Annotated in this window: 98 protein-coding genes and 1 tRNA gene (1 of these 99 running past the window's edge); 46 read left to right on the top strand and 53 right to left on the bottom strand. The window is 64.6% G+C overall.

Going from position 1 to position 115,343, the window contains the following annotated elements; all coding sequences use genetic code 11:
* The first annotated feature begins 135 nt into the window (after positions 1-135).
* Entirely contained in the window at positions 136-465 is a 330-nt protein-coding gene (locus RM532_RS15925; RefSeq protein ID WP_349255285.1) for a YpsA SLOG family protein, read from the top strand.
* Positions 466-490: 25 nt separating this feature from the next.
* Here RM532_RS15925 and RM532_RS07855 read toward each other — a convergent pair whose 3' ends face one another.
* Positions 491-910, bottom strand: a complete 420-nt coding sequence (locus RM532_RS07855; protein ID WP_423246887.1) for a type II toxin-antitoxin system VapC family toxin — start codon at positions 908-910, stop codon at positions 491-493.
* 2 nt (positions 911-912) lie between these two features.
* Positions 913-1,221 (bottom strand): type II toxin-antitoxin system VapB family antitoxin, encoded by a 309-nt coding sequence (gene vapB, locus RM532_RS07860; protein WP_311652695.1) that lies wholly within the window; start codon positions 1,219-1,221, stop codon positions 913-915.
* Positions 1,222-1,254: 33 nt separating this feature from the next.
* On the opposite strand from vapB, the gene RM532_RS16035 reads away from it, so the two are divergent.
* Positions 1,255-1,569 carry a YpsA SLOG family protein gene (locus RM532_RS16035; protein ID WP_423246888.1) on the top strand — a complete coding sequence of 105 codons (315 nt, stop codon included), beginning with the start codon at positions 1,255-1,257 and terminating at the stop codon, positions 1,567-1,569.
* 55 nt (positions 1,570-1,624) lie between these two features.
* Here the strand turns inward: RM532_RS16035 and RM532_RS07865 are convergent, their stop codons facing one another.
* The 6 genes from RM532_RS07865 to dndA form a co-directional block, all read right to left on the bottom strand.
* Entirely contained in the window at positions 1,625-2,290 is a 666-nt protein-coding gene (locus tag RM532_RS07865; protein ID WP_311652696.1) for a HEPN domain-containing protein, read from the bottom strand.
* Positions 2,291-2,439: 149 nt separating this feature from the next.
* The gene (locus tag RM532_RS07870; RefSeq protein ID WP_311652697.1) at positions 2,440-2,829 is read right to left on the bottom strand and encodes a hypothetical protein; all 390 of its coding nucleotides are present in this window, start codon (positions 2,827-2,829) and stop codon (positions 2,440-2,442) included.
* A 122-nt stretch (positions 2,830-2,951) separates the two neighbouring features.
* Positions 2,952-4,976, bottom strand: a complete 2,025-nt coding sequence (locus RM532_RS07875) for an AAA family ATPase (RefSeq protein WP_311652698.1) — start codon at positions 4,974-4,976, stop codon at positions 2,952-2,954.
* Between the two features lie 69 nt (positions 4,977-5,045).
* The gene (locus RM532_RS07880; protein WP_311652699.1) at positions 5,046-6,059 is read right to left on the bottom strand and encodes a helix-turn-helix transcriptional regulator; all 1,014 of its coding nucleotides are present in this window, start codon (positions 6,057-6,059) and stop codon (positions 5,046-5,048) included.
* Between the two features lie 418 nt (positions 6,060-6,477).
* Positions 6,478-7,932 (bottom strand): DNA phosphorothioation-associated putative methyltransferase, encoded by a 1,455-nt coding sequence (locus tag RM532_RS07885; RefSeq protein ID WP_311652700.1) that lies wholly within the window; start codon positions 7,930-7,932, stop codon positions 6,478-6,480.
* 9 nt (positions 7,933-7,941) lie between these two features.
* Entirely contained in the window at positions 7,942-9,102 is a 1,161-nt protein-coding gene (gene dndA, locus RM532_RS07890; RefSeq protein WP_311652701.1) for a cysteine desulfurase DndA, read from the bottom strand.
* A gap of 88 nt (positions 9,103-9,190) precedes the next feature.
* Between dndA and dndB the strand changes: the two genes are divergently transcribed.
* The 6 genes from dndB (at position 9,191) to RM532_RS07910 (ending at position 15,858) form a co-directional block, all read left to right on the top strand.
* On the top strand, positions 9,191-10,294 hold the full coding sequence (gene dndB, locus RM532_RS07895; protein WP_311652702.1) for a DNA sulfur modification protein DndB: 1,104 nt from the start codon (positions 9,191-9,193) through the stop codon (positions 10,292-10,294).
* Positions 10,287-11,876 (top strand): DNA phosphorothioation system sulfurtransferase DndC, encoded by a 1,590-nt coding sequence (dndC, locus tag RM532_RS07900; RefSeq protein ID WP_311652703.1) that lies wholly within the window; start codon positions 10,287-10,289, stop codon positions 11,874-11,876. Before dndB ends, dndC begins: the two co-directional genes overlap by 8 nt.
* Positions 11,863-13,851, top strand: a complete 1,989-nt coding sequence (dndD, locus tag RM532_RS07905) for a DNA sulfur modification protein DndD (RefSeq protein WP_311652704.1) — start codon at positions 11,863-11,865, stop codon at positions 13,849-13,851. The genes dndC and dndD overlap by 14 nt, the downstream gene beginning before the upstream one ends.
* A 7-nt stretch (positions 13,852-13,858) precedes the next feature.
* A complete protein-coding gene (dndE, locus tag RM532_RS15930) occupies positions 13,859-14,236 on the top strand; it encodes a DNA sulfur modification protein DndE (RefSeq protein WP_349255289.1) in 378 nt (125 codons plus the stop codon).
* 140 nt (positions 14,237-14,376) lie between these two features.
* Positions 14,377-14,748, top strand: coding sequence for an HIT family protein (locus RM532_RS15935; RefSeq protein WP_349255290.1), 372 nt, complete (start codon positions 14,377-14,379; stop codon positions 14,746-14,748).
* A gap of 9 nt (positions 14,749-14,757) precedes the next feature.
* Complete coding sequence (locus tag RM532_RS07910; RefSeq protein ID WP_311652705.1) at positions 14,758-15,858, top strand: HNH endonuclease domain-containing protein; 1,101 nt, start codon at positions 14,758-14,760, stop codon at positions 15,856-15,858.
* Positions 15,859-16,102: 244 nt separating this feature from the next.
* Here RM532_RS07910 and RM532_RS07915 read toward each other — a convergent pair whose 3' ends face one another.
* The 10 genes from RM532_RS07915 to recC form a co-directional block, all read right to left on the bottom strand.
* Positions 16,103-16,408: a hypothetical protein gene (locus tag RM532_RS07915; protein WP_311652706.1), complete on the bottom strand. Its 306-nt coding sequence runs from the start codon at positions 16,406-16,408 to the stop codon at positions 16,103-16,105.
* 112 nt (positions 16,409-16,520) lie between these two features.
* A complete protein-coding gene (locus RM532_RS07920; RefSeq protein ID WP_311652707.1) occupies positions 16,521-18,485 on the bottom strand; it encodes an AAA family ATPase in 1,965 nt (654 codons plus the stop codon).
* The gene (locus RM532_RS07925) at positions 18,472-18,678 is read right to left on the bottom strand and encodes a hypothetical protein (protein ID WP_311652708.1); all 207 of its coding nucleotides are present in this window, start codon (positions 18,676-18,678) and stop codon (positions 18,472-18,474) included. Before RM532_RS07925 ends, RM532_RS07920 begins: the two co-directional genes overlap by 14 nt.
* Positions 18,675-20,804 carry a DEAD/DEAH box helicase family protein gene (locus RM532_RS07930; RefSeq protein WP_311652709.1) on the bottom strand — a complete coding sequence of 710 codons (2,130 nt, stop codon included), beginning with the start codon at positions 20,802-20,804 and terminating at the stop codon, positions 18,675-18,677. The genes RM532_RS07925 and RM532_RS07930 overlap by 4 nt, the downstream gene beginning before the upstream one ends.
* Positions 20,805-20,882: 78 nt before the next feature.
* A complete protein-coding gene (locus RM532_RS07935; protein WP_311652710.1) occupies positions 20,883-24,179 on the bottom strand; it encodes a helicase-related protein in 3,297 nt (1,098 codons plus the stop codon).
* A complete protein-coding gene (locus RM532_RS07940; protein ID WP_311652711.1) occupies positions 24,172-25,998 on the bottom strand; it encodes a hypothetical protein in 1,827 nt (608 codons plus the stop codon). Before RM532_RS07940 ends, RM532_RS07935 begins: the two co-directional genes overlap by 8 nt.
* On the bottom strand, positions 25,991-27,235 hold the full coding sequence (locus RM532_RS07945; RefSeq protein ID WP_311652712.1) for a DUF6361 family protein: 1,245 nt from the start codon (positions 27,233-27,235) through the stop codon (positions 25,991-25,993). The genes RM532_RS07940 and RM532_RS07945 overlap by 8 nt, the downstream gene beginning before the upstream one ends.
* A gap of 51 nt (positions 27,236-27,286) precedes the next feature.
* Positions 27,287-29,107 (bottom strand): exodeoxyribonuclease V subunit alpha, encoded by a 1,821-nt coding sequence (gene recD, locus RM532_RS07950; protein WP_311652713.1) that lies wholly within the window; start codon positions 29,105-29,107, stop codon positions 27,287-27,289.
* Positions 29,104-32,718: an exodeoxyribonuclease V subunit beta gene (recB, locus tag RM532_RS07955; protein WP_311652714.1), complete on the bottom strand. Its 3,615-nt coding sequence runs from the start codon at positions 32,716-32,718 to the stop codon at positions 29,104-29,106. The genes recD and recB overlap by 4 nt, the downstream gene beginning before the upstream one ends.
* Positions 32,715-36,023, bottom strand: a complete 3,309-nt coding sequence (gene recC, locus RM532_RS07960; RefSeq protein WP_311652716.1) for an exodeoxyribonuclease V subunit gamma — start codon at positions 36,021-36,023, stop codon at positions 32,715-32,717. The genes recB and recC overlap by 4 nt, the downstream gene beginning before the upstream one ends.
* Positions 36,024-36,283: 260 nt before the next feature.
* Between recC and RM532_RS07965 the strand changes: the two genes are divergently transcribed.
* Entirely contained in the window at positions 36,284-36,736 is a 453-nt protein-coding gene (locus RM532_RS07965) for a hypothetical protein (RefSeq protein WP_311652717.1), read from the top strand.
* Between the two features lie 114 nt (positions 36,737-36,850).
* On the opposite strand, the gene RM532_RS07970 is transcribed toward RM532_RS07965, so the two are convergent.
* From RM532_RS07970 to RM532_RS07980, 3 genes are all read right to left on the bottom strand, one after another.
* Entirely contained in the window at positions 36,851-37,609 is a 759-nt protein-coding gene (locus RM532_RS07970; RefSeq protein WP_311652718.1) for a hypothetical protein, read from the bottom strand.
* Between the two features lie 4 nt (positions 37,610-37,613).
* Positions 37,614-38,087 carry a conjugative transfer protein MobI(A/C) gene (gene mobI, locus RM532_RS07975; protein ID WP_311652719.1) on the bottom strand — a complete coding sequence of 158 codons (474 nt, stop codon included), beginning with the start codon at positions 38,085-38,087 and terminating at the stop codon, positions 37,614-37,616.
* A gap of 1,301 nt (positions 38,088-39,388) precedes the next feature.
* Complete coding sequence (locus RM532_RS07980) at positions 39,389-40,657, bottom strand: RNA-guided endonuclease InsQ/TnpB family protein (RefSeq protein WP_311652720.1); 1,269 nt, start codon at positions 40,655-40,657, stop codon at positions 39,389-39,391.
* A 266-nt stretch (positions 40,658-40,923) separates the two neighbouring features.
* On the opposite strand from RM532_RS07980, the gene RM532_RS07985 reads away from it, so the two are divergent.
* Together RM532_RS07985 and RM532_RS07990 are read left to right on the top strand one after the other, a co-directional pair.
* Positions 40,924-41,145 carry a hypothetical protein gene (locus RM532_RS07985; RefSeq protein WP_311652722.1) on the top strand — a complete coding sequence of 74 codons (222 nt, stop codon included), beginning with the start codon at positions 40,924-40,926 and terminating at the stop codon, positions 41,143-41,145.
* Between the two features lie 157 nt (positions 41,146-41,302).
* The gene (locus RM532_RS07990) at positions 41,303-41,581 is read left to right on the top strand and encodes a hypothetical protein (RefSeq protein ID WP_311652724.1); all 279 of its coding nucleotides are present in this window, start codon (positions 41,303-41,305) and stop codon (positions 41,579-41,581) included.
* 4 nt (positions 41,582-41,585) lie between these two features.
* Here the strand turns inward: RM532_RS07990 and RM532_RS07995 are convergent, their stop codons facing one another.
* Positions 41,586-42,176: a PD-(D/E)XK nuclease family protein gene (locus RM532_RS07995; protein ID WP_311652725.1), complete on the bottom strand. Its 591-nt coding sequence runs from the start codon at positions 42,174-42,176 to the stop codon at positions 41,586-41,588.
* A gap of 977 nt (positions 42,177-43,153) precedes the next feature.
* On the opposite strand from RM532_RS07995, the gene RM532_RS08000 reads away from it, so the two are divergent.
* Entirely contained in the window at positions 43,154-43,711 is a 558-nt protein-coding gene (locus RM532_RS08000) for a SprT family zinc-dependent metalloprotease (protein ID WP_311652726.1), read from the top strand.
* Here RM532_RS08000 and RM532_RS08005 read toward each other — a convergent pair.
* Positions 43,708-44,991 (bottom strand): adenylate/guanylate cyclase domain-containing protein, encoded by a 1,284-nt coding sequence (locus tag RM532_RS08005; protein ID WP_311652727.1) that lies wholly within the window; start codon positions 44,989-44,991, stop codon positions 43,708-43,710. The genes RM532_RS08000 and RM532_RS08005 overlap by 4 nt on opposite strands.
* The gene (locus RM532_RS08010) at positions 44,988-45,347 is read right to left on the bottom strand and encodes a DUF3307 domain-containing protein (protein WP_311652729.1); all 360 of its coding nucleotides are present in this window, start codon (positions 45,345-45,347) and stop codon (positions 44,988-44,990) included. Before RM532_RS08010 ends, RM532_RS08005 begins: the two co-directional genes overlap by 4 nt.
* A 91-nt stretch (positions 45,348-45,438) precedes the next feature.
* Between RM532_RS08010 and RM532_RS08015 the strand changes: the two genes are divergently transcribed.
* From RM532_RS08015 to RM532_RS08085, 15 genes are all read left to right on the top strand, one after another.
* Positions 45,439-48,681 carry an adenylate/guanylate cyclase domain-containing protein gene (locus RM532_RS08015; protein ID WP_311652730.1) on the top strand — a complete coding sequence of 1,081 codons (3,243 nt, stop codon included), beginning with the start codon at positions 45,439-45,441 and terminating at the stop codon, positions 48,679-48,681.
* Between the two features lie 5 nt (positions 48,682-48,686).
* Positions 48,687-49,505, top strand: a complete 819-nt coding sequence (locus RM532_RS08020) for an outer membrane lipoprotein-sorting protein (protein ID WP_311652731.1) — start codon at positions 48,687-48,689, stop codon at positions 49,503-49,505.
* Between the two features lie 18 nt (positions 49,506-49,523).
* Positions 49,524-52,220: an MMPL family transporter gene (locus RM532_RS08025; protein ID WP_311652732.1), complete on the top strand. Its 2,697-nt coding sequence runs from the start codon at positions 49,524-49,526 to the stop codon at positions 52,218-52,220.
* A 137-nt stretch (positions 52,221-52,357) separates the two neighbouring features.
* The gene (locus RM532_RS08030) at positions 52,358-53,281 is read left to right on the top strand and encodes a DUF3450 domain-containing protein (protein ID WP_311652734.1); all 924 of its coding nucleotides are present in this window, start codon (positions 52,358-52,360) and stop codon (positions 53,279-53,281) included.
* A complete protein-coding gene (locus tag RM532_RS08035) occupies positions 53,278-54,624 on the top strand; it encodes a DUF3450 family protein (protein WP_311652735.1) in 1,347 nt (448 codons plus the stop codon). Before RM532_RS08030 ends, RM532_RS08035 begins: the two co-directional genes overlap by 4 nt.
* The gene (locus tag RM532_RS08040) at positions 54,617-55,180 is read left to right on the top strand and encodes a MotA/TolQ/ExbB proton channel family protein (RefSeq protein ID WP_311652736.1); all 564 of its coding nucleotides are present in this window, start codon (positions 54,617-54,619) and stop codon (positions 55,178-55,180) included. The genes RM532_RS08035 and RM532_RS08040 overlap by 8 nt, the downstream gene beginning before the upstream one ends.
* Positions 55,167-55,577 (top strand): ExbD/TolR family protein, encoded by a 411-nt coding sequence (locus tag RM532_RS08045; RefSeq protein ID WP_311652737.1) that lies wholly within the window; start codon positions 55,167-55,169, stop codon positions 55,575-55,577. The genes RM532_RS08040 and RM532_RS08045 overlap by 14 nt, the downstream gene beginning before the upstream one ends.
* Positions 55,578-55,584: 7 nt before the next feature.
* The gene (locus tag RM532_RS08050) at positions 55,585-56,292 is read left to right on the top strand and encodes a TonB family protein (RefSeq protein ID WP_311652739.1); all 708 of its coding nucleotides are present in this window, start codon (positions 55,585-55,587) and stop codon (positions 56,290-56,292) included.
* 251 nt (positions 56,293-56,543) lie between these two features.
* Positions 56,544-59,099, top strand: a complete 2,556-nt coding sequence (locus RM532_RS08055; RefSeq protein WP_311652740.1) for a DUF1329 domain-containing protein — start codon at positions 56,544-56,546, stop codon at positions 59,097-59,099.
* A complete protein-coding gene (locus tag RM532_RS08060) occupies positions 59,099-59,842 on the top strand; it encodes a glycerophosphodiester phosphodiesterase (protein ID WP_311652741.1) in 744 nt (247 codons plus the stop codon). The genes RM532_RS08055 and RM532_RS08060 overlap by 1 nt, the downstream gene beginning before the upstream one ends.
* Before the next feature lie 38 nt (positions 59,843-59,880).
* Positions 59,881-60,810, top strand: a complete 930-nt coding sequence (locus RM532_RS08065) for a DnaJ C-terminal domain-containing protein (RefSeq protein ID WP_311652742.1) — start codon at positions 59,881-59,883, stop codon at positions 60,808-60,810.
* 1 nt (position 60,811) lies between these two features.
* On the top strand, positions 60,812-61,132 hold the full coding sequence (locus tag RM532_RS08070; protein ID WP_311652744.1) for a chaperone modulator CbpM: 321 nt from the start codon (positions 60,812-60,814) through the stop codon (positions 61,130-61,132).
* A 36-nt stretch (positions 61,133-61,168) separates the two neighbouring features.
* A complete protein-coding gene (locus tag RM532_RS08075) occupies positions 61,169-62,539 on the top strand; it encodes an ABC1 kinase family protein (RefSeq protein WP_311652745.1) in 1,371 nt (456 codons plus the stop codon).
* Between the two features lie 51 nt (positions 62,540-62,590).
* Positions 62,591-63,082, top strand: a complete 492-nt coding sequence (locus tag RM532_RS08080; RefSeq protein ID WP_311652746.1) for a DUF2505 domain-containing protein — start codon at positions 62,591-62,593, stop codon at positions 63,080-63,082.
* Positions 63,079-63,312: a DUF2970 domain-containing protein gene (locus RM532_RS08085; RefSeq protein WP_311652747.1), complete on the top strand. Its 234-nt coding sequence runs from the start codon at positions 63,079-63,081 to the stop codon at positions 63,310-63,312. Before RM532_RS08080 ends, RM532_RS08085 begins: the two co-directional genes overlap by 4 nt.
* 109 nt (positions 63,313-63,421) lie before the next feature.
* On the opposite strand, the gene RM532_RS08090 is transcribed toward RM532_RS08085, so the two are convergent.
* Positions 63,422-64,933, bottom strand: a complete 1,512-nt coding sequence (locus RM532_RS08090) for an aldehyde dehydrogenase family protein (RefSeq protein WP_349255286.1) — start codon at positions 64,931-64,933, stop codon at positions 63,422-63,424.
* Between the two features lie 397 nt (positions 64,934-65,330).
* On the opposite strand from RM532_RS08090, the gene RM532_RS08095 reads away from it, so the two are divergent.
* The 4 genes from RM532_RS08095 (at position 65,331) to pqqD (ending at position 69,431) form a co-directional block, all read left to right on the top strand.
* Entirely contained in the window at positions 65,331-67,322 is a 1,992-nt protein-coding gene (locus RM532_RS08095) for a sigma-54-dependent Fis family transcriptional regulator (RefSeq protein WP_311652749.1), read from the top strand.
* A gap of 191 nt (positions 67,323-67,513) precedes the next feature.
* Positions 67,514-68,431 carry a pyrroloquinoline quinone biosynthesis protein PqqB gene (gene pqqB, locus RM532_RS08100; protein ID WP_311652751.1) on the top strand — a complete coding sequence of 306 codons (918 nt, stop codon included), beginning with the start codon at positions 67,514-67,516 and terminating at the stop codon, positions 68,429-68,431.
* On the top strand, positions 68,428-69,153 hold the full coding sequence (gene pqqC / locus RM532_RS08105) for a pyrroloquinoline-quinone synthase PqqC (RefSeq protein WP_311652752.1): 726 nt from the start codon (positions 68,428-68,430) through the stop codon (positions 69,151-69,153). Before pqqB ends, pqqC begins: the two co-directional genes overlap by 4 nt.
* Positions 69,153-69,431, top strand: coding sequence for a pyrroloquinoline quinone biosynthesis peptide chaperone PqqD (pqqD, locus tag RM532_RS08110; protein WP_311652753.1), 279 nt, complete (start codon positions 69,153-69,155; stop codon positions 69,429-69,431). Before pqqC ends, pqqD begins: the two co-directional genes overlap by 1 nt.
* Positions 69,432-69,443: 12 nt before the next feature.
* On the opposite strand, the gene RM532_RS08115 is transcribed toward pqqD, so the two are convergent.
* The 3 genes from RM532_RS08115 to pqqA all read right to left on the bottom strand — a co-directional run bounded on the left by RM532_RS08115 (position 69,444) and on the right by pqqA (position 72,002).
* Positions 69,444-70,364, bottom strand: coding sequence for a histone deacetylase family protein (locus RM532_RS08115; RefSeq protein ID WP_349255287.1), 921 nt, complete (start codon positions 70,362-70,364; stop codon positions 69,444-69,446).
* Between the two features lie 294 nt (positions 70,365-70,658).
* On the bottom strand, positions 70,659-71,852 hold the full coding sequence (pqqE, locus tag RM532_RS08120; protein ID WP_311652756.1) for a pyrroloquinoline quinone biosynthesis protein PqqE: 1,194 nt from the start codon (positions 71,850-71,852) through the stop codon (positions 70,659-70,661).
* A 72-nt stretch (positions 71,853-71,924) separates the two neighbouring features.
* On the bottom strand, positions 71,925-72,002 hold the full coding sequence (gene pqqA, locus RM532_RS16040) for a pyrroloquinoline quinone precursor peptide PqqA (protein WP_423246889.1): 78 nt from the start codon (positions 72,000-72,002) through the stop codon (positions 71,925-71,927).
* 295 nt (positions 72,003-72,297) lie between these two features.
* On the opposite strand from pqqA, the gene RM532_RS08125 reads away from it, so the two are divergent.
* Both RM532_RS08125 and RM532_RS08130 read left to right on the top strand, forming a co-directional pair.
* Positions 72,298-73,752, top strand: coding sequence for a sensor histidine kinase (locus RM532_RS08125; protein ID WP_311652757.1), 1,455 nt, complete (start codon positions 72,298-72,300; stop codon positions 73,750-73,752).
* Positions 73,749-75,101 (top strand): sigma-54-dependent transcriptional regulator, encoded by a 1,353-nt coding sequence (locus RM532_RS08130; RefSeq protein ID WP_311652758.1) that lies wholly within the window; start codon positions 73,749-73,751, stop codon positions 75,099-75,101. Before RM532_RS08125 ends, RM532_RS08130 begins: the two co-directional genes overlap by 4 nt.
* Before the next feature lie 3 nt (positions 75,102-75,104).
* On the opposite strand, the gene RM532_RS08135 is transcribed toward RM532_RS08130, so the two are convergent.
* From RM532_RS08135 to ettA, 7 genes are all read right to left on the bottom strand, one after another.
* Positions 75,105-75,617, bottom strand: a complete 513-nt coding sequence (locus RM532_RS08135) for a DinB family protein (RefSeq protein ID WP_311652759.1) — start codon at positions 75,615-75,617, stop codon at positions 75,105-75,107.
* On the bottom strand, positions 75,614-76,885 hold the full coding sequence (locus tag RM532_RS08140; protein WP_311652760.1) for an MFS transporter: 1,272 nt from the start codon (positions 76,883-76,885) through the stop codon (positions 75,614-75,616). The genes RM532_RS08135 and RM532_RS08140 overlap by 4 nt, the downstream gene beginning before the upstream one ends.
* A complete protein-coding gene (locus RM532_RS08145; protein WP_311652761.1) occupies positions 76,882-77,739 on the bottom strand; it encodes an ATP-binding protein in 858 nt (285 codons plus the stop codon). The genes RM532_RS08140 and RM532_RS08145 overlap by 4 nt, the downstream gene beginning before the upstream one ends.
* A 115-nt stretch (positions 77,740-77,854) precedes the next feature.
* Positions 77,855-78,346, bottom strand: a complete 492-nt coding sequence (locus RM532_RS08150) for a hypothetical protein (protein WP_311652762.1) — start codon at positions 78,344-78,346, stop codon at positions 77,855-77,857.
* 287 nt (positions 78,347-78,633) lie between these two features.
* Positions 78,634-79,311 (bottom strand): hypothetical protein, encoded by a 678-nt coding sequence (locus RM532_RS08155; protein ID WP_311652763.1) that lies wholly within the window; start codon positions 79,309-79,311, stop codon positions 78,634-78,636.
* 66 nt (positions 79,312-79,377) lie between these two features.
* Positions 79,378-80,907 carry an OmpA family protein gene (locus tag RM532_RS16090; RefSeq protein ID WP_311652764.1) on the bottom strand — a complete coding sequence of 510 codons (1,530 nt, stop codon included), beginning with the start codon at positions 80,905-80,907 and terminating at the stop codon, positions 79,378-79,380.
* A 155-nt stretch (positions 80,908-81,062) separates the two neighbouring features.
* Positions 81,063-82,724, bottom strand: a complete 1,662-nt coding sequence (gene ettA, locus RM532_RS08165) for an energy-dependent translational throttle protein EttA (RefSeq protein ID WP_311652765.1) — start codon at positions 82,722-82,724, stop codon at positions 81,063-81,065.
* Between the two features lie 202 nt (positions 82,725-82,926).
* On the opposite strand from ettA, the gene RM532_RS08170 reads away from it, so the two are divergent.
* Both RM532_RS08170 and RM532_RS08175 read left to right on the top strand, forming a co-directional pair.
* Positions 82,927-83,559 carry a phosphoadenosine phosphosulfate reductase domain-containing protein gene (locus tag RM532_RS08170; protein ID WP_311652766.1) on the top strand — a complete coding sequence of 211 codons (633 nt, stop codon included), beginning with the start codon at positions 82,927-82,929 and terminating at the stop codon, positions 83,557-83,559.
* A gap of 164 nt (positions 83,560-83,723) precedes the next feature.
* Positions 83,724-85,202 carry a hypothetical protein gene (locus RM532_RS08175; protein WP_311652767.1) on the top strand — a complete coding sequence of 493 codons (1,479 nt, stop codon included), beginning with the start codon at positions 83,724-83,726 and terminating at the stop codon, positions 85,200-85,202.
* A gap of 73 nt (positions 85,203-85,275) precedes the next feature.
* On the opposite strand, the gene mltF is transcribed toward RM532_RS08175, so the two are convergent.
* Positions 85,276-86,742 (bottom strand): membrane-bound lytic murein transglycosylase MltF, encoded by a 1,467-nt coding sequence (gene mltF / locus RM532_RS08180; RefSeq protein WP_311652769.1) that lies wholly within the window; start codon positions 86,740-86,742, stop codon positions 85,276-85,278.
* Positions 86,743-86,829: 87 nt separating this feature from the next.
* Here mltF and RM532_RS08185 point away from each other — a divergent pair.
* The 4 genes from RM532_RS08185 to purL all read left to right on the top strand — a co-directional run bounded on the left by RM532_RS08185 (position 86,830) and on the right by purL (position 92,062).
* Positions 86,830-86,920, top strand: a tRNA-Ser gene (locus RM532_RS08185).
* Positions 86,921-87,076: 156 nt separating this feature from the next.
* Positions 87,077-87,403, top strand: a complete 327-nt coding sequence (locus RM532_RS08190) for a DUF1820 family protein (protein WP_311652770.1) — start codon at positions 87,077-87,079, stop codon at positions 87,401-87,403.
* A gap of 40 nt (positions 87,404-87,443) precedes the next feature.
* Complete coding sequence (locus RM532_RS08195) at positions 87,444-88,211, top strand: MBL fold metallo-hydrolase (protein WP_311652771.1); 768 nt, start codon at positions 87,444-87,446, stop codon at positions 88,209-88,211.
* Positions 88,187-92,062, top strand: a complete 3,876-nt coding sequence (purL, locus tag RM532_RS08200; RefSeq protein WP_311652772.1) for a phosphoribosylformylglycinamidine synthase — start codon at positions 88,187-88,189, stop codon at positions 92,060-92,062. The genes RM532_RS08195 and purL overlap by 25 nt, the downstream gene beginning before the upstream one ends.
* Before the next feature lie 28 nt (positions 92,063-92,090).
* On the opposite strand, the gene RM532_RS08205 is transcribed toward purL, so the two are convergent.
* The 15 genes from RM532_RS08205 to RM532_RS08275 form a co-directional block, all read right to left on the bottom strand.
* Positions 92,091-94,160: a carboxy terminal-processing peptidase gene (locus RM532_RS08205; RefSeq protein WP_311652773.1), complete on the bottom strand. Its 2,070-nt coding sequence runs from the start codon at positions 94,158-94,160 to the stop codon at positions 92,091-92,093.
* A 198-nt stretch (positions 94,161-94,358) separates the two neighbouring features.
* Positions 94,359-94,784: a globin domain-containing protein gene (locus tag RM532_RS08210; RefSeq protein WP_311652774.1), complete on the bottom strand. Its 426-nt coding sequence runs from the start codon at positions 94,782-94,784 to the stop codon at positions 94,359-94,361.
* A 19-nt stretch (positions 94,785-94,803) separates the two neighbouring features.
* Positions 94,804-95,145 carry an MGMT family protein gene (locus RM532_RS08215; protein WP_311652775.1) on the bottom strand — a complete coding sequence of 114 codons (342 nt, stop codon included), beginning with the start codon at positions 95,143-95,145 and terminating at the stop codon, positions 94,804-94,806.
* A 7-nt stretch (positions 95,146-95,152) separates the two neighbouring features.
* Positions 95,153-95,797 carry an MlaC/ttg2D family ABC transporter substrate-binding protein gene (locus RM532_RS08220; RefSeq protein ID WP_311652776.1) on the bottom strand — a complete coding sequence of 215 codons (645 nt, stop codon included), beginning with the start codon at positions 95,795-95,797 and terminating at the stop codon, positions 95,153-95,155.
* 110 nt (positions 95,798-95,907) lie between these two features.
* Positions 95,908-96,561, bottom strand: coding sequence for a lipoyl(octanoyl) transferase LipB (gene lipB, locus RM532_RS08225; protein ID WP_311652777.1), 654 nt, complete (start codon positions 96,559-96,561; stop codon positions 95,908-95,910).
* Positions 96,562-96,704: 143 nt separating this feature from the next.
* Positions 96,705-96,968, bottom strand: coding sequence for a YbeD family protein (locus RM532_RS08230; RefSeq protein ID WP_311652778.1), 264 nt, complete (start codon positions 96,966-96,968; stop codon positions 96,705-96,707).
* A complete protein-coding gene (locus RM532_RS08235; protein ID WP_311652779.1) occupies positions 96,961-97,806 on the bottom strand; it encodes a D-amino acid aminotransferase in 846 nt (281 codons plus the stop codon). Before RM532_RS08235 ends, RM532_RS08230 begins: the two co-directional genes overlap by 8 nt.
* A 12-nt stretch (positions 97,807-97,818) precedes the next feature.
* Complete coding sequence (locus tag RM532_RS08240; protein WP_311652781.1) at positions 97,819-98,967, bottom strand: D-alanyl-D-alanine carboxypeptidase family protein; 1,149 nt, start codon at positions 98,965-98,967, stop codon at positions 97,819-97,821.
* 53 nt (positions 98,968-99,020) lie between these two features.
* Positions 99,021-99,836, bottom strand: coding sequence for a septal ring lytic transglycosylase RlpA family protein (locus tag RM532_RS08245; protein WP_311652782.1), 816 nt, complete (start codon positions 99,834-99,836; stop codon positions 99,021-99,023).
* Positions 99,833-100,843, bottom strand: coding sequence for a lytic murein transglycosylase B (gene mltB, locus RM532_RS08250; RefSeq protein ID WP_311652783.1), 1,011 nt, complete (start codon positions 100,841-100,843; stop codon positions 99,833-99,835). Before mltB ends, RM532_RS08245 begins: the two co-directional genes overlap by 4 nt.
* A complete protein-coding gene (rodA, locus tag RM532_RS08255) occupies positions 100,840-101,964 on the bottom strand; it encodes a rod shape-determining protein RodA (RefSeq protein WP_311652784.1) in 1,125 nt (374 codons plus the stop codon). Before rodA ends, mltB begins: the two co-directional genes overlap by 4 nt.
* Positions 101,961-103,838 (bottom strand): penicillin-binding protein 2, encoded by a 1,878-nt coding sequence (gene mrdA, locus RM532_RS08260; RefSeq protein WP_311652785.1) that lies wholly within the window; start codon positions 103,836-103,838, stop codon positions 101,961-101,963. Before mrdA ends, rodA begins: the two co-directional genes overlap by 4 nt.
* A 41-nt stretch (positions 103,839-103,879) precedes the next feature.
* Positions 103,880-104,368 carry a rod shape-determining protein MreD gene (mreD, locus tag RM532_RS08265; protein ID WP_311652786.1) on the bottom strand — a complete coding sequence of 163 codons (489 nt, stop codon included), beginning with the start codon at positions 104,366-104,368 and terminating at the stop codon, positions 103,880-103,882.
* Positions 104,365-105,315 carry a rod shape-determining protein MreC gene (gene mreC, locus RM532_RS08270; RefSeq protein ID WP_311652787.1) on the bottom strand — a complete coding sequence of 317 codons (951 nt, stop codon included), beginning with the start codon at positions 105,313-105,315 and terminating at the stop codon, positions 104,365-104,367. The genes mreD and mreC overlap by 4 nt, the downstream gene beginning before the upstream one ends.
* Positions 105,316-105,433: 118 nt before the next feature.
* Entirely contained in the window at positions 105,434-106,474 is a 1,041-nt protein-coding gene (locus tag RM532_RS08275) for a rod shape-determining protein (protein WP_311652788.1), read from the bottom strand.
* A gap of 271 nt (positions 106,475-106,745) precedes the next feature.
* On the opposite strand from RM532_RS08275, the gene gatC reads away from it, so the two are divergent.
* The 7 genes from gatC to RM532_RS08310 all read left to right on the top strand — a co-directional run bounded on the left by gatC (position 106,746) and on the right by RM532_RS08310 (position 113,093).
* A complete protein-coding gene (gatC, locus tag RM532_RS08280) occupies positions 106,746-107,033 on the top strand; it encodes an Asp-tRNA(Asn)/Glu-tRNA(Gln) amidotransferase subunit GatC (RefSeq protein WP_311652789.1) in 288 nt (95 codons plus the stop codon).
* Positions 107,030-108,475, top strand: coding sequence for an Asp-tRNA(Asn)/Glu-tRNA(Gln) amidotransferase subunit GatA (gene gatA, locus RM532_RS08285; protein WP_311652791.1), 1,446 nt, complete (start codon positions 107,030-107,032; stop codon positions 108,473-108,475). Before gatC ends, gatA begins: the two co-directional genes overlap by 4 nt.
* A 108-nt stretch (positions 108,476-108,583) precedes the next feature.
* Positions 108,584-110,032 carry an Asp-tRNA(Asn)/Glu-tRNA(Gln) amidotransferase subunit GatB gene (gene gatB, locus RM532_RS08290; protein WP_311652792.1) on the top strand — a complete coding sequence of 483 codons (1,449 nt, stop codon included), beginning with the start codon at positions 108,584-108,586 and terminating at the stop codon, positions 110,030-110,032.
* A gap of 307 nt (positions 110,033-110,339) precedes the next feature.
* Positions 110,340-111,299: a 2-hydroxyacid dehydrogenase gene (locus tag RM532_RS08295; protein ID WP_349255291.1), complete on the top strand. Its 960-nt coding sequence runs from the start codon at positions 110,340-110,342 to the stop codon at positions 111,297-111,299.
* 70 nt (positions 111,300-111,369) lie between these two features.
* On the top strand, positions 111,370-111,846 hold the full coding sequence (locus RM532_RS08300; protein ID WP_311652794.1) for an LEA/WHy family protein: 477 nt from the start codon (positions 111,370-111,372) through the stop codon (positions 111,844-111,846).
* Positions 111,847-111,895: 49 nt separating this feature from the next.
* Positions 111,896-112,600 (top strand): SIMPL domain-containing protein, encoded by a 705-nt coding sequence (locus tag RM532_RS08305; protein WP_311652795.1) that lies wholly within the window; start codon positions 111,896-111,898, stop codon positions 112,598-112,600.
* Between the two features lie 70 nt (positions 112,601-112,670).
* Positions 112,671-113,093, top strand: a complete 423-nt coding sequence (locus RM532_RS08310) for a secondary thiamine-phosphate synthase enzyme YjbQ (RefSeq protein WP_311652796.1) — start codon at positions 112,671-112,673, stop codon at positions 113,091-113,093.
* Between the two features lie 17 nt (positions 113,094-113,110).
* Here the strand turns inward: RM532_RS08310 and RM532_RS08315 are convergent, their stop codons facing one another.
* Positions 113,111-114,109 (bottom strand): hypothetical protein, encoded by a 999-nt coding sequence (locus tag RM532_RS08315; protein WP_311652797.1) that lies wholly within the window; start codon positions 114,107-114,109, stop codon positions 113,111-113,113.
* A gap of 6 nt (positions 114,110-114,115) precedes the next feature.
* Positions 114,116-115,343 carry the 3' portion of a bifunctional phosphoribosylaminoimidazolecarboxamide formyltransferase/IMP cyclohydrolase gene (gene purH / locus RM532_RS08320; RefSeq protein WP_311652798.1) on the bottom strand. The gene runs 350 nt beyond the window's last position, so only the last 1,228 of its 1,578 coding nucleotides appear in the window; its start codon lies off the right edge, out of view; it ends in the stop codon at positions 114,116-114,118.

Below are 115,343 nucleotides of genomic sequence, written 5' to 3' on the forward strand. Positions count from 1 at the left end.
CGCAGTGCAGTATGAGCGGGCTTGCGTTTATGACGCGCTCGGCAAGAAGACACGCGCCCGGGAAGAGTTCGAGCGGATCTATGCTGCCGATCCTGGCTATGAAGACGTTTCCAGCCGTCTCGGCCTGGTCGGCTGATGGGAGTAGAGCCGAGCGTGTCGGGCCCCTTGTCGATTATCTCCGGCGCGCAGACGGGGGTGGGTCGCGGCGCCATGGATGCCGCACTGGATGCAGGCATACCCTGCGGTGGCTGGGTGCCACCGGGGCGCGAGGCCGAGGACGGCCGAATCCCTGATCGGTATCCCGTGCAGGAGATGACGACGGGTCGCTATCGACAGCGGACTAAGGCCAATGTTCTGGATTGCGACGGAACCGTCCTGATCTATTTCGGCTCCCTGCATGGAGGCACGGAGCTGACTCTCCAGTTCTGCCTGCGAAACAAAAAGGGTATCCGGAATGGAGTGTAGGTTGAGGGGTTAGGGCTTACCGGCGTCAAGAAACAGGATCGACCCAGTTCTCTACGCGCAGGCCCTCTACGCGGCAGAAATGCTTCACGTTGTTCGTCACCACCACCGCCCCAGCACTAAGCGCGTGTGCAGCGATCATCGTGTCCTGCGACCCGATAGGCGTCCCGGCCTCTTTGAGTGCGGTGTAGACCTGCGCCCACGCGTCGGCGGCGTAACGATCCCAGGAAAGCACGGCATGCAGCGGCGCGAGAAACGCCTGAAGCCGCTGCACACGTTCAGGCTCTCTGCCCTGGGCGACTACGCCTTGCATGAGTTCGGCATAGGTGATGACCGAAACGACGATCTCGTGGCCCGAAGAAGCCGTTCGTTCCAGCCGTTGTACCACCGACACCGGCGCCTTACGGATGATGTAACTGCTGGTGTCGGTGTCCAGCATGTAGCGCATCATCACCCCGCCGGATCAGGCTCAATACCGATCATTGGGCGCTCGGACAGGAAGTCGTCACCCACGTCCGGAGTATCCATCAACGCGCTCCAGCTGGGGCGCTTCGGTTCGATGACCAGCCGAGAGCCCACCCGGTAGATGAGCACCTCTTCGGTATCACCCATATCCATCTCCTTCGGTAATCGAACAGCTTGATTGCGGCCGTTGCGGAATAGTCGCGCGGTTCGCGGCGGAGCATCAGGCATGGCGAAGAAGTCCAACCAATCCTGTTTGATCTGACGCCCCTGCGTGCCGTACTTCCTATCGCTCATGGTTCTTCTCCGATGATGGCCTATGCCGAGTATATGCCATCAGTGCAGCCCGTCAAGGCGCTCCGTGTTCGCAGGCGAGCCCACACTCTATTCCGGATACCCAACAAAAAGCCCTATCTGATCGTGGATGCCCACGAGATGACAGTCGAACGAGCGGCTGCCCGGATCGTCGAATTCATCGCCGCCCAACGTGTTAACCGACTCAATGCCGCGGGACCTCGCGAGGGCAAGAACCCGGGGGCCTATCAATACACCTATGACGCACTGAGACTCGTGTTCGCGGGCCTTGGACACGCGGGTCAGACCTGGTCTGATCGTCGCAGATGCTACGCATTGCTCGAGTGGTGAGACCGTTACCGTTTTGGCTAGCGATGAGAGACGGGAACCCGGCGCAACGAATGAATCACCGCTCGATGACAGGGTATAGCGCATCCCCCCACAGGGTGTCGGGATGCCGCATCATCAGGTCCAGCGCGATAGGGACGATGTCGGCCAGAATTTCGTTACCGAGGCTGATCTGCGGCCGATTGACGCGGCCGTTCCAGGTCGCACCGCCATGCACGATCTGGTTTCTCAGGGTGTAAAGCGCCTGGAAGACGATGCTCAGTAATCGCGGTGTATCCACCGCCGCCAAGGCGGCATTCGCCGCCTTCCGGTAGGACGAGAAGCGCGCCTCCCAGTCACCGTCCGGCTCGTCGTGATTGAGACTGTCCCAGAACGGTTGATAGACGTACTTGTTGTTCAGCAGGTTGCGGATTGGACCGGCGTAGCGCTGCCAGACCAGCTCGTACAGCCGCTGGTTCTCGTCGAGACTCTCCAGCTTCGTGAAAAATTGCTGGATTCGTTCCGGTTCGCTCGTCCGGCCGAGACCGCTGAGGTTCTGGGCGTAGGCGGCGTTGAAGGCGATCCACAGGAAGACGAAGCGACCGTCCTCGTCATCACACTGATTGGCGCGGTCCAGCCAGCTGAGCCCGCGGTGAGCTCGTAGAGCGAGTCCCTCGGGGAACGAAACCCGGTGGGTGCGTTGGTAAGTCTTCAGGGTCGCGTGGTCGGGTATGGCGTCTGTCATGGGGTTATCAGCGGCTCGGTGGCTCCTACAATAGGGTCGCATGCGGCCGCTCAGGTTTTCAGAAGGGCTGTTCACCTGACCAGCTGACCTCGGCTGACGAACCGCAACCACGTGTCGATGGTGTACAGAGTCGTGGAAACCGGCATGGGCTAGCGTTTTCGGTCAACGATGTTTCCGATCAGCATGACGCCAATGGCAAGAATCGGCAGCGCAAGCACGGATGTGATCACGAATGCATAAAGCGCGATAAGCACGTTCGACTTGCGGGAAAGATTCACCAGCATGCCGAGGGCGTAAAGCATCGCGCTCGCCAGGAAAACCTTGACGTTCAGGTTCAGGACGAACTCGTTGCCCTCGTGATTCGAGTTGAACAGCAGGGCTGCGGCAAGCAGAACGTAGATCAGGCATACGCCCAGGGCGTTTGCGACGTTGAAGGGACGGTAGAGATACCGCTCCTCGGAGAAGGAATTGATTGCGGGAATCGACGCCACGATACCCAGAAGGGTTATCAATGCGCCGATGATTAAGAGTGCTTCCATGGTGAACTTCCTTGACTGAAGTATGGATCTGAGCGGGTGCCCAGCCGTATAGAGAGGCCCGAGCAGGCAGTAGGCGATCTGGCGTACCTGCCCAGGCTTGAAGGAGTGGTTGATAAGCGGGCTCAGCCGATAAAGCCGATTGACGTCGTTCTGCCCTCGCGCTGCTCGACGAGATCGGTCAGCCGGCGAATGACAGCTTCCCGGTCATCGAGAAGGTCCAGAATTTCCGCCTGACGACGCGCCAGAACCAGATCCGCCGTGGTCACTCGAGCCATCGCCCCCGTCGCTGGCGGCGTGGACAAGCCCAGGATCGTCCGGAATCCGTAAGCCAGGGCGTCCTGGTCCAGGTAGTCGAACCGGATCTGGAAGGTGAACCGGCGAAGGCTTGCCCGGTCGAGCTGGTCCGCATGGTTCGTTGTCACCCCGAATGGCACCGGGTGAACTTCCACCCAGGTGAGCAGCTCGTTCACGCGGCTGTTCTCCCAGGTGTGCCGGGCGGCATCTCGCTGACTGAGCATCGCCTCGACTTCGTCGATGATGAGAAAGGCGCGCTCAGCGGCAGCCTGCTGGAATGCCTCGGCGATTTTCTGCTCGGTTTCGCCGACCCATTTCGAGAGCAGGTCGGAGCCCCGCAGATGGACGACATCCATGTCGATCAGATGTGCCAGGTGTCGCAGATAGGCACTCTTCCCGGTACCCGAGGGTCCGGAAATGCACAGGGAAACCGGTCGATTCGGGTCGGCTGATAACCTGGCTTCCAGCGGCGCGAGATCCACCGACGGATTGATCAGCGCCGGGTCGAACGAAAGCTGTGAACTGTCGACAGGGGTCGGCGCTCTCCCCTGATTCATCGCGCATACCAATCCAGTCGTGATCTCCCGGACGTCCTCGAGTGAACCACCGGCGAGCCTCGCACTCGTGACGGCCGTATCGGCAATGGCGGGTGCGCTCCGGAATTCCTGGCTCAGACGCCGGGCATCCACGGGCTCACAGTCAATGTCCTCTCGCTCTAGCAACTGCTGCCACATCTGTTCACGTACCCGGGAACCGGGGGTGCGGACGTCGATCGCATAGGACATGCGGCGCATCACCGACGGCTCGATGCCGTCCAGGTCATTCACCACCCAGAATGTCGGGCAGGTGGTCTGTTCGAGAAGCCGGTGGAGATAGACTCGCGAGTGCTTGCGGGATCGCCCGCCGAAGAGTCCGAGCGAATCGCCTCCCGCAATGATGTCGTCGGCTTCGTCGACAAGAAGGAGGGCGTCGGAACGCTCGCCCAACAGCCGTCGAGCAATGTTCACGGCGCCGATTCGTTCCCGTCGGGATGGCTCGTGCGCTTCGTCATCGCTCTCCCCCAGCGCGAACAGCGAGATGCCGAGCTTCGCGGCAATCGTCTTGCAGAACTCCGTCTTGCCGACACCGGGAACGCCGTAGAGCAGCACGTTCACCCCGTGATGCCGCAATGCCATCGCGCCATCCAGCACACGCAGGAGCCGATCCCGTGTGTCGCCGAGGTGCGCAAAGTCCTCCCAGGCAAGGGTCGCAGGCAGCGGGTCGCCCAGGACGTGTTCCGCCAGCGTCTCCGGCTCGCTCGCCCGATCCAGATAGCTCTTGATGAACCCCGGAAGTTCGCTACAGCCTCGGATCTCCACGAGCCCGTACCGGGAAAGCCGGGAGGCAGGCGCCATCGCCTGGCGTAGATCATGGTCGGAATACCCCAGAGCGTGTGCAAACGTCCGGCGTATGCGGGGCTGCTCGAGTCCGGTCAGGTCGCAATTGAACCCGTCGAACATGTGAACAGCCGGCGGGTAGAGCGAATAACGCGCCATGGCGCCGATGAACGCCTGCTCCAGCGCATCCAGTCCCAGCTGGCGGCTGAGTTCCTCGATGCGCCGCTGCAACGCGCTGGGCTTGCATGCGGGTGGCGCATCGCTGGTCTGCGTCCGGATCTGTTTCAGCAGTGCCTTGAGCTGACGGGGTGTCCCGTCGTAGTCGTCGACGTCTTCCTCGAGCCCGTGAAGTTCCCCGGTATGACCGGCCCACTCGAGGAAGGACATCAACGACATGTCGTTGGCGTCATGAAGCGGCGCATGGGTCATGCGATGGCAGTAGCCCATCAGCACCGCGCGTTCGTACTGGTCAAGCATTTGGCAGGTCTCCGGCAAGTGACCTGCGCTAGTTTCCGGCTTTATGCGACAAATAGTGTCGCGTCGAATTTATGTCACGACATAATTTGACGCAGCCTGCTCGATCTCGGCGGCGACCTGCGATCTCAGACGGCCTGGTTCGACGACGGTGACCGACGCGCCATGGCCCAGAATCCACCAGCGTAGCTCGGCGGTATCCGGCACCGTCGCGCGCACCAGGAACTGGTCATCCTCGACCGATTCAATCTGCTGGTCATCGCACAGTGGCCTCTCATCCAGGTGCTCGGATACCTCTCGCGTCACCTTCAGCACGAGCTCAAGCCTTTCATCCTGGTGGGGGTAGTCGAAGGCACGCTGCGAGTGCAGGTAGCGATCCAGATCGAAGGCCGGAAGCGCCGGACTGGGGTCATGGCTGATCTCGGCTGACTCGATGCGATGCGCGGCAAAGTGATACGGCGGCAGCTGGGTGCCGTAGGTGCCCACGAGATAGGTCACCCCGTTCTTGATGACCAGCCCGCGCGGGTCGATGTCGTGCAGCTGCACGTGGTCGGCGCCACGTCGTCGATACCGCATTTGCAGGGTGCGCTGCTGAAGCAGTGCCTGCTCCAGTGCCGTGAGCACAACGGCCGACACCTCGGGTTTCATCAGCCCCGGGCCGCGCCGAAGAAGCCTGACGTGCTTGCTCCACGAGGCAAGGCCGGAAGGCGATGCCTGACCCAGAACCTGTTCGGCCTGGTCGAAGTACGGGCTCAGTTGATCGAGTATCGACGGTGGCAGCGCATCCCCGAGGTGACGCCTTGCCATGAGAAAGACCAGTGCCGTACTTGGGTCGAGGCCCGGCACGTCCAGTACCCGGAAGCCCTCCGGCCAGAACCAGTGGGACGTGCGTCCCTCGATGTCGTCTACGAAGCCGAACTGGATGGAGAGTGATTGCAGATCCCGCTGCACGGATCGAAGGGATATCTCGTAACCCTCGTCGATCAGCCTCTGATGCAGCTCGCGGGTCGACAGTCGCCTGGGTGCCCGCGGGATTGCGCGTAGCAACAGCCACTGCCGGTAGGTCTGATCGGTTTTCTCGGCCATGGATTAGAACGCCGCCGGATGCGGGGAATTATGTCCGGACATAATCCTGCCTGAATGCGACACTGGTTGTCGCATATATTGCTCAGCTTTGCTGCTTGGGTATGTGCCTTCTTACGAGCGTGAATAACCAACCAATTCCCGGGACGGAACAGATTGGCGGTTCTGATTGTGTCGCGCTGCTTGGACGTTCATGCTGCGACAGAGCATTGGAGCGGGTGGGGCATCGTGAAGTGTAATAGTGATCGTCGGGGAGCATCTGGTTTGTTGGCAGCCTCTGGGTCGGCTAATAATCGGGAACGAACCCAGTTCAGAGCCGGGCCTTTACTGGGGACAGAATCCCGCCCACGGTTATAAAATTTGGGAGGCACGACTCTATCTCCCGACTGCCGACTAGTCGCGCCGGCTATAGCCCTAGAGACTAGATGTATTTCAGTTCTTCTAGTTTGTGGCCTCTAGTCCGCAAATTTCTTGCCCTGAGTAATTGGGTCCACTGTTTTTGGTAACCAATCAGGCTAGAGTCTTTGAAAAGTCCGTATTTCTCTTCACTCCGGGTTAGGCGTGAAAACCGTTTGAAACGAGAATCAGAAGAATATAGAAATGTCTCTTTACGGTGTAGTATCGGTTTGTTTGCGTGATTTCCAAAATACCGGAACTTAACCCTAAAGGTCTGCAAGTTAACGGAATACGAGAAAAGAAGGGCCGGATGCGGATCGCGGTTGAAGTCTGGGTAGCCAAGATACGTCACCTTGGGCTTGATGCGGTCCAATTTCACGAGAGTCGCTCCGTCGACCCGGCCAATATAGCCTCGCGCACAGCCTTCATAGAGACGGAGCTCTAACGGTAGGTGGCTCAATGCATCGACATGGACATAGAGTGCCGTAGGCAATAGCTTGCCGACCTCGGAGGCCATGCATTTCAAGTTGATCAGCCCTTCTATCCCCAGCCGGTGGAGCAGTTCGTCCGCTAAAGCGCACGACTTGGTGTAGCTGGAGAAGAAGGACTTGACGTCAAGTTGCAAAGAAGGCGGTAGCTCGGAGAGTTTGGGTCGGCCGTCGAACTGGGACAAGGCCAGGTAGACAAGCAAATCTTCCGACCGACTTTGCGCGACTTCTTGCCACTGCTCTTCACCAATAACGGTCTTCACAAGCTTGATGGCTTGCTTGGGGCGTCCAAACTCTTGAATCAGTCTGGGGACACAATCGAGCTCCTGCTCTGCGGGAGCTCGCCCATGTGTGGCCATGAAGTCAACGATTGGCTGTAGCGTCTCTTCGTGGTCCTTATAAATCTGCGTGGCGTTGGGGCCGATCCGAATTGAATGTCTGCGGCGGGCGCGCTCTGCCAGAAATGCCGAGCGCTGCTCAGTGCTCCTGAATACATAAAAGACACCGGGCGCCGCTGCTATAGGCTTTGCATCGAGGGTCTGTGCGATCCAGTTGCGCAAGACATCTTGTGTGTAAAACTTTTGGAAGGTTCCCCGGGAGGTCACTGCGCCATCGCCGTGCGCCTTCAAGCCTTTCAGCGATGGCTCTTCTTCGATCAGCCGTGCACTCACGACCAGCGTATTGCGAGCGAGTCTCCAGGCTGTCTTGAGGGTGTCCGCCCGCTCAACGGGGTCTTCGATTACGTTGACGACGTAACCGAAGTTGACGACGTCCGCCGGCTGGCGAGGGGCATGAGCCCTGTGCACGGGATCCCAGCCCGTGCAGTCGAACCCAAGCTTGCGCAAGCGTTTTAGGTCACCGCCACGGCCACAGCCATAGTCGAATAGGGCCGTGGTTCTGGTAAGCAGTCCGTCTTCTATCGCGGTCCGTATCGGTCGGGACAGGTCCGCCCGTTCGATCGCGGTCCGGTGTCTGTGAATGACGCGGCTCACAACGTCGATCTACAGAAGTACTCGAATAGCCTCGCGTACGCCGGCCCAATCCGGTTCAGGTGTCAAATGCGACCATGACCACCGCGTGGCTGTTTCGGCATCCTCTTCATCGAGCCCCATTGCCTGGAGGACATGGCTTGGCTCGTAGATCGTGGATGTGCATGCCGAGCCATTGGAGATGGCAACGTGGTCTCGCAATGCAAGCATGACTGCTTCCGAGTCGATGTTGCTGAAAGACACATTCACTACATGGGGAAGTGTTCGGCTCGAGTCGCCATGCACGTGAAGATCCAGCTCGCCAAGCTCGCGGAGCATGGTCTGCTTGAATTCGGTGCAGTACGTTGCCCGCTTGTCATGATCCCGCAGAGCGACTTCAGCGGCCTTACCCAGGCCTGCGATGAGATGGACGGGCAGGGTGCCGGGGCGCCAGCCGCGTTCTTGGCCACCACCGTAGAGAAGAGGCTGGATAGGAGGACGTTTATGGCCGCGTCGCCGTCCGATAAGCGCGCCGATGCCCTTTGGGGCATACAGCTTATGGCCGCTCAGGCTGATCAGATCGATGCGCGGGTGCCGTAGCGTGTCGAGATCTTTGCCGAACCCCTGTGCCGCGTCAGTGTGCAGAAACGCGGGATGGTCTGACAGCATTTCCGCAACCTTAGCCACCGGCTGCACGACGCCGGTTTCGTTGTTTGCGTGCATGACGGAGACCAGGAGAGTATCCGGGCGCATCGCATCGTATATAGCGTTGGGGTCGACCCAGCCTTGCTGAGTTGGCGCGACATAAGAGACCTCAAAGCCCCGCTGCTCAAGGGCCTCCAACGGCTCAAGCACAGCCTTGTGCTCAATGGCAGTGGTGACAATATGATGCCTCTCAGTCTCTTCGCCGTATGCGGCTAGCCCCAGCAGACTCAGGTTATTGGCCTCCGTGGCGCCGGAGGTGAAATAGACTTCATCGGATGCGCAGCTAGCCAGCTGCGCAATCTGCTCGCGCGCGTTCTGCACCGCTCGGTTGGCTTGTTGACCGTAGGTATGCGTGCGGCTGCCCGCGTTGCCATATTCGACCCGCAGATAGTGTTCTACGATGTCGATAACCTCCGGCTCCAGAGGCGTCGTGGCGTTGCAGTCGAGGTATACGGGGATAAAGTGGCTTGCACCGGCGACCATCGCCATATCTCCAAACGTTTGTTAATTGGTTGACATACGTTTGTTATTATGGGTAGAGTGCGCCGCAACGTAAAGGGCAGGGGACACAGTACAGATGGATCCGCGATTTGGATATACCTTCCCTGCGATTCGCGGGGTCCAGGCCAAGCGGGAGTACTACGTATCGATGTGCCCCCTGCGCATCATCCCGAAGATATTCTACTTCGATGAGGAAGAAGCGGCACTGCCTGCCGAGCTCCGTGCTCAGCGCATCCTAAACACCAACCGCGTACCTGAAATCGCCGAGTATGTCTTGAACAATCAGGATAGCTATGTCTTCTCGGCTATCACGGCTTCTATTGATGCTGACGTCGTATTCGAACCTCTCGGCTCTGATGATATCTCTAGCGATGTGGGGATGCTGCGCGTGCCGCTCGACTCCAAGTTCATAATCAACGATGGACAACACCGCCGCGCTGCGATCGAGGAGGCGATAAGGGAGAAGCCCGCACTGGGTGACGAAAGCATTGCAGTGGTCTTCTTTATTGATCGCGGCCTGGAGCGTTGCCAGCAGATGTTCGCGGACCTCAATCGCCATGTGGTTCGCCCGAGTAAATCGCTGGGGATTCTTTACGACCACCGCGACCGCATGTCGCAACTCACCCGCTTGGTGGTTCTCAAATCGGATTACTTCAAGGACCTGGTGGAGATGGAGAAGACCTCCCTGTCGCCGAGATCCAGGAAGCTGTTCACGCTAAGTGCGATATACGGCGCAACGGATGCCCTGCTCGAGGGCCGTGACCTCGATGACCTGGCGCCCGCCGCCGATCTGGCGCGTGACTACTGGGAGGAGGTCTTCCGCCAGATGCCTGAATGGCAATTCGTGCACGACAAAAAAATGTCCGCGGGCGAGGTCCGCAGCGATTTCATCCATGCCCACGGGATCACGTTGCAAGCGCTGGGCTATATCGGCAATGAGCTGATACAGCGGGCTAAGAATGAATGGAAGAAGATCTTGCGCAAGCTGCGCGACATCGACTGGGCCCGGAATAACGCGCACCTCTGGGAAGGCCGGGCGATGGTGGGTGGCCGCCTCTCCAAGGCTGGCCAGAACGTGACACTGACCACCAACGCAATCAAACACGCGCTGGGGCTGGAACTGACGCCCGAGCAAGAGCGATTAGAGAAAGCATTCAACAGGAGCCAACGCGATGCCTGAGGCAGCAAGCCAAGCGCGACGGTCGATTTTCGCTGAAGCGGGCGTTTCGAAGACTCTCGAAGCCCTAAAGCAGGACATCGCTGGCCTATACCAAGAGGACAATATCCCTTGGGTGATCGGCTATAGCGGCGGCAAGGACTCGACCTCTGTCGTACAGCTCGTCTGGCTCGCAGTGAGCGAATTGCCGGCAGAGCAACGAACCAAGCCGGTCTACGTTATCACCACGGATACTTTGGTGGAGAACCCGGTCGTCGCCAGCTGGGTGAATCATTCCCTGAAGCGAATGGAGGAAGTCGCTCGGTCAGAATCAATGCCGTTCCATCCCAACCTTCTCAGGCCGGACTTGAAGAACACCTTCTGGGTGAATCTGATCGGAAAAGGCTATCCGGCACCACGGCCGAAGTTCCGATGGTGCACCGAACGCCTCAAGATCAAGCCATCCAATCGGTTCATTCAGGATACTGTGAGTGAGCATGGTGAAGTGGTCCTGCTGCTAGGAGCGCGCCGCGCAGAGAGCGCTGCGCGTGCCGGTGCGATGAATCGAGCTGAAAGAGCCTCCCGAGATCAATTCACCTACCATCAAGATCTGCCCAACACCTTAGTTCATATGCCTATTGGCGATTGGTCCAACGACGACGTGTGGACCTTCCTGATGCGGGTCAAAAATCCCTGGGGCGTAAGCAATAAGGACCTGATGTCGATGTATCGGGGCGCGACGGAAGACAACGAATGCCCCGTCGTGGTGGATACGAGCACGCCGAGCTGTGGCAACAGCCGATTCGGTTGTTGGACGTGCACCCTCGTCGACAAAGACAAGTCCATGGGCGCCATGATTCAGAACGACCACGAAAAAGAATGGATGATGCCGCTTTTGGATATACGTAACGAGTTGGATTTCCGCGGCGAGGAAGCCCGCCAGCGGGACTTGGAGCGCCGCGATTTCCGACGCATGGGCGGCCATCTCCAGTACTACCGCGACCAGGATGGGGAAGCGCAGCTGATTCCCGGCCCCTATACCCAGGAGGCGCGCGAGCACTGGCTGAGTCGGGTGCTGGCGGCGCAACGAAAGATCCGGGATGACGAGCAGGCGCCGGACTATGTTCAGGAGCTAGAGCTCATCTCGCTCGAAGAGCTGGAAGAGATCCGGCGAATCTGGATCACGGAAAAGCACGAGGTCGAGGACTTGGTGCCCCGGATCTATATCGAAGAGATGGGCGAGCCCTATCCCGGCGCCGAGCGTCCGGTAGTCGACCTGTTCGAGGGAGAGCTTCTGGAGCTACTGAAAGAAGCCTGCGACGGCAATCGCGTCCGCTACGAAACCGCACGCAACCTGCTAGCCATCGAGCGCCGCTATCAGTACATGGGCGCCCGCCGCGGCCTATTCAAAGAGTTGGAAAAGGCGTTACGAAACGGTTGCTTCGAGACCAAGAAGGAAGCGCTGGAATTCAAACGACGGGAGGCGGAGATCGAAGGGGATACGGCAGGCGCGTGCGCCGGTCGGCAGGTAGGCGTTGAGGGCGAGAGCGCCTACGTGGTTGAACGGTCTGAGGCAGGGCAGGAGCAGCGTAATGCAGTTAACTGAAGTCGTGCTGCACAACGTTGGCGTATTTCTGGGACGGCATGCGGTTGATCTGTCCGTCTCGACGCCGGAGCGACCCGTCATACTGTTCGGGGGGCTCAACGGCGGAGGCAAGACGACATTTCTAGAGTCTCTCCAGCTCGGGCTCTATGGCAAGTTCGCCAAGACCGGCCGTCGTCGCAGTAAAAACTACGAGGCCTATCTCGAAAGCCTCATCAACGAAAATGTCTCGCCCGACGATGGCTCCTCCATAGAGATTGCCTTTCGTGAGCTGGAGGACCATAGCGAGCGGCAGTATCGAGTCATTCGCACTTGGAGACGTTTAAGATCACGGATCTCGGAAACGGTCGACGTATACGTGGATGAGCTTCTGGATCCGAGCCTCAGCCAGTCCTGGGACCAGGCTGTCGAGAGATTCCTGCCTCGGAAGCTCTGCAACCTATTTTTCTTCGACGGCGAGCAGATTGAAGCACTGGCGGACCCGAGTCAGTCCAGCGAGATCCTCGGCACAGCGATCAACAGCCTCCTGGGGCTGGAGCTTGTTGATCAGCTGGTTACAGACCTTCAAGTAACCAAGCGCAACAAGCTCCGTCAGACAACGGACGTAGGCCATCAACATCGCCTGGAGGAACTTGGCCAAAAGCTCGAAGCCTTGGGATCGCAGCGAGCTGAGTTGCAAGAACGTGGCAAAGCATTGGTGAAGAAGGCGGCCCAAGCTCAGAATGAGCTGGACCGCGCCAACGCCGATTATCAAAAGCGAGGCGGGCACCTGCTGGACCAGATGCAGGAGCTGGACCGAAAGAAGGCCGATTGCAAGGCAGCCCAGCGCCATCTGCGCGATGAGCTGCGCGAGAGTGCTAGCGACGCCTTACCCTTGCTACTCATGCGGCCTCAGCTTGATGAGCTGGCTTGCCAGGCGGCTAAGGAGCAGCGCGTAAAGACGTACCGCGAAGCCGAGCCCCTCCTCAAGGAGACCGAGCAACGGATTGTTCAGTGGCTAGAGCACAATTCCGTAAAAGAGGACCTTATAGGCAAGCTGCAGGACTTCCTGTCTGAGAATAATCGTGAGCAGAAAAGGCGGGTGGATTCCGAGATTCAGATAGACCTGCCAAGAACCGCTTTGTTCTTACTTGAGAAACTGCGCTCGACCGAGCTGGACCGGGTTTCGGAGCGTGTCCTCAAGATCAAGGATGGCCTGGCGACTCTGGAGGATCAACTCGCCGAGGTCGAGCAACAGTTGGTCCAGGTCCCGGAAGAAGCTGCGCTCAGCGATGTGATCTCGCGTCGGGAACGGGCGCGTCTTACCCATGAGCAGCTAAGCGAGCAGCAAGAGAACCTGGGCAATGAGCTCGCCAAGTTGGAAGCAACCATTAATGCCCAAGAGCAGAAATACCGGGAGACGGAGTGTAACGCCATGTTGTCAGGGCTGAAGGACCAGCTAGAGATGCGCGTGACCGAGACCGCTGACCGTATAACAGAGACCATGGACGCGTTTAAGAGTAAGGTCCTGCGCCGACACCTCGCGCGACTAGAAGGAGTGATACTTGAGTCCTATAGGAGTCTGCTACGGAAGCAAGGGCTGGTCAGCGATGTTCGTATAGACTCAGAAACGCTAGGGCTGACTGTTCTGGGAAGTGACGGCCGCAAAATCGAGCCGTCACGATTGTCTGCCGGCGAGAGGCAGCTGTTAGCTACGGCAATATTGTGGGGGCTGGGTAAGGCGTCAGGCAGAGCGCTGCCGGTTGTGGTCGATACGCCGCTTGGCAGGCTAGACGCCTCCCATCGCAGCAACCTTGTGGAAAATTATTTCCCAAATGCCAGTCACCAAGTGATCCTGCTTTCTACAGATGAAGAGATCGATAAGCGGTACTATAAAATGATTAGTTCGCATTTAGGCGGACAGTATGAAATCCACTTTGATGAAAAACGGGGAGGAAGTGTTATAAGAGCCGGCTACCCGTTTGAGGAGGCTGCCTAATATGGCAATGGAGACAATTCGGCTAAACGCGCGAGCTCGGAATCAACTGATGACGCTGAAGCGGCGTACTGGTATCGGGAATTGGAATGTGCTGTGCCGGTGGGCATTATCCACGTCCCTTGCAGAGGATCATCCACCCCGTGATATCTCGGTTAGCGGAGAGGCTGCGATTGAGATGACGTGGCGAACGTTTGGAGGTGAATACGCGGATGTTTACCTAGGCCTCCTAAAACAATACTGCCTAAAGTCTGGTTTGGATGTCCACGATACGGCGACGCTCAATGAGCAGCTGAAAAAGCACTTATATCGCGGCATTGGTTACCTTGCTAGCCGGAAGGAAACGCAGTCAATCGAAGAGTTAGTTGTTCTGTCTACCTCGCGTTAGCTTAAGTAAGCTTGGATTTATTCGGTGCACTACAGGGTGAGGATTTGGATTGCCAAAGGCATTGGCTATGAGCGCCCGTTGGCCAGGGGGGGGGAGCAGCCTGTGAATGCACGATGACCCCCGAAAAACACGCAGCGCAAATGTGCCCGTTTTGTGAGCTCCCAGATTCGCGGATCTGGCATGAGAATGAGCACTTCTTTGTGGTTAAAGATGCATTCCCGGTGTGCCATTGCCATTCACTAGTCATCGCACGAAGGCACGACGCCTCGATATTCAGCCTCAGTAGCGCTGAATGTGACGATCTAAACCGAATGCTTCGTTGGATAAAAAACGCAATTGATGAACTAGCCCAGCCTTCTGGTTATAACCTTGGTGTAAACGAAGGTCGCGCTGCTGGTCAAACAGTCTCCCATTTACATGTCCATGTAATTCCCCGATATCCAGACGACCAGCCAGATCCGCGAGGAGGCGTCCGGTGGGTATTGCCGGAAAAAGCAATCTACTGGGAATAGGTTTGCCGTATGGTGCGTAGTCTGCCGCCGTCAGGTGCGGGGTTAGATACGGGGGCGCTCGCGCAGCTTTTCCGACGTACGACTAATTCTTATAAATACCTATTCTTTCTCGCCATTTTGACTCAGCTAAAGAGCAAGCAGTTTCGGGCAAGGATATTGGATTTGGACGAGCTGACGGTCGAAATGACAGGGTTGGCCTGGTATCCCTATGAACATTTTCGGCTGTCGTTTGGTATCCAAGATAAGATAGCGGATTCTTTGCGGGAGTATCCGGTAGCAGAAGGTTCGATGCCCGGCCGCGCGATTGTGCGACAGAAATTGCGTGCTCAGGGGCCGAGGATGGCCCTCGATAGGCTCATGCGTTATGTGCCATATCGATTACTCACTCCATTCTTTGAAGATGAGTTAACTGGCCTGTCAGATAGCCGGAAAAACAGAAAAATTAGCTTGTTGGCTGACAGAAACTTCGACTCGCGAAAGCCTCTTTATCGATTAAGGAAGGCTGGCCAATTAGAGGTCCATCCGGATTGGCTGAGTTATTTATATAAGAATTTCTCGCTCGTCGAGGGTTGGGCAAATTGGGCATGGGTCAGATACCTCACAGATAGGAACCCCAATGTGCCAAATATTGCAAACAAAGTCGGTTCGCCCGCCCAGCGTAACAATCTGAATTCGGCAAGGAAATTATGGGAAGCTGCATTGGAGCGCGATACGGTCCGATGCCCGTATTCCGGGTACAGGTTAACTGGGACCCACTTTGAGCTAGATCACTTTATACCGTGGCGATATGTAGCACATGATCACTTATGGAATCTGGTAGCTGTAATCCCGGAAGCTAATCAGGCAAAGCGGGACAGAATTCCGGCACAATTATATGTAGACGGGCTAATCGACTCGCAGTTCCGTCTGCTTAAGGCAACTAAAGAAACAATGGAAAATGAATCTTCCTGGGAATCGAGGATCGCCGTGCATTACCTGAATGGTCTACGCGTTACCACTAGCGAGGAGCTCCTGAATGAGGTAACTCTGGCGGATGCATACGAAGCTACAGTGGGTCCAATGATGGCCATCGCCAAGCAAATGGGGTTCAGCGGTGGCTGGCACTTTTAGCGGCGCTAATAATAGCGAGTACTGTACGGTAGCTGGTTGACCATGTATCGATCTCACCGGATCGGCGCGCCAAACCGACCGGACTGAGGCCAGCGATTTGCTAGCCGGCATGAGACAAAGCGCTGAGGCCTGCTACATCCTTAGGTTTGGCCTTGGAAGTGCCGCGAAGGAGAATGGCTTGGACGCGGCGACGCGGTCGGTGCGAACAGCCATTGCTCCTCTCCTACTCCTCGCCTGAGTTGGCCTAACTTGAAAGCACTAACTCAGCCAACTTTTGTTGATAGTACGTGGGCGGATTATCCTTGAACAGCGCAGCGAGAATCTCCAAGCCGCCCACCATGTACGGGTACAGCACTTCATAGACGGAGCGATCCTCAAGGAATGACTTATACCCGTCATCATGGAGGTGCGAGGCAGCCAGTCGCAGAGCAAGGACCTGCTCGTCGTTGAAGACCTTGCAAGGAATGGATTTCACGCGCGGGCCGTCAGCGTCTCCCCGCTGTCGTTGACTGAAGCCGATCATCGCCGCCAAGAACCAGACGTCCGCCATGGTTGAATCGCGGTAAGCGAACGGGAAGTGTTCCTCCGAAATCCAGTCCTTAATGGCATTCTGGAGTGCCTTAGGAATCTCCCAGTCGTTTGGGGCCTCGAAGGATGTGCACCTAAGCCTCATGCGCGACCACCTCCGTTACTTCGTCATCATGCTCAAGCTTGTATGATGCGCCGATCAGACTGGCCCAAGCTTCCCGCGTCTTGGAGTCCTGTTCACGATCAGTTAACAGGAAGATGAGCTGGCGGTTTGGTAGAAGGCGCGGAAGCTGTTTTGCTATATTCGCTCCCGGGCTTTTCGAAATTCGCCCGAGTGGCGTGTCCACGATGAAGGGCGCACGGATGCGAGATACCTTCGTCAAAGCAGATGTGTATGCGTAACCGAGCGTTTGCAGTTCCCCTTTGGAACGCGTTGGGGTCTTGTTGCGGCCGCGACTATCCAGAATAGCGGGGTGGTATGCCTCATCGATACTAATCTGGAATTTGGCATCCTTGAGAATCAGTGACCCCCAGTTATCTTCTAAGGTATCTGCCAGACGCCTTCGGACGTCTTCCATGTGCCCGTCGCGGAGGTCATCCAAGTGATTCCCAATGCTCTCCAGGAAATACAGGCGGTTCCTGGCACGATTTGCTAGGTTGAGCCTGCGGTCGAGAGCTTCCTTCTGTTTTTTGAGGCCGCTAAGTATATTCGTATTCTCTTGAATCGTATGGCGCAACTCGGTTTGTAGCCGGACGGACTTCTGCTCTAGGTTGCGGATGCGCTGGACTTCAATTCCGACCTTCCGTACGCGATCCTCGGGGTATTTCTTCATCTCGGCCTCGAGATGTTCGACAGCAGTTCGGTTTTTCTCGACCTCCTTCTTGGCATCCTCGAACTCCTCCATGAGCGTGCCAATGCGCTTTTGGGTATCACCGGAGAAGAGCCTGCGAATGATGGGCTCCGCTCCGTCGAGTTCCCGCTTGTATTCAGGTAGGTCGTATTCCGCGAGTACCGTTCGAATCTGTTCCAAATGGATTGACCCTTCTTCGAGCGTTGCGCCGCAAATACAGTTACCTTCGTTGATCAGGCGATCGATGTACTCCGGCTCAATAGGGGGGGGCATGTCCCCTTTGACCCTCTGTTCTTCGATGAACTGGAGGCATTCCTCGGCCAATCCCGTAGCCAATTGGGCGCCGCCACCATGGACGATCTCCTTGTGGAGCCGTTGGCGTGCTGCCTTGACCTCCGCGGCGAGCCTGCCCCGTTCGGAGCGCACATCGCTCAGCTGCTTCCGCAACTTGTTGACTTCCTCCGCCTCTAGGCCATCAAGGACATCCATTTGGTCCTTCAGCTCTGCCTCGAGGCGAACGAGGTCTTCATCCACCTCTGCAAGGTCTTCCCGTGCCTGCTCCAGTTTTTCTGAAGTACCCTCGATCTTTCCAGCGAGCTCGACAATCTCTTGTTCGTCTTGCGTGTTCGGCTTCTCCCTCATCATAAGGTTACGAATGTGTGTCCTAGCGCGGTCTATGACTGCCACCTGTGAGATATGCTCGACCGCTGCCGTCAAGTTCTGGGCCTCAAGTACGTCCTGGTGAATTGTTTCACCATTGAACAGAAACAGATGTCTCAGGTCTCTAGGAATGATCTGCTTGATGCGGTCCGGAACTTCGTCCGGTGGTATCTGGACATGTGTTCCACCGATGTCGTACATCATCGTGGCCGGAGGGTCATTCTTGGTGACACTGCCGTCCTCTGTGAGTGAAGCATTGGCGCGACGTAAAAGGATGCATTCGTTCCCATCGTCATCTTCGAGACGTACCTCGACTTCTACTTCAATGGCGTTGCCCACGCCAGCTTCTTCGAGGGCCTTGCTGTTCGCGAACTCCTCCGCTGCGTGCGTCTTGGCGCTGGGCTTTATGCTTAGATGAGGCTCGTCGCCCCAGAACGTCCAACAGATGGCGTTCATGATGTTGGATTTGCCGTAGCCCATGTCGCCCAGGATGAGAGTGATGGGTTGGTCTTTGCTGGTTGAGAATGAAATCTCTTGCTGCCCGTAGAATTGACGGTAGTTCTTGAGTCCGAGGCTACGAATCTTCATTCAGACTCTCCACCAGTTTGTCGATCTCCTGGGTGATGTCTGCCAAGCTCGGCACACGACTGTAGTTGAGCCGGGTTCCTTCCCATTCAAGGAGCCAAACGAGGAAATCTTGCATTGCTGGGTCCTCCACGGTTTCCTTGATGCGCTCCTTAATGTCCGGGTTCAGTCGATATGTGTCGAAGGAATTGCTCATGGAATCTCCTCGTAGACATCCAAAGAACTTAGCTGGCGGAGTGCGTCGTCGGCGTTTGTAGCATCCTGTGCGAATTCCTGCGCACGGTCGAACTCGCGCCGAAAGATGACGTTTCCGGGGAGTCTAACCTGGGTCGATGGTCCGACAAGAACGTCGTAGATGATCGCTCGTTCTTTGCCGGGCGCTCGGCGGAGGATGCGCCCGCGGCGTTGGATGTACTGCTTGGGATTAGTGGTTGAGGCCATAAACACAGCGACCCGCGCTGCTGGCACGTCCACGCCTTCGTCAAGGCACTGGATGGCGACCAGTGCGTCATAGGTCCCGTCTGAGAACCCTTCCAGGATGGGCATCCGATCCTTGGTCTTAGTACGGTACGTAATCTGGGCCCGCCGGTATCCTGCTCGTGCCGTTCTGTCAGATACCGCCTGCAAGTGATTCGGGCTACAGTAAAAGAGAACATGTGATTGGCGCCCGTCCGCGAGGAAGCGGTCTAGATAGTCGAGCTTGCATTGTGCGTCCGATAGGACACGAGCACGCTCCAAAGTCGCGTAGTCGAGCCCGTCCTTCGCGTCGAAGAGATACGGTTTCATCTTGGATGTGAGGCGCTTGTACTCGTCGAATTCATTTTGCGTCAGTTCGTGGACTTCGAAGTGGTACTCGTACGGGCAAAGCCAATCGTCAGCGATTGCGTCTGCAAGTGTATACGCGTGCAACTCTGGGCCGAAGAAGTTAAACAGTCGGCTGGTGCCGTCGTCGTCGAAGTGGCGGTGTGGCGTCGCGGTCAACCCCAACGTGGCGCTGAATGCATCTCGGATATTGTCTAGCATGTCCATGGTTGCCCGCGTACCTAGAGAGTGAGCCTCATCTCCGATGATCATAATCTGGAGATCTTTGCCCAGCGCGAGTGATCGCAATCCATCGGCGGAATGAGTGGAAAGGCCGTCGTTTGTTGTTAAGAGCCACATGTCGCGTTTGGCGGTGCGGATGGATGCTCTTAGCAACCAGTTGCCGAGATCTTCCTGCCAGCCCTTGGTGTCTACTGACGATACAGGACGGATGCCGATGAATTTCTCGACTTCCCGTGACCACTGCTGGACGATGTGTTGTTGCGGTGCGCTGATTACGACCAGGTGTGGCTCTTCGGGTGTTTCCGCAATCCAGCGCTGGGCTGCGGCGATTGCAGTTAACGTTTTGCCGGTGCCAGTCGCCATCGACAGGACGCCATTGTGGCCCTGAGCTTCCCATTCCGCGACCCTTTCTTCCTGGTATTCACGGAGCTCATAGGCGAGGGGTTCGTCGCAAGGCTCGTCTCCGTACGCGGCTTGGTAGGCGGTTAATTCCGCCTGCGTTATCGGATCCGGTGCAGACGCCGGGGCGTACTTGGCAACGAGATTCTGTGCCGCCGCCTCTGGGAAATCAATAACCTCTGTGTGAGGGGAATTGTTGAACCATAGTGTCTCAAATTGCTCGATGTGCTTGTGAATGCGGTCTTCGTGGCCCATCCACGAATACGCAGGATCGAAGCTTTCACTGTTGTGGAGCAGGGCTCTCTGGGACTCGTTGAGTCCACCAATGAAGGAGATTATCGATCCGTTTTCCCAGTAGCAGATGCCCACTTTGCTGTGGAAGACTCCGTGGCTTTGTTCGACGTTAACCGGTCTCCCGTCTTGTTTGACTAGAGCGACCTTCAATCGGATGCGCCCGTGCTTGAGGAGCCAGGCGAAGACTTCCACGTGTCTACGTCGGAAATCATTCTGGACCAGTTCATCGAGACGGTCCATGTCGCGGTCGATGGCCCGGATGATGATTTGCTCATGGCTGGCGCCGTCCTCGAGAGCCTTGTAGTCAGATTCTGTGAACCTGCCATTGGTAATGAGTCTCATCGAGCCTCCGTTGATGAAGAACTCCGAGAAGCCTAGGGCCCCAGCGCTGAGGAAAGAGCTGCAGAAATCTCCTGTGGCGCGGTCATACTGTCCGGCAGCGGCCAGGCAAGGTTCAAAGAAGTCGCGCACCAGGTCGTGGCCCAAATCTCGGCTGTAGGACGGGAGAAACTTCTCGCGGTCGGCCAGGCTGATCTGACGGCGGGGTCGGCCGGTGCGTTGGTGCGGTTCATTTGTATTAGTCATCGTTGCGCCATTTGGGCTATTTTGGGACGTTACCTCGGAGTAGACTTCCTTCGTATCAGTAGGCTTCGTTGTGAGCTGTTATGGAACCACCCGATGACTGGGAACCAGATCAATTCGTAGTCGTTGGGCCAATTCCGTAAGCTCGCCCGTTTTAATATGCTTAAGCAGGTAAGCAAGTAAGTCTTCCTGTCTTGTATGTCCAAAAACCATTCGATAGGCCGCCAGCGACGTACGCAGGTGTTCGTATCGCTGAACATCCCGGCTGAGCGAGAGTACAGGCACGTGTCGCTCGACGCGGCTGCCCTGCTCAGTCGGGAAACTCCATTCGGGAACCAACCCACGACTTTGGATGCCGTGCTCGTGCTTTGCGTGCTCAAGTATGATGCGCCAGCGATCTTTGCCGTTGGCCACGCGGCCGACTCGTGAGTATTGGTGCGCTAAATTCTTGCGTACGGCATGTCCTTTATAGCGGTGGACGCGCCCTTCGCGCTGTTCCATGTCCACGGGGTTACTCGGCAAGTTCCAGTGGATGATGGCATGACAGTAGGGATGGAAGTCGAGACCTTCCTGCCCTACGGATGTCGAAGCGAGCACGAATGGCCAGAACGGTGAATTGAACGCGGCGCGCACCTGGTCCTCGTGGGTGACTTTGCCGCCTTCATCACTGTTCGCTTGACCAAAGCGCAGCGCGAAATGGGTGCGTAGCCGCTGTCGCGGTCGAATCTCGGGTTCGCCAGTGTCGACATTGATTTCGTCCCACTCCACGCGGCTGGGTGGGAGGGCGACGGCTTGGTGGAATGTTCCGACGACCCGTTCGCATACAGTCGCTGGGGGCCGGTCGCTGGCGGCAGTGAATTCGGCCAGGACGTGAAAGTACTCGTCGTTGACGGCAGGTAGGCCGCCGTCCAGAGCATAGCGAAGCGCTTTCCGCCAGTAGGGCATTGGATCGCCGGGCCCGTATTCGCCGCGTATAAGCACCGACGTCTCGATCTGGTTGAACAGGCGCCGGTAGACCCAGCCGATTCGCGCTGCGCCGTCGCGCAACCACACCGGGTTATCCATCTCGCGGTAGCCGCTCACGGCGCGCAGGCTGCGCAGGGCGCTGGTGGCCGGACCGGCGATCGCGACCTCGGCGAGTAACGAAACGAGATCCGCTGGTGGCGGTCCGTCCGGGCGCCAGCCCTCGACAACCTCTCGTGTACGAGCGAGATGCGCAAGCCAGCCCTCGGCGTTCGATTCGCGTTTATCCTGCGTCCACTCATGGGCCAGGTTTCTTCTATTCCACCAAGCCTCGGCCGAAGGCGCGTCGTCCATGAGATCGAGCAGGATCGGGGAGACCCAATACCAGGCCTCGTCTGGTCGGCCTTCCTTGGATCGCATCGCATCCGGGGGCAGCAATGCCCGAATGCTGGCCTCGGCGTGGGCAAGCACCGTTTCGAGCTCAGGTGGGTCGTCGCCGGTTCGCCGAGCAGCGGCGTGAAGCGCTTCGGCGCCGCTGCGGGCCAGCACGTGCGACGGATAGAGCAGCGCGAACAGCGGCAGGCCCGTGAGGCGCCCCTCGCTGATGTCCAGCCGTAGGGGGCGTGTCTGGGCGCTTCGCGCCTCCTGCGTGTTGACGGCCTCCGGATTGAACCGCTTGTGCAGCCTGCGCTCGGTGTCGTAGCTCACCAAGCCGGCGATGGTTTTGGGCACCACGTGCCAGGCCGAGAAGATCAGGCGCTTGGTCAGGCGGGTGTGATTGACGTCGGCGTAGGCGCCGCGCAACCGGTATGGCGGCAGACTCGGCGGCATCCAGAGCATGCGCCACATGCCGTGCTCTTCGATGTCATCGAACAGCGAGCCCAGGCGCGCGTTGGCGCTTTCGATCGGCTCGTAAGCGATGATGTCCTGGTGCGAGAGCAGCAGGTCCCGGTGTCGCTTCAGCTCACGGGTGAGCTTGATGTTCGCTCCGGTTTTGATGGCCTCGAGCAGGTCGCGCTTGATCTTGTAGGCATCCATGAAGTTCAGTAAATAGGGCGCCGACTTCCAGTACTCGATCATGTCCGGACCGTTGAGGGCTCGAACTATGCGCTGCAGGCCCAGATAGCGCCTCGCATCGCGGGCGGAAAGGGTAGCCCGGTTGTCCATGACCTCGTGGAGCATGTCGTCGCCGGATGCCGAGCCGCTGGCGCGCTCGGTACGGACCATCACCTTGCGAAGCCGGGCCTCGAGTGCCGCGCGGTATTCCAGGGCCTCATCCGGCCCCGCTGCGGGTGTGCGGTAGAGTGCGCGGCGCATCCCCTTGAGTAGTTCTGAGATTTCGGGTGTCGTTGCATCGCTGCCGGTGAGAAAGCGCAGGGTCTGTATGAAGTCCTTGTAGTGGTCCTCTTCGTCGCTCTCCGCGTGAAGCGTATACATCTTGTACGGTGTGGCGGAGAGCAAGAGGGTGCGCACGGCGGTGTGCTCGTCCGCATAGTTGAACAGGCTGTGCGCCAGCTCGCCGGCCTGGTTGTCGGGATCGAGCAGCTCCTTGAAGCGCTGGAACTCGTCCAGGATCACGAGGTCCGGTTCCAGGGCGCTGAGGCAGGTGTGCGCGAGGATCACGCGTAACTCCCCGGTGATCGCCTGTGTCTCCCGCCACAGGGGCCATTCGGCGTTGTGTGGGTGGCGGCCTTTCAGACGCGCACACGCGGCCTCGATGCGGCTTTGCAGCGACGGTCGACCGTCGTGTGCGGCTCGGGCCGCCTCGTGCTGGAGGGCGACTTCGAATCGGTCGAGCAACGTCCGTTCGATCTCCGCGGCGCCGATACCCGGCAACCACCGGTTTGCCAGGAAACGTTTCCATTCACCGAGGTCGGAGACGCCGGACTGGAAGAGCTGGGCAGCGCCTTGGCCTCGTGCCTTGCCCCGGGCATTGGTCGGCAGGCGGTGTAAATCTTCGAGCATCCAGTAGAGCAGGGCGCGTTCCTCCCGTCGCCCGGAACTCGAGCCAAGGTTGAACGACGTGCCGGGCGTGAAGGCGACGAAGTTCAAGCGGGCGTCCAAGTGGGGCAGCATCGCGGGCAGCATGGTCAGGCGGCCTACGCCCGCGGCTTTGTGGTCCTCAGTGATGTTGAGTCGTTGCAGGTTCTGACGGGCTATGTCGCCGTTGGAGCAGATGTAGACGATATCGATGCGCTCGATCTTGTCTTCCAGGTGATCGATGGCGCGAGCGATCAGGCCGCGCGCGACCAGAGTTTTGCCCAGTCCGACCTCGTCGGCCACCAGGAAGCGCCGCGTGCAGTCGGGGTCTGTGTACATCCGTCGGAAGACGTGATCGACGGTATCGCGCTGGAACGGCTTGAGCGCGGCCAGCATCCGCTCGGCGTCGGGCTTGGCGCTTCCGGTGTCAGACATCGGTCGTTGCGTGCTTGCGGTTGGCCCAGACCGCCTCCCAGATGGCGAGGAACCCGTCCGGCAACAGCAGATCGATATTACCGCTGTCGCTTAGGTCGTCGAGCAGGCGCTTGATCTGATCGAGCCGCTCGGGCGAACGGTCCAGCGCCTTGAGCAGCGTCTCGAGAACGGGCGTATCGGTGTCGCCGGCCAACCATTGGCCCACGTCCGCGTGGCTATCGCCGGTACTCGCGCTCATCAGGGCGTCGAGCCCGTCATCGGCCAGCAGCAGCACTAGCAGCCGCATGAATTGCGACCGATCCTGGAGCATCCGGCGCAGCAGCCGGTTGGCCCGGTCTTCCGGAAGACCCTTGATCGGCAGGCGAAGCACGAAGCGAGCCTTTCGCGCCTGATCGGCCTCCGATGCCGTCAGCTCGACGGCGACAAAAGCGCTAATGCCCTCCAGAGTGATCGCGTCGAAGCGGACGGCTTCGCGCGAGATTGGGCGTGCCTGCTCGGGCTCAAGGCCGATAGGCCGCACGACCCCGGATACAGCATCCCCGAGTCGCGGCCACTTCCCGTTCAGTGTCCAGGCGTAGTGGTCGTCGGTATCGGATTCGGTTAACGAGATGCCGAGTTCCGCCCGAGCCAGTGCGCGTTGTGCAACGTAAAGATGCTCCTCAAGGCGCTGGATTACCGGGTCGGACTTGTCCGGCTCGGTCTCTGGTGAGCGCCAGATGTCGAGCAAATGGCGGAACGAGGTTTCATTGTCGTTCTCGGCCAGCAGGGTGTCGATGCCCAGCTTGCTCTTCTTGCCGATCAACTCGACCAGCATCTCGACGTTGTGGTGGAACGCGGCGTTCGTGGCGTTGGCTGAACCGGTCCAGACATGCGCGTCCCAGCCGTCGTCCATGACGAACAGCTTGGCATGCAGGCCGTCCAGGAGATCCTCATCTTCTCCCTGCGCTTCCATGTCTTCTTCGGGCGTTGCCTCCTGGACGAGCGTGTAGCGTTCCTTAAACTGATCCAGGAGGGGGGCGGGCAGGCCGAGAAGCTGGTCCTCGCGGCTGATCAGGTAGGTGGCGCTTCGTCCCTGGGCATGCTGTTTCAGCCACTCCTCGCTGAGAAATGGTGATGCGATTAGCAAGGGCCGGTGACTCGGTGAGAAACTTGGCGGCGCTGCGCCGGGCACGCCCAGGGGGCAAAATCGTATGGCGTCGACGTCCTGAGGAAGGTCGAAGCTTACATACGAGAGCTCGTCGGCCACTCGGCGTATGGCGGAGCGTGTTTCTTCACGTACCGGGCGCCGGGCCAGGCCCGGCAGCGCGGCGAGGAAATCCCGCAGCGGTTGCGGGTCGGGATCGCGCACGCGTGTTCCTTGAAGCTGGCCGTCCAGCGCCAGAACCGTGTCCCAGGAGCGGTCGAACGTGAGATTCCGGCTGAGGCAGACGAATCGGTACGCGATCGCGTCGTCGGGCCCGGCAAACCGCAGCAGCCATGTCTTGGGGTGAAAAACGCCCGATTCGCTTGGCGGGGAAACGGGTATGACCGACTCTTCCAGGTAAGCGAACAGGCGCTCCTGCCCGCGGGGCACATGGATCGCGCCGGCCTGGCAGAACACGTGGATGTTCGCCGCATGCCGCCGCAACGCCTCAAGGGTCGCCAGCGGGTCGATCTGTCCGTCGTCCGTGACGGCCTCGCGAAAGACGAAGGCCACCGGCACGCTGAGAAGCGCGTAAAGGTCGAGTGAATAGGTCGTCCCGATTGCCCGATCCAGGACGAACTCGTCCGGCGGCTGCAAGCAATCGAGCAAGAGCTTGCGGGTGTTCGGCTCAAGCAACCTTGCTCTCCGGCATATTCCGCAGGCCACGATGGATGTCGGTTAGGTGCGTTCGCATCACATCCCAGCGATAGTTCATCCGCGCCGTGCCCGAGCCGGTGGCTCCGTTCCATAGCTCCAGCAGGCGGGGATTTTGGAGGCGGGCCTGGGCTTTCTTGAGTTGGCGTTCGCGATTCTCGATGAGGGTGCGCACGTCGATATCGTCGGCCAGTGCCGCCGGATCACGAGCTGCGAGCAGCCAGTCGAGCCAGGTATTGATGAAGTTCTGCGTTCGGCTGGGCACTTGCGGCCTGGCACGTGCCACGGTGCGCCAGAAGTCAGTGCGGTCCCAGCCAGCCAGGGCCGCGGCGTGCAGATGGATTTCATTCGCCCAGTCCCGCAGCATCGAGCGATACCGCTCGATCCATTCGTCACGAGGCGTCTGCGGCGCTTGGGCGAGCATCAGGTTGTAGATCAGCACAGCGCCGTTCATCGCCAGGGAGAACTCACGGGCGTGCCGTAGTGTGGTGACCACCTCCGGCGGTAGCTCGATGCCCAGTTCTAGCGCGGCCCACGGCTCTGGAACTGTGGCAGCCCTGGCATCACCCAAAACCAGCTGGCCGAGTAGCGAGCCGGAGTGCTGCTGCAGGATTCGGTCACGGAGATATTCCGCGTCCTCCGTGCGTAGCGTCATCGTGGCCCCTTCCGGGAAGCCGTCGGGCGCCTCAGGCAGGCCCGGATGCCAGTTGGGAAGGGCACCGTCCGAGATTTCCGAGGACTGTCGAGGTGGTGCCCCGTTCACAGCGAGGCGATGGTGGTACCCGTCCAGGGCCCAGGGGCACAGGCGTATGCGCCACTCACGTAGGCCGTTCCAGTAGACGCTGCTCGGCAGGCGTTGCAGAGACTTGCCGGCCCAGCTCCCGATCACGCCGTCGGAATTGCCGGCTTTCCGGAGATGATCGATGAGATCGATCTCCTCATTGCGGGCCTTGCGTGCAACCCATGCTTTATCTACGTGGCCTGATTTCTTGCGGATACGCTCTTCGATTTGTCGGTAGATCCACGGGATGAACAGAAAGTAGCGCGCCCGTGTCTGAATCGTCGAGACGCCGGGAGCGAGAAGATCCGCCAAGGCGTCACGCACGGTAGCGACACCGAGCTCGTCGCGCGTGTCGCGTTCGCTCAGGGAGCGCACGACATCGAGAACCCGTCGGCGCTCCCTGTCCGAGTAGTCGAGCCAGCTAAACGACGATTCCATGATTGATTATTGCCCTTGCCGACATCTGGAGTATTTCATCAGAGTGTCGTTCTACTCGTGGCTAGCTTCACGCATTCGATCTGAAAGACCCGAATGACGCTCGATCCGCCGCTGGATGGCGGCCGTCAGGATTTCCCCGCTACCGAACAGTCGCACCGTCATCCTGGCCCGCGTGATGCCCGTATAGATCAGCTCGCGCGTGAGCAGCTTGTTGTCCTCCAGGGGCAGGACGAGTGTGACGTGATCGAACTCGGACCCCTGGCTCTTGTGCACGGTGATGGCGTAGACGCTTTCATGATCGGGCAGGGCCGTGGGCAAGAAAGCACGCAGGCCCTCGTCGGTTGCAAACCACACCCGCAGGTGGCCCTCCTCGTCGCGCAGGCACACGCCGATGTCGCCGTTATACAGCCCGGCTCGGTAATCGTTGCGGGTAACCATGACGGGGCGGCCGTGATACCAGACGTGCCGTGGGTCGAAGCCGCGCTGTTGCGCGAGCCGCTCGGTGATGCGCCGGTTGAGCGTGACGCTGCCGGTGGGGCCGTGGCGGACGGCGCACAGCAGGCATTGGCTCTGTAGGTGTTCGAGCGCTATTTGCGGTTCTGTTGTATCGATCAGGGCCTGGTAGCGCTCGGCGGCCGCTTCGACTAGCTCGTCGAGTGAGTCACCGCCAGTGTCCGTGTTCAGAGTAATGTCCGGGGCGCTGTCGGCGGCGATGGCCAGGGCAGTCTCGCCATCGCCGTCGTTAACAGCGGCCGCCAGTCGGCCTATGGGGCTGTCCGCCTGGAAGCGGTGGCTGGTCTGCAGGGTGACCACGTGGTCGGCCAGGGGGCTATCGCTGTTTTCCATGGGGTCGGCGAGCAGGGGGGCGGCCGCTTCCTGCTGGGCCGATGTGAACCGGTTCACGCCGGCGGCGCTGCACAGCTCGGCGAGCACGGAGCCGGACTCGACCGAGGCGAGCTGGTAACGATCGCCGAGCAGGATCAGCCGCGCCTGATCGGACAGGGCCTCCACGAGCTTGGCCATCAGGGGCAGGTCGACCATGGAGGCCTCGTCGACGATTACCACGTCGGCGGCCAGTGGGTTGTCGCGGTCATGGCGCGGCCGCGTCGTGCCGTAGCCGATGCCGATCAGCCGGTGCAGGGTGCCGGCCTCCAGCGGGATGTGCGTCCGGACCGCCTCGGGCAGGTCCGGCATCTCGGTGAGCCCGGCGCGGGTGGATTCGACCATGCGCGCGGCGGCCTTGCCGGTGGGCGCGGCCATGCGGATCAGCGGTGGCGCCTCGCCGGCGCGCAGCGCCGACTCGATGAGCAGGCGCATCAGGCGCAACACCGTGTAGGTCTTGCCCGTGCCGGGCCCGCCCGAGATCACCGCGAAGCGATGGCGCAGGGCCACGAAGGCGGCGACGGCCTGCCAGTGGGTCTCGTCGTCGCCCACCCAGCCGTAGTCGAACAGCCCGCCGTCGGGTTGCAGCGCGGCGGTGTCGACCCGGTCCGGCTCGGCGGCCAGCAGCCTGCGCAGGCGCTCGGCCAGCCGGGCTTCGTAGGTCCAGTAGCGGTGCAGATAGAGCCGCTCCTCCTCGCGGATCAGCGGTCGCGACTCGCCCGGGGCGCCGACCAGCTCGCTGCTCTGCAGGGCCCGCTCCAGCTCGTCGCGATCGCAGAAGGGATGCTCGCCGGGGATGGCCGGCAGCGCGTGCGCCAGCGACAGGCAGCTGTGGCCGTCGGCCACCGCACGGGCGCAGGCCGCCAGTGCAACGGCCACCGGCTGACTGCCGCCATGCCGCAGGGCCCAGTCGGCCAGGGCCGCTTCCAGGGGCGCGGCGCGGCGCTCGTCGACCGCGCGCTGCATGCGGGTCCGCAGCGTGTCGCTCATGCCGCGACCTCCGGCTGGTCGAGCAGGTCGTCCAGGCGCTCGATCAATCCGGCGTCGGGACGATGGAAGAAGATGCCGCGCTTCCCGGCGTCCGGCGCCATGCCGCGCAGGAACAGGTACAGAACCCCGCCCAGGTGGGTTTCGGGGTCGTAATCGGCCAGGCGCTGGCGCAGGAAGCGGTGCAGCGCGGTGACGTAGATCAGGTACTGCAGGTCGTAGTGGCGGCGTTGCACGGCGGCTTGCAGCGCGGGGCCGTGATAGTCCTCGGCGTTCGGGCCGAGGTAGTTGGTCTTGTGGTCGAGCACGTAGTAACGGTCGTCGTGCTCGACGACCAGGTCGATGAAGCCGTGCATCAGTCCGCGCAGCAGCTCGGCCTGACGTTCACGCGGCAACTGCCGGGCGTAGCCGGCGGCGTCGAGTACGTCGAGCAGCGCGCCGAGCGACTGCCCGTTCAGCCGCATCACGAATTCCATCTCCGCCAGACACGCCTGCCGGGGCAGCTCGGCCAGGGGGCCGATACGGGGCAGCGGGGTGTACAGGCCCGTCTGGACCATCGTCGCGGTGGCGTCGACCGCCGCGTCGCCGGCCGCCCCGTCGGGCAGTGCAACGCCGTAGCGACGCAGGGTCCACTCCACCCAGTTGCGGTGGCCGGCCGGGATGTCGCCGCCGGGCGGCGGCCAGGCCGCGGGCTCGGCGTTTTCCAGCAGGGAGTGGACCGCCGAGCCGAAGGCCGTGCCGCCGGGCAGCTCGGGCAGCGGTGTCGCATCCGCCTCCGACTCGGTCGTGTCGGTGTCGATTTCGTCCTCGGCGCCCGGCATGGCCCGGTCCGGGCCGGCGGCATGCACTAGGCGCGTGAAGCTGTAGACCGACCAGGGGGGACGCGGGTCGGGCAGGTCGCTGCGTGCCCGGCCGGGCTCTCCCGCAGGCGTGGGCATGCGCGCCGGTGGCCCGCTGTCGTGCGGCAGGGCCGGGATGCCGATGGCGTGCGGGGCGCGTTGTGCGAGTGTTTCGAGCTGTTGCCGAACCCGCGCGTCGTCCAGTGGAGGCGATTTCTTCTGGCCGCCCCAGTATGTCGGCGCGATATCCTCGCGATGCAGCAGGCTGGCCAGGGCGCTGTCCGGGGTGCCGTTGGCCGCACCCCAGGGGAAGAAACAGGCGATCTCGGCGCGGGTGAGCGCGACATAGAGCAGGCGAAGGCCCTCGGCGCGTGTTTCCCGGATAGCGCCTTCCCGGGCCTCGTCCGAGCCGGCCACGTCGACCAGTGCACGGCGCTCGTCGTCGTGGAACTGATGCGGCGGCTGGTCCGGAGACGCTTGGGGCGGCGGCACGCCCAGCCAGGGCGCGAACGGCAGGAACACCACCGGATATTCGAGCCCCTTGGCCTTGTGCACGGTAGCGATGCGCACCAGTGCCTCGTCGGATTCCAGGCGCAACTGCGCGGCGTCGTCGCCGCCCGGTTCGCCGGCCTGCCGAATGGCCTCGCGCAGCCAGCGCAGCAGCCCGGTCATGCCGAAGGTCTCGCTCTCGGCTTCGGCGAGCAGCTCGGCCAGCTGCAGGTAATTGCTCATGCGCCGCTCGCCGTCTAGGTAGGTCAGCAGGTGTTCGGCCCCCGCCTGGACCAGAGGCTGGAGCATGGCCAGCACGCCGTGATCGCGCCAGGCCTCGTGGGCCTGCTGGAAGCGCCCGGTGGCCGCCTGCCAGTGGTGCTCGTCATCGGCCAGCGCGATCACGTCGCCGAGGCGATAGCCGAGCAGCGCACCGGTCAGCGCCCCGCGCATGACGCCCTCGTCGGTGGGGCTGGCGGCCGCCTTGAGCACGTGCAGCACGTCGCGCGCCTCTTCGCTGGCGAACACGCTGTCCCGGTGCAGGCACACCGCAGGGATGCCGACAGCCGACAGGGCACGCTGCATGTCGCCGGCCTGGCGGTTGGTATTGACCAGCACGGCGATGTCCCGGGGCGCCACCGCGCGTTGTTCGAACGTTTCCTGTTCAACGGAACGCGTGCGGATCATGCCGCCGTGCTCGCGATCGAGCAGCCGCTGGATCTGGCCGACGCAGGCGGCCTGGCAGGCGTTGGTGGCCACGCCCTTGGTCGGCGCCTCCATGGCCAGGTGCCAAAGGGTGATGGCGGGCTGGGTAGTGCCGTTGGTCACAAGCTGGCGCTGGCCCGGCCGGCCCGCCTGCACGCCCTGATAGTCTATGCCCTCGACCAGAAAGCTGTCCTCGCCCGGCATGCGGAACAGCGCCTCGATGCCGTCGAGCACCGCCTGGGTGGAGCGGAAGTTGGTGTCCAGGCTGTAGGTGTGCCCGCCGGCATCGGCGGCGGCATCGAGGTAGGCGTAGACGTCGCCGCCGCGGAAACCGAAGATCGCCTGCTTGGGATCGCCGATCAGGATCAGTCCGCCGGACTCGCGGCCGGCGTAGACGCGTTGCAGGATCGCGTACTGCAGGGGATCGGTATCCTGGAATTCGTCGACCAGCGCCCAGGGCCAGGTGGCGTGCATGGCATCGGCCAGCCGCGGGCCGGTGGTGGCATCGGTGACTGCCGCGTGCAACGCCTCGATCATGTCCGCGAAGCTGTACTGGCGGTGCTGGCGCTTGCGCGCACGGGCGGTGGAATGCACGGCGTCGCGCGCCTCGCGCAGGGCGGCCAGGCGGCCCAGTGGTTGCATGCGGCTCAACTGCCTGGCCAGCGGCCGATCGAACAAGGCCGTGCCGCGCTCCAGGTGCCTTTTCATCACCTCGGTATCCGGGTCGTTCAGGTAGGCGACCCCGTCCGGCAGGCCCGGAATCGCAGCCGGTTTTGTCAGCGCCCGTTCCAGCAGCTCGATGGCCTCGTCGATGCCGCCCAGGTGCTCGATCGCTTTCTTTAGGCCCTGCTTCTTGAAGACGCCGTCATGCCAGCAAATTCGTAGTTCGTCGATGAAGGCCTTGCCGTCGTCCGTCCAGGTTTCGCGTAGCTCGCGTGCTGCCTTTTCGATTTCGGTATTCGATGGTCCGGCGAGCTGGGCGTGGGGACGCGTGCGGAAATCCCTGAGACATTCATCGAGATCGTCCGGCGTCGACCACCAGTCGACGAAACCGAGATCGGGGTTATCGCCCAACGCTCGGTTGCGCCAGTAGTCCGCGATGGCCTCTTCGTAGATGAGCTTGTCATCGACCTGCTCGCCGCGGTCGAAGGGCAGGGCGCTGTCGAAGGCGTTGTCGGTCGCCGCGCGTTGGGAGAAGCCGTGGATGGTGGTGATGGTTGCCTCGTCGATGCAGTGGGCGGCCTCGGCCAGGCGCCGCGCGAGGTCGACGCGGCGCTCGCCGCTGGCGGTGATCACCGCCTCGGCGAAGGCGTCGTCCGGGCGGCCGGGGTCGGCGGCGTCGGGATCGCCGGCGATGCGCGCGGCCGCCACCAGCCGTTGGCGGATGCGCTCGCGCAGCTCCTTGGTCGCCGCCCGGGTGAAGGTCATCACCAGGATGTCGCGCACGCACAGCTTTTTCTCCACCAGCAGGCGCAGGTACAGCCCCGCCAGGCTGAAGGTCTTGCCGGTTCCGGCGCTGGCCTCGACCAGCCGGATGCCGTCCAGCGGCATGGTCTGGGGATCGAACGGTTGCCGGCTCATGCGTCTTCGCCCTCGGGTATCCGGATATACCGGTGCGCGGGACCGCACACGACCTCGGCGAGCTCGCAGAACCGCGGCGCATCGGGATCCTCCCCCAGCGGGGCGTGATCCTCGACGAGAATACGGAAGTACGGATCATCCGCGTCGTAGTCGCGCCCACGGCCCGGCTCAGCGGTCACTTTTTCATTGGCTTTGCGCAACGCGTAGTCTGCCGGCTTGCCTTTGTCGAGGTGTTCGAGATAGGTCTCGGCCAAGCTCGGCAGGAACACGAGCGGCTCGCGCTGGCCCTGCTCGAAGATCTGCAGCAGCTGCGCGAGGTGCTGCCGCGCCCCTTGTTCGTCGATGGTCGCCTCGTATTCGACGGCGTTGCGTTTGTCGTCGAGGCCGGCCAGCCGCAGCGTGCCGGCGTGGCCGGCGGCCCGGTAGGCGAGATAGTCGATCCAGGCGCGCAGGCGGTATTTCATTCTCAGCGAGCCCGCGCGCAGCAGGCGCGGGCCGTCCGGCCACAGGCCGCCGACGCGGCCCATCAGCCGTTGTCCGTCGATGGTCAGGTCGATATCCACCCAGCCCGGTGGCTGGCCGTCGCGCGTCCAGTCCCGCCAGATCGGCAGCAGGGCATTGACCTGCTCGGCCTGGTCGGCGAAGGGCGCCGCATCCAGGGGCGGCGGGGGCAGCAGGCCGCGGGCCCGCCACAGCCGGTCCGGTTCGGTGGGGACGCTGGCCTGGCCGTGGCGCTGGGCCTGCTCGAGCAGTTTGTCGCGCACCTGCCAGCGGCTCAAACCGTCGAGATGCAGGGGCTCATCGTCCGAGGCGGCTTCCTCCCGTGATTCGAGGTCCAGTTGCAGCCGGCCGCGCAGGAACGCCCTGGCGGGGTGGTCGAAGAACGCGCGCAGCTGGCTTAGCTCGATGACCTCGGTGTCCGGGGCCTCGGCCCGGCCGCCGTCCACGAACCCGGGTGCCGCGATACGATCCCGACGGCCGGCATGGCTGGCCGGTTGCCACTCGCGTGCGAAGGTGAACAGCCGCGGATGTTCGGGCTCGGCTGCGAACAGCCGCTGGCTGAACGGGTGCATCGGCTGGCGGGCGACCAGGCGCGCCTCGCAGGTCTCGCGCGACAGCCCGGCGAAGTAATGCCGGTGCAGGAATTCCAGCCACTCGCCCACCAGCGGCGAGGGCGGCAGGGTCTCGCCACCAGCCACGTCCTGGCCGGTGTAGCTGACATAGAACACGTCGCGAGCGGCCATAACCGCCTGCAGGAACAGCAAGCGGTCGTCGTCGCGCACGTTGTGATCGCCCAGTCGAGGCGCTGCGCGCAGGATGTTGAAGGCGCGGTTGCGCTCCTGGCGGGGAAAGTCGCCGTCGTTGAGGCCGAGCAAGCACACCACCCGGAAGGGCACCGCCCGCAGCGGCATCAGCCCGCAGAAGGTCACGCCGCCGGATAGGAAGGGCTGACGCTCCCCGGCGACGGCGAGCTCGCCGATCAGGGCCTCGCGCACGGCCTGCCAGGAAAGGGGCTCGTCGCCCAGGCAGTCGGCGGCCTCGCCGAGGGCCGCGATGGCCTCGTGCAGCTCGCCGAGGGCCGCCTGTTCGTGGTGGTCCTGGGGATCCGGCCGGAACAGTACCGCGACCATGGCGTTGAGCCGCTCCTGCCAGTCCACGGCCGTGGTCTCGCTCTGCAGGCGCTCGCTCCAGGCGTGCAATTGCTCGACCAGATGCCAGAGATTGCCCAGGGCCGCGGTCGCGCCACCCTCAAGGTCCGACCAGGGGGCCACACCGTCCACCAGGGTTTCGTCGTCGCTTTGCGCCACCCCCAGCAGCAGGCGATCGAGCCCGAAGCGCCAGGTGTTCTGGGTGATGGCGCCCGCCCCCAAGGCCGCCCGGCTGTCCGCGTCATAGCCCCAGCGCACCCCGGCCGAGGCCACCCAGTCCGAGGCCGTCGCCAGCATGGCCTGGTCCAGCCCGAACCGCCGCATGATGGCCGGCACCGCGGCGAGCGCGAGGATATCGCTGGCCGCCCAGCGCGACAGCGGCAGGTCCAGCAGTTGCCGGAAACTCTGCATGATCGGGTGGCTCGCCCCCCGGGACCGGTCGGAGACCGAATAGGGAATAAAGCGCCGGCCCTCGGCGGCGCCGAATACGCTCTGTATGGCCGGCGCGTAGCTCGCCATGTCAGGCAGCATGACCACGATGTCGCGTGGCTGCAGGTCGGGCTTGCGTGCCAGCAGGTCGAGCAGTTGGTCGTGCAGCACCTGCACCTCGCGCAGCGGGCCATGGCAGGCGTGCACCTGGACGGACGCGTCGTCGCCCGGCCCACCGTTTCGCACCGCTACCTGCATCCGGATGATGTCGGACTGTACGCGCGCCAAGAGGCTATTCCCGGCCGGCGGCTGATAGGCCAGCGCCTCGCCCAGCTCGGGCTCGTGGATGGCGGTCAACTCGTCGGAATAAAGCACGCGCAGCAGATCGCGCGTACCCCGCCCCAGGCTGCCTAGCAAAGGGTGTCCCTGTTCGATGAGCTGTTCTTCCTCTGGCAGTTCCTCGGACAATGACACTTCGATTTGCGCGCGGCGATTTTCGATGTCGCCCCAGTAGGCGTCACAAGGGTTGGGGAGCAGGAAATGCACGTCGACGTGCTGGCCCAGCACGTATAGGAATTTCACGTACTCGGGCGGGATCTGGCCGAGCCCGAAACAGTAGATGGTTTGGGGCAGCGTGTCGGTTTCGAGTCCGTCCGGCTGGGCCGCGGTCTCGATGAATCGCTGCAGCAGCCGCGCGCGGTGCTCCTTGCCCAGCCGCTCGGTCAGCGCTTGCCAGACTTCGGCTTGCCACCGCTCCGGCGACTTGTCCTCGACGCGACCGTTTTCCCAGGCCTTTAACAGCCCGGGGCGATAGATCAGGTACTGGTCGAACACGTCGGCGAGTTGGTCAGCCAGTTGCAGGCGGTGGATATCGCGTGGCTCACCGGCAAGATAGTGGGCGATGGCCTGATTGTCTTGCGCGACCCGGGGCAGCAGGGCATACAGATGCCAACGCATTCGGTGGCGCTCGAATTCCGAACTGTCCGGGTTACCTGGAAGCGTTTGCGGGACGAGTTGCCAGATGAAGCGGGCCAGCAACGGCATTGCGATGTTCGCGGCCAGGCCATCGCTCTCGGCGAGCTGCATCTGCAGCCATCGGCCGACGCCGCGGTTGGGCACGATGACCGTATCTGGTTGCAGGACGTGATCTGGGGCGTGCCGTGCCCGCAGTACGCTAAGCAATTCGGCAAGCCTTTCCAGGTCCCAGTGATGATAGAGGTAGAACATAGCTCTGTGATGTCGAATCCGGTGTGGTGCGCGCTGCAATTAGCGAGAGTTTAGGCATCAATGCGACATTTAGTGTCGTTCTTGTGTGCCATATTTCATGGTTTCGCTGAGGGATTTCAGTCCGCTGTAATGCTTAGGCATCGATGCAAGATCGGCGATGGACAGCGCGCAGCAAACGCCGCAGCGTGAGCGGTGTCTACCGAGCAGCCTGACGCGAAAATTGCCAAGCGGCTAGTCTCGACGTCTCGGGAGCGGATGCCATGAGCCAGATCAACCGATTGAAAGAACCCGCATTGCGGCTCCTGTCATTGCTAGTCGCGGGCCTGCTCCTGAGCGGCTGCGTCGCAACCGCCGAACCCCGCATGCGGACGCTCTCGGAATTCCAGTACGGCGACCGCGATACCGGGACGATCAGGAACAGCAGCTACCAGCGGCAGGGCGACATACAGCAGCGGGGCGACGACTACGTCATTCGCGATAACCAGTATCGCGTGAAGTATCGGCTGGACCGGCAGGCAGACGGCAGCTATACCGTCCGCGATTCCAATTATCAGCCCGTGGGCGAGATCAGTGCGCCTGATGCCGGCGGCACGCGTCGGGTGCGGGATGGCGGCTACCGTCCTAAGGGGCGGATCGAAGTTCGAGACGGCGAGACGATCTTTCGTGATTCTGGGTTTCGAGAGCGCGTGCGGACTGATATCCCGCTCGAATGATCGATGTTTCTCGTCAAGTGCGCGCATAGGCCTATGCAAGTGTGGCGTAGTAGAACGTCGCCTGATTAGCAGCGGCGCGAGATGGCCCCTCGAGTAGATGGGAACGGACAACGCTTAAGCCGGCTCATAGCGGCCGTCTGTGCCGCGATGGACGTGCAGGGCTACCAGGGAGAGGGCATCAGGCGTCGAGGCGCCCAGGCGCACGATTGGGCCCCTCACCGTGGTGATCTGGCCTTGATCGAGGGCGCCGAGTGGGCGCGGGCCGGAGCGGGTCAGGTCCTTGGTGATCTCAAGAAGCAGGCCGGACGGAGGGTGAGCACTGTCGGTGCAGTCACGACGGAGTGACACGGCAAGACGGGGGAGGTCACGCGCCGCGGTGATGACGCGGGACTTCAGGGGGTGACGGCCGATCGAGGCCGACTCGAGGGAACGCTTCAGGCGATGCACACCGGATTTCAGCGAGGGCCACTCGCCGTCGTCAGCCGGACCCAGGGTCCAGAGGTCACGGATGCCGCTGTCGATGATCGCGTCAATGAGCAGGCGCTCGAGGGCGGCGGTGTGTTCGGGATCGGCGTCGTAGTGATCGGTCAGGCCCTCGCCGACGGGGCAGCCAGGGGCATGGTGGGCACGGCCGTGCATGCGGACGAGGGTCAGCGTGCCCTGGGCGGTGCGTCGGGTGTGGAGCAGGGGCGGCGTGTCGGTCCGGCAGTCACAGACCAGCCACTGACCCTGTCGATGCAACTCGGGCAGAAGCGGGTGGGTCGAGAGGGTGTCGTCTCGCATGGCCGCGATCAGGGTCCGGCGTTCCTCGAAGGCGAGGGCGCGGATGGGGTCAGCGTCGGAATCGGACTGTAGGGCGGGGATGATGTGCATTGGGTCAGTCCTCCGACTCTTGGTAGCTGAGATCGGGCGTTACCGCCAGCAGAGCCCGGCGAGCGGTGTTCAGCGCAGCGGCAGACTCGCGGATGTGTTGGGCTCGGACTTCGGTGTCGAGAACGGTCTCGTGAGACCAGGGCGGCGAGTGGGATTTCAGGGTCGAGGGCCGATAGGGTCCCGAGCGTGGTTTGGGGAGGTGGTCGGAGATGACGCGCTTGGCCCCATCGCGGACATAGCTGTTACGGGCCCGGCGCCAGTAGATGTAGATGGTTCCATCGGGTCGACGGTTCACGTAAAGCATCAACCAGAGCATGTCCATGGTTGGGCGCTCGTTCAGGCTGAGCAATCGAAAGTCCGTGAATTCCTGGGCGAGCTGCTTGGCTTGGTCGAAGCAATCATCGAGCGATTTATCGATGGTCTGGATGACCTCGTGGAGGGCGTCGTTATCGAGGGTGTTATTCGGGGTGTCGGTCATGGTATCTCCGGATTCATGTTTTCCCAGTATTCTGCTTGTAAACGGTTCGTCGTACTTTCCCATTCCAAAACAATCGGGCTACGTTGACCGGTTCCTGTCAACGTGGCGTAAAAGTGTTTCTGCGGCGACGCTGCAGGAATCAGGAGGCAATGCATGTATGTCCCATTAGCCAACGCTTGACTCTCCCGTTACCCGGTTCCTGTCAACGTACATTGGTGATAATTTTTTTCGACGATGAGCCATTTATTTGTTTGCATTAGGGGTAGAAATGGGCTCTCGTTACCCGGTTCCTGTCAACGTATGCTTGAAACCTTGTATTTCAGGCGCTGCAGACGACTCTCGTGCCGACGGTGATGAACACGGGATTTTCCGCGTGGCCTTTTGTGCATTAGTCATCATGTTGACTCTCCGTTACCCGGTTCCAGTCAACGAGAACGCGTGGGCAGATGTTGCTCAGGCTGCGTAAGCTCATTTCGCATAAGCCAACAACGCGAGACTTCGTTACCCGGTTCCTGTCAACGGGATTCGAAAACGCGATTTGCCGGCCGATATTGGGCGGCATTGAGCGGAGGGATGCGACCTGCGGAATGATCACTTGGCTAATCCCCCATTAGCCAACAGAAAGAGCCCTCGTTGATCGGTTCCTGTCAACGGGACAAAAACACGCGTCGTTTGAGGGTTCGGCTTCGCCGACTCCTTATATGGACAGAAAAAACAGCTACGTTCCCCGGTTCCTGTCAACGGGACCATTCGGTCGGCCTTTACAGGTTGTTCATGGAGTGAAGTATTGCGGGTGGGGCACTGGGAGTGTCGGCGGAAAGTCCGTTATTTGGGGTGGCTTTTCCGGCGGGTGTTGCCCGGGTGATGGAGTTGGCGAGGAAAGGGATGCCAGGGCATCGGCTGGATCGGCCTCTAGCAGCCCAGGAGATGTCTCATTGACGCTCCACGGAACTTCAGTGAGGCCAACAGGAGTTGCGGCAAGGGATGCGGACCAGGTGCTTATGCCTCTCCGAAGTTCTGGGGAACTTCAATGAGGCATTTGGGAGACGACAACGCTGGTGATCACGGGGCAGATGCCTCACAGACGTTCCATGGGACGTCTCTGGGGCATTTCGTGCGGACCTGATCTGGTGAGAGGACCATGGGCGCGACAGCTCACGTCCCACAGACGCTCCGTGGAGCGTCTATGAGGCAAAAGCGGGCGAAATAGGGCGGCAAAAGGGGGCTGGCGTTTTTCGGGTTCCGGGTTAGCGTCGGGGATACCAATCTGATGGAGGTATTCATGGCTTGGAGTTCCACCCTCACCCCGTCACCGCGGTCCGTTCCGCGGCATCCGGGGCGGGATTGATTCGCGCTTCGCAGGCCGCCGGGGCGAGCACAGCAGGTGCTGCGTCACCACACGGGATCGTCCGGCCTCCACGCGCCTGACATTCCGGCCTCCCGCCGGTAGCAAGTCGCTGGATATTGATCGCAGCGTTCACGTCGCGATCGTGGGTTGCCCCGCAGGCGGGGCAGGACCAGTGCCGCATGGACAGCGGCATCGCCGTCATCCGGTGGCCACACCCCGAGCAGGTCTTGCTCGTGGGCGCCCACCGGTCAATCACCACCACCTCACGGCCGCCCCAGGCGGCCTTGTAGGTGAGCTGCCGGCGCAGCTCGGTCCAGGCGGCATCGGCAATCGATAACGCCAGGTGGTGGTTGGACAGCATGCCCCGCACGTTCAGGTCCTCGACGCCGATGACTTGGTTGTCGTCAATCAGACGCCGGGTGATCTGATGCAGGGTGTGGGTGCGCCGGTTGGCGATGCGCTCGTGGGTCAGCGCCACGCGACGACGCTGGCGCTGCCACCGGGCCGAGCCCTTGCGCTTGCGCGCCAGGGCCCGCTGCTGGCGTTTGAGGCGCCGGAGATCATCCCGGTAATGCCGGGGTGCCAGCGCCCGATCTCCGCGGCTGGTGACCACGAGATCACGCAGGCCCAGATCAATGCCCACGGCGGCGTAGGCGGCCGGGCCCACGCCCGGGGCGACTTCTTCGCACATGAAGGTGACGAAGTATTTGCCGGTGGCGCTGCGACGCAGGGTGACCATCTTCGGTATGCCACCCGGGGTGCGCGACCACCGGAGCTTGATCTCGCCCAGCCCGGGCAGCGTCAGGTAACCGGGCCGGTAGGCCCGGTGAACCTGGCGCTGATCCAGCTGAAAGCGGATCGCCTGAGCATGGCCACGCTTTTTGAAGCGCGGGTAGCGGGCACGGCCGGCGAAGAAGTTGCTGAAGGCCCGATCCTGGTCGCGCAGGGCCTGAGTGAGCACCGTCGCCGGGGTGGCTTTGAGCCAGGCATGCCGGTGGGTGCGCTTCAATGTCGTGAGCAGCCGGGAGATGTCCACGCCCGACCGAGACTCGGTGCGCCGGCGCCAGGCCTTGCTGCGCGCGTTGAGGCCGAAATTCCAGACCCAGCGGGCGGCGCCGAAATGGCAGGCCAACGCCCGCTGCTGCGCCGGGGTCGGGTAACACCGGAACTTGTAGGCCCGCTGGATCAGCCGGGGACTGCCGTTGTGAGGCTGTATGCCCATACACCCCGACGCTACACCAAAAGGCCGCGCGAATCACGGGTGTCACGGGCACCACCTGGCCCCTGGTCCGGACCGCGCCGCGGGCGCTTCGCGTGCCTACCCGGGGGCTCGAAGGCGTCCTGCCTTCTCGAATGGGGTTATCGGCAGCCGCTGAACCCCGGGGAAAGTCCGCTGGGGAAAACCGGCGTGATCAGAAAATCCAGATCTCTAAATAGAGGGTGAACCGACAGGAATCGCTTGTCGGATAACCATAATAGGAGATCAAAATGGACAACAGGGATAAGAACACCGTCGAGCTAGACCATATTCGCGATGCACAAAGCGAGCATGAGCAGCAAATGCTGAAACGCGCGCTGATGGAAATGGCGGGGAGTAGGCGACCCGTGATCGTGCAGGAGTGCGGAGACATCGTGCATGTCTGTCGCGACGTGGGAGAGGTGGAAACCCTATTGCGAGCCTATTGGAAGCGCTCGGCAGCGGTACGCTGATCGGAAGGCCCGACCCAAATTTCGGGTAACAGGCGGCGGCCGGGTGCCCATGAGAAACGGGATGCCAGCCAGACCGGGCTGGGGCGTTGCATATTCCCGGTCTCGCGATAGCTTCGAAGGGACATCGGCGCCAGGCGCCGCCTACCCGGAGAGCTTCATGCCCGAGACGATCCTGAGTGAATCCCATCCCGACCGACGTGGCGTTGTCCGCGGCTGGCTGCTGTGGCTGGCCGCTTGGGCACTGGCCTTTGCGGCCCCGGTCGATGGCCGCACGAGCGAATCAGTTGATGGAGACTGGCGGACATGGGTGGAGTTGGCCGGCTACGACGAGATGGGGTGTCCGTATTATCGCGTCCGGCAGGAAAGCGGGGAATTGTCGCGGCTTCATTTCTATCTGGGCATGGGCGACTACTACGTGGTGACTCGCCGGCGGTGATGTCTCACGCGGTCCCAAGGGCCAGATTCGACAAACTCTTGAGCCGAGCGTGCGCCGCGGTGCCGCGCATTGCGGCCTGGCGGCGGCCGGGGTCGTCGGGCTTGGCCGATAGAGACGGATCCGCCAGATACTCCGCAAACGCAGAAACCTTCATCAAGCCGCCGCGGATTCGGCCACGCTGATGGAGTGCCTTGAAAGCGGGCAGAACGGAATGCTCGACATACTCGACGTCGTTGGCATCGGCTTCGATGTCGAACTTCTGTCCGTCCCCGTAGAGGATCCCGGTCTCGGCCGGGTAGTGGCGCCCGGTCTGCTGACGAAGGACCTTACTGACCAGCAGGCCGTAGACCATCACCTGGTAGCCCTCATAGGGGGTGGGGCCCTTGCCGGCGAGGCGGGTCTTGTAGTCGATGACGAACAACCGGTTGTGCTCGCCGTCGTGGATCACCCAGTCAGGCACGCCAACCAGGGGCGTGTCCTGAAAAGACCGATCGTCATGGGCCACCAGGGTCAGGGCATGGCGGCGGGCAAAGCCCAGCGCACGGAGATAGAAATCCGTGGCCCGGTCCGGGTGCATCGTGGTGTGGGCGTGCATATCAATACCTCTCATAGAAGAGGTGATAACACGGCTCAGGAAAACTGCAATGGGGCAAGGGAGGCTGAGGGCGTCAGCGCGAGGAGACGAAAGGTTGAGAGAGGGCCGAAGCCCTCTCTCGTTTGGTTACTGGATGAGTGCCGCAATGGCCTCGTCCAGGTTCTGGCAGCGCCGATTTGGCAGAGAATCGGTGCTGCCAGTCGGTTTAATGCGCGCTAAGTTATTGATATTGCGAATGTCCCAATTGGGACATTCCGGCTGTATGGCAGATTACATCTGGTTCTCCCCAGCTTTTCGGATGCCGCTGGTAGCGCGTCACTTGATGACCGCGCTACGCGGGGAGATTCGGGTGACAGCGATAGGCGCCAAGGGGCATTCTTGAGCATTTCTCACCGATGTCGATTTTTAATAAATCAATAAAAACAAATACCTGCGGGCGAATTCTGGCATTCATAATGCTGGTGTCGGTGGTTCAAATCCACCCGTGGCTACCATTTTTCCCTCGCGTATCTGCCAGCGCACGAGTTTCGTCAGCGACGACACCCGTGTTTTTTATCGCTGGTGTCGGCGGTTGCGCGGGCCTTCCTGGCCCGCGTCCTGCGGACTCGCCGCAAAGCGGCTCGCGTCGATCGGCTGTCCTGCCGATCGATCAAATCCACCCGTGGCTACCATATCCTTCTCCGCGCCTCTAGCTAACTAACGAGCTTCGTCAGGGATGACGCTCGTGTTGTTTTTGTTGGCTGGTGTCGGAGGTTGACTGCGGCCGTCCCTGGCCGCAGCCCTTCGGGTGGCGCTCGCGCGTCATCAACCCGACTCTCCCTGCCGGGTTTATGACGGCAGCCATCCTTGGTTGCCGCCCTAAGGGCGACGCGTTCGCGTCGTCCCGATCGGCTGTCCTGCCGATCGGTCAAATCCACCCGAGTTCTCGCATGGGCTAGGATGGCGCATGATTTTCGGTAACCACGCTTGACTCTAAAATGACGCAGCAGGCTGCAGCGTCCGCGATTGTTGCTTCCGAAACCGCGCTTGTTGATGCGGTCGCGTACTGGGTTGCACGAGCGAATTCATTGTTCGATCTCGCGGTTCCCGTGCCACAGGTGCGCATGGATCTGCGCGGGCGCAGCGCCGGGCTGACGGTGTATGCGCGGCGCCATCGGCAGCCGGCGCTCATCCGTTTCAATGCCGGGCTTTGTGAGCAGTATCCGGCCGAGATGCTGAACGAGACGGTCCCGCACGAGGTGGCCCATGTGGTGACGGTCTGGCGCCACGGTTTCCGGGTGAAACCGCACGGGCCGGAATGGCGTGCGATTATGGTCTGCTTCGATAGGCCGCCAACGGTATGCCATCGAATGGATGCGCCGTCTTCGCGCGCGATGCGCTATTTCCCCTATCGCTGTTGCTGCGATGAGCCACGCTATCTCAGTGCGATCCGGCATCGCCGGGCGGGTCGGGGCGCGGCCTATCTCTGCCGGCGGTGCGGCAGTCGCCTGGTAGCCACTGGTGGCGTGCCGGTGGTCTCATCAGGTCGTACTTAGGCGGACGACCTGGTCGTGTCGCACGGTTCTGTCGTGCCCTCGAGAAACCACGTCGGCATCCGACCGCGGCCGCGCACCCGCAGCGTACCGCGGCGCTGCAGCTGAAACTCGTCGCCCAGCAGGTCGTGGGTGGCTTCGGTGAGCTGGATTCGTCCGGGCAGGCCCTGGGTCTGCATGCGACTGGCAATGTTCACGGTGTCGCCCCAGACGTCGTAGGAGAACTTGCGAGCGCCGATCACCCCGGCCACCACCTCGCCGCTGTGCATGCCGACCCGCAGGGCCAGCTTGTGGTCGAGCGACTGGTTGAGGTCGTCGATGGCCTCGAGCATGTGCAGTGCCGCCCGGGCCACGGCCGGGGCATGATCGGCCCGCGGCAGGGGCAGGCCGCCGGCCAGCATGTATTCGTCGCCGATGGTCTTGATCTTTTCCAGCCCCTCCTGCTCGGCGATGCGGTCGAAGCGGGAGAACACCCGGTTGAGCAGCGCCACCAGATCGCCCGGGGGAAGGCGGCCGGACAGCTCGGTGAAACCGACGATGTCGGCGAACAGCAGGGTGGCGTCCGGGAAGCTGTCGGCGATGACCTGCGAACCATCCTTCAGTCGCCGTGCCACGGTCACCGGCAGGATGTTGCGCAGCAGTTCCTCGGAACGCTGGTACTCGCGCTGGAGCATGTCCTCGGTGTGGTTGATCTCCTGATAGAACAGCGCCACCAGCCCGCCCAGCAGGGCGAAGGCTCCCACCGCATTGGTGAAGAACGCCAGATCGGTGAACCAGTCGGGATTGGCCATGGCGATCACGGGCTGGTCGAATGCCAGCTGGATCCAGATGAACATGGCAATCCACAGCCCGGCGAACAGCACCGACAGCCAGCGTTCGCCGCGGGTGAACAGCAGGAACAGCGCGGTCCACAGCACAAAGAAATACAGGTGAACCCCGGCGCCGTTGCCGATCACCCAGGAAGCGAAGGTCAGTTGCAGCACCGGTACGCCGGCCAGGCACAGCCGGGCCGCCAGGAACCGGCGTCGCCGGTTGCACCACAGCACCGCGGCATAACCGGCCAGCACCGGCGGGGTGATGGCGGCGATGGGCCAGAGATCGGCCATGCCCAGCAGCTGGGCTCCGATGGCCACGATGGCGTAGAACAGGGTGACCGGCAGCGCCAGAATTGCCATCTGGTTGACCAGTACCACGCGGCGATGGGTGGCCTGATCGAGCATCGGACCGACCCCCAGATGGGCGCCGGCCTCCCAGCGCGCCCGCCAGTCGCGTTGCCCGCTCACGCCAGGATCAGCCAGAGGCCGGCCCAGACCGGTTTGCATGCCAGATGCAGGCACTGGTCGAAGTGGAAGCCGTAGAGCCGGCGGGATTTTCCGTAATCGATCAGCCAGTGGACGATGGCCTCGGCAACGCCCAGACCGACCATGCCGGTGGCCGCGGCAACCGCACCACCGTGGATAAGCGCGTGGGCGGACAGCACGTGCACCCATACCCATTCGCGGTGTTCACCGGCTGACCGGGGCGCCCGGCGGGTGGGGTTCTTGCTGCGGACCATCCATTCGGTCTGCAGGGCGAAGTCGCCCACGGCGTGGCCGACCAGCAGCCAGAACAGGACCTCGACAAAGCCGACGTCAATCATCGCAAGCAGGTGGAATCATGATGTGCAGGAGTCTATCAGTGCCCGATGGCAGCAACGGTGCTAACGTGAGCGCAGCCACTCCGGAGGCACTATGACAACCTGCCCGGCCTGTGCCCATGGCAACCCCGATGAGGCGCGTTTCTGCAATCAGTGCGGTGCCGCGCTGACCGCGACGGCACCCGCCGCCGCGCCGCTGGATTATACCCCGCCGCATCTGGTCGAGCGGGTGCTGAAATCGGCACATGCGGTGGCCGGGGAGCGCAAGCAGGTCACCGTGCTGTTTGCCGACGTCAAGGGTTCCACCCGGCTGGCCGCGCAGATCGGGCCCGAGGCCTGGCACGGCATCCTAGATCGTCTGTTCACGCTGCTTGCCACGGCGATCCACCGTTTCGGGGGTACGGTCAACCAATATACCGGCGATGGTGTAATGGCGTTGTTCGGGGCCCCGCTCGCGCACGAGGATCACGCGGTGCGGGCCTGCCACGCGGCACTGGCGGCGGGGCAGGCGGTGCGCGCCTTCGCTGACGAACTACGCCTGCGCGAGGGCGTGAATCTGTCGATCCGTACCGGCCTCAACTCCGGGGAGGTGATCGTGGGACGCATCGGTGACGATCTGCGGCTGGATTACACCGCTCAGGGTCTGACCGTGAACCTGGCAGCCCGGATGGAAACCATCGCCGAACCGGGGCGGATCTGTCTGACCCGTTATACGGCTGATCTGGTGCAGGGTCATTTCGAACTGCGCTCTCTGGGCGACATGACGGTGGTCGGCGCGGATGCGCCTGTGGCCGTGCACGAGCTGTTGCGGGCCGCGCCCGCTGCCGACTGGCAGCGCCTGCCGACCCGCCGCCGCGGCCGGTTCGTGGGTCGCGATCGGGAATTGCGCCAGCTCACCGATGCGCTGGAGGCGCTGGTGGCGGATGGCCGCCACGGCATCCTGGCGGTGACCGGGGAGGCGGGCATCGGCAAGAGCCGCCTGTGCCACGAATTCATCACCCGTTGCCGGGCCCGGGGCGTGAAGACGCTGACCACCTTCGCGCTGCCCTACGCCGATGCCGTGCCCTATTTTCCGGTGCACCAGCTGCTGCGCACCTATTTCGACATCGCCGAGGACGACTCGCCGGCCCGCATTCGCCGTCAGGTCGCCGGGGTGCTGCTGCTGGACGATCCCGGGGCCGGCCGACAGGTCGACTGGATCAGCGATTTTCTCGGCGCCGGCGAGGGCGGTGACGCCGACGACATCGACCCGGCGCGGCGGATGCAGGGATTGCACGACCTGTGTGCCCGGACCCTGTCCGAGGCCGAGGCGCCCGCGGTCGTGCTGGTCGAGGATGCCCACTGGATGGATGCGGGCAGCGAGGCGTTCTTCCGGCACTTCGTCGCGTCGCTGCCGGGTTGCCCGGTGCTGGCGGTGTTCAATCACCGGCGGGAACGGCCGCTGCCCTGGCTGGCCGAAACGGCGGAGGCACAGGTTGATCTGGCCGCGCTGACCGGGACCGACCTGGATGCGATGCTCGACGATCTGCTCGGGCGCGACCCGACGCTGGCACCACTGCGCGCCACGCTCCGGGAGCGGGCCGGCGGAAATCCCTTCTTCATCGAGGAGGCGGTGGCCGCGCTCGCCGATGCCGGAGACATCAGCGGTGTGCCGGGGAATTACCAACCGGCGCGCGACACGCCGCGCCTGGTGCTGCCGGATTCGGTCCAGGCGTTGCTCGGCGCCCGCATCGATCGTCTGCCGCAGCGCGACAAGCAGTTGCTGCAGGCCGCCGCCGTGGTGGGCAAACGCTTCGTGCTGGCCTGGCTGGCGGCGCTTGACGGTCTGACCGGGGACGAGCGTGCGGCCGCGGTTTCCGCCCTCGAGGCAGGCGGGTTCATTGCGCCCGTCAATCCCGCCGGTACCGATTACGAGTTCTGCCATCCGCTGCTGCAGGAAGTGGCCCACGGCATGCAGCTGGGGCATGCCCGGCGATCGCGCCATGGTCAGTTGGCGGCCCATCTGGCGGCGGATTGCCCGGAACCCCGTCAGGCCGGGGAGCGGGCCAGCCTGATCGCCCATCACTGGGAACTGGCCGGGGTGCCGGTCGAAGCCGCGCGCTGGCAGCTGGGCGTGGCGATCTGGGTGGCCCAGCGCGATGTGGACGCCGCCCTGCAGGCCTTCCGCAAGGCGCTGACGCTGGTCGGGGAAGACCCGGCAACACCGCTCGCCCGGGAGGTGGCGGTAGCGGCCAGCAGCGGCATTCTGCGGGTAGCCTCGCTGCTGCCGGTGCCCGCTGACGAAGCGGCGCAGGCCTACGAGCGCGGCCTGCGGCTGGGCGATGGTTCGGCCCGCGCGGAACTGGCCATCTCCAACGCCTCGCGCCTGTTGGTCCACGGTGATGCGCGCACCGCGCTGGCGGCGGCCCGGGAGGGGGTGGCGCTGGCCGGCGGCGATACCGGTCTGCTGGGCCGCTTCCGCATTCCGGTACTGATGGCCTGCTTTGCCGCCGGTGAGCTGGCCGAGGCCGAGTCGCTGCTCAGCGATGCGGGGGACGCCGACTGGATCGACGGGCCGATCACGCTTGATAACGCCGCCTCGCGGGCGCTGCTGGCGATCCAGCGTGCCTATCGCGGCCAGCTGGACCGGGCGGCACTGGATCTCGAGGCCTGTGGCGAACTGCTGGAGGCTGACGGGCGGCGCATCAGCTGGCTGGTGGCCAACCAGGTGGAGGTGGCGTTCCTGCGGGGCGAGTCCGGGGACAGCCGCGAGCAGGCCGCGCGGGCGGTGGCCTGGGCCGAGGAATCCGGCAGTGGCACCTTCCGGGAAGTGGCGCAACGGGCCCTGGCCATGGCTCACATGCTGGCCGGGGAATGGCAGGCGGCGGTACGCATCCTGGATAATGGCCGGGACCTGGTGAAAGCCGGCGCGCCGGCGCACCAGTTCCTCAGTCTGCATCTGAGCCTGCTGGCCCAGGCGCGTTACCGTGCCGGCGACCCGCGAGCCGGTCTGGAGGACGCCCGGACAGCGCTCGAAGTGGCCGAGCGGGCCGGCAGCGCGGTCTGGGCGCTGCGGGCCCGGCTGGTGGTGGCCGAGCTCAGTCTCGGCGCCGGCGACGATGCGCTGGTGCCGGCACTGCTCGATCAGGTCTCTGCGGGTATCGAACAAACCGACGCGCGGCTGTTCGCGGCCGAGCTGGCGCTGCTGCGTGGCGACTGCAGTGCCCGGGCCGGTGATGGTACGGCGGCGCGCCAGTGGTGGCAGACCGCGGCACAGCGCTGGCAGGACAGCGGCGCGCCGGTGCGGGCGGCCGCCGCCCGGCGACGGACTGCCGATGATCTTCTTCAGGAGGCATGATCCAGATGACGAGACTTGTTTCATTGCTGCTCGCCGGGCTTGCCGCCGGCGTATCGACCAGCTCGCCGGCGGCCCCCGATCCGGAGGCGGTGCGTGCCTGCAGCCGGGCCAATCTGCCTGACAGGACCATGGTCCAGGACCTGACCCTGGACAGCACCGACCGGGCCGGCAACCGCCGGCAGATCGAGGCCACCTTCTTCGTCAAGCGCTTCGAAAAGGAGAACCGGGCCAATCTGGTGGTACGGGCACCCATTGACCTGTCCGGCGTGAGCTATCTGATGGTGGACACGCCGGAATCGGATCGCCTGTTCCTGTATCTGCCGTCGATCCAGAAGGTGCGTCGGGTCAGCGGCAAGACCGCCACCGAGAGCCTGCTGGGCACGGATTTCAGCTACGAGGACATGAAGCAGCTGCGCAGCATTTCCGAGGGCGGCACGCTGGTGGGCGAGGGGGTCGGCGAGATCGAGGGCCGCATTGTCGACATCGTGGCCCTGACGCCGCCGGCCGGTGACGAAAGCGCGTATGAGCGGCTGGTATTCCGGGTGGACCGGGAGACCTGCGTGACCCTGCGGGTGGATTTCTTCGAGCGCGGCGCGGAACTGACCAAGCGCTATACCGCGGACCCATCCTCGCTGCGTCAGGTGGGGCAGCGTTGGCTGGCCACCCGGTCGACCATGACGGATCGGCAGGACGGGACCGAGACCCAGCTGGAGGTAACCTCCGTCGAATACGACGAGGACGTCTCCGACGGGGTGTTCAATTCCCGCACCTTCTATCTCGGTGTCTATGACCCGGATGCAGCCCGCCGCCGCGATGCCGGCTGAATCGGGGTCCGGTCGCCGGTGATTGCCACGCTGTCGGCGCGTATCAGCCGCCATGCCGGCTGGGTGGTGGCTGCTGTGGTCGCCATCACCGCGCTGGCCGCGGCCAGCCTGGTGGACTGGCCGGAACGCCGGTTTGCCATCGACATCGACCCGGCCATCGGTACGCTGCTGCCGGCCGGGGATGAAGCCCAGGCCTATCTGGCGCGGGTCGAGCGGATATTCGGCCAGTCGGAATCGGTGGTGGTGGCGATCTACCCGGATGATGTATTCGCCCCGGCAACGCTGACCGCGCTGGCGACGCTGGATGACACCCTGGCGGCCCTACCGTACGTGCAGTCGGTCACCTCGCTGGCCTCGGCACCGCTGATGCGGGCCGACGGCGACACCCTCGACCTGGGCGCCGCCAGCCCCGGTGACAGTGAGGCGCTACGGGCCGCGGCCCGGGCCAACCCGCTGATCGCGAATACCCTGCTGGGGGCCGACGGTCAGGCCACCGCCCTGATGGTGGCGCTGGCCGATGATTACGAGGCGGCCCCCGGCGCGGCGGCGGCCGTGGCCGGAATCCGTTCGGCGGTGGCTGACGCGTTCGGGGACTCGGCGGGCGTGCGTCTGACCGGCCCGCCCGCGATCAAGGCCGCCACGGTCGAGGCGTTGACGCGCGAACTCATGCGGCTGGTGCCCGGCATCCTGCTGCTGGTGGCGCTGTTCCTGCTGGTGGCATTCCGCAGCGCCCGCGGCGTGTTGCTGCCCCTGACCACCATCGGCATTGCCTTGATCTGGGTGCTGGCGGTAATGTCGCTGACCGGGCGCACCCTCAATCTGATCACCGCCATCGTGCCGCCGGTGGTGATCACGGTGGGGCTGGCCTACACGCTGCACCTGCTGTCCGCCTATTACCGCGTGCGCCGGGCGGATGACCCGGCGTCCGCTGCCCTGGCCGACGTGGCCATGCCGCTGCTGCTGACCGGGGCCACCACCGGGGCCGGGTTCCTGGCCCTGATGCTCTCGCCCTTGGCGGCGATTCGCGAGTTCGCCTGGCTGTCGGCCCTGGGGGTGGGTTTTTCGGTGCTGCTGTCACTGACCTTTCTGCCCGCCATGCTGCGGCTGTTCGCCTGTCACAACATCGGGGCGCCGCCCGGCGCACGACTGGTGCGTTTCGGGTCCCGCTGGCTGGCCGCATTCAACGTCCGGTACCGGCGGCAGATCCTGGTGGCCGGCGGGCTGTTGATGCTGGTGGGGCTGGTGGGGGCGTCCGGCATCCGCGTGGGCACGGATTACGTCAACGGATTCGGCGAATCCGCGCCGGTGCGGCAGGATTTCGCCCGCATCAGCCAGGATTTCGGCGGGGCGACGCCGTTGTCGGTGGTGCTCACCGCCCCCGCGCAGGGCAGTTTCGCCCGCCCGGACCTGCTCGCGGCGGTGGCCGAGTTGCAGCAATGGCTGGCCGACCAGCCGGAGATCGGGTCGGTGACCTCGCTGGTGGATTACGTGCGCACGCTCAACCGCGCGCTCAACGAAGGGGACGAGGCGGCCCATGTCATTCCCGACAATGCCACGGCCACCAGGCAACTGCTGCTGTTCGGTGGCGGGGACACGCTGGAGAATCTGGCCGATACCGGGTTGCGGCACACGCAGTTGCAGGTGCGGGCCACGGTCAGTGACAGCGGCGCGATCGGGGCGCTGGTCGAGCGGATTCGCGAGCGGCTGACGAGCATGCCCGAGCCGCTCTCGGGCAGGGTGACCGGCACCCCGGTGCTGCTCAGCAGCGCGGTGGACGATATCGCCAGCGGTCAGATCGTGACCATCGGTGCGGCGCTGCTGGTGGTGTTCCTGCTGCTGTCGGCCTTGTTCACCTCGTTTTCCACCGGGGCGCTGGCTCTAACGCCCAACCTGCTGCCCGTGTTGCTGTACTTCGGTGCCCTGGGGTTTTCCGGCGTCACGCTCAACCCCACCACCAGCCTGATTGCCTGCATCGTACTGGGCATCGCGGTGGACGACACACTCTATTACCTGGCCCGCTTCAACAACGACGCGCGGCGGTTCGCCAGCGAATCCCGGGCCACAGTGGGCGCACTGCGAGCAGTGCTGCGGCCGGTGACCTACACCTCGCTGGCGCTGATTGCCGGCTTTCTGATGCTCACCACCAGTGGTCTGCAGAACCAGGTGCAGTTCGGGGCGCTGGCGGCTTTCACCATCGGCGTGGCCTGGCTGACAGACGTGACTTTCACGCCGGCGCTGGCCTCGGGAGTCAAGATCGTCACCCTGTGGGACGTGCTGCGGCTGGATCTGGGCCGCGCGCCGCAAGAGTCGATTCCGCTGTTTGCCGATCTCAAGCTGCGCCAGGCCCGCATCTTCGCGTTGCTGTCGGAGATCCAGCGGAGCCCGGCCGGCGAGCGGGTGATTGCCGAGGGCGACGAGGCCGGGGACATCTTCGTGGTGATCGACGGCGAACTGCGCGTCTGGGTCGAGCGCGAGGATCAGCAGGTGGAGTTGCAGCGGCTGCGACGCGGCGCCGTGCTGGGCGAGGTGGGGCATTTCGCCAAGCGGCGTACGGCCAATGTCGATGCCATCACCGACGTGCGTCTGCTGCGCTTCGATGCTGATGATCTGGAACAGTTGCGGCGGCGCTATCCGCGCACGGCGGCACTGGTGTTCCGTAATCTCAACCGCATTCAGGCGCAGCGGCTGGCGGAAGCCACCCGGCGGATTGCCTGAGGGCGGGATCGATCCCGGCACAATCCGGAAAGCGCCCTGTTATCATCGATCCGAAACCGACCGGTCGACGCGGGAACCCGCGGCCAACCGGCGGTTCCAACGCGGTGCAAGCCGCGGGCAAGGAGGATGCAATCATCGTGACCGACAAGCGACGGCGCTGGCTGTGGGTTGTCTGCTGTCTGCCGATGCTGGCCGGTGCTGCCGACCCGGTGGAGCAGGCCCGCGACACCGTGACCGAGACCAACCAGGCGGATGCCGCCTCCCAGGATCGTATCGACCGGCTTTCCGAGGAAACCCGGCGGATGCTGGATGCCTACCGCGAAGCGGTGACCCGCACCCAGCAGCTGCAGGTCTACAACCGCGAACTGGACAAGATCGTGGCCGAACAGGAACGGCGCAAGCAGGCCCTCCAAAATCGCATCGACCGGGTCGGGGATCTGCGCGAGCAGGTCGAGCCGCTGATGCTGCGCATGATCGACGGCCTGGAGCGTTTCGTCGAGGCCGATCTGCCGTTCTCGCTGGCCGAACGTCGCGAGCGCGTGGCCGGGCTACGCGAGGCGGTGGCCAATCCCGAACTCAACGTGGCCGAGCGGTTCCGCCGGGTGTTGGAGGCTTATCAGACGGAGGCCGAGTACGGCCGCACCATGGGGACGTACCGCGGTGAGGTCGAGATGGACGGCAGCCCGAGGCTGGTGGAATTCCTGCGGGTGGGCCGGACCATGCTGTTCTATCTCACCCCCGATGATGCCCGCGTCGGTTACTGGGATCGCGACAGCGGTGCCTGGCAGCCGCTGCCCGATCGCTACCGTGGCCCGATTCGCGAAGGCATTCGCGTGGCCAAGGATGTGGCAGCGCCCCAGCTGATCGAGATCGCCGTGCCGGCGCCGTCAGCACCCCAAACGCCGGCGCTGCCGGATGCCGATGCCCCGCCGGAGCCGGCCGAGGTGCCTGCCGAACCCGACGGCGAGGCGCCTGAAAACGGGGATGACGCCCCATCGGATGACGCCGCTAACTGGGATACCGCGCCGGCCCGGGAACAGCCATCGGGGAGTGCCTCATGACTCGTCTGATTCCCTTGCTGATCATGGCCCTGTTTACGGGGGTGGCATCGGCGGCGCCCAGTCTGGAATCGCTGCTGCGCGAGGTGGAAGAAGCGCAGCAGGCCAGCAACAGTATCAATCGTGAACGCGAGCAGCGCTTCCTGCAGAACAAGCAGGAACAGCAGCAACTGCTGGCCGAGGCGCGGGCCGAACTGGCGCCGATCGAGAACCGCACCGGCGAACTGCGCAGCCGCTACGACAGCCTGCAGCAGGAAATCACGGCGTTGCAGGCCGAGCTCGAAGACAAGGCCGGTGATCTCAACCAGATGGTCGCGGTGGTGCGCCAGGCCGCCGGTGACCTGCAGGCAGTGGCATCGGATTCGCTGATCACGGCCCAGTATCCCGATCGCGAGTCGCAGCTCTCGGCGCTGGCTGCCAGCGACAGCGTGCCCAGTGCAGAGGAGTTGCAGCAACTGTGGTTCCTGCTGCAACAGGAAATGACCGCCAGTGGGCAGGTCACCACCTTCGAGGCTCCCGTGGTGGCGCCCGACGGCAGCACCGCCAGGGAAGATGTGACCCGCGTGGGCCCATTCGCAGCGGTCGCAAACGGGGACTACCTGGAGTATCTGCCCGGCACCGGGCTGAAACGATTGGGGCGCCAGCCGGGTGGCGGTGCCCGTTCGATGGCGGCGGACCTGGAAGCCGCGGAGAGCGGCCTCGTGCCCATGGCCATCGACCCCACGCGGGGCAATATCCTGGCGTTGCTGGGTCAGCGTCCCGATCTGCTGGCGCGCGTTCATCAGGGGGGCGGCGTCGGCTACGTGATCATCGGGCTGGGCGTGTTCGGTGTGCTGCTGGCGGCCTGGCAGTTCCTGCGCCTGCTGGGGACCGGCCGGCGCGTGCGCGGGCAATTGAAGAATCTGGGCGAACCCCGTTCCGACAATCCGCTCGGGCGCATTCTGCAGGCAGCCCGCGATGCCGACGCCGATGATCCGGAGGGGCTGGAGCTGAGCCTCGACGAGGCGGTGATCCGCGAGGCCCCCCGGCTGCAGCGCACGCAGCCGCTGATCAAGCTGCTGGCTGCGGTGGCGCCGCTGCTGGGCCTGCTCGGGACGGTGGTGGGCATGATCGCCACCTTCCAGGCGATCACCCTGTTCGGAACCGGGGATCCCAAGCTGATGGCCGGCGGCATTTCCCAGGCTCTGGTGACCACCGTGCTGGGGCTGGTGGTGGCCATTCCGTTGCTATTTGCCCACAGTCTGCTGGCCTCGCGCAGTCGCGGCCTGATCCAGATTCTGGAAGAGCAGAGCGCCGGGTTGCTGGCCCGTTACCTGGAAAGCCGCGCCGGGAGCCGTCGTGCCTGAGTGGGGCGTTATCGCCGCGCTGGCGCCGGACTGGTTCGGCCGGTTCATCGATACCGGCGGCGACATCCTCTGGGCGATCCTGTTCGTGACGGTGCTGCTGTGGACGCTGATCCTGGAGCGGCTGTGGTTCTATCGCTTCGTGTTTCCCCGGCGAGTGTGCCGCTGGCAGGAAGAATGGCGGGCACGCTCCGACCACAGCTCCTGGCGGGCGCGGGCCATTCGCCGTCTGATCGTGTCTCGCGCCAACGCGCAACTACGGGCCGGCTTGCCGGCCATCCGCAACCTGATCGCCCTGTGTCCGCTGCTCGGGTTGCTGGGCACCGTGACCGGGATGATCCAGGTATTCGACGTAATGGCGCTGAAGGGGACGTCGGACGCGCGGGCCATGGCCTCGGGGGTGTCGCAGGCCACCATTCCCACCATGGCCGGCATGGTGGTGGCGCTGTCGGGCCTGTACTTCGGAACCCGCTTCCCGCAGCGCGCGGCGCGCGAGACGCGGCGGCTGGCCGATCGGCTGGATATCCGCGGGGGGGGAGGCGGTCATGGCAAGGCGTAGACGGCTGAACCTCGCCGAGGAGGACGACAACGAGATCAACATGACACCGATGCTCGATATCGTGTTCATCATGCTGATCTTCTTCATCGTCACCACCTCATTCATCAAGCCGTCCGGCATCACCGTGGACCAGCCCACGGCCCAGACCGCCGAGAGCCGCGACGCCAACAACATCCTGATCGGCATAAACCCGGCCGGCGAGGTCTGGATCGACAAGCGTTCGGTGGATGTCCGCGCGGTGCGGGCCAACGTGGAGCGGCTGCGTGCCGAGAATCCGGATTCGGCGGTGATCATCCAGGCCGATGAAAAGGCCCCGAGCGGCCTGCTGGTGCGGGTCATGGATCAGGTGCGGCTGGCCGGCGTGGATGACATGGCGATCGCCGCCGATCCCGAGTAGCACGGCGATGCGCTTCCCGCTGGCCCTGCTGTCGGCACTGCTCGTGAGCCTCGGGTTGTTCTGGGTGATGCAGTGGCTGGTGGCTCCGCCGGAAGGCGACCAGGAAGCGCGTCCGGAGCAGGCGGAAATCCGCGTCACCCGCATGACCGAGCCGCCCGAACCACAGGCCGAACAGGCGGCCGGGGGCGGTGGTTCCAGCGCGCCGCCCGAGCCGCCGCCGGTGCCCGGCCTGTCGCGGCCCAGCGGCATTCCCATTCCGGCACCTAAGACCGACGCCAACACCGTGCTGCCGCAGATGGATTTCAAACCCGAGTTGTCTAGCAAGACCGGCATGGGGGCGTCCTTCGGCGGCATGGCCGCCGGTGGCAGCGGCGGCGGTTTCGGCGGCGGCGAGGGCGGTGGCAGCGGGAGTGGATCCGGCCCCGGCAGCGGCGGGCGTGATCTGGTGCCGCTGTCCACCGCCCGGCCGCAGATTCCTGAGAGCGCCTGTCGTCAGGGCATCGAGGGCTGGGCGATCGCGGAGTTCAACGTTACCCCACGTGGCAAGGTCACCAATATCAAGGTGGTGGACGCCGACCCCCGCGGCGTGTTCGAGAAGGCCATGGTGGAAAGCCTGCAGTACTGGCTGTACGAGGCCAGCGACGAGGACAAGGCCTATCGGGTGACCTGGAAGTTCGAGTTCAAGCTCGAAGACTGCAAGATGAACTGGCGGTGATGAATCCCTTGTATTCAATGCGAGGTCGAATCCGCGGGAATAAGCCGCAGATTCACGCAGATTGCCGCAGATTCTACGCGGGCGATTTGCCGCGGGCGTGGGAGTCAATTTGCAAATCCGGACTGGGCCCGGGCTACGGGAATCAAGAAAAATCTAACCCGCCAGACGCTCGATCTTATTACGAAAAATCATGCATCTGCGCGAATCTGTGTAAATCTGCGGTTACCGGTTTTCTTCTGCCCGTGCTGACGATGATTGCCTTGCCCGTGGCGGCCCAGCAGTACCGCTCTCAGGTGCAGGAAGTGCCGACCGAAGAGGCTGAGAAGACCACCCGCGAGGACCTGGAACAACAGCTCGAGCAGGGCGGCGGCAGCGACTACGGTCGCGCCCTGACGCTGCAGCATCTGGCCGGGCTGGCGGCCGAGGAGGGGGATCTGGCGAAGGCACGCGGCTATCTGGAACGCGCGATTGCGCTGGAAGCCCTGGCGCAGCCGGCCACCGACGAGATGCGCGCCAACCTGGCCCAGTTGCAGGCCGCGGCCGGTCAGTACCGGGAGGTGGTGGAAACCATGCAGCCGCTGATCGACCGCGGAGCGGACGCTGGCGCGGTGGATGCGCAGGCCTGGCTGGCGCTGGGAAATGCCCACGCCCAGCTGGGCCAGTGGGATCAGGCGGTCGCGCCACTGGAGCGGGCCTCGCAGGTGGGCAGCCGGGATGAAGGCCTGTACCGGTTGCAGCTGGCGGTGTTCATGGAAGCGGGGCGTTTCGATGCTGCCGCCGGGGCGCTGGATGAACTGGTGAAGCTGGCCCCGGACAACAAGGCCTACTGGCTGCAACTGGCGGCGGTCAACACGCGGCGCGGGGCCGATGCCGAGGCGGTCTCCGCGCTGGAGATCGCCCAGCGCCGCGGCATGCTCGATACCGCTTCGGAACGCCTGCAGCTGGTGCGGGCCTATCTGGAAAGCGGCGCACCCTACGATGCCGCTACGCGGTTATCGGACTGGATGGCATCCGGCCGGATCCCGACCAGTGCCGCCAACTGGCGCCTGCTGGCGTCGGCCTGGACCCGGGCCGAGGAATTCGCCCGTGCCATCGATCCGCTGCGGCGTGCGGCCGAGGCCACCGGCGACCCGCAGCTGTACGCCCAGCTGGGTCAGCTGCAGATGGATCTGGCGAACTGGCCGGCGGCCACCGAGGCGTTCGAGCGCGCCCGGGCGGCAGGGGACATCGGCGCGGATACCGGCTCGCTGTTGCTGTCGCAGGGGCTGGCCTACTATCAGCAGTCGAAGGCCGACCTGGCCCGCGGCGCCTTTGAATCAGCGCGCCGCTACGACGCCGTCGCAGACCTGGCCGGGCAGTGGGTGGAATTTCTCGATGCCCGTCCGCCCGGGCTCGAGCCGCTGGCGATGCAGGGGCTGGCCGGTGCCGGGAAGGCATCGTCGCCCACGACTACTTCCGGCGAGGGCGAGGCAGACAGCGACGTGGCGGCGACAGACGGCCCCGACGATACGGGCGCCGCGCCCATGCCTGCGGGTGTGCCGGACACTGGCGACGAACTTACCCCGGTGGGTGCCGTGCGGGCCGGCAACGCCGACGGCAGCATCCCGACCTGGCGTGGCGGGCTGACGCCGGACCGGGCGCCCCCGGGCTATGAATCCGGCGGGCGCGTGGTGGATCCGTTCGCTGAAGAAACGCCCGAGTTCGTGATCACCCGCGACAATCTGGATCAGTACCGGGACCTGCTATCCGCCGGCCACCGAGCGCTGTTCGAGCGCTATCCCGACTACCGCATGCCGGTCTACCCCACCCACCGTACCGCCGCCTACCCGGAGGCCATCTACCGGGCCACGCTCGCCAACCAGCGCCGGGCCCGCCTCGAGGACCCGGATTCGCTGGTGGGCGCGCGGCTGGGCTTTCCCTTCCGGGAACCCGAAACCGGGGTGGAGGTGCTCTGGAACCACCGGCTGCGATTCCGCAGCAACGATATCTGGGTGCGCTCCGACGAGGCGGTGGTGCGCGACGACGGCATTGCCAATGTGCAGCGCCGGGTGGAGGAGGTGCTGTTCGGCTACGGCAACCTGTCGGCGCCCGCCGGCATCGGCGAGAACATCATCGCCTACTATCTGATGTCGCTGGACGACAACGGCCGGCGCAAGGGGTCGGTGCTGGTGCATGAGACCATGAACAAGCGTCGCGGGGAGCGTCGCATCTGGGCATCGGTACCGGGGGCCATGCGCCTGTTCCGGGTGCCCCCGATCGGTTACGACAACCCCCGGCCGTCCACCGACGGGCTGATGTATCTGGATCAGATCGACATGTACAACGGGTCGTTCGACCGTTACGTCTGGCGGCTGGTGGGGCGCAAGGAAATGATCGTGCCCTACAACGGCTATCGCCTGCAGGACCCTGACCTGAGCTATCAGTCGCTGCTGCAGCCGGGCCATCCCGACCCCGGCGAGATGCGCTACGAGCGCCACCGCGTTTGGGTGGTGGAAGCCACCGAGCGCGGCGGCGAAAACCACGAATTCGGCACCCGCATCTTCTACATCGACGAGGATTCCTGGTCGATCCTGATGGTCGACAACTACGACAAGGCCGGCAATCTGTGGCGCTTTCAGGAGGGCCACGCGGTGCAGTACTACGATCTGCAGCTCACCTACACCGGGCCAGTGTTCATCTTCGACCTCAAGGACGGGCGCTACTTTGCCACCCGCCTGACCAACGAGGCCCCGGGCGTGTTCTACAACACCGGCCGCTATCAGCCCGGTGATTTCCGGCCGGCGGCGCTGCGCCAGCGCATGCGCTGATGCGCATCATTGCCCATCGTGGTGCCTCCCACGCCGAGCCGGAAAACACCGCGGCGGCATTCGACGCGGCGCTGGTGGAGGGGGCGGACGGGATCGAACTGGACCTGCAGCTTTCGCGCGATGGCGAGGTGGTGGTGTTCCACGATGCCACCCTGGCCCGGCTGGGCCTGCGCCGTGCCCGCATCCGTGATCACGACTGGAGCGACCTCGCGGGGCTAGACGTGGGCCGCTGGTTCGCCGGGCAGGCCACACCGCATCGGATGCTGCGCCTGACCGATGTTCTCGCCGGCTGGGGCGGGCGAACACATCTGTATCTCGAGATCAAGCACGCCGAGGGTCGCCGGGGGCGGGATCGGCACCGCGAACTGGCGGAGCGCACGGCGGAGGCCGTTCGGGCCGCTGGCCTGATCGATCAGGTGTCGATCCTGTCGTTCCATGAGGCTGCGCTGGAGGCGGTTCATGCGCTGGTGCCCACGCTGGCGCTGGTCCGCAATGTCCAGCGGGTCGGCTTGCTGACCCGGGCGGCGCAGCAGCGTGCGGGTCTGTCGGCCCTTTGTGTGGCAGTCGATCGCTTCGGGGCGGCGCAGCGTGCGCGGCTCGCGGCGCTGGAACGGCCGGTCTACGTCTATACCTGCGATACGCCGGCACAGTTCCGCCGGGCGTGCGATCTTGATGCCACGGCCGTGATCAGTAACGGTCCGGCCGCCGCCCGGCGCTGGTTTGCCGGGCAAACATCGGCCTGAGCGCTTGAATCCCGACTGCTTATGCCAAGATTCATGGCATGGAATTCAAGAACTACTACGACATCCTCGGCGTAAGCCCGGAGGCCGGCGATGACGAGATCCGCCGCGCCTACCGCAAACTGGCCCGCAAGTATCACCCGGATGTCAGCGAGGAGGCAGACGCGGAAACCCGGTTCAAGGATGTCAGCGAGGCCTACGAGGTGTTGAAGGATCCCGAGAAGCGGGCCGCCTTCGATCAGGTACGGCGTCAGCCGCAGGGCGGCAGGCCCGGCGGAGACTGGCAGCCGCCGCCGGGCTTCGAGCAGGGGTTCGGCTTTGGTGGCGGGGGGTTCACGGCCTCGGATCCCTCCGGCTTCTCGGACTTCTTCGACACGCTGTTCGGTGGCCGCGCCGGCGGTGGCCGTGGCTTTTCCATGCGTGGCGCGGATCAGCGTGCCGCCATCCGCATCGATCTGGACACCGCGCACCGCGGCGGAGTGCGCAAGCTGAGCCTGTCCGAGCCCGATGCCCGCGGTCAGCTGCGGTCGCGCACTCTCAACGTGCGCATTCCGGCCGGGGTCACCGACGGTCAGCACATCCGGCTGCGCGGACAGGGTGGTACCGGTGCCGGTGGCGGGCCCAGCGGCGACATGATTCTGGAAGTCGAGGTCGAGGCGGATCCGCGTTTCACCCTCGAGGGCCGGGATATCCACGTCACCCTGCCGGTCGCGCCCTGGGAGGCCGCGCTCGGGACGACCGTCCAGGTACCGACGCTGGATGGCAGGGTCGACCTCAAGGTGCCGGCCGGCGCCCAGTCCGGCAAGCGGCTGCGGCTGAAGGGGCGCGGCCTGGGGGGCAAACGGCCGGGTGATCAGTACGTTACGTTGCGCATCGTGAATCCGCCCGCCGACACTGAAGCCGCCCGCGCGGCCTTCCAGCGCCTCGCCGATGAGGTGCCGTTCAACCCGCGTGCGGGGCAGGAGGACTGACATGGCAGCGAGAGCATTTGCGGCCGAGCCGCTGGACACCCTGGAACTGCGCGAGCTTTGCCTGGTTTGCGGCGTGTCTGCGGAGTTGGTGATCGATCTGATGGACGAGGGGATCGTGGAACCGGTCGGCCGCAGCCGGCGCGGGCCGCTGTTCACCGCGGTCGCCGTGCGCCGGGTGCAGATCGTGCGTCGCCTGCAGCGGGATCTCGGCGTGAACCGGGCCGGCGCCGGACTGGCCATGGAACTCATCGACGAGCTGCAGCGCCTGCGCCGGCGGGTGGCGTTGCTGGAGGCCCGGGACGGGATCGAGCCGAACCGGTGATAAAGTCACGGTTTTCCTGACCGACTGGAGCGGCGCATGGCCCGCGACCGCAAGCGTCCCCTGAAGCTCAAGACCGGTTCTTTCGACCGCAATCTGGCGCTGGCCCGCATGGGCATGATTGCCGGCACCCAGATGGCCGGACATACGGTGCGCAACTTCTTTCGCGACAAGGAAGGGCGCGAGGCCTCTGACCGCGAGTTCTACCGCGAGCAGGCCGAGTTTCTGGCCGACGAACTGGGCCGGCTCAAGGGCAGCGTGATGAAGGTGGGGCAGATGCTGTCCGTCTACGGCCAGTACTTCATGCCGCCGGAAGCTATCGATGTGCTGCAGTCGCTGCAGGACGACAGCCCGCCGGTAGCCTGGTCCGACCTGCAGCCGGTGCTGGTCCGGCGCCTGGGCGAGAAACGTCTGGCCGAGCTGGATATCGACCCGGAACCGCTGGCGGCGGCGTCCCTGGGGCAGGTGCATCGCGCCACCCGGCGAGCCGACGGCCGCGAACTGTGCGTCAAGATCCAGTATCCCGGTCTGGCCGAGGCCATTGGCAGCGACATTGCCACGCTCACCCGCATCGTCCGGCTGGCGCGGCTGGTACCGCGGGGGGTGGAACTGTCGGCGGTGATGCACGAAGTGCAGGAGATGATCTACCGCGAGGTGGATTACATGCACGAAGCCCGCATGACGAAGGAATACGCGCAGCGGCTGGCCGACGATGACCGCTACGTGGTGCCGGAGGTGTTCGACGAGTATTCCACCGACACGGTGCTGGTGACCTCGTTCGAGGCCGGCGAGCACGTGCGGTCGCTGGCTGTCCAGGAACTGGCGCAGGAACGGCGTGACCGGCTCGGTCGCAATGCGCTGGCGCTGTTCTTCGGGGAGTTCTTCGAGTGGGGCCGGGTGCAGACCGATCCGCATTTCGGCAACTACCGCATCCGTCTGGATGAGAGCGGTGACGACCGCATCGTCCTGCTGGATTTCGGTGCGGTCCGCGAATTCGAACCCACATTCCTGCAGAGCTACTTCGACATCGTGCGTGGTGCCTTTGATGACCAGCCGGAAAGGCTGGTTCGCGGGGCGGTGGGTATCGGGCTGTTGCGTCCCGATTCCCCGCAACATGTGTACGACGCCTTCGTCGAGGTCGGCATGCTGATGATCGAGCCGTTCTCCGATGACGCGCCGGTGCGGCTGTTGACCGAATCGGGCGCCTACCGTTGGGGCGATTCCGACCTGCCGCGCCGCACCTCCACGGCGATCTCCCGCGCCGCCATCTCGCGGTGGTTCCGCGTGCCGCCGCGCGAGATCGTGTTCCTGCATCGCCGGCTGGGCGGCGTGTTCGTGCTGCTGGCCGTGTTGCGCAGCCACATCCAGGGCCGGCCACTGCTGAAGGATTACCTCTCGCGCCTGTCGTAGCTGCCGCCCGGGGGTGGAATCTGCTAGGATTCGCGCCGCTCAGGAGGGGCCATGCAGACGTCAGAAACCCAGTATCTGGATCACAGCGCCGAGCAGGTGCTTGGCCTGTTCACCACCCGCGACTACTTCGTTCAGAAGTACGAACGCCTGGGCGCCACCGATATCCGGGTTCTCGACTGTCAGGACGATGGCGACCACTTCACCATCACCGTATTCCAGAAGGTGCCCCAGAACACGCCGCTGCCCGGTTTTCTCAAGAAACTGGTGGGGCCCCGCATCGGTATTACCCAGACCGACCGCTGGCAGCGTTCCACCCGCCAGGGTCAGCTCGACGTGGTGTTGCAGGCCGCACCGGTCAAGGTGGGTGTGGCGCTGGCGCTGGCCGAAGCGGACAACGGCAGCCGGCTGGATCTGACCTATGACATCCACGCCCCGGTGCCGCTGATCGGCGGCCGCATCGAGAAGTTTCTTGCCGGTGACGTGATCGCGCGTACCAATACCGATCTGGACGAGACGCGGAAAATGCTTGCGGAGGGGTTGTGAGCGACGACAGACATCGGGACGACTCGCGGGAGGACCGCCCGCCCAGCCTCGGCCAGACCGTGGTGAGCGTGCTTGCCGCCTTCTTCGGGGTGCAGAGCAGCGCCAACCGGGAGCGGGATTTCACCCGCGGCCGGCCGATCCATTTCATCCTGATCGGCCTGGTGGCCACGGTGGCCTTCATTCTGGCGCTGGTACTGATCGTGCGCCTGATTCTGGCCACGGCTGCCTGACGCCAGCGCCGACTGACGATACCGCCGCACACGAAAAAGGCCGGCCACCACGCGGTGACCGGCCTCGCCGCCCGGCGGGTCGCGCCGGGCGAAAGCGACGGTATCAGCCTCAGAGGCCGACGGTGACCGTCTTCGTCTCCAGGTAGTTGTTGAGCACCTGGGCGCCCATCTCGCGGCCCCAGCCGGACTGCTTGTAACCACCGAACGGCAGCGCCGCATCGAACACGTTGTAGCAGTTCACCCACACGGTGCCCGCACGCAGGCGCGAGGCCATCTTGTGGGCTTTGCTGATGTCCTGCGTCCACACGCCGGAGGCCAGGCCATAGACGGTGTCATTGGCCCGCCGGATGAGGTCGTCGTCCGCTTCCTTGAACGGGGTGGCGGTGACCACCGGGCCGAAGATCTCTTCCTGATAGACCTTCATGTCGTCCTTGACATCGGTGAGCACGGTGGGCTCGACGAAGTAGCCCGCGCCCTCGCCCCGGCTGCCGCCGGCCGCCGCGGTGGCGCCCTGGGTCTTGCCGGAATCGAGGAAACCGGTGACGCGCTCCAGCTGGGTGCGCGACACCAGCGGACCCATCTGGGTCTCGGTGCTCATGCCCGGACCCAGCTTGATGTTGCGGGCGATGTTGGAGATGCCCTCGACCACCTGGTCGTAGATGCCTTCCTGCACGAACAGGCGCGAGCCGGCGGCACAGCACTGGCCATGGTTGAAGAAGATGGCATGCGCCGCCCCCTCGATGGCCTTGTCGATATCGGCGTCATTCAGAATGATGTTGGGGCTCTTGCCGCCCAGCTCCAGCGATACCTTCTTGAGGTCGTTGGCGGCAGCCTCGACGATCAGGCGGCCGACCTCGGTGGAGCCGGTGAAGGCGATCTTGTCCACGTCCGGGTGGGCGGCCAGCGGTGCGCCGGCGGTCTCGCCGAAGCCGGTCAGGATGTTGACGGCGCCGTCCGGCACCCCGGCTTCCTGCATCAGCTCGGCCAGCTTGAGCACCGACAGCGGGGTTTCCTCGGCCAGCTTCATCACGATGGTGTTGCCGGTGGCCAGCGCCGGGGCCAGCTTCCAGGCTGCCATCAGCAGCGGGAAGTTCCACGGAATGATCTGGCCGCAGACGCCGATCGGTTCGCGCTTGAGGTAGCTGTGCCACTCGGCGCCCGGGGCGTAGGGGATGGTCGGGGAGATGGTCTCGCCGTTGAGCTTGGTGGCCCAGCCGGCCATGTACTGGAACATTTCGGCCGACAGCGGCACGTCCGCGGCGCGGGCGATGGTGATCGGCTTGCCGTTATCCAGGGACTCGAGCTGCGCCAGCTCCTCCTGGTGTTCCATGATCAGGTCGCCGATCTTCCAGACGATGCGCTGACGCTCGGCCGGCGCCATCTTGCCCCAGGGGCCGTCCTCGAACGCCTTGCGGGCGGCCTTGACCGCCTTGTCCACGTCGGCCTTGCCGGCGGACTGGACGTGGGCGATGACTTCATCGGTGGACGGGTTGTAGACCTCGAAGGTCTCGCCGGACTCGGCGGCGACCCACTGGCCGCCGATGAGCATGTTGCGCGGCGAGGCGATGAAATCCTTCACGCTTGGTTCAAGCGCGACTTCCGAAGCAGCTACTGCACACATAAGGGATACTCCTCCTTGATTATTCGAACGTGACGTACGGCACGCGGCCGTCTTCTCGCTTGCAGCGATCTTCCGCCGCTGCTGGCGTGTGACCGTCCGCTAGGTATAGCAAAATCCGGACCACGCGACAACGCACCCGCAACCCCCTTCCTCCGACCGCAGTCTGCCCGCGAGTGTTCCACTTATGGGGCATCGCGGGCGCGGTTGTGGACGAGGCGGGACAGCCCGGCGCCTGGCCGTCAGCATATCGGGACAGGTGAGGCATAATACACACAGGTGGTTGCAGTGATGCGACCACCGGGTGCGTAATAACGGTGACAGCAAGATCTGCCGTCAAGGCAGGCGATGAACACAAGCCGCGGCCCGCCAGCGGGCCCGTCGGGAGGAGACCGCCATCATGGACCGCCACGAGTCCACCATCATGTCCGTTGCCCGCGGCGGCAGCGTTGCCGACGACGCCCCGCCGGGGCAGCTGATCGGCGGCTCCTGGAAGCGTTGCCTCGAGGATTACGGGCTGGACCCGGCCCGGATCGCCGTGGATGTGCTCACGCATCGCGAACTGGCCGAGCACCGCGACCACATCGGCGAGGTGATCGACATCGCCCGGGCCGAGATGGAGAACCTCGCCGCGCAGATTGCCGGGTCGGGCTACGCGCTGCTGCTCACCAACGCCGAGGGCGTGATTCTCTGTCATCAGGCCGAGGCGGCACTGGAGTCGAACTTTCGCCAGGCCGGTCTGTGGGATGGGGCCGACTGGAGCGAAAGCCGCCAGGGCACCAACGGCATCGGCACCGCGCTGATCGAACGGCGAGCGGTGACCGTCCACTGCAATGATCATTTCGCCACCCGTCATACCAGCCTCTCGTGTTCGGCCGCGCCCATTCACGCGCCGGCCGGCGAGCTGCTGGGCGTGCTCGATGCCTCGTCGGTGCAGTGCGAGGACAGCCGTGCCAGCCAGATGCACACGGTCGCGTTGGTGTCGATGTCCGCCCGGCTGATCGAGAAATGCGTATTCCTCAACACCTACCGGGACGAGACCGTGTTGCGCTTTCACGGCCGGCCCGAGTTCGTCAACCTGGTGCATGACGGCATGCTGGCGGTCAACGGCGAGGGCCGGGTGGTGGCCGCCGACGACAGCGCCGCCATGCAGCTCGGTTACGACGACCGGGATGCCCTGGTAGGCAAGGAAATCAGCCAGTTCTTCGATGTCACCCCCAGTCTGCTGGCCCAGCGGGTGTCGGAAGGCAATCTCACCGTCTGGCCAATCCGCGAGGTGCGCCGCGGCCGCCGCTACTTTGCCTGCGTGCGGGCACCGGGACGGCTGACCGCGGGCGGCCGCAGCAATGCCGCCACCGGGCGCGGTTCGCGGCTGAGTGCCCGGGGCGACCGGCGCGAGACTGTCCGCCCGACCCTGGATGACCTGCAGGGACAGGACCCGCGCATGGCGTTCAACGTGCGCTGCGCCCGGCGCGTGGTCGACAAGGGCGTGCAGCTGATGATCCACGGCGAGACCGGCACCGGCAAGGAAGCCTTCGCCCGGGCGGTTCACGAGGCGGGCGCCCGCGCCGAGCAGCCGTTCGTGGCGGTCAACTGCGCGGCGATTCCCGAATCTCTTATCGAGTCCGAGCTGTTCGGTTACAAGGCCGGGGCGTTCACCGGCGCGCGCCGCGACGGCATGCGCGGCAAGATCCTGCAGTCGTCCGGCGGCACCCTGTTCCTGGACGAGATCGGCGACATGCCGGTCGAGCTGCAGACGCGCCTGCTCCGGGTGCTGGAAGAACGCGAAGTGGTGCCGCTGGGCAGCGAGGTGGCGGTGCCGGTGGACCTCAACCTGATTTCGGCCACCCACGCTCCGCTCAAGACGATGCTGGCCGATGGCCGCTTCCGCGAGGATCTCTACTACCGGCTCAACGGCATCACCCTGACGCTGCCGCCGGTGCGCGAACGTGCCGACCGGGATGCGCTGCTGCGTGCGATCCTGGCCGACGAGGCGGGGGAGGACGCGGTGGAAATGGAGGAATCGGCCGTCGGCGCGCTGATGGCCTATCACTGGCCGGGTAATATCCGCGAGATGCGCAACGTACTGCGCACCGCCGTCGCCCTGTGCGACGGGGGCGTGATCCGGTTGGCCGACCTGCCGGGCGATATCAGCGAGATTTCCGGGCTGGAGTTGCCGGCATCGGCCGGGCGTGTCGCGGCGGACGATAACGGGCAGCCCCCGGCTGCAGCGGCCAATCCGCTGGAATGTGCCGAGCGCGACGCGGTGATGCGGGCGCTGCAACAGAACCGCTGGAACATCACCAACACCGCGCGCCAGCTGGCCATGAGCCGCAATACCCTCTACCGGAAAATGAAGAAACACGACATCGCGCTGTCCTCCGGGCGCTGAATCCGCGGCAGGTGGCCTGGCCACTAGTGGCCAGCAGACGCGCCACCGAACCGCCGTCTGCCGGTGTCCGGTGAGGGTTGAAGCCCGCTATCCGGCGGTTTTGCGCGAGATGCGACCAGTGGCATGGTCCGTGCTGCGGCATAGCCGCCGCGAGGCGCGGTTATCGATTCAACAAGACAAGGAAGGCTCTGGTGCGAGTTCATGTTCTGGGTTCGGCGGCGGGTGGCGGATTCCCGCAGTGGAACTGCAACAGCGGCAACAATCAGCGACTACACGAGGGCACGACGCGGGCGCAGGCGCGCACCCAGTCGTCGATCACGGTCAGCGCGGATGGCGAGCGCTGGGTGCTGATCAACGTTTCCCCGGATGTGCGCCAGCAGGTCATCGGTTTTCCCGGCCTGCGACCGGCGCCGGGCACGCGCGAGACCGGCATCGCCGCCATCGTGCTGATCGACAGCCAGATCGACCACACCGCCGGGCTGCTGGTGTTGCGCGAGGGCGCGCCGCTCAACGTCTGGTCCACTGAGCCGGTGCGCGAGGATCTGTCCACCGGGCTGCCGCTGTTCAAGCTGCTGGAACACTACTGCACGGTGAACTGGAACGAGATTTCCCTGCAGCAGCCCGAATTCCGGATTCCCCAGGCGCCCGGGCTGGCGTTCCGTGCGATCCAGCTGGAATCGGCCGCGCCCCCGTATTCGCCGCATCGCAATGATCCGGACCCGAACCGGGGTGACAACATCGGCCTGCTGATCACCGATGAACGCACCGGTGGCAAGCTGTTCTACGCCCCGGGCCTGGGCAAGACCGGCCCCGGCGTTGCCGATGCCATGGCCGCGGCCGACTGCATGCTGGTGGACGGTTCATTCTTCTACGAGGACGAGATGGTGCGCATGAGCGTGGGCACCAAACCGGCGTCGGCGATGGGACATCTGCGCCAGTCCGGCCCCGGCGGCATGCTGGAGCTGCTCGGGGACTATCCGGACAAGCGCCGGGTGCTGATCCACATCAACAACACCAACCCCATCCTCGATCCGGATTCCCCGGAGCGGGCCGAGGTGGAAGCCGCCGGTGTCGAGGTGGCGTATGACGGGTTGGATATCGAGTTATGAGCGAGCCCTGGCCAAAGGATGAATTCGAACGTCGGCTGCGCGCCAAGGGTGCGCGTTATCACATCCATCATCCGTTTCACCAGATGATGCATGCTGGTGAATGCACCCGGGAGCAGATCCAGGGCTGGGTGATCAACCGGTTTTATTACCAGATCAGCATTCCGATCAAGGACGCCAATCTGCTGGCCAACTGCCCCGACCCGGATGTGCGCCGGGAGTGGGTGCAACGCATTATCGACCACGACGGCGCACCCGGCGAAGTTGGCGGCATCGAGGCCTGGCTGGCACTGGGCGAGGCCGTCGGCGTCAGCCGCGAGACCCTCTGGTCGCAGAAGCAGGTGTTGCCGGGGGTTCGCTTTGCGGTGGACGCCTACGTCAACTTCGTGCGCCGGGTACCCTGGCAGGAGGCCGCCTGTTCGTCACTGACCGAGCTGTTCGCCCCGGAAATCCACAAGCAGCGCCTCACCGGCTGGCCCGATCACTACCCCTGGATCGACGCCGAGGGCCTGTCCTACTTCCGCAAGCGGCTGTCCGAGGCCCGGCGTGACGTGGAACATGGCCTCGATCTTACCCTGGCGTATTTCCGCACCCGGGCCGACCAGGAGCGGGCGCTGGACATCCTGCAGTTCAAGCTGGATGTGCTCTGGGCCATGTTGGACGCCATGACCATGGCCTACGTGCACCACACGCCCCCCTATTTCAACTGCGACGAGGCTAGCTGATGGCCGAGACGATCGATCTGAGCCGGCCGAAGCTGGCGCGCACCCACCGCATGCAGTGGGAGGAAGCCCAGAACTGCTACGTGCTGCTGTATCCGGAGGGCATGGTCACGCTCAATAACAGCGCGCAGGAGATTCTCAGCCGCTGCGACGGGGAGAAAACCGTCAGCGATATCGTTGCTGAACTGCAGGCCGCATTCCCGGGCAACTCGCTGGAGGACGACGTGTTCGAGTTCGTCCGGCTGGCCAGCCAGCAGGGGTGGATCGAACTCGATCCCTGATCGCCGGGTCGGTTACAGCCCGGCCAGCACGCGGACGTGGGCGGCGGCACTCTCGCCCAGCGCGTCGAGATCGTAGCCGCCTTCCAGCACCGAGGTGACCGGCACGTCCGGTCCCACCGCGTCGATTACCGCCCCGGTGACCCAGGCGAAATCCCCGGCCGTCAGTTCGAGGCTGGCCAGCGGATCGGCGCTGTGGGCATCGAACCCGGCGGAGAAGATCACCAGTTGCGGTTGCCAGCGCGCCAGCAGATCCAGCCAGTCGCGGGTGATGGTGCGACGAAAGCCGTCGCCGTCGGTGCCGGCATCCAGTGGCGTCTTCACGATGTGTCCCGGTTCCTGCGCCAGGCTGGAATAGGGGAACAGCGGATGCTGGAAACTGGAGGCGTAGCAGAGCCGCTTCTCGCCGCGGACGATGTCCTCCGTGCCGTTGCCGTGGTGCACGTCGAAATCCAGTACGGCGACACGGTCGAGCTGGTAGGCATCCAGTGCGTGGAAAGCCGATAGCGCCACCGCATTGAACAGGCAGAATCCCATCGCGCGATCGCGCTCGGCATGGTGCCCGGGCGGGCGGATGTTGCAGAAGGCGCGGCTCGGGCCGTCGCCGGCCATCACGTAGTCCACGGCCGCGACCGTCGCGCCGCAGGCAGCCAGGGTGGCATCCAGGCTGCCGGGGCTCATGGCGGTATCCGGGTCGAGGGATACGCGCCCGCGTCGCGGTGAGGCGGCGGCGATGTCCCGCACGTAGGCCGGATCGTGAATGCGGTTGATCTGATCGAGGGCCACCGGCGCGACCGCCGGCTTGTCCAGCAGATCCAGCAGGCCTTCGGCGATCAGCCGGTCACGTACGGCGCCCAGCCGCTGTGGTCGCTCGGGGTGGTAGGGGCCCGGTTCGTGCTCGCCGCAGGCGGGGTGGCTCAAGTACGCGCAGTTCATCGCGCGAGATTAGCCCGAATAGTTCACGAGGGCGACGGGCGCTGCGCCGCCAGCGATTGACCGCATGAATCTGTCCTTGTGTTCTCTGCCTTTCGCGATGGTGCCGGCGCACACCCGCGCCCGTCTATCACGGCGCTTGCGGTTTCTCGCGGTGCTGGGCACCTGCCCTTCGCTAAAACCCTAGCTACGGCTAGGGTTTACGCTCCAGGACGGCACCCAGCTTGCTGCGAATTCCGCAATCACTCGTGATCCCTCATGAACTATCCGGGCCCGCACGAGCGGTCCTGAAGACGCCTAGAAGTTCGCGCTCTTGCTGATTGGCTCGCCGTCGACCAGCCCCTGAAGCCGCTTGGAGTTCTTGGGATTGCGGAAGATCAGCGGCTGCGCGGCGGCTTCGCCGGGGTCGCGTTCGTTGGCCTTGGCCACTGCGTCCGTTACCACATGGTGATCGGGTGATTTGCTGCAGACCGGATCGGCGGCGTACATGTCGCCGGTGAGTATGTAGGCTTGGCAGCGGCAGCCGCCGTAATCCTTGAACCGTTCGTCGCAGCTGCGGCAGGGCTCCTTCATCCAGTCGAGCCCGCGGAACATGTTGAAGGCGTCGGACTCGCACCAGATTTCGTCGATGCTGTGGTCCTTCACGTTGGGAAAGTCGATGTTCGGCAGCTGCCGGGCGGCGTGGCAGGGCAGGGCCATACCGTCGGGCGTGATGGTCAGGAAGATGTCACCCCAGCCGCTCATGCAGGCCTTGGGGCGGTCCTCGTAGTAGTCGGGCACCACATAGTAGAGCTTCATGCGGTTGCCCAGCCGTTCGCGGTATTCGTTGGTCACGCGCTCGGCATGCGCCAGCTGCTCCCGGGTGGGCAGCAGGGCGTCCTTGTTCTCCAGCGCCCAGCCGTAGTACTGGGTGTTGGCCAGCTCGACGTAGTCGGCCTCGAGCGTCTCGGCCATGTCGAGGATCTCGGCGATGTCGTCGATGTTCTTCCGGTGCAGCACGATGTTGAGCACCATCGGGTAGCCATGCGCCTTGATGCGCCGGGCCATCTCCTTCTTCTGTTCGAAGCTGGAGGTGCCGCCGAGGAAGTCGTTGAGCTGTTCGTTGGAAGCCTGGAAGCTGATCTGGATGTGATCCAGGCCGGCCTCGTGCAAGCGGCCCACTCGCTCGTCATCCATACCGACGCCGGAGGTGATCAGATTGGTGTAGTAACCCAGCCGGTGGCCTTCGGCCACGATCGCCTCGAGATCCCTGCGCACCAGCGGTTCGCCGCCGGACAGACCGAGCTGGGTGGCGCCCATCTGGCGGGCCTCGCGCAGCACGCGAATCCAGGCATCGGTGTCGATCTCGCGACCGATGTTGGCCATTTCCGTCGGGTTGCTGCAGTAGGGGCACTGCAGGGGGCAGGCGTAGGTCAGCTCCGCCAGCAGCCACAGGGGCCTGGCAGGGCCGTTGCCGTCATGCCTTGCCGGGAGTCGCTCGACATCGATCATGGGAACCTTCCTGCGCCGGAAAGACGACGGGGGCCCGTCGGGCCCCCGTCGATAACTTCATCGACAACCGTTTTACCGGTTGCAGACATACATCGTGATTTCAAAGCCGAAACGCATGTCGTTGGCCTTGGGAGCATTCCAGTTACGCATTTTGAACTCCTCCAGTTCGGAATGAATGGTCTTTCAGTGCATCCTGAATCATGCAGGGTGCGTGCCAGATGCAGCAGATGTTGTGCCATGTGCGCGCCGGCTGGCCACAAACGCCGGCATGAGCGGCTTTCCGGTGTCCGGGTTATCGACGGTGGCGTGACGGCCGTTCTTGAACCGGTGCTGATATGGCGGTATGGCGACGAAATCGGCCACCATTGGCCAGGCGCTGGCCAGTAGTGGCCAGGTTGGTGCCGGGCCGGTCGTGTCCGCCGCGCAAACCGGATAGCATCCGGCCATGCCTCGTCAGTTCACGTTCTCGCTCCAGGGCCTGCTCCGGGCCTATCTCGGCAGTCTGCTGGTGCTGGTGCTGGTGACCGCCGGCCTGTCGCTGGCCTGGGCCCTGGTCTGGCAGCAGAGCTCGCAGGCCTCATTGCGGCTCAACGGACTGCTGGTCGAGGCCCAGGCGGTGCGTGGCGATCTGTATCGCCAGATGAAGGAGATCACGCGGCTCGGAGAGGCGCCCAGCCGCGACGCCTACTGGCGGCGGCTGTATCGCATCGACGAGCACTTCTACCTGATGCGTCAGTACGCCGACACCGACGCCACCCGGGAAGCGATCGGGCGCATGGAGGAAGCCTACGAACTCATCGGGGTGGTGCTCAACCGGCTGGCCTACACCGCCAACCAGGCCCCGGGCGAACGCCGCATCGACGAGTTGCTCAACCCGGCCTACGATCGCTGGATGACCGGCGATTTCGAGATGGCCTACGACGACCTCAACGAACTCGTAGCCGACCGGCGGCAGACGCTGCAGGCGCGGCTCGATCGCTGGCTGGCGCTGGCGCCCTGGGTGTCGGCGGTGCCGCTGATTCTGGCCGGCCTGATGGTCTGGCGGGTCAGCCGGCGCTTTCGCCGCGGGTTCACCCAGCCACTGGAATCGCTGGTGCAGGGCACCGACGCGCTGGGCCAGGGACAGCTGGATCACCGGGTACCGGAGCAGGGGGTTGCGGAAATCCGTTACCTGGCCCGCACCCTCAACCGCATGGCGCGGGAGCTGGAGGCAAGCCGCCGGGAACTGGTGGAGCGTGAACGCCAGGCCGCGCTGGGCGCCCTGGTGCCGGTGATCGCGCACAATATTCGCAATCCCCTGGCCGGCATCCGCGCCAACGCACAATTGCTGGACGCCGAGGCGACGAGCGCCGAGGTGCTGGAAACCGGCGCCGACATCATGGAAGCCACCGACCGGCTGGAGCGCTGGCTGGCCGCGCTGCTGGCCTACCTGCATCCGTTGCGCCTGGACCCGGCGGCGCAATCCCTGGATGCGGTGCTGGAGGCCGCGGTGGCCGCCCTCGGCCCGCGGCCGGATACCCAGGGTGTGACCATTCGCCGCCAGGGCGAGGATGTCCGGTTGAATCTGGACGGCGCGCTACTGGAACAGGCGTTGCACGGTCTGATGTCGAATGCGTTGGAGGCCTCGCCCACCGGCGGCAGGGTGGACATCACGCTGGCGTCTGACGAGCGCGTCGTGCAGGTGCATATCGACGATCAGGGACCGGGCATGCGCATCGAGCCCGACCCGGATGCCCGCGGCCCCCTGCCGACCACCAAGAAGCGTGGAACCGGGTTGGGCATTCCATTTGCCTACAAGGTGGTTCAGGCCCATGGCGGTCAGCTGCGCTTCGAGGACCGCGATGGCGGCGGTACCCGCGTGACCATGATCCTGCCGCGCAGTGGCGGGGCGTCCGCATGAGTCGCGGCGCCCGCATTCTGCTGGTGGAGGACGAGGGGGCCCTGGCGCGCGCGGTCGCCCGGCGTCTGCAGCGGGACGGCCATGTGGTGGTCACCGCCGGCAGCCTGGCGGCGGCGCGGGACGCGGTGGACAAGCAGGTGCCGGATCTGCTGCTGCTCGACCTGAACCTTCCGGACGGTCTGGGTCTGGATCTGCTCGCCTGGATGCAGGACGAACGTGGCATCCAGGCCCCGGCGCTGGTGATGACCGCCTACGGGGAACTGGACGACGCGATTGTCGCGCTGCGTCGGCGGGCGGTGGATTTCCTGCGCAAACCGGTTGATCTGGATCATCTCTGCCGCGCGGTTGGCGAAGCGGTACGCGGTGAAGCCCCGCGCCGCCCGGGCGCGCCAGATCGGGCCTCCGGTGCCACGGTTCTGATCGGTGAGTCACCGGCCATGCAGCAGATCCGCCACGAGCTGGCGCGGGTCGCGCCGCTGGGGCGTGGCGATGCCCCGCCCAACGTGCTGATTACCGGCGAGACCGGGACCGGCAAGGATCTGGCGGCGCGGGCCCTGCACGAGGCCAGTCCCCGGGCGGCCGAGCCCTTCGTCCAGGTGGACTGCACCGCGCTGCCCGGTGAATTGATCGAATCCGAGCTGTTCGGCCATGAAAAGGGCGCGTTCACCGACGCCCACCGCGCCCGCGACGGGCTGCTGGCCGCGGCGGGCGAGGGCACCGCGTTTCTCAACGAAGTGGGCGAGTTGCCGCTGTCGCTGCAGGCCAAGCTGCTGACCGCGCTGGAAAGCCGCACCATCCGGGAAGTCGGCAGCTCACGGTCACGGCCGATTGCCGCCTGGTTCGTGGCCGCCACCAATCGCGAGCTCGACGAACTGGTCGCCGAAGGCGGCTTTCGCAGTGACCTCTATTACCGCCTGCATGTGCTGAGTCTGCGCATGCCGCCGCTGCGCGAGCGGGGTGAGGACGTCATCGAGCTGGCCCGCCATTTCGTCGCGGATACCGCCGGTCGTTACGGCCTGGCGGCGCCGGAGATCACCGCGGGTGCCGAGGCGGCGCTGCGCGGTTATCACTGGCCCGGCAACGTGCGGGAGCTGCGCCACGTGATCGAACGGGCGGTACTCATTCGTGCCGATCAGCGGCTGGAGGCCGAGCATCTTCAGCTGACGCCGGATGTGGCCGAGCCCGGACCAGCGGCTGACGCCACGGACAATCCGACCCTGGCCGGCCAGGAACGGGCCTTGATCGAAGCCACCCTGGCGCAGACCGACGGCAATATCTCGGAAACGGCCCGCCGGCTGGGGCTGTCCCGTGGGTCCCTGCGTTACCGCCTGGACAAGTACGGGCTCTGACGGTCAGGCGTCGATCACGGCATCCAGTGCCGGCAGCCAGGGCAGATCGGTCACGCCGTAGTCCACGCCCATCTGGCTGAGCAGGGTGGTGATCTGGCCACGGTGATGCGTCTGGTGGTTGAAGAAATGTGTCACCAGTACCCAGGCCGATAGCCGCCGGGTCAGGCCGTCGACATTGCTGGTATAGGTCATCGGTGCCGCGAGCCAGTCGGGTGATACGGTGGCCGCCCATTGTTCGATGGCCTCGTCGGTTGCGTGCCGCGCCGCGGTCAGTCGGTCGAAATCGGCATGCCGGTCTTCGCCGAGCCGCTGATCGACCGTGTCGCCGCGAAACCGGGCCAGCCAGGCCAGATCGCCGTCGAGCAGGTGATTGAGGGTGCCATGTATGGAGCCGAAGAACGCACCGCGATCCTGCTTGCGCTCGGGATCGTCAATAGTGGCGCAGACCGCATACAGCCGTTCGTTCATCCAGCGGTTGTAGGCAGCCAACGTGCGGACATGATCGGGCGAGATCATGCCGGGTCATCGCGATAGCCGAGTCCGCCGGTTTCGCGGCCGAGAAGGGTGGCGGCCAGGCCGACCAGATTGATCACGCAGAGCAGGGCCAGCCCGCGGCGGTAGTCCGCATGTTGCAGCATGTCGCCGACCGCCTGGCTTTCCAGCAGCCAGCCGAATGCCGGCTGCAGGACGGCGGCGCCGAGAAACAGGCCGGTGTTCACCAGCGCGATAGCCATTCCGGTGTGCCGGAACGACACGCTTTCCTTGGCGGCGGTGTAGCAGACGACCATGCCCGCGGGGCACAGGCCGTGGGCCAGGAACAGCCACCAGGCGGATGCCCCCGGGCCCCAGGGCCCCAGCCAGGTATAGAGATAGGTCAACAGGGACAGCACCGCGGCCGCCACGATCACGGGTTTGCGTCGCCCCAGCCGGTCGGACAGCCAGCCGGCAGCGAACGAGCCCAGGGCGAATGCCACCAGCGAAAGCGTGACGTAGTCCGAAGCGCTGGTGCGGTCGAGCGCGAACACGTCGTGGAACATGGGCACGGCCCACAGGCCGGAGAATGCGAAGAAGCTGCCCACCACCGCAAACAGGCCGGTGAAATGCGGCCAGAGCGCACGATTGCCGGCCACGGCGGCCAGGCTCGACCACCAGGCCTCACGGGGCGTGGCATCGGTGGTGCCGTGATCCGGGGTCGCGCTCGCCGGCCGATCCCGTACCACCAGAAAGATTGCCACCGCCAGTAGCAACGAGATCAGCGCCAGGCCGACGAAGGCTTCTCGCCAGTCCACCCAGTTCAGCAGCCTGGCCAGCGGACTGACGCCGAGTACGGCGCCGGCGTTGCCGATCAGGATTACCACGCCGGCCATGCGGGCGTACTGACGGGCATCGAACCAGTTGGCGTTGAATTTCATCAGCCCGACAAACGCGGTGGACACCCCCAGTCCCACCAGCAACCGACCGGCATCGGCGGCCAGCAGCCCGCCGGCGGCGGCGAACAGCAGCGATCCGCCCGCCGCCACCAGGCAGCCGCCGGCCACGGTCAGGCGCGGGCCGTAGCGATCGGCCATGATGCCCGCGGGAATCTGCATGGCGGTGTAGACGTAGAAGTACACCGCCCCCAGCCAGCCCAGCGCCACCGCGCTGGCGTTCAGGTCCTGCCTTAGCTGATCGACGATCACCGTCGGGGCCACCCGGTGGAAGAAGGCCACCATGAAGGCGCTGGCCAGCAGCGAGAACGCGATCAGGCGCAGGCGACGCTGCCGCGGGTCGAGTGGCTCGGTCATGCGGACTCGTCGGGTTGCTGGCCGAGCCAGTGCAGGGCGAACTGGCGGGCGGCGCGCCCGCTGCGCACGCCGCGAGCCAGCGCCCATTGCAGCGCGGCACGGCGGAACGAGGCATCACCGTCGACGGCTTGACCCAGTCGGTCGAGATGGCTGCGCACGATCGCCAGATAGGCCTCCTGATCGAAGGGATAGAACGACAGCCATAGTCCGAAACGTTCCGACAGCGACAGCTTTTCCTCGACCGCGTCGCCATGGTGGATCTCGCCGTCCACGTTGCGGGCCTGGCGATTCTCGTCCAGATATTCCGGCAATAGATGGCGCCGGTTAGAGGTGGCATAGATCAGCAGGTTGTCCGGCGGTGCCAGCAGCGAGCCGTCCAGCATCGACTTCAGCGCCTTGTAGCCGGGATCATCCTCGCCGAAGGAAAGATCGTCGCAGAATATGATGAACCGTTCGGGCCGATCGCTGAGCAACGGCGCGATATCCGGCAGGTCGACTAGGTCCCGGGCATCCACCTGGATCAGACGCAGGCCGCGGTCCACGAACTCATGCAGCAACGCCCGGATCAGCGAGGATTTGCCGGTCCCGCGCGCGCCCCACAGCAGCGTATTGTTTGCGGGCTGCCCGCTCAGGAACTGCTGTGTGTTGAGCACAAGGGCGTCTTTCTGCGCGCCAATCCCATGCAGATCGGCCAGCGGCAGGGTGTTGACCCGGAACACGGGCTGGAGTTGCTGACGACCTGTCCAGCGGAACGCGGGGGCTTGCCAGTCGACGGCATGGGAGGGATCGGTCCGGCGTTCCAGCCGGTCGAGCAGCCCTTCGCCACGGTCGATCAGGCCGTGGAGCCGTTGCATGAGCCGCTCGTCCATGGAATCGAATGATGGGCCGCGAACCGGCTCGTGACAAGCCGGGCATAAAAAACCCCCAGCAAGATGCCGGGGGTTGATTCGTCAGACCCTCGGTCGAGGGCTATGGCAGGGCAGGCAGGCTCGGCAGGCCGGCACCGCCGCCAGCAGCTAGTATCTGTTCCAGGATGGCGGGGTCAAGGGCATCCAGCGGCAGTCCGAGACCATCAATGCCCGGAATCGGCGACATCGCGCCGCCGGTGCCACCCGGCAGGCCCGGGATGCCGAAACCATCCGGCGCGAAGTTGCCGAAGATGTCGGTGAAGAAGGCGAATCCGTCGCCCGGGTTGTTGAAGCCGAGCAGCTGGTCAAGAACACCCTCTTCGCCGGCCACGCCCTGCATGATGATGGTGTCGACCAGCCCGCGCTGGACCTGCCCCGGATCCTGATTGACCAGCAGGCCTTCCAGCACGTCGTTCAGGCCGCCGCCGGCGGTGCCGCGCAGCAGGCCGCTGTTGCTGCCGGTGGCGCCGTCCGTGGTGGGTTCCAGGTTCTGGGTCATCAGCGTGTTGACCAGACCATCAACCGGGCCAGCCGGCCCGAGCAGGACGCCCACGAAGCTCTCGTTCTGAGCCGAGGCAGTTCCCGAAAGAGAAAGGCCGAGCAGGCCTAGAGCAATCAAACGTTTCATTTTCCAGTTCCTCGTGAAATGTCGACAATTATCAGATCAGGATTCGGTGGTTGTTCCGGTTGGTACGCCGCCGCGACGATGGTCAACCTACGCAATGTATCGGCGTTTTCCTACAGAACTTTAGCCTATTATGTCGGCAATGCATGGGAAAAGAAAAGAGCCCCGCATTGCGGGGCTCCGAAGTCATCACAAACAACTGACTCTCGACAGGGTTACAGCCCCTCCAGTGTCGCCCCGTTCACCAGTGCCAGCGCCGTGGCCGGGTCGAGGTCGGACAATGGCAGCGGCAGGCTGTTGAGTGGTAGGCCGCCGGCACCGCCGGTTGCCAGGCCACCGCCCAGCAGGCCGCCGATGAGGGGCAAGCCGCCATCGCCGCCGAACAGGTCGCCGATCAGAGGCAGGCCACCGTCGTCACCGCCCAGCAGCCCGCCAATCAGCGGCAGACCGCCATCACCGCCCAGTAGCCCTCCGACCAACGGCAGTCCACCGCCGTCACCACCGAGCAGACCGCCACCAAGGCCGCTGCCATCGCCGGTGAGTGCCATCAGCAGGTTGGGGACCAGACCGGGCCGGGTATCGTCGCCGATGACCAGAAGCCCCACGCCATCCAGGGTGGTACCCAGATCCAGGAATGGGTCCTGAAGCAGGCCGGCCAGGGTGCCGTTGAGCGCTACACCGGCATTGCCGCGAATGAGCCCGCTGCCGCCATCCGCGCCGGCCACGCTGCTCACCAGCGGTTCGGCCTGAAAGGTTGTCAGCGTCTCCAGCAGACTGGGAACGACGCCGTCACCCGCCAGCAACAGATTGAGCACACCGGGGTTTTCTTGGGCGAGGGCCGGGCTGCCATGCAGCAGCCCGGCCATCACCACACCTATCAAAGTCTTCTTCATCACTTCCTCCTTGAAGTTTCACGGGAACAGTCCTTTGTCCCGCCGTCGTATCGTCCGGTGATTGGCCTACCGCTGGCCGACCACCTTCAATTCCACACGACGGTTCCGGGCCCGACCCTCGGGGTTGTCCGAGCCGTCGGGATTGACGTTGGGTGCCACCGGCTGGCTCTCGCCATAACCGCGGGCCACCATCCGGCTGCGGTCGATACCCTGACCAACCAGGAACTCGACCGCGGATTCGGTACGTTCCTGCGACAGTTCAAGGTTGTAGGAATCGGAGCCGATCGAGTCGGTATGGCCGGCCACCTCGACATTGAATCCGGGCGAATCCTTGAGCGTTTCCGCCACGCCGATCAGGATTTGCTCGGCATTCGGGGTGAGCCGCGCACTGTTGAACTCGAATTTCACGCCCTGGAGCACGGTGCTCTGACCCACGGCACAGCCGTCGGTGGTCACCGGCTGACCCGGCGGGGTGTCGGGGCACTTGTCACGGTCATCCGGCACACCGTCGCCGTCGGAGTCGACCACCAGCGGGCAGCCAGACGCATTGACCTGCGTGCCCTTGGGCGTGTTCGGGCAATCGTCTTTGTAGTCAGGGACGCCGTCACCGTCGGAATCCAGCGGGCAGCCGGTATCGTCGACCGGCACGCCGGACGGGGTATTCGGGCACTTGTCCGCGTAGTCGGGTACGCCGTCGCCGTCGGAATCCAGCGGACAGCCGTCGGCATCGACCGGGGCGCCGGACGGAGTGTTCGGACACTTGTCGTCCACGTCCGGTACGCCGTCGCCGTCGCTGTCGGTCAGGGCCGCCGGGGCGAAGACGTAGCGCAGGCTCAGCATCGCCGAGTGCTGCTCGTAATCCACGTCGGTGCGCTGGGTATTGCCGGTCGCCGGATCGGTGGCCTCGAATTCGGGATCATCGGCCTTGAAGAACCGGTAACCGAGGCCGAGGGCCAGGGTATCGGTCAGGTCGAACTCAATACCGGCACCGAGCTGGGCTGCCAGCACGGTGTCGTCGGCGGCACCGCCCCCGGCGTCGAGCTCGATTTCGGCCGCACCAAGACCGCCACCCACATAAGGATGCCAGTTGCCGTCCGGGTTGAAGTCGAACCAGGCGTTCGCCATCAGGGCGGTCGACGTGATGTCACCCTCGGCATCGGTGCTGCCACCCATGTTGTTGTTGATCATGTCGAGGTCGTTCTCGCTGTAGCGAAGCTGCAGCTCGGAACGGAAACCGCCTTCCCAGGCATAACCGAGTGACAGGCTGCCGAAGGCACCGTCGTCGTACTCGATTTCGAAGTTCTGGGAGTTGCCAAAGCCACCGGCACCGCCAGCGCCGCCCTGCCCACCGCCGCCAGGGCCGGTGGGGAAGAGGTTGATCAGGCCTGGGATGACCAGAAAGCCGCTGCCTCCCTGACCCGGTTGGCCGGGTTGACCGGGTTGGCCTGGCCCGAAGGTTTCCTGCGTCGCGTCGCTGTCGTTCAGCTTGCTGTAGCCGAGTCCGCCTTCCACGTACCAGCCCGGATCAACCGCGCCCGCCGTGGTAAACGAAAACGCCAGAGCGGCCGCCGCCGCCATGCGGAGGTTCTTGCTCATCCCTGATCCCCTTGATTGATGCAACCGGTTGTCCCCAAGCCGGCGCTGTAGCGCCAAAAACTTGACGTTAAGGAGTGTAACGCCGCGCCATGCGGTTGTACATACGCGTGCAAATGAAATTTTTGCGGCGTCAACCGGGGCTTGCAGCCGGTAGTTCAGGCCAGCTTTCGATGTTTCGACTTGGTGGGCGCGTCCGCGGCATCACCCAGGCGGCGCTTGCGATCAGCCTCGTAGTCCTGGAAATTGCCTTCCAGGAAAACGGGCCCGTCCGCCTCGAAGGCCAGAATGTGGCTGGCAATGCGGTCGAGGAACCAGCGGTCGTGGGAAATGACCAGGACGCAGCCGGGAAATACCAGCAATGCTTCCTCCAGCGCTCGCAGGGTTTCCACATCCAGGTCGTTGGTCGGTTCGTCCAGCAGGAGCACGTTGCCGCCGGCCCGTAGTAGCTTGGCCAGATGCACGCGGTTGCGCTCGCCGCCGGACAGGTCGCCGATACGCTTCTGCTGGTCGCCGCCCTTGAAGTTGAAGCGGCCGACGTAGGCCCGCGAGGGCACTTCGTAGTGGCCGACCCGGATGATGTCCTGCCCGTCGCCGATTTCCTCCCATACCGTCTTGCCGCCATCAAGGCTGTCGCGGGACTGGCTGACGTAGGCCGGCTCCACGGTATCGCCGACCGTCACCTCGCCGGCATCGGGCTGCTCTTCACCGGTGAGAAGGCGGAACAGGGTGGTCTTGCCCACGCCGTTGGGGCCGATGATGCCGACGATGGCACCGCGCGGGATGCGCAGGTTGAAGTCCTGGTACAGCGTACGATCGCCATAGGCCTTGCTGACGCCCGCCAGTTCGAATACCTGCTCGCCCAGACGCGGCCCCGGCGGAATATAGATCTCGTTGGTTTCCGAGCGCTTCTGGTGCTCGCGGCTGGCGAGTTCCTCGAACTGCTTCAGCCGTGCCTTGTTCTTGGCCTGCCGGCCCTTGGGATTGGTTCGCACCCATTCCAGCTCGGCCTTGATGGCTTTCTGGTGGGCGTCCTCGCTTTTCTGTTCGCGGGCCAGGCGTTTTTCCTTGGCTTCCAGCCAGGCCGAGTAGTTGCCCTCGAACGGAATGCCGTGTCCGCGGTCGAGCTCCAGAATCCAGCCGGCGACGTTGTCCAGGAAGTAGCGATCATGGGTCACGGCCACCACCGTGCCCGGAAAGTCGGCCAGGAACCGCTCGAGCCAGGCCACCGATTCGGCATCCAGGTGGTTGGTGGGCTCGTCCAGCAACAGCATGTCCGGCTTTTCCAGCAACAGCTTGCACAGGGCCACGCGGCGGCGCTCGCCGCCCGACAGCTTGCTAACATCGGCATCCCAGGGCGGCAGGTTCAGGGCCGCGGCAGCCCGGTCGAGCCGGCTGTCCAGCTCCCAGCCGTCGGCGGCCTCGATCGCCTCCTGCAGGCTGGCCTGTTCCGCCAGCAGGGCGTCGAAGTCGGCGTCGGGATCGGCGAATGCGTTGCTGATCTCGTTGAAGCGGTCCAGCTGCCCCTTGATCTCGGCGACCCCTTCCTCGATGTTGCCGCGGACATCCTTGCTGTCGTCCAGCGGGGGCTCCTGGGGCAGGTAGCCGATGCGGATGCCGGGCATCGGCCTTGCTTCGCCCTCGATTTCGGTGTCGACCCCGGCCATGATCCGCAGCAATGTCGACTTGCCGGCACCGTTATAGCCCAGTACGCCGATCTTTGCGCCGGGGAAGAACGACAGCGAGATGTCGCGCAGGATATGCTTGCCCGGCGGCACAACCTTGCCGACCCGGTTCATGGTGTAGATGTACTGACTCATCGTGGTGGCGACAGTGGCAAGTGAAGCGCGCCATTATCCGCGAGCCACTGCCGATGTGCCATCGGCGACGGTGAGTCCAAACAAAAAAGAATTACAAGACGTATCAATATAACCTGAAACGCATGTCATGAGGGCTGCGTTAGCGGGATACTGCGCGTCATCAACAATCCGTCAACGCGTTGCTTCAGACGCGAGGCCGAGTATGACCGACACCGATACCACCAATCTCAACCAGCAGCTGGCGAACCAGTCCGCCGAGGCTATCGTGGCGTGGGCGCTGTCCCGCCCGGGTCGCCCGCTGATCACGACCAACTTCGGACCCTATTCCGCGGTTCTGTTGCACATGTGCACGCAGGCGCGTCCGGATCTGCCGGTACTGTGGGTGGACTCCGGCTACAACACGCGACAGACCTATCTCTATGCCGAGAGCCTGATCGAGATGCTGGATCTGGATATTCACGTGTACAACCCGCTGCAATCCGCGGCGCGACGCGATGCGCTGATGGGCATTCCCGACGTCGACGATCCCCGTCACGAGACCTTCACCGAGCAGGTCAAGCTCGAACCGTTCCGCAGAGCATTCGCCGATCTGAAGCCGGACCTCTGGCTGACGGCGCTGCGGCGCGAGCAGACCGAGTTTCGCCAGGGGCTGGAAACGGTCACGCAGGATCAGCCGGGCGGTGTGCTGAAGGTGTCGCCGCTGCTGGACTGGCGCGAGACCGACATGAAGGCCTACCTGCTGGCCCATGGTCTGCCCAACGAGAACCGCTACTTCGATCCCACCAAGGTGCTGGGCAATCGCGAGTGCGGCCTGCACAACCGGTTCACCGCGTAATCGGGCACATCTCGAAGTCGGCCGGCAAAAGTGGGCGGTCGTTGTAAGAAAATTTCCGGCTTACCCCTCATGCCGGGACACTGACGGTCGATACCGGAGCCTGTACGCGGCACATCTGGTCCGCGACTCGGCTCCCCCAATCGATACGTTCACGAGGTGCAGGCATGAATTTTCCGAGTTCAAGATTTCTACTGGGTGCGTTGTTCAGCGCCTGGCTGGCGCTGGCTACCGGCTGTGGCGGCGGTGGCGGCGGCGGCTCCGCTGCGGATGATGGCAATCAGCCGGTTCCGGTTGGCGGCAATCAGGTCGCCGGCCCGGCCGACCCGGTCCAGGACGCGCTGACCGATGTCGGTGATACCACCGGCGACGCGCCAGTCATCGGCGATACGTCCGCTGCGCTGCTATCCGCGCTGGTTGCGCTGCTCGACGCGCCGGATGGTCTGGCCAGCGGTTTCCAGAGTTTCCTCACCAGCCAGAATCCGGATGACCTGATCGCCGGTGGCGATCTGGCCGGCGACGCGCTGCTCAGCTTTGCCGCCGGGCTCTCCGAGACCCTGATTCAGTTGACGGAAGAAGGGCAGGCGATTCCCGGTTCCGAGAATCTGCTGCCTCTGCTTACCCAGTTGCAGGTCGAGGTACAGGACGGCATCACCGGTCAGACCGACGGTGGTGACCTGACCGCGATTACCGATCTGCTGGTTCAGATCGCAGGCGAGCTGGACACCCTGTCCGGTCAGGTTCCGTCTCAGGTGGCTGACGCGCCACTGGTGGGTGATCTGCTCACTGCGCTGGGTACCGGTGCCGATGATCTCAGCATCATCCTGGATGCCACCGGGCGCCTGGATGGGGACGACACCAGCGCCGCGCTGGTGGATTCGTTCGAAAATCTGCTCACCAGCCTGTCCGGTTCCCTGCCGGGTGATGCCAATTCCGCGTTGACCGGTGCCGTCGGTGACGCAACGGTTCAGTTCGAGAACGGCTTGGCCGTGGTGCTCAACCCGCTGTTCCAGGCCCTGCGGGGTGTGCTGGCGCCGGTGACCGGCGAGACCTCGCCGCTGGCGCCGGTGCTTGGCGCCGGGTTTGCCGGTGACTTCAGCGATTTCGGTGGCGAAGCCGGGTTTGGTGATCTCCTGGCCGGCGGCGGCACCGGGAGCGGTGGCACCCAGATTCCGTTGCTGTCCGATCTGCTTTCGGGACTGCCAGTTCTCGGTGATGTGCTGGCCGGCCTGATGGGGGGGGAGGCTGCTGGCGGTCTGGATACGCTGAGCAACCTTCTCGCCAATGGTGGTACGGGTAATGTGCCGCTGCTGGGTGACGTGCTGCAGGGTGTTCCCGCTCTGGGTGGAGCCGACCCGGCCTCGCTGCCGCTGCTGGGCGACTTGCTGACCGCGCTGCTCAGCCTGGATGGCGACGGCGTGCCGGTGATCAGCGATATCCTGGACTCGGCTGGTGGCACGGGGACCGGTTTCGATTCCAGCCAATTCAGCGACATCATCGATGGTTTGCTGCCGGAGTTGTTCGCCAGTTTCGGTGGCCAGGATGCCAATGGCGGCTTCCTGAGTGGTGCCGAGGGCCTGCCCGTCATCGGTGGCATTATCTCGGGGCTGCTGGGAAGCATTCTCGGTCTGCTCGGTCTTATCTGAACGAGCCGACCGTTTTGGCCTTTCCAGGCTAAAGCCTAGTCATGACGCCGGCCTTCGGGCCGGCGTTTTTCGTTCACAGCGCCGGCACATTCATGTCCAGCGCCCGTTCCGCCGCCGTGTCGGACGTTTCCGGTTCGCGCTGCAGGCTTTCGGGCTTTTCCGTATCGGGACTGCCGGTCATCCACAGCAGGATGTCGTAGTAGGCGCGGACGTTGCCGACGTATGTCACCGCTTCATGGCCGCGGGCGTACCCGTAGCGGGTCTGGCTGTGATAACGCTTCTGGGTCAGCCAGGGCAGGGCATCGCGCAGGTTGATCCAGCTATCCGGATCACGATCGCGCTGGCGCAGCAGCTCACGGGCATCGAGTACGTGCCCCAGGCCCAGGTTGTAGGCGGCCAGGGCGGTCCAGGTGCGATCCGGCTCCTCGATGCCATCAGCCAGGCGTTCGCGCAGGTCCCGGATGTATCGGGCGCCTCCCTCGATGCTCTGCGCCGGATCCGTGCGGTCGGCCACGCCGAGTTCTTCCGCGGTCTGCTCGGTCAGCATCATCAGCCCTCGCACGCCGGTCGGGCTGACCGCTTCCGGGTCCCAGTGGGATTCCTGATAGCCCACCGCCGCCAGCAGGCGCCAGTCCAGGCCGTTTTCCTCGGCTGCTGTCTCGAACGCGGGACGCCAGCGGTCGAGCCGCTCCTCGGCGATGCGGGCGAAGGTCTGGCCGCCGACAAAGCCAAGCCGCTTGGCATGGCCGAAGTGTCGGTCCCGCAGTATGGTCATGGCCGCATCGCCCCGCATGCCGGCCAGGAAGGCTATTGCCCGGTTGTAGAGGGCATCGTGTTCCCGGGCGGGAAATACCCAGGTACGCGATGCGGTGACAGGCAGGGTGAAGGCGGTGCGCAGGCGCGGGTAGTAGCGCTGATTGAGCTGCACCAGCCGGGCGTCGGCGACGGTTGCACGGATGTCCCCCTCGGCCACCCGCGCCAGCAGTTCCTCGGCGTTGGCCGATTCGTCCACCCGGAAGTTCAGCGTTGGGTGCGCCTGCCGCAACCAGTTGGTGACCGCATCGTCCCGGGCGACGGTCAGCTTGCCGTCCAGCGAGGCAAGGTCGTCGGGCGTCGGATCGTCGGCCTGATAGACCACCGTGGGTTGCAGGTCCAGATAGCCCGGTGTCAGCCGGTAATCCCGACGCAGCGCTGCGGTAGCGGTGAGGCCGACCGAGAAATGGCTGTTGCCCTGGCGCACCGCGCGGGTGAGGGCGGCGCGGGTATCGACGACCTGCATGTCGAGTTCCACCCCGAGTTGATCGGCGAACGCCTGGGCCAGATCGTATTCGAACCCGGTAGGGCCGGCCGGCCCCAGGTAGTAAGTAGTGGCGGAATTCACGGTCGCGACCCGGAGTATGCCCGTAGCCTGGATTTCCGCCATGGGCGAAACCGGCGGCTGACAGGTCGCCAGCAGCGCCAGTGCCAGCAGTATCGTCACCCAGCGCAGCGAAACCCGATACCGCTGCGCTGGCAGCCGATGGACGGCGGCGTCACTCATGGAATGCATATTGTCGCTTGGGGCCGCGTTCCATTCCCTGTAAACTTCGCCCGTCGGGTGGCTGATGCATCGCACCGACAGCTTTCCGGAGAGGTACCGAAGTGGTCATAACGGCACCGACTCGAAATCGGTTGGGGGCTTACGCCCCACGTGGGTTCGAATCCCACCCTCTCCGCCAGATTCCCCACTGCTCGGCAATCCGGACGCTGGTCGACCGGCATACCGGTTCCGGTGTGGATGCGCGAGTGGTAGCGGCGTGTCCTGACCGCCGAATTCCTGTGATGCCGGCATGGCCGCATCTTAACGCAGCAATCGCCGGGAGACGCTGACCAGCATGGCGGACAAGCAACGCCTTTATCGGGTGACCTTCTTCAATCAGGGTCATATCTACGAGGTCTACGCCAAATCCGTGTCGCAGGGTGGGTTGTACGGTTTCGTGGAAATCGAGCAACTGGTCTTCGGCGAACGCAGCGAACTGGTGGTCGACCCGGCCGAGGAAAAGCTGGCCAGCGAATTCGCCGATGTGATCCGCTCCTATATTCCCATGCATGCGGTGGTGCGCATCGACGAGGTACGCAAGCGCGGCGCGGCCAAGGTGACGGACGCCGGCGGCAGTGACGGCAAGGTCATGCCGTTTCCGGTCTACACCGGCCGGAATTGACCGAGGCAATGGCGCGAAAGCAAGCCCCCGGACTGGCGTGATGCGATTCGCGTTTCTGGGCAGCGGTAGCCGGGGCAACGCGCTGGTGGTGGAATCCGGGGGGACCCGAGTTCTGGTTGACTGCGGCTTTTCCGCCGCGGACATGCAGCGACGCCTGGCCCGGCTGTCGTTGGACCCGGCCTCGCTGGATGCGATTCTGATTACGCACGAGCACGGCGATCATGTACGCGGCCTGGCCCGGTTCGCCGGCCGGCACGGCCTGCCGGTATGGATGACGCCGGGCACTCGGCAGGCCTGCGCGCCCGGCCCGGACCTGTCAGTGAACTGCTTTTCGCCGCACGAGGCCTTTGCCATCGATGGTTTGAGCGTCGCGCCGTTTCCCGTACCGCACGATGCCCGTGAACCCTGCCAGTTCCTTTTGTCTGACGGCCATCGGCGGTTGGGCGTGCTCTCCGACATTGGCCGGCCGACGCCGCATGTGCAGGCCATGATCGATGACTGTGACGCGTTGCTGCTCGAGTGCAATCACGATCCGGCCCTGCTGGCGGCTGGACCCTATCCGGCTTCGGTACGGGCGCGGGTAGCCGGGGACCTGGGGCACCTGAGCAATGGCCAGGCAGCGGGCCTGCTCGGCAGGATCGGTCGCGATCGGCTTCAGCATGTGGTGGCCACGCATATCAGCAACAACAACAACACGGCGGATCATGCCCGTCGGGCTCTGGCCGACGTGCTGGGCTGCAACCCCGACTGGGTGGCCGCCGCGGATCAGCAAGAGGGATTGTCTTGGCGCAGCATCGTCGCACTCTGATTCTGGCCGGACAGGCCGCGTTCTCGGCGTTTCACATCGAGGCGCAACGGCACCGCCTGCAGGCAGCGGGGGTACCGGTACGCCGGCTGGCGGCGCGCTACCTCTATCTGGCTGCTGTCGAAGCCGGCTGGACCGACGACGATACCGCCCGTCTGCGGACCCTGCTGCCGGCGGATGCGCCGGACTGGCCGGCGGATGCCCCGCCCGGGCCGGTCGTTGTGCCGCGGCTGGGCACGGTGTCGCCCTGGTCCAGCAAGGCGGAGGATATCGCCCGCAACTGTGGCCTGCGGCATCTGCAGCGGCTGGAACGAGGGGTGGCCTGGGACATCGATGCCGATCATCAGGATATGCCGCCCGATGTGCTCTGGCGCGAACTGCACGATCCGATGACCGAGAGCGTGCTGGCAGATGCTGCGGCGTTGCCGGGCCTGTTTGAAACGCTGCCACCCGGCGCGCTGCGGCGGGTGGATCTCGGCGGGGACCCGCTGGTCGCCCTCACCGCGGCCAACCGGGATTGGGGTCTGGCGATGTCGCCGGACGAGATCGATTATCTGGCCCGCGAGTACGCGCGGCTGGGTCGCTCGCCCACCGACGCCGAGCTGGTCATGTTCGCCCAGATCAACTCCGAGCATTGCCGCCACAAGATATTCAACGCCGAGTGGACCATCGACGGCGAGGCGATGCCGGCCAGTCTGTTCCGGATGATCCAGGCCAGTCATGCCGCCAGCCCCAAGGGGGTGCTGTCAGCCTATAAGGACAACGCCGCGGTGGTAGCCGGCGCGACGGCATTGCGTTTCTTCGCCGGCGCGGACCGCGCGTATCGGGGCGAATCCGAGCCGGTCCACCTGGTCATGAAGGTGGAAACCCACAATCACCCTACCGCCATCGCGCCAGATCCCGGGGCCGCTACCGGCTGTGGCGGCGAGATTCGCGACGAAGCGGCGACCGGCCGCGGTGCCCGCACCAAGGCCGGGCTGTGCGGATTCTCGGTGTCGAACCTGCGTCTGCCGGGGGGGGAGCAGCCCTGGGAAATCGATCACGGACGCCCGCAGCGGGTAGCTAGCGCCCTGCAGATCATGCTGGAGGCGCCGATCGGTGCGGCCCGCTACAACAATGAATTCGGGCGACCGAATCTGACCGGCTATTTCCGCACTTTTGAACAGGACGGCCCGGACGGCCTGCGCGGCTATCACAAGCCGATCATGATCGCCGGCGGCATGGGCAACATCCGCGGCGACCATGTCGAAAAGCAACCGGTGTCGGTGGATGCGCGGCTGATCGTACTGGGCGGGCCCGCCATGCGCATCGGCCTGGGCGGCGGCGCGGCCTCCTCCATGGCCAGCGGCCGGTCCTCCGAGGCGCTGGATTTCGCCTCGGTCCAGCGGGCCAATCCGGAGATGGAGCGACGCTGCCAGGAAGTCATCGATGGCTGCTGGGCGATGGGCGAGAGAAACCCGATTGCCTCCATCCACGATGTCGGCGCCGGCGGCTTGTCGAATGCGCTGCCGGAGATCATCGACGCCGACGGGCGCGGTGCCAATATCCGGCTGCGGGACATCCATAGCGCGGACGCCAGCCTGTCGCCGATGGAAATCTGGTGCAACGAGGCCCAGGAGCGCTACGTGCTGGCCGTCGAGGCCGACCGGTTGCCGGCGTTCGCGGCCCTGTGCGAGCGGGAGCGCTGTCCGATGGCGATGGTTGGCGAAGCGGTGGCCGACCCCCATCTGCAGGTCAGCGACGAGCATGCCGATGCGCCGGTAGACATGCCCATGCCGGTGCTGCTCGGCAAGACGCCGAAAATGCACCGCGAGGGGCGCCGCCCGGCGCCGGTCGGCGGCCGGCCGTTACCCGAGGGTATCGATCTGCAGGAGGCGGCCTACCGGGTACTCCGTTTGCCCACGGTGGCCGACAAGTCCTTCCTGATCACCATCGGCGATCGCAGCATCGGCGGGCAGGTGGCGCGGGAACAGATGGTCGGGCCCTGGCAGGTGCCGGTGGCCGATTGTGCGGTCACCACCACCGGCTTCACCGGGGCTGCCGGCGAGGCCATGGCAATGGGCGAGCGGGCGCCGCTGGCGGTGCTGGACGCGCCTGCCTCGGGCCGCATGGCGGTGGCCGAGGCCCTGACCAATCTTGCGGCCGCCCGCATTGATCGTCTGGCCGACGTGCGCCTGTCCGCCAACTGGATGGCCGCCTGTGGGGATGCCGAGGAGGACGCCCGCCTGTTCGATACGGTGCGCGCGGTGGGCGAGCAGCTCTGTCCGGCACTCGGCATTGCCATTCCGGTGGGCAAGGATTCGCTGTCCATGCGCACCATCTGGGAGCAGGACGGCGAATCCCGTGACATGCGGGCACCGGTGTCGCTGATCGTGTCGGCTTTCGCCCCCGTGCTCGATGCTGGCGCGACGCTGACACCGCAACTGCGGCCGTTGCCCGACAGCCGGCTGATTCTGCTGGCGCCCAATGGCGATCAGGCCCGGCTGGGCGGCGGCGCCATGGCTCAGGTCTACGGGGTCCAGGCGGGCCCGCCGCCGGATATCGATGACCCGGCAACCCTGCGCGCCCTGTTCGACACTGTGCAGTCGCTCAACGCAGCGGGACGGATTCTGGCCTATCACGACCGCAGCGACGGGGGCCTGTGGGCCACACTCTGCGAGATGGCGTTCGCCGGCCGTACCGGGCTGGAGGTGGATATTGCCCGGTTGTCGGATGAGCCTATCGCGGCGCTTTTCAACGAAGAGCCGGGCGCGATAATCCAGGTGTCGGCGGCCGATGTGGCGACGATCCTGCGGCAATGCCGCGAAGCCGGCCTCGCTGCAACCGAACTTGGTGCCGTGTCCCTGGACCGGCGCATCCGCATCCATCGGGACGGTGACCGCCTGCTGGATGAGGACCGTATCGATCTGCATCGCGCCTGGTCGGAGACCAGTTTCCGGCTCAGGGCGCTGCGCGACGATCCCGATTGTGCCCGCGAGGAATACGACGCGCTGCTGGATGCCGAGGATCCCGGCCTTCCGGCGGCGCCCGGTTTCGACCCGTCGGATGATCCGGCTGCCCCGTATCTGCATCTCACCCGGCCGCGGGTCGCGATACTGCGGGAGCAGGGCGTGAACGGCCATCTGGAGATGGCCTGGGCTTTCCATGCCGCCGGTTTCGAGGCTGTCGATGTGCACATGAGCGAACTGCTGGCCGGCAGTGCGTCATTGCATGACTTCCAGGGGTTGGCGGCCTGCGGCGGTTTTTCCTACGGCGACGTGCTCGGCGCCGGGCGGGGTTGGGCCGGCACCATCCTCAATCACCCGCGGCTGCGCGAGGACTTCGCGACCTTCTTCGCTGACGAGGGGCATTTCGCCCTCGGCGTGTGCAACGGCTGTCAGATGCTGTCCCACCTCGCGGAGCTGATTCCGGGGGCCGACGACTGGCCGCGCTTCGTGGAGAACCGTTCGGCCCAGTTCGAGGCCCGTACCGTGGCGGTCGAGGTTCTGCCGTCGCGGGCCGTGCTGCTGGCCGACATGGCCGGGGCCCGGGTGCCGATCGCCGTGGCCCACGGCGAAGGGCGGGTGATCCATGTCGACGAGGCGGCTTCAGGGCGGCTGGCCGAGGCCGGGCAGGTCAGCCTGCGGTATGTGGACAATGCCGGTGGACCGGCGCAGCGTTACCCGGCCAACCCCAACGGCTCGCCCGGCGGGGCCACCGGCTTCTGCAACGCGGACGGCCGCGTACTGATCCTGATGCCGCACCCCGAACGGGTGACCCGCGCGGTGACCAATGCCTGGCGTCCGGATGCCTGGGCCGGCGAGCGCGCGCCCTGGGCGCGGCTATTCTCCAACGCCCGGCGGTTTGTCGGCTAACGCGATAATTTCCTGATCATGGCCGGACTTAGATAGCCCGGCCCCCGGCCCTTGCCTCGAGCAGATTCACGGTATCCAGCAGAATGCGGGCGGCCTCCTGCTGATAGGCGTCCGGTTCTTCCTCTTCCTCGCTCTCGCCGGTGGGATTCTCCGGGGTAGCGACGTCATCCTCGCTGTCCTGGAAGGCCTGGTAGTCCTCAAAGGGCTCCTCGCCGTTGGCGCGGCGCTTGTCGTTGACCAGGGCCAGGCTGCGTTCCCGGAACTCGGCCTGCTGTTCACGCCGTTCCTCGAGCTGCAGTGAGAGCGTCTTGCGTTCGCTGCGTCCCCGCAGCAGGTCGATGCGCTTGACCTGATACTGGAAGTCCGTGTCGTCGGCGACCCGTTTTTCGTGTCGCTCGCGCAGCGTGGGCAGGATCTGCTTCAGGGTATCCAGCTGCGGATGCGCCACCGAGTCGATCTTGTCCCAGGGCAGAGCGTTCGGCAGGGCCGATTCGCCGATCTCCTCGATGTTGAACGGCGAGGGAAAGCTGATGTCCGGCTCCACCCCGCGCGCCTGGGTGCTGGCGCCGGTCACACGGTAGAACTTGGCCTGGGTAAGCTTGACCCGCCCCTTGGACAGCGGCATCAGTGCCTGCACCGTGCCCTTGCCGAAGGTGCGCTGGCCGAGAATGACGCCGCGGCCGTAATCCTGAATGGCGCCGGCGAAGATTTCCGAGGCGGAGGCGCTCAGCCGGTTGACCATCACCGCCAGCGGGCCGGGATAGACCGGATCCCCGTTGGCACCCAGCACCTGGGTGTTGCCACTGGCGTCGCGGATCTGCACCGAGGGTGATGCGGGCATGAACAGGCCGACCAGCTTGGTGACTTCGCGCAGCGCGCCGCCGCCGTTGCCGCGCAGGTCCAGAACCACGCCGTCGACGTCGTTCTCGCGTAATTCCTTCAGTAGCGCCTCGACATCGTCGGCGGTGCCCTTGTAGAACGAGGGCAGGGTGATCAGCCCGATACGGCGGGTTTCGCCATTGTCCTTCAGCGGAACGATGCGGCTGCTTGCCGCCTGATCCTTCAGCTCGATCTCGTCGCGCACCAGCGAAATGGTGCGGGTCTGGGAATTATCCTTGGGCAGTATCTGCAGCCTTACGGTGCTGCCCTTCTCGCCGCGGATCAGCTGGACCGTGCGATCCAGGCGCATGCCCACGACGTCGACCAGGTCGCCCTCCTTGCCCTGGCCGACGGCGATGATCCGGTCGGTAGGGCTGAGCTTGCCGCTCTTGGCCGCCGGACCGCCGGGGATCAGCCGCACCAGTTCGGTGTAGCCGTTGCGGTCGCGCAGCTGGGCACCGATGCCCTGCAGCGACAGATTCATGCCGATGTCGAATTCTTCCGACCGGCTGGGCGAGAAGTAGTCGGTGTGGGGGTCGTAGCGGTGGGTGTAGGCCCCCATGTAGGCCGAAATCACGTCGATTGGCTCGGCCGCCAGCAGTTGCTCGCGCTCGCTTTCATAGCGGCGGGTCATGCGGTCCTGGATGTCGTCCGGTTCTACATCGTTGAGATGCAGGTTGATGACCTGGTTTTCGAGGTTGTGGCGCCAAAGCTTGCGGCGGGCCTCATCATCCGCCGGCCACGGGGCCTCCTCGCGTTCGATCATCACGCTTTCCGCGTCCGTCAGATCGAGATTCTCCACGCCCTCGTCGAGCAGGCTCAGGATCCACTGGTTCACCTCCAGCCGGCGTTGCTGGTAGGTATTGAAGATATCGAAGGCCGCGCCGAGTTCGCCGTCGCGCAGGTCATCATCCAGCCGGTCGCCGAATTCCTGCTTGAAGCGTTCGATGTCACTGGCCAGGAACACGCTGTGGGTGCCGTCCAGATCCTCGATGTAGTCGAGGAGCATGTCGCGGGAGAAATCGTCGTCCAGCGCTACCGGATTGTAGTGTTCGTCCTGCAGCCGCTGGACCACCTGTTTGTCGATCTGCACCTGGGCGTCGCCGGGCTGTAGCGGCTGGAACTCGCCGGTGGTGTTCGCCTCCGGGGCGACGCTGCCGGCCTGGCAGGCCTGCAACAGCAATATTGCGGACGCGAACGTAACGACGAATCTGGACATGTCACACCTTTGATTGGAACCACCCGGACGCATACGTGCGTGGCGCCTGAAACTACGCGCCCGAGGAAAATCGTTGTCTGTTACGACAACCGATTGTGCCTTTTTTTCCCGGCGCGGAGTAAATCGGATAGCCAGGAGGTTTGCCTGGGCCGGCAGGTGCGGGGCTGCCGTGACCTGATCCGGTCGCTACTGGCGGCGTTAGTCGGTCTGCTCGGGGATCTCGCGTGCGCCGGCAAGCATTTCGGTGGTAATGGTGCTGAGCGCTTCGCGCCAGGCGAATTCGGTGGCGCGGTCGAAGTCAGACCCCATATGGGTGGCCAGGCTCCAGAGCAGCGCTTCGCATACCACGGGGTAGTACTCGGTGCGGGCGCCGTAATCCCGATGTCGGCGGCCCAGTTCCCGCAATGATGGCCGGATCTGCTCCAGCCGTGACAGGCGGGATACGGCGATATTGAGCGTGATCAAGAGCTTGCGCTTCTGCCGGCCGAGGTCCGCGGGGAAGAGATCCCGCAGGGCCGGCGCCTGCTCGAACAGGTGACCGTAGAAGTCACGGATGATTTGTTCACGGACCGGCGCGGCACGATACCAGCTATGGCGGATGAGTTCGTGCTGCGCGGGCGTCATGCGGGATAGTGTGTGGCCATCATCCTCCGGTATCGGCCTGCCCGGCAACCTCTGAAGGCGGCTCCCAGCGGTATCGGGGCAGGTCGATGCGTCCGCCGATCATGGCGATGCCTTCCTCGCTGAGGCGGCGATGCTGGGCCAGGCCGGCGGTGGAATCGGCGGGCAGGGAAATGCGGCCGCGAGCGTTGACGATCCGGTGCCAGGGGACATCGGCCGGGCAGTTGTGCAGGGCGTAACCGACCAGGCGGGCCTGCCCCGGCAGGCCTGCAAGTTTCGCAATCTGGCCGTAGGTGGCGACGCGCCCGGCCGGCACCCGGCGGACGACCGCGAGCAGTCGCTGTCGGGTGTCGCCGGCCGCCACCGCGGGGTTACTGTGCGGGGTCGCTCACGCCGCTGCCGTAGCGACTTTCCATCTTCTCAATCAGGGCATCCAGGCCGCCGGCCCGGATCTGCGCGTTGAACTGACCGCGATAGTTGGTCACGAATGAAAGGTTGCCGATGCTGCCGTCATAGATCTTCCACTCGCAGTCGACCAGGTGCATGTCCATGTCCACCGGAATGCGGTCCCCTTCCTCGGTGATGACCACTGCCTGGAAGGTGATATCGGTAGCGTCTTCGGGTGCGTCCACCGGCTGGAATTCGATCTTCTCGTCGTCGAAGCCGTACAGCGCGTTGCCGTAGGTCTGGATGATCATCTGCTTGAATGCCTTGGCGAACCGGTCTATCTGTTCCGGGGATGCGTCATCCGCATGTTTGCCGAGCACCAGTTCGGACATCCGCTGCAGGTCGACCAGCGGCACCAGTTCGCGCTCGATCATCGCGTAGAGCGCCTCCGGATTCTTCTTGAACTCCTCGCGCCGTTCGGTGAGTTCGGATAGCAAGGTATTCACCGTCTGCTCGCCCAGTTCGGCGGGCGGGGTCGGCTCGCAGGCTTTTTCCTGGGCCATCAGCGGCATGCTGACGAAAGCCAGGGTTGATACCAGCGCGGCCAGTGATCGGATGAAAATTCGCATGTAATCTCTCCTTGCCCGAATTGCGTGAATGCAGCTTATGGCCGAGATGCTGAACCATACCTGAATACGGCGGATCGGCCCGGGGTCCGCGGCGCTGGCCGGCCCCTGATTTAGCCCATCGCGGGTGCCGGCGCAAGCCTGGGCTCGGGCAGCGGGGGTCGCGGCAGGCCGAGCCGCCGGCAGATCGCGGGCGCCAGATCGGCGGCAACCTGGTCCATGGCGATCGGGCCCGCCAGGTCGACGATCCGGGCCATGGCCAGCCCCTGGTAACCGCAGGGGTTGATGCGCGTGAATGGCTCCAGGTCCAGGTCCACGTTCAGCGCCAGCCCGTGATAGCAGCGGCCGCGGCGCACGCGCAGGCCAAGGGAGGCGATCTTGGCATCGCCGGCCGCCGGCACGTAGACCCCGGGGGCATCCCGCCGGGCCCGGGCCATGATGCCGTAGCCATCCAGAGTCTCGATCACGGCCAGTTCCAGTCCCTCGACCAGCGACCGAATGCCCATGCCCAGCCGGCGGACATCCGCCAGCACATAACCCATCAGCTGGCCGGGGCCATGATAGGTGACCTGGCCGCCGCGGTCGCTGGGCGCGATCGGAATATCGCCGGGGGCCAGCACATGTTCCGGGCGGCCGTTGGTGCCTTGGGTAAATACCGGTTCATGTGCCAGGAACCAGAACTCATCCGGCGTATCCGCACCGGCCGCATCGGTGAATGCCTGCATGTCACGCCAGACCGGTTCGTAGGCCAGCGGCGCGTCGAGCATGGTCCTGATGCGCGGTGTGGGCGCCGAGGATTGCCGGAATGGGGTTGCTGCGAATGACATGGACAGAGTTTAACGCAGGCCTCGATCCGCTCGCTCTTCGCCTCGAAACAGGAAACCTGAAACAACGCGGCTTAAGCCGCGTTCTACAACGCCATCAACACCGCCTCACAGGCGGTGAGGTCCTCGTAGATCGCGTCCAGCTGCGCGCGATCACGGGCGAGCACGTCCACCGTGATTGCCAGGTAGTTGCCCTTGCGGCTGGCGTTGGGCGTCAGATCGTCATGACTGAGTTCCGGCACGTGCGGCTTGAGCAGATCGAATATCTGTTGCTCGAAATGGCCATCGTGCGCGCCGAAGACCTTGATCGGAAACCGGCAGGGGAATTCCAGCAGGGAGTCGTCAGTCATGGGTGTCAGCCTGCAGCAGCGCCCGCATTCTTGTCCACAGTGGCCCGGGCCGGCCCGGGCCCACCGGGGTTCCGTCCAGCCGGGTCACGGGGAAGATTTCGCGCGTGGAACTGGTCAGCCAGATTTCGTCGGCCGCATGCAGCTCGGCCACCGGGATCGGTCGTTCGGCGACCGTCACAGCCGCCCGTCGCGCCAGCGCAAGCACCCGGGCGCGGGTAATGCCCGGCAGAATCGCGGCCTCGAGTGGCGGCGTGATCAGCGTGCTGCCGGAGACCGCAAAGACGTTGCTGGAGGCCCCCTCGGTGACCCGGCCATCTCGCACCAGGATGGCTTCGTTGGCGTCGTTGGCCTGGGCATCGCCGGCGAGCAGCACGTTGGCGAGCAGGGCGGTGGACTTGATGTCGCAGTGGGCCCAGCGAGTGTCGTCGCGCACTACCGCCGCCACGCCCTGCTCGAGAAGGGATGCCGCGACCGGCGGGCGCGTCTGGCAGAATCCCACGACAGTGGCCGGACCGGTGGCGCTGGCCGGCCGGTGGTCCCGCCGCGGCGGCGCCCCTCGGGTGATCTGCAGATAGACGGCCATGTCGCCGTTGCCATTGCGTGCGATCAGATCGGTGACCAGTGCCGTCCAGCCATCCGGCCCCAGCGGGTCGGTCAGCCCGATGCCGCGCAGGCTGCTGCCCAGCCGCTGGATGTGATCGGCCAGGGCATAGGCCCGACCATCGTAGACCGGGATCACCTCGTACACCGCGTCGCCGAACAGAAAGCCGCGGTCGAGGACCGGGACCTGCGCTTCCTGCAGTGGCAGGAACCGGCCGTTGAGGTACGCCGTGTCCATCGTCGCAGCTGACTACTCGAACAGCAGCCAGAACTCGTCGATCAGGCTCTGGAACAGGCCGCCGGTGCCCACGTCGGTGCCGGCGTAGAGCGGTCGCTGGTGCAGCGGTTCGCCGTTGAAGGTGATGTTGAGCGTCCCCAGTTCCCGCCCCTTTTCCACCGGCGCTACCAGATTGCGGGTGACCTCGGCGGTGGTAGCCAGCTTGTCACGACCGCCACGCGGCGCAGTGACGTAGACGGGTCCGCCGGCGTCCACCGGCAGCAGATCGCGGTCCCCCTTCCATACCCGGATTTCCGTGATCGGCTTGTCAGCGTCGAACAGCTTGTAGGTCTGGTAGAAGCGGAAACCGTAGTTCAGCAGGGCTGCACTGGCCGACTTGCGGGCGTTGTTGCTGCTGGTGCCGGTAACCACCGATATCAGCCGCATGCCCTCGCGCTCGGCCGACGCGGCCAGGCAGTAGCCGGCGGATTCGGTGTGGCCGGTCTTGACCCCGTCCACCGAGGGATCGGTCCACAGGAGGGAGTTGCGGTTGTACTGCTTGATGTCGTTCCAGGTGAACTCCTTCTGCTGGTAGAAGCGTTCATACAGGTCCGGGAAGTCCCGAATCATGGCTCCGGTCAGGGTGGCGATGTCCCGGGCGCTCATGTAGTGGTTCTTCGCCGGCCAGCCGGTGACGTTCACGAAGTGGCTGTTGGTCAGCCCGAGATCGCTGGCGTACTGGTTCATGTAACCGGCGAAGCTTTCTTCCGACCCGGCCACGTGTTCGGCCAGTGCCAGGGTGGCGTCGTTGCCGGAAATTATGATCATGCCCCTTAGCAGATCCACCACGGGAATCTGCTTGCCTACCTCGATGAACATCTTGGAACCACCCATGCGCCAAGCCTGTTCGCTGATGGTGACCTGGTCATCCAGTGCCAGATTGCCGCTCTTGATCTCGTCGAAGAGGATGTAGGTGGTCATCAGCTTGGTGATGCTGGCCGGCTCCACCGGCTCATCCGGATTGGCGCTGGCCAGTAGCTGGCCGCTGTCATGGTCGAGCAGCACATAGGCCTTGGCCGGCACGCTCGGCGGTTGCGGCAGCGACAGTGCCTGGGCGGGTGCCCCCAGCAGTCCGAGCAGCAGGGTGGTAGCAATGGAGAAGGTGCGGCAGCGGTGGATCATGACGGGATCGGTCTCTTTAGGTTGCGGCGATGTTCGGATCCGGTGGCGCAAGGCTAGTCGCGCAGCGTGTTGGACTGGATACCCTGCTCGGCCAGACGCTGGCGGGCGTCGTCCAGGCCCTCGGCATCGGGATAGGGGCCGATCCGGACACGATAGAGTGGCGGGTCGCTGGCGGTCGGCGATACGAATACCCGATCCAGGCCCATCTCCTCCAGGCGCTTGGCAAGGCCGCGGGCATTGCGGGCGTTGGAGAACGCGCCTGTCTGCAGGTACAGCGCCGGATTCGCGGGGTTGTCCGAGCGTGCGGTGCCGGTGGTGATGGTTTCCACCTTGACCGGGGCCGTGCCGTTATCGAGAAAGCCCAGCTGGGCGGCGGCGGCATAGGACAGATCGATGATGCGGTCGCCGTGAAACGGCCCCCGGTCATTGATGCGAACGACGATTTCCTTACCGTTGTCCAGGTTCGTCACCCGCGCATAGCTGGGTAGCGGCAACTCCTTGTGAGCCGCGGTCAGCTCATACATGTCATAGGGTTCGCCGCTGGAGGTGCTGCGGCCGTGGAACTTGCGGCCATACCAGGACGCGGTGCCGGTCTGACGATAACCCTCGGCCGACGTCAGAACGCGGTAACGCTGTCCCATGACGTCGTAGCTGTCGGGATTGCCGAGACGGCTGAGCGGTTCCGACCTTGGCTCGGGTTGCGGTACCTGGGTGACATCCACGGGCGGCTCGTGCTCCGGCGGGCCGTCGGTGGTGATCGGTGCTTCATCGGACGCGCTGTCCGGCGCACCATCGCCGGTGGGTGTGCTGGCACAACCGGCCAGCCACAAGGCGCCCAATGTCAACACAAGAGAACGCGTCGCAGTCATGCCGAAGGTGCCTGTCGGGAACGGGCGGCGGCGATGGCGTCGGCCAGCTGGCAAACGGCCATCGCGTAAAGCCGGCTGTGGTTGTAGGTGGTGATCACGAAGAAGTTGTTCAGCCCTATCCAGAATTCGGGACCATGATTGCCCGCCAGCTCTACCAGCCCGACCGCGGTGTCGTCGGCGGGTGGATCCTCGGCAACCCGGACGCCGGCGGCGGTCAGATCCCGGTACTCATAGCGGGTCTTGCGCTTGCTGCGGGTCAGACCGGACAGGTCACCGCCCTCGGTGCGCCCGGGCAGGGCGACCCGCCCGTCTCGCTGCCAGCCGTGCTCGGCCAGATAGTTGGCCACGCTGGCGATGATGTCGGCCGGGCTGTTCCAGAGATCGCGCCGCCCGTCGCCGTCACCGTCCACCGCGTAGTGGCGGTAGCTGCTGGGGATAAACTGGGGCATGCCCATGGCGCCGGCGTAGGAGCCCAGCGCGGTGTCGATGTCGATTTTCTCTTCGCGGGCCAGCACCAGGAACTGGCCGAGTTCGCGGCGGAAAAAGTCGGCGCGGGGCGGATAATCGAAACCGAGCGTGGCCAGGGCATCCAGCACCCGGTCGCGGCCGATGAAGCCGCCGTAACGGGTTTCCACGCCGATGATGGCTGCGATGATCGGGCCCGGCACTCCGTATTCCTGCTCCACCTGCGACACGATCCCGGCATGCTCGCGCAGAAAGGCGGCGCCGGCGTCGATGCGCGGCTGGTCGAGGAATATTTTGCGGTACTCGTGCCAGCGCAGAACCCGTTCCGCGGGCTTGCGCATGGTCTCGATGATATGCGGGCGGGATTCTGCCTCGGCCAGCCGGGATCGTACCCAGGCCGGGTCCAGCCCGTGTTCGCGTTCGAGGTCGCTCACCAAGGCCCCGGCGCGCGGATGGTCGCGATAGTCGGCCCATGCCGGCCAGATCGCGATGGTCAGGATGAGTACGGCCAGCAGGCCGGGCGCGCGCAAAGCCAGAGTCATGAACTGAGCAGTTTCCGATGAGTGTTGATGGACATGAGTATGCCGAATCCCATCAGCAGCACCACCATCGAGGTGCCGCCGAAACTCAGCATTGGCAGGGGTACCCCCACCACCGGCAGCAGGCCGATTACCATGCCCATGTTGACGAACACGTAAATGAAGAACGTCAGGCTGATACTGCCCGCCATCAGGCGCTGGAACGTATCCTGGCTGCGTAATGCAATGCGCAGGCCCCGTGCCACCACAAAGCCGTAGAGCGCCAGCAGGGCAATCACGCCGAGCAGGCCCGCTTCCTCCGCGAATACCGCGAAGATGAAATCCGTATCCGACTCCGGCAGGAAGTTCAGATGCGACTGGCTGCCGTTGAGCCAGCCCTTGCCGAATAGACCGCCGGAACCGATAGCAATCTTGCTCTGGGTAATATGATAACCCGCGCCAGCCGGGTCGCGCGCCGGATTCAGGAAGGTGAGTACCCGTTCCTGCTGATACTCGTGCATGTTGAACCAGACCAGTGGCGCGGCGGCGGCGGCCATCAGCAGCAGCAGCGCCAGAACACGCCAACGCAGACCCGCCAGGAAAACCACGAAGCCGCCGGCCATCACGATCAGCAGCGCGGTGCCCAGATCCGGTTGGATGGCCACCAGCCCGACGGGCAGCGCGACGATTGCCGCCGAGGCGATCACTCCTTCCCAGCCGGTGGGCAGGGCCCGCTCGTGCAGGAATGCGGCGGCGGCCAGCGGCACCGCGATTTTCATGATTTCGGAGGGCTGGAAGCGGATCACGCCCAGATCCAGCCAGCGCTGCGCGCCCATTGCGGCATCGCCGGTTACCAGTACCAGCAATAGCAGAATCAGCCCGAGCAGGTAGATCCAGGGCGCCACGGTGCGGTACCAGTCGGGCGGAATCTGGGCGACCACGATCATCGCAGCGAAACCGATCCCCAGCCGGATGCTCTGGGAAACGACGATCGACATCTGTTCGCCGGAAGCGCTGTAGAGCACGAACAGCCCCAGCCCCCCGCAGGCCATCAGTGCCAGCAGCAGTTGCAGGTCCAGCCGCCAGCGGACCAGCCAGTCGGCCAGGGACAGGGGTTGTTCGTGTTCCTCGCTCGTGGTGGTCATCGGGCGTTATCGCTTTGTACCAGCCTGGGGCCTTCAAGCGCCGCGTCGATTACTCGCCGGGCGATTGGGCCGGCGGTGCTGCTGCCGCCGCCACCATGCTCGGCCACCACCGCCACCGCGATCTCGGGATCGTCGGCCGGGGCGTAGGCGACGAACAGGGCGTGGTCGCGGAAGCGATGCTCGATCTCATCGTATTCCGGCGCTTCCTCGTCCTGCGCCAGCGCGGCGACCTGGGCGGTACCGGATTTGCCCGCCATACGGTAGTTCAGGCCCTGATCGACATACACGTTGGCGGTGCCCCGTCGCGCGTGAACCACCGATTCCATGGCCTGGGCAACCACCGACCAGTCACTCTCGTCGGCCAGCCGGATCGGTTCCGCCGCCGGCGGCTGGTAGGGTTCGCGACTGGCGTTGCTGTCGCGCTGGCTGGCCATCAGTACATGGGGTTGCTTCGCGTTGCCCCGGGTCGCCAGTTCGGCGGTCATATGAGCCAGCTGTAGCGGCGTGGCGCTCATGAAGCCCTGACCGATTACGGTGTTGAGCGTTTCACCCGGAAACCAGGGCTGTTGACGGGTACCGTTCTTCCACTCGCGCGACGGCATCAGGCCGGCGTTTTCCCGCGGCAGGTCGACGCCGGTCCTGTGACCCAGTCCGAACAGGGTGGCGTAGCGGTGCATGGCGTCGATGCCCAGGTCCATGCCCAGCTTGTAGAAGTACACGTCGCTGGACCGGAAAATGGCCTCCTGCATGTTCAGCCAGCCGTGGCCTTCGCGCTTCCAGTCCCGCCAGCGACGGTCGCTGCCCGGCAGCTGAATATAGCCCGGGCACCACACCCGCCGGGTCGGGTCGATGCTGTTGCGGTCGAGCGCGGCCAGTGCCATGACCGGTTTCACCGTCGAACCCGGCGGGTATTGCCCCTGCAGGCTGCGATTGAACAGTGGCCGGAACGGGTGATCGAGCAACTGCTGATAGTTCTTGCGGCTGATGCCATCCACGAACAGCCCGGGCTCGAAGCTCGGTTTGCTGACCATGGCGAGCACGCCGCCGGTCTTCGGGTCCAGCGCTACAACCGATCCTGCGTGGTTGCCCAGGGCCTGGTAGGCCACCCGCTGGATATGGGCGTCCACCGTCAGATAGAGGCTTTCGCCCGGCTGTGGCGGGGTGAAGGAAAGTTCCCGCAGGGCGCGGCCCATGGCATTGGTTTCCAGCAGCCGGGAACCCGGCCGCCCGTGCAGCTTGTCCTCGTGGCTGGCCTCCACTCCGGTTCGGCCGATGTGGGTGCTGCCGCGGTAGCGCTTGTCGTCGATGATCAGCTGGTCCGCCTCGGTGATGCCGCCGACGTAGCCGATCAGATGCGCGGCCACCTCGCCCATCGGGTAGTGGCGGGTCAGGCCGGCGCGGATCTCCAGTCCCGGGAAATCGCGACGGTTGACCTCGAAACGAGCGACCTCGCGCTGGCTCAGATTCAGACGGATGGGAATACCCCGGAACCGCGGTTGCTTGCGCATGCGCTCGAAGAAGCGCTGGCGGTCGCGATCGCTGATGGTGACCACTTCGGCCAGCCGATCCAGGGTGGCATCGATGTCGGCTACTTGCTCGGGGATGATCTCCAGCCGATAGGCCGGGAGGTTGTCGGCCAGCACGATGCCGTTACGGTCGTAGATCAGGCCGCGAACCGGCGGCACCACCTGCACCCGGGTACGATTGTCGTCCGAGCGCAGGGTGTAGTAGCCGTGCTCGACCACCTGTAGGTAGGCCAGCCGCGTGATCAGGCCGCCGACCATCAGCGCCATGATCACGCCGGCGACGACCGTGCGCCAGAGGAACAGCTGGCGCTCCGCGCCGTGGTCCTTGATTGGGGTATCCGACGACATGGATCAGTGCCCGGCCCGGGTTGCCGGTGGTCGACAGGTCATCAGCTATCGACCTCAACCAGCGCGAAGCGTTCCAGGATCAACGACCACAACGGCCATACCACGGCCGTGCTAAGCACCGGCAGCCAGCGCCACCAGAGGTCCACCTGCCGCCCGTTGATGCCATCGATCCAGAACAGGGTGAAGGCATAGGCGATCAGGGCCGGTAGCAGCGCCACCCCCTGCTGGATCAGGGGCAGGGTCCAGAGCAGGTCGCGCATTTTGAACACGATGAAGGCGGCCAGCGCCAGCGCCAGGGCATGCTGACCCAGCGGGGTGGTGTAGCCGGCGTCGAGCAGCAGTCCGGCGAACCAGGCGGCGAGCACGCCCACCCGGTGGGGCTGATGCAGGACCCAGAACAGTATGGTGGCCGGAAACAGGGCCGGCCGCGCGATCGCGGCCCAGGGCGGCAGGGGCAGAAACGTCAGCGCCAGTGCCACTACCAGGCTGCCCAGCATGAGCAGCAGACTGGATCGCAGGGTGGCGGTCATTGTTCTTCGGGGGTGGCGTCGACGTCATCCGTGGCGGCGGCGTCTGGAGCCGATACTTTGCCATCGGCCTCGCCGTCGGCGGCTGTAGCGTCGTCAGCGTTGGCGTCATCCTGGTTGCGCCAGACCAGCAGCACTTCCCGGCCCCGGTTGAGCTTGGCGATGGGGTCCGCGGCGATGGTGAGGAACTCGTTGCCGGCCTCGTGGCTGATACGTCGTACCCGGGCCACCGGGTAGCCCGGGGGATAGCGCCCTCCCAGGCCCGAGCTGACCAGGAGGTCCCCTTCCTGTACGTCGGCATTGCTGGGCAGGAAGGGAAGCAGCAGCGTATCCGACTGTCCAGTGCCCTGGGCGATGGTCTGCAGGCCGGTACGGTTGAACTCCACCGGGATGCCGTGATTGGCGTCGGTGATCATGATGGCCGTGGCCCCCATGGGATTGGCTTCCGTGACCTGACCCATGATGCCGTTGGCGTCCACCAGCGCCTGCCCCTCGAACACGCCGTCCAGCGTGCCCTTGTTGAGCTTGACGTGGTGCCGGTAAGGGTCCGGGCTCAGCGACATGATCTCGGCGATCAGAACTTCCTCTCGCAGCGACTGGGATGACGCCAGTAGCCCGCGGATGCGTTCGTTCTCGGCCTGCAGCGAAGCCAGTTTCTGCAGTCGTCGCTCCATCAGCAGCACGCGACGCTCCAGCGATTCGTTGCGGGCCGCCAGCTGCCCACGATCCAGGTAGGCCGAAACAGTGTCGGCCAGGTCGTAGGGCATCTCGGCCAGGGATTGCACCGGCTGGATCACTGTGGCCAGACCGGCGCGCACCGGCGACAGATCGTCACGGCTGTGATCGACAATCATCAGCACCACCGAAACCACCAGCACCAGAATGATTCGGGCACTGGGCGGCGGCCCGCGCAGGAACAGCCGGTTGTCGTCTTCGTCCAGGCCGCGCACCGGGTTCAGGCTACCTGTCGGGGGCGGAGCGAGACATACCGCATGGATAGCGCCCGGCGGCGGCGCTCAGGGTCAGGGCCGATCACGTTGCAGACCTGACGCAGGAACACCTCGACAATCACTCCAGTGCGAACATCTGTCCGGTCTTGCGGTCGATCATTTCCAGCAGAATGCCGCCGCCACGGGCCACGCAGGTGAGAGGGTCGTCGGCGATGATTACCGGCAGGCCGGTTTCCTCGCTGATCAGCTTGTCGATGTCGGTGAGCAGGGCGCCGCCGCCAGTGAGCACGATGCCGCGCTCGGCCACGTCCGAACCGAGTTCCGGCGGGGTGGCCTCCAGCGCGGTCTTGACCGCCCCGACGATGCCCGACAGCGGCTCCTGCAGCGCGTCCAGCACTTCGTTGGAATTCAGCGTGAACGAGCGTGGCACGCCGGCGGACAGATGCCGGCCCACCACCTCGATTTCCTTGACCTCGTGGCCGGGGAAGGCGGTGCCGATCTGGTGCTTGATCGATTCGGCGGTGGCCTCGCCGATCAGCATGTTGTACTGCCGGCGCACGTAATTGACGATGGCCTCGTCGAAGCGGTCGCCGCCCATGCGCACGGACTCGGCGTAGACGATGCCGTTGAGGGAGATCACCGCGACCTCCGAGGTGCCACCGCCGATGTCCAGCACCATGGAGCCGCGCGCTTCGCCCACCGGGATACCGGCCCCGATGGCCGCGGCCACCGGCTCTTCCACCAGATACACCTTGCGCGCTCCGGCGTTGGAGGCCGATTCGCGGATGGCGCGTCGTTCCACCTGGGTGGAACCGTAGGGCACGCACACCAGCACCCGGGTGATCGGCCGCAGCAGCCGCTTCTTGTGGACCTTGCGGATGAAGTGCTGGAGCATCTTCTCCGTGACGGTGAAGTCGGCGATCACCCCATCCTTGAGCGGCCGGATGGTGGTGATATGGCTGGGTGTGCGCCCCAGCATGCGCTTGGCGTCGTGGCCGACGGCCTCGATGCGCTTGCCGCCGCGGGCGTCCTGACGGACCGCCACCACTGAGGGCTCGTTGAGGACGATGCCCTGATCGCGGGCGTAGACAAGCGTGTTGGCGGTGCCCAGGTCGATCGACAGATCGTTGACGAATAGGCCCCGGAAGTTATCGAACATATTATTGGGAGTCCCTGTTGCCCGAGGGGAGCGCGGCGGCGATCCAATTCAAAAACCGCGGCCCGGTGACGCTGACCGATGGCGCGGTGAGATTGCCGGCTATGCTAGCCGAGCCTTGAATCACGGGCAAGCAAGGCGAAAGCGGGGCTTTCCGGAATCCGGGCTGTTGCCATGCCGCGATTAAGCCGCGACGGTGAATATGCTAATTTGTCGCGCCGCGAGACCGCCGAGCGCCGGCAGTCCGAGCCTCCCAACAACCCTCGGAAGCGTCGTGAGTCTGAAACCTGAACAAGTGCGCAAGGTTGCCTTTCTGGCCCGCCTGCGGCTCGATGAGGACCGGGTGCCCGAGTATGCCAGTGAACTCTCCGGCATTCTCGGCCTGGTCGACCAGCTCGAGCAGGCCGACACGGATGGTGTCGAGCCCATGGCCCACCCGCTGGACCTGACCGCCCGCCTGCGGCCGGACACGGTTACCGAAGCCGACCAGCGCGATGCGTTCCAGGCCATTGCCCCGGCCACCGAGGCCGGCCTTTACCTGGTCCCGCGGGTGATCGAATGAGCCGTTTGCGCGAACTGGCCGGGCAGCTGGCGGCCCGCAAGGTGTCGGCCGTGGAACTGACCCGCGAGGCCCTGGCCCGCATCGAACAACACGACGCCGAGCTCAACGCCCTGATTACCGTCTGCGCCGATCGGGCCCTGGCGCAGGCCGCGGCCGCCGACCAGGCGCTGGCGGCCGGCGCCAGCCCGCTTGCCGGTATTCCTTTGATCCACAAGGATATTTTCTGCACGAACGGCGTGCGTACCAGCTGTGGTTCGCGCATGCTCGACAACTTCGTGCCGCCGTATGACGCCACCGCGGTCGAGCATCTGGACGCCGCCGGCATGATCACCCTGGGCAAGGCCAACATGGACGAGTTCGCCATGGGGTCGTCCAACGAAACCAGCTTCTACGGCCCGGTCCGCAACCCCTGGAACACGGACTGCGTGCCCGGCGGCTCCTCGGGCGGCTCGGCCGCCGCGGTAGCCGCGGGCCTTGCCCCGGCCGCCACCGGCACCGACACCGGCGGTTCCATCCGCCAGCCGGCGGCGCTGTGCGGCATCACCGGCTTCAAACCCACCTACGGCCGCGTATCACGCTGGGGCATGATCGCGTTCGCCTCCAGCCTGGATCAGGCCGGCTGCTTCGCGCGGTCCGCCGAGGATTGCGCCCTGCTGCTGCAGGCCATGGCCGGCTTCGACGAGCGCGATTCCACTGCGGTCGATCAGCCGGTGCCGGACTACGCCGGCGCTCTGACCGGTGACATCGCCGGTCTGAAGATCGGTGTGCCTTCCGAATATTTCGCCGAAGGTCTGGATGTCGGCACCCGCGCTGCGGTGGAGGCGGGCATCAAGGAACTGGAGGCCCAAGGTGCGGCGATTGTGGAGATCAGCCTGCCGCACACCGACCAGGCCGTGCCGACCTACTACGTGGTGGCGCCGGCCGAGGCCTCGTCCAACCTGTCGCGTTTCGACGGCGTGCGCTATGGCTATCGCTGTGACAACCCGAGCGACCTGGAAGACCTCTATCTGCGCTCTCGTGGCGAAGGCTTCGGCCGTGAGGTTCAGCGCCGGATCATGGTCGGCACCTACGCGCTGTCGGCCGGCTACTACGATGCCTACTACCTGAAGGCCCAGAAGGTCCGCCGCCTGATCGCCGATGACTTCCGCCGCGCCTTCGAGCAGGTGGATGTCATTGCCAGCCCCACCACCCAGGGCCCGGCCTTCCGCCTGGGCGAGAAGCTGGATGACCCGGTCACGATGTATCTGAACGACATCTACACCATCCCCGCCAATCTGGCCGGTCTGCCGGGCATTTCCGTGCCCTGCGGCTTGGTGAATGATCTGCCCGTGGGCATGCAGCTGTTGGCGCCCTGGTTCGAGGAAGGCCGCCTGCTCAACGCCGCCCACGCCTACCAGCAGGCCACCGACTGGCACACGCGCCGGCCGGCGGGGTACGAATGAAGGAAATGCGAACCGTAAAGTACGCAAGGGCCGCAAAGCGAGGTCGTGAAATGAAGAGGATTTCCCTTTGCGCTTTTTGCGCCCTTTGCGGTTAGACAGGGCCTGATTATGAATTGGGAAGCCGTCATCGGGCTGGAGATTCACATCCAGCTCAGCACGCAGAGCAAGATATTCTCCGGCGCCTCCACCGCCTATGGTGCCGAGCCCAACCGCCAGGCCTGCGCCATCGATCTGGGCATGCCCGGTGTGCTGCCGGTGATCAACAAGGAGGTCATCCGGCGGGCGGTGATGTTCGGGCTGGCCATCAATGCCGATATCGCCCCACGCTCGGTATTTGCTCGCAAGCACTACTTCTACCCGGACCTGCCCAAGGGCTACCAGATCAGCCAGTACGAGCTGCCGATCGTGGCCAACGGCCGCCTGGAGATTGTCGCGGAGGCGGGTGGCGAGCCACGCACGATCGGCATTACCCGTGCCCATCTGGAGGAGGACGCCGGCAAGTCCCTGCACGAGGGCTTCGAGAGCATGACCGGCATCGACCTCAATCGCGCCGGTACCCCGCTGGTCGAGTGCGTGTCCGAACCCGACCTTCGAACGCCGGCCGAGGCCGCAGCCTATGCCCGCAAGATGCACTCGCTGGTGCGTTACCTCGATATCTGCGACGGCAACATGCAGGAAGGCTCCTTCCGGGTGGACGCCAACGTCTCGGTTCGGCCGCAGGGGTCCGAGGAATTCGGCACCCGCACCGAAACCAAGAACGTCAACTCCTTTCGCAATCTGGAAAAGGCGATTGCCTTCGAGATTGAGCGACAGATCGAAGTCCTGGAGGATGGCGGCAATATCGTGCAGGAAACCCGTCTGTTCGATGCTGACCGCGGCGAAACCCGATCCATGCGCAGCAAGGAAGAGGCTCACGACTACCGCTACTTTCCGGACCCGGACCTGCTGCCGGTTGAAATCGACGAAGCCTTCGTCGAATCCGCCCGGGCGCGTCTGCCCGAGCTGCCCGACGCCAAGGCCGAGCGCTTTGCCGCCGACTACGGCCTGTCGACGGCCGATGCCAACCAGCTCACCGCCACCCGCGAACAGGCCGACTACTTCGAGGCTGTGGTCGCCGCGGCCGACGGCGCCGGCGGCAAGCAGGCCGCCAATTGGGTGCTCACCGAACTCGCGGGTGCTCTCAACCGGGACGGCCTGGAACTAACCGATTCCCCCCTGGGCGCCGAGGCCCTGGGCGGTCTGATCGCCCGTATCCACGACAACACCATCTCCGGCAAGATCGCCAAGGACGTGTTCGAGTCGCTCTGGAAGGGCGAGGGGCGTACGGCGGACGAGATTATCGAGGCCCGGGGCCTCAAGCAGATCACCGATACCGGCGCGATCGAGGCGTTCGTGGACGAGGTGATTGCCAACAACCCGGATCAGGTCGAGCAGTACAAAGCCGGCAAGACCAAGGTCGTCGGCTTCCTGGTCGGGCAGGTGATGAAAGCCTCCCAGGGCAAGGCCAATCCCAAGGAAGTCAACAAGTTCATGACGGCCAAACTGGACGCGTCCTGAAAAGCGTCCGTTGCGGTAGCGCGATGAAGCGCCAGCCGGTCGCCACCTGCACTGCCGTGGCTACCATGCCGCTGAACTCGTCGGGCAGGTCGCGGCTGATCGTCTGATCCCGCGCAGATCGGGCGAAGGGCAGGATCTGCCGGCGTGGGGCGTGGCCCCGCACGCTCTGATCAGCGACGGTCACGTCGCCTGGTTACCGCGAGGTGCGTCAACGCTGCGGCACTCTCGCCCGCGCCGCAGATTCCTTGTTGCCGCCGGGCAGTAGAATGGGTGTGGTCAACTCACGCCATCCGGTTCCGGTTTGTCCATCAATCCTCGTGCCGTCATGCTCGACCGGCTGCCGCTGGACCGGGGCGATCTGGACTTTGCTCCGATCCGCGCCGAAGTCGATACGCTGGTCTGCCACGACGCAACCGCGCCGACCGCGGTCGCGGGCCGCCTGGCCGGCTTCGATGTGGCGCTGGTCAACAAGGTCCCGCTGGACCGCGAGGCTCTGGCAGCGGCCGACCGGCTCAAGCTGGTGGCAGTGATGGCCACTGGCACCAACAACGTCGATCTCGACGCCTGCCGGGAGCTGGGCATCGTGGTCTGCAATTGTCGCGGCTACGCCACGCCCGCGGTGGTGCAGCACGTCACGGCGCTGCTGACCGCGCTGGCGACCCGCTGGCAGGATTACGATGCCGCGATCCGGCGTGGCGACTGGCAGCGGGCCGGCACGTTCTGCCTGCTGGATTATCCGATTGCTGAACTGGCCGGGCGGCGGCTGGGCATTGTCGGCCACGGTGAACTGGGACGCGGCGTGGCCCGGGTGGCCGAGGCCCTGGACATGGAGGTGCTGGTGGCCGAGCGGCCGGGCGCCGGCGATATCCGGCCCGGGCGGTTGTCGTTCGAAGCGGTGCTGGCACAGGCGGATGCGCTGACCCTGCACTGTCCGCTGACCGAGACCACGCGCCATCTGTTCGATGCCGACGCGCTGGCGCGGATGCCTGGCCATGCGCTGCTGATCAATACCGCCCGCGGCGGACTGGTGGATGAGGCGGCGCTGGCGGAGGCGCTGCGGGCCGGCGGGATCGGCGGGGCCGGGATCGACGTGTTCAGTACCGAGCCGCCGCCCGCGGATCATCCGCTGCTGGCCGACGACATTCCCAATCTGATCCTCACGCCGCACAGCGCCTGGGGCACTCTCGAGGCCCGTCGCCGGCTGGTTTCGCAGCTTGCGGAGAATCTGCGGACATTCCGGGTCGGGGCGCCCATCCGGCGGGTCTGAGCCACCGCGCGGGCCGGATGCGTTAGGCTCCACAGCAATAGTTCCGACAGGCGGATTTCGCATGACAAGCATGAAACGATCGTCCCGGTGGGCCCGGGGACTTGCCTGGATGTCGCTGGTGGCTCTGGTAAGCGGCTGCGCCGCGCTGCGGACCTATCAGGCCGAAGCACCTGGCGTGCGAGTGGCCAATATAGCGCTGGCAAAATTCTCGTTCACCGAACAGGTGCTTGATGTGACGCTGGACGTGTCCAACCCGAATGGCTATGCGCTGGCCATCGACGGCATCGACTACGAATTGCTGGTGCAGGGCGAGGCACTGGCCGACGGCGCCACCAGCGAGGGCTTTACGCTGCCCGCCAACGGATCCAGCCAGGTGCAGATCAGCGTGGCGGGAGACCTGCTCGATGGCATGTCCCGCTATCGCGAATGGCAGAAACAGGGCGGGGGTGCGGTGGATTACGTGCTGGCTGGTGCCCTGCGGGTGGCCGGGGTGCCGGTGAGTCTGCCGTTTTCCTATGCCGATTCGGTGTCGCTGAGCCCGCCGTGACACGGCGGTTGGGATAAGATCGAGCCTTAATCACGCTGAGGATGAGGTCATGACACAGGGACGAGTAGCAGCCGGCATTCTGGGTGCATTCGTGGCGGTTGGTCTGGCCGCGGCCGGCTGGTTCGTGGCCGATGCGGCCCGCGCCCTGCGCGCCGGGGACCGGGTGGTGGAGGTCAAGGGTCTGGCCGAACGGGAAGTGGCGGCCGACCTCGCGCTCTGGTCGCTGGCCTACACCACCACCGCCGACGATCTGGAAGGCCTGCATCGCGCGCTCGACCAGGACGCCGAAGCCATCGCCACGTTCCTGACCGAGCGGGGGTTCACCTCCGGGGAAATCACCCGCGGGCCGCCCAACATCACCGACCGCGACGCCTTCTCCAGTAACAACGCGGACCAGCGCTACCAGGCCCAGGCCGTGGCCCTGGTGCGCACCGACAAGGTGGACGCGGTCAAGGCCGCGCAGCAGGAAACCAATGCACTAGTCGCGGCCGGGGTGACGCTCAACCGCAACTACGAGTATCCCACCGAGTATCTGTTTACCCGGCTCAACGAGATCAAGCCGGACATGATTGCCGAAGCCACGAAAAGCGCCCGCGAAGCCGCCGAACAGTTCGCCGAGGATTCGGGCAGCGAAGTGGGCGGCATCCGCCGCGCGCGCCAGGGTTATTTCTCGATCGAGGACCGTGACCGGCTGTCGCCACAGGTCAAGCGTGTGCGTGTGGTGACTACGGTCGAGTATTTCCTGACCGACTGATCCGCTTGCATCGACGGCCGGGGCTGCCTACCGTCGGCCGCGAATTTCGACCGCACGGGGTGACACGCCCATGCCGCAGCAACTGCTTTCCTTCGCGACCGCCGGTCGCGGCACCATCGACATCACCCGCGAGGTGGCCGCAGTGCTGGCCGATACCGGGATGGTCACCGGCCTCTGCCATGTCTTCTGCCGCCATACCAGCGCGTCGCTGATGATCTGTGAGAATGCAGACCCCGATGTCCGGGCCGATCTGGAACGCTGGCTGGCCGACGCCGTGCCCGATGGTGATCCGCGCTACGTGCACGATAGCGAGGGCCCGGATGACATGCCGGCCCATATCCGCAGCATTCTCACCGGCATGTCGCTGATGCTGCTGGTAACCGACGGTGGCCTCAATCTCGGCACCTGGCAGGGGGTATATCTCTATGAACATCGGGCCGGGCGCCACGAACGCCAGATCGTGGTTACCGTGATGCGCGATCAGGCGGAATAACGCCGACGCGGCTGGTTTCAGCCGCCGTGGCCCGGCAGCCACTCGGTGCTGCCACGGATTTCGATTGTTTCGCCTTCAACGTCCACGGGAATCGACCAATCGCCGACCACGGCCGGCTGGCGCCGGTCCGCGGGCGGATCGCCCTGGTGGAATGCGCGTGGATCGCGCCAGCCGAACCCGCCGGTGGTCGATGCCACCGCCCATTTCGGCCCCTCGCCGCCGTCGTCGTGGCGCAGGGGCGAGTCCGAAGGGGCGGCGATGCGCCAGGTGGGGCTGCGGCGATTGATCAGCACCTTGCCGGGGATGAAGCGCACGAAGGGTTCATTCTCGATGCCCAGAACGGTGAAGCTGGCATTGCCGCGGTTGGCGATGAACACCCCCGGCACCAGTCCGGCCAGGGGGTAAACGCTGACATTGTCCGCGGGCGCCTGGTCCGGCGCCAGGCGGGTGCGGTAGAGCCCGTTGGGCGCATCGCGGTACAGAAAGTAACCGGAGATGATGTGTTCCTCGCCACGGAAACGCACCGGGATGGCCCAGCGCTGGACCAGCACCTCGTCCTCGTATTCTCGCAGCGTTGGCACCGTCATGCCGTCGACCCGCAGGCGGGAATCGAACCAGGCCCAGGCCGGACCGTTGTCCACTCGCTGCCAGCGTGGTTCGCCGGCAGCGCTGGCCGGCGGCTGCCGGTCCTCGGCATAGCGGCTGCGGTGAAAGGCAGTGCTGGCCAGATTCGCAGCGGTCTCGTGCGGGCCGATGCGCAGGAATGGTTGATCGCCCTGGTCGAGAATCTCGAGCGTATCCCCGGTCAGGTTGTGCACGGCGATTCGGGGTGACGCGGTCTGCTGCAGCTGGACCAGCAGCCCGTCCAGGGCCGGCGGTAACCGGTCCAGCGACGGGCGGATCTGCCACACGAGGACATCCCCGTCTGCCGCGTAGATGGCCGGGCTGGCCATCAAGAGCAAGAGGGTGGCTGCGGCCAGGCAGCCCAGAAGCCGGCTTCGGATTTGTCGCGTCATCCGGCTTTAGTGCCGGAAATGACGCATCCCCGTCAATAGCATGGCAATACCGGCTTCGTCGGCGGCGGCGATCACTTCGTCGTCGCGGATGGAACCGCCCGGCTGGATCACCGCCCTGATGCCGGCCTTCGCGGCCGCGTCAATGCCGTCGCGGAAGGGAAAGAAGGCATCCGAGGCCATCACCGCGCCGGACACTTCCAGCCCCGCCTCCCCGGCCTTGATGCCGGCGATGCGGGCGGAATCCACCCGGCTCATCTGACCGGCGCCGATGCCCACGGTCTGCCCGTCGCGCGCATAAACGATGGCGTTCGACTTGACATACTTGGCCACGCGCCAGGCAAACAGCAGGTCGGCGTGTTCCTGTTCGGTGGGCGTGCGTGCCGTGGCGATCTTCAGGCTGGTTTCGTCCAGCAGCGGGAGATCGTCATCCTGGACCAGCAGCCCGCCGCTGATCGGCTTGAAGGTGAGCGCTGCTGCGGTGGCGGCCGGCCAACCCGTTTGCAGCACGCGCACGTTCTTCTTGCTGGCCAGGGCCTGGCGGGCGGCATCATTCACCGCTGGTGCAATGACGACTTCCGCGAACTGATTGTCGACGATTGCCTTCGCTGCGGGGCCGCCCAGCTCACTGTTGAAAGCGATGATGCCGCCGAAAGCGGACACCGGATCGGTGGCGAAGGCGCGCCGATAGGCGGCCTCGCCGTCGCGTCCCGTGGCCACGCCGCAGGGGTTGGCATGCTTGACGATCACGCAGGTCGGGGTGTTGTCGTCGAAGGCCCGGATGCAGGCGAGAGCGGCATCCGCATCGGCCAGGTTGTTGTAGGAGAGTTCCTTGCCCTGCAGCTGCTCGGCGCCGGCCAGGCTGCCGGCGGGCGGGTTGGCCTGGTGATAGAAAGCCGCGGCCTGATGGGGGTTTTCCCCGTAGCGCAGCACGGCCTGCCGCTGATACTGGCGGTTGAAGGTGGCCGGGAAGGTTTCGCGCTCACCATCCGCTGAGATTCGCCCCAGGTAATTGGCGATGGCGTCGTCGTAGCCGGCGGTGTGGGCGAAGGCCTTGCCGGCCAGCTGCACCCGCTGGTTAGCCGGAATCCCGCCATTGTGGGCGCGCATGGCGTCGAGCAGGGCCGGGTAGTCGTCCGGGTCCACCGCCACGGTGACGAAGGCGTGGTTCTTGGCGGCCGCGCGAATCAGCGTCGGGCCGCCGATGTCGATGTTCTCGATTGCCTCGGCGAAGGGG

Source organism: Spectribacter hydrogenoxidans, assembly GCF_031846275.1.
Classification (GTDB): domain Bacteria; phylum Pseudomonadota; class Gammaproteobacteria; order Nevskiales; family Salinisphaeraceae; genus Spectribacter; species Spectribacter hydrogenoxidans.

Coding starts and splice junctions, on each gene's coding strand:
- RM532_RS15925 (WP_349255285.1), top strand. CDS start 136: ATGGGAGTAGAGCCGAGCGTGTCGGGCCCCTTGTCGATTATCTCCGGC.
- RM532_RS07855 (WP_423246887.1), bottom strand. CDS start 910: ATGCGCTACATGCTGGACACCGACACCAGCAGTTACATCATCCGTAAG.
- vapB (WP_311652695.1), bottom strand. CDS start 1,221: ATGAGCGATAGGAAGTACGGCACGCAGGGGCGTCAGATCAAACAGGAT.
- RM532_RS16035 (WP_423246888.1), top strand. CDS start 1,255: ATGCCATCAGTGCAGCCCGTCAAGGCGCTCCGTGTTCGCAGGCGAGCC.
- RM532_RS07865 (WP_311652696.1), bottom strand. CDS start 2,290: ATGACAGACGCCATACCCGACCACGCGACCCTGAAGACTTACCAACGC.
- RM532_RS07870 (WP_311652697.1), bottom strand. CDS start 2,829: ATGGAAGCACTCTTAATCATCGGCGCATTGATAACCCTTCTGGGTATC.
- RM532_RS07875 (WP_311652698.1), bottom strand. CDS start 4,976: ATGCTTGACCAGTACGAACGCGCGGTGCTGATGGGCTACTGCCATCGC.
- RM532_RS07880 (WP_311652699.1), bottom strand. CDS start 6,059: ATGGCCGAGAAAACCGATCAGACCTACCGGCAGTGGCTGTTGCTACGC.
- dndA (WP_311652701.1), bottom strand. CDS start 9,102: ATGGCGATGGTCGCCGGTGCAAGCCACTTTATCCCCGTATACCTCGAC.
- dndB (WP_311652702.1), top strand. CDS start 9,191: ATGGATCCGCGATTTGGATATACCTTCCCTGCGATTCGCGGGGTCCAG.
- dndC (WP_311652703.1), top strand. CDS start 10,287: ATGCCTGAGGCAGCAAGCCAAGCGCGACGGTCGATTTTCGCTGAAGCG.
- dndD (WP_311652704.1), top strand. CDS start 11,863: ATGCAGTTAACTGAAGTCGTGCTGCACAACGTTGGCGTATTTCTGGGA.
- dndE (WP_349255289.1), top strand. CDS start 13,859: ATGGAGACAATTCGGCTAAACGCGCGAGCTCGGAATCAACTGATGACG.
- RM532_RS15935 (WP_349255290.1), top strand. CDS start 14,377: ATGTGCCCGTTTTGTGAGCTCCCAGATTCGCGGATCTGGCATGAGAAT.
- RM532_RS07910 (WP_311652705.1), top strand. CDS start 14,758: ATGGTGCGTAGTCTGCCGCCGTCAGGTGCGGGGTTAGATACGGGGGCG.
- RM532_RS07915 (WP_311652706.1), bottom strand. CDS start 16,408: ATGGCGGACGTCTGGTTCTTGGCGGCGATGATCGGCTTCAGTCAACGA.
- RM532_RS07920 (WP_311652707.1), bottom strand. CDS start 18,485: ATGAAGATTCGTAGCCTCGGACTCAAGAACTACCGTCAATTCTACGGG.
- RM532_RS07925 (WP_311652708.1), bottom strand. CDS start 18,678: ATGAGCAATTCCTTCGACACATATCGACTGAACCCGGACATTAAGGAG.
- RM532_RS07930 (WP_311652709.1), bottom strand. CDS start 20,804: ATGACTAATACAAATGAACCGCACCAACGCACCGGCCGACCCCGCCGT.
- RM532_RS07935 (WP_311652710.1), bottom strand. CDS start 24,179: ATGTCTGACACCGGAAGCGCCAAGCCCGACGCCGAGCGGATGCTGGCC.
- RM532_RS07945 (WP_311652712.1), bottom strand. CDS start 27,235: ATGGAATCGTCGTTTAGCTGGCTCGACTACTCGGACAGGGAGCGCCGA.
- recD (WP_311652713.1), bottom strand. CDS start 29,107: ATGAGCGACACGCTGCGGACCCGCATGCAGCGCGCGGTCGACGAGCGC.
- recB (WP_311652714.1), bottom strand. CDS start 32,718: ATGAGCCGGCAACCGTTCGATCCCCAGACCATGCCGCTGGACGGCATC.
- recC (WP_311652716.1), bottom strand. CDS start 36,023: ATGTTCTACCTCTATCATCACTGGGACCTGGAAAGGCTTGCCGAATTG.
- RM532_RS07965 (WP_311652717.1), top strand. CDS start 36,284: ATGAGCCAGATCAACCGATTGAAAGAACCCGCATTGCGGCTCCTGTCA.
- RM532_RS07970 (WP_311652718.1), bottom strand. CDS start 37,609: ATGCACATCATCCCCGCCCTACAGTCCGATTCCGACGCTGACCCCATC.
- mobI (WP_311652719.1), bottom strand. CDS start 38,087: ATGACCGACACCCCGAATAACACCCTCGATAACGACGCCCTCCACGAG.
- RM532_RS07980 (WP_311652720.1), bottom strand. CDS start 40,657: ATGGGCATACAGCCTCACAACGGCAGTCCCCGGCTGATCCAGCGGGCC.
- RM532_RS07985 (WP_311652722.1), top strand. CDS start 40,924: ATGGACAACAGGGATAAGAACACCGTCGAGCTAGACCATATTCGCGAT.
- RM532_RS07990 (WP_311652724.1), top strand. CDS start 41,303: ATGCCCGAGACGATCCTGAGTGAATCCCATCCCGACCGACGTGGCGTT.
- RM532_RS07995 (WP_311652725.1), bottom strand. CDS start 42,176: ATGCACGCCCACACCACGATGCACCCGGACCGGGCCACGGATTTCTAT.
- RM532_RS08000 (WP_311652726.1), top strand. CDS start 43,154: ATGACGCAGCAGGCTGCAGCGTCCGCGATTGTTGCTTCCGAAACCGCG.
- RM532_RS08010 (WP_311652729.1), bottom strand. CDS start 45,347: ATGATTGACGTCGGCTTTGTCGAGGTCCTGTTCTGGCTGCTGGTCGGC.
- RM532_RS08015 (WP_311652730.1), top strand. CDS start 45,439: ATGACAACCTGCCCGGCCTGTGCCCATGGCAACCCCGATGAGGCGCGT.
- RM532_RS08020 (WP_311652731.1), top strand. CDS start 48,687: ATGACGAGACTTGTTTCATTGCTGCTCGCCGGGCTTGCCGCCGGCGTA.
- RM532_RS08035 (WP_311652735.1), top strand. CDS start 53,278: ATGACTCGTCTGATTCCCTTGCTGATCATGGCCCTGTTTACGGGGGTG.
- RM532_RS08045 (WP_311652737.1), top strand. CDS start 55,167: ATGGCAAGGCGTAGACGGCTGAACCTCGCCGAGGAGGACGACAACGAG.
- RM532_RS08050 (WP_311652739.1), top strand. CDS start 55,585: ATGCGCTTCCCGCTGGCCCTGCTGTCGGCACTGCTCGTGAGCCTCGGG.
- RM532_RS08055 (WP_311652740.1), top strand. CDS start 56,544: ATGATTGCCTTGCCCGTGGCGGCCCAGCAGTACCGCTCTCAGGTGCAG.
- RM532_RS08060 (WP_311652741.1), top strand. CDS start 59,099: ATGCGCATCATTGCCCATCGTGGTGCCTCCCACGCCGAGCCGGAAAAC.
- RM532_RS08065 (WP_311652742.1), top strand. CDS start 59,881: ATGGAATTCAAGAACTACTACGACATCCTCGGCGTAAGCCCGGAGGCC.
- RM532_RS08070 (WP_311652744.1), top strand. CDS start 60,812: ATGGCAGCGAGAGCATTTGCGGCCGAGCCGCTGGACACCCTGGAACTG.
- RM532_RS08075 (WP_311652745.1), top strand. CDS start 61,169: ATGGCCCGCGACCGCAAGCGTCCCCTGAAGCTCAAGACCGGTTCTTTC.
- RM532_RS08080 (WP_311652746.1), top strand. CDS start 62,591: ATGCAGACGTCAGAAACCCAGTATCTGGATCACAGCGCCGAGCAGGTG.
- RM532_RS08090 (WP_349255286.1), bottom strand. CDS start 64,933: ATGTGTGCAGTAGCTGCTTCGGAAGTCGCGCTTGAACCAAGCGTGAAG.
- RM532_RS08095 (WP_311652749.1), top strand. CDS start 65,331: ATGGACCGCCACGAGTCCACCATCATGTCCGTTGCCCGCGGCGGCAGC.
- pqqC (WP_311652752.1), top strand. CDS start 68,428: ATGAGCGAGCCCTGGCCAAAGGATGAATTCGAACGTCGGCTGCGCGCC.
- pqqD (WP_311652753.1), top strand. CDS start 69,153: ATGGCCGAGACGATCGATCTGAGCCGGCCGAAGCTGGCGCGCACCCAC.
- RM532_RS08115 (WP_349255287.1), bottom strand. CDS start 70,364: ATGAACTGCGCGTACTTGAGCCACCCCGCCTGCGGCGAGCACGAACCG.
- pqqE (WP_311652756.1), bottom strand. CDS start 71,852: ATGATCGATGTCGAGCGACTCCCGGCAAGGCATGACGGCAACGGCCCT.
- pqqA (WP_423246889.1), bottom strand. CDS start 72,002: ATGCGTAACTGGAATGCTCCCAAGGCCAACGACATGCGTTTCGGCTTT.
- RM532_RS08125 (WP_311652757.1), top strand. CDS start 72,298: ATGCCTCGTCAGTTCACGTTCTCGCTCCAGGGCCTGCTCCGGGCCTAT.
- RM532_RS08130 (WP_311652758.1), top strand. CDS start 73,749: ATGAGTCGCGGCGCCCGCATTCTGCTGGTGGAGGACGAGGGGGCCCTG.
- RM532_RS08135 (WP_311652759.1), bottom strand. CDS start 75,617: ATGATCTCGCCCGATCATGTCCGCACGTTGGCTGCCTACAACCGCTGG.
- RM532_RS08140 (WP_311652760.1), bottom strand. CDS start 76,885: ATGACCGAGCCACTCGACCCGCGGCAGCGTCGCCTGCGCCTGATCGCG.
- RM532_RS08145 (WP_311652761.1), bottom strand. CDS start 77,739: ATGCAACGGCTCCACGGCCTGATCGACCGTGGCGAAGGGCTGCTCGAC.
- RM532_RS08155 (WP_311652763.1), bottom strand. CDS start 79,311: ATGAAGAAGACTTTGATAGGTGTGGTGATGGCCGGGCTGCTGCATGGC.
- RM532_RS16090 (WP_311652764.1), bottom strand. CDS start 80,907: ATGAGCAAGAACCTCCGCATGGCGGCGGCGGCCGCTCTGGCGTTTTCG.
- ettA (WP_311652765.1), bottom strand. CDS start 82,724: ATGAGTCAGTACATCTACACCATGAACCGGGTCGGCAAGGTTGTGCCG.
- RM532_RS08170 (WP_311652766.1), top strand. CDS start 82,927: ATGACCGACACCGATACCACCAATCTCAACCAGCAGCTGGCGAACCAG.
- RM532_RS08175 (WP_311652767.1), top strand. CDS start 83,724: ATGAATTTTCCGAGTTCAAGATTTCTACTGGGTGCGTTGTTCAGCGCC.
- mltF (WP_311652769.1), bottom strand. CDS start 86,742: ATGAGTGACGCCGCCGTCCATCGGCTGCCAGCGCAGCGGTATCGGGTT.
- RM532_RS08190 (WP_311652770.1), top strand. CDS start 87,077: ATGGCGGACAAGCAACGCCTTTATCGGGTGACCTTCTTCAATCAGGGT.
- RM532_RS08195 (WP_311652771.1), top strand. CDS start 87,444: ATGCGATTCGCGTTTCTGGGCAGCGGTAGCCGGGGCAACGCGCTGGTG.
- RM532_RS08205 (WP_311652773.1), bottom strand. CDS start 94,160: ATGTCCAGATTCGTCGTTACGTTCGCGTCCGCAATATTGCTGTTGCAG.
- RM532_RS08210 (WP_311652774.1), bottom strand. CDS start 94,784: ATGACGCCCGCGCAGCACGAACTCATCCGCCATAGCTGGTATCGTGCC.
- RM532_RS08220 (WP_311652776.1), bottom strand. CDS start 95,797: ATGCGAATTTTCATCCGATCACTGGCCGCGCTGGTATCAACCCTGGCT.
- lipB (WP_311652777.1), bottom strand. CDS start 96,561: ATGCTCGACGCGCCGCTGGCCTACGAACCGGTCTGGCGTGACATGCAG.
- RM532_RS08230 (WP_311652778.1), bottom strand. CDS start 96,968: ATGACTGACGACTCCCTGCTGGAATTCCCCTGCCGGTTTCCGATCAAG.
- RM532_RS08235 (WP_311652779.1), bottom strand. CDS start 97,806: ATGGACACGGCGTACCTCAACGGCCGGTTCCTGCCACTGCAGGAAGCG.
- RM532_RS08240 (WP_311652781.1), bottom strand. CDS start 98,967: ATGATCCACCGCTGCCGCACCTTCTCCATTGCTACCACCCTGCTGCTC.
- RM532_RS08245 (WP_311652782.1), bottom strand. CDS start 99,836: ATGACTGCGACGCGTTCTCTTGTGTTGACATTGGGCGCCTTGTGGCTG.
- mltB (WP_311652783.1), bottom strand. CDS start 100,843: ATGACTCTGGCTTTGCGCGCGCCCGGCCTGCTGGCCGTACTCATCCTG.
- rodA (WP_311652784.1), bottom strand. CDS start 101,964: ATGACCACCACGAGCGAGGAACACGAACAACCCCTGTCCCTGGCCGAC.
- mrdA (WP_311652785.1), bottom strand. CDS start 103,838: ATGTCGTCGGATACCCCAATCAAGGACCACGGCGCGGAGCGCCAGCTG.
- mreD (WP_311652786.1), bottom strand. CDS start 104,368: ATGACCGCCACCCTGCGATCCAGTCTGCTGCTCATGCTGGGCAGCCTG.
- RM532_RS08275 (WP_311652788.1), bottom strand. CDS start 106,474: ATGTTCGATAACTTCCGGGGCCTATTCGTCAACGATCTGTCGATCGAC.
- gatA (WP_311652791.1), top strand. CDS start 107,030: ATGAGCCGTTTGCGCGAACTGGCCGGGCAGCTGGCGGCCCGCAAGGTG.
- gatB (WP_311652792.1), top strand. CDS start 108,584: ATGAATTGGGAAGCCGTCATCGGGCTGGAGATTCACATCCAGCTCAGC.
- RM532_RS08300 (WP_311652794.1), top strand. CDS start 111,370: ATGAAACGATCGTCCCGGTGGGCCCGGGGACTTGCCTGGATGTCGCTG.
- RM532_RS08305 (WP_311652795.1), top strand. CDS start 111,896: ATGACACAGGGACGAGTAGCAGCCGGCATTCTGGGTGCATTCGTGGCG.
- RM532_RS08310 (WP_311652796.1), top strand. CDS start 112,671: ATGCCGCAGCAACTGCTTTCCTTCGCGACCGCCGGTCGCGGCACCATC.
- RM532_RS08315 (WP_311652797.1), bottom strand. CDS start 114,109: ATGACGCGACAAATCCGAAGCCGGCTTCTGGGCTGCCTGGCCGCAGCC.